The following is a 115,343-nucleotide window of genomic DNA, read 5'->3' as shown; positions in this document are numbered from 1 at the left end:
ACATTTTAACGAAGAACAAAATATATTAAGTACCATTAAAGAAATAAACTTTTATAACATCCCAATGTTAGGCGGTTTTAAGGAATTAGAAAAAATAAACATAAATCATAATGTAAATTCTTATGAAACTTTAGCTGAATTACATGAAGAAGCACTATATGAAATTTTTTCAATAATAGCTAACCACAACGAAGGGGCAACTTTTATTAATTGTAAGGCAGGAAAAGATAGAACGGGAATAATAAGTGCTTTATTATTATTATTATGTGATGTTCCTGAAGAGGATGTTATATCAGATTACGAAATTTCCTACACTTTAAACAAGAAAAAGTTTGAATTTGACGAAAAAAACCCTAGGACATCTTATTATTTATCTCCCCCTAAAAATATGGAAGATTTTATAAAGTATATTGATGAAGAGAAAGGTGGAGCTGCACAATTCTTGCAAAGTTTAGGTTTAGAAAAAAAAGAAATATTAAATATTAAAAGGCGCCTTTTAAATTAGTAGAAATAAAACTTTAGTTTTGATAAAATTTTCAAACTAAAGAAGGGGATAAGAAAACAATAAGGACTAGTTTTTTGAAGAATATTTTTAAGAAAAAGAGATAATATAAAAGATCTACGTTTCTTGTTACAAAAGTAATAAAGGCCGTAGATCTATTTTTAATGTTTATATAAATCATTTTGTTAAACAAGCGACTATAGTGCAAAGTTAGTTCTGAAAGCTAGAGAAAGTAGAGAGATCCATTTATATGTCCATTGCAATGGACAAACTCCAGGGAAACGCTTTCTGATATATACGTTAAGATAAAAATATAAGGGAGGAAGAGGAACGATGACGGCCAAAGAAAACCGGGAACAAAGTCTGTTACTCCTTCTATCAAAACAAAGAGATTATATCACTTCAAATAAATTAGCAAACGATTTAGCGGTTTCCAAAAAAACAGTTTATCGTTTGATTAAAAAAATCAATGAAAATTATCCAGAAGGTGATTTAATTTCTTCTGAAAAAGGATGGGGATATAAACTAGATTATGAAAAGTATATTTCCATGAATTTGACACAAATGGGTAATAGTTCTTCTGCTTATTCACCTGAAGAAAGACGAAATCGAATCATGGAGGAATTATTGTTATCTTCCCCTAAAGCTAAAAATGTATACGATTTATTTAAAGATTATTATGTAGGGGATTCAGTGATTTTTAATGATGAGCAAGTTATTTCGGATCAGTTAGCAGAATATCAATTAAAGTTAACCAGGAAAAATCGTACATTAGCCATCCAAGGAGAAGAAGGGAATATACGACAAGCGATAGCCGATCTCATTCAAGCCTTTAATACAGTGGATATTGATGAATTAGCGAGTGTGAAGGAATCAAGGTTGAATACGTATGACGCGTTGTTTGTGCTTAATCAAATTAAAAAAATGGAGAAAAACTTAAAAATAACGCTTCCTTATCCATATAATATTAACATTTTCTCGCATCTTTATATTTTAATCACGCGTTCAAGAAATGTTGGCTTGTTGAAAATTAATGATAGGAACATTTTGACAAAAGAAGAAAAAAAGCAATTATCACAAGATACTGCTTTGTATGAAGTTGCCAATAATACCATTGCAAATATTGAACAATATTTAAGTGAAAGTTTACCTGAAATTGAAATCTTTTATTTATATCAATACTTAGCCTATTCTCGTATGCAAAGTATTGTAGATGATACAGACAAATTTTCTGAAGAAGTAACTCAAATTACACGTACTTATATGCAAGAGATGAGTGAAAAATTAGGAATTTCCATCTTTGATACACGAATTTTTTCTGATTTAGCAAATCATATCAAACCAATGATCAATCGTTTGGAACATAAAATACGTATTAAAAATGGTTTATTAGATGAAATTAGGCTTTCGTATAAAGATATTTTTGAAAAAGTAGTCAGCGTTTCTAAAATAGTGAGTCATCAGTATCGTCTTCCCTTGATTAATGAAGATGAAAATGGATTTATTACTCTCTACTTTGCCAGAGTACTAGAAACTTACCAATTACCAATTAAAACATTAATTGTGTGTACTACAGGAGTTGGGACTTCAGAGCTATTAAAAGCAAAGGTTGAAAAGAATTTTCCCGAATTAGATGTTATAGATGTTATCGCAACTAAAAACTTGGATCAATTTCTTAAAAACTATCCAACGACTGAGTTGGTCTTAAGTACAATTAAGCTAAAACAATCATTACCTGTTAGTTCTTTATTGGTAAGTGCTATGTTAACTTCCGATGATCAAAGAAGGATTCAATACAAGATTGAGGAGATTAACCATGAAAGATGATCAATTGTTTCATATTTATCCAAAGAAAGGTTTTTCTTCTAAAGAAGAAGTCTTGGCATTTTTAGGAAGAAAAAGTCAACAATTAGTAGGTATTTCGGTAACAGAATTTAAAAATCAATTGTTAAAACGAGAAAAACAGGGAAGTATAGAAATTGCGCCGGGAGTTTTACTTCCTCATTTTGAAAGCGCCTCTTTTACACAAAGTAAGGTCTTTGTTCTTTCTTTAAAGTCAGAAGTAGAAGATTGGAATCAAGAGATACACAAGACAAAACTAGTCATAGTTATTTTATTAAAAGCTGAAGAAGAAAAAGCTATAAAACAGGAAATAGCAGCTTTTACTAGAAAATTAGCTGATGACAATTTTTTAGATGAATTAATGAACTAAAAAAATAATAATTAAGGAGACGATTATAATGAAAATCGTAGGAGTAGCAGCATGTACAGTAGGAATTGCTCATACTTATATTGCACAAGAAAAGTTAGAAGAAGCAGGAAAAAAAGCAGGGCATGAGGTACACATTGAAACAAGCGGCACGATTGGTGTGGAAAATGCACTAAGCGAAGAACAAATTCAAGAAGCAGATGTAGTAATCTTAGCGATTGATGTCAAGATTAGCGGTCGTGAAAGATTTGAGGGCAAGCGTGTGATCCAAGTGCCCACAGAAGTGGCTATAAAATCACCAAATAAATTGATTCAAAAAGCTGAAGAAGTTGTAAAAGAAGATCAAAAAAGTAAGTAGGGGTTGTAAAAATGGAAATTAGCGAAATTTTAGATAAAAATATTATTGATACAAATTTGGACGCTGCGACAAAAGAAGAGGCGATTGAACATATTGTTGCTGCATTAAAGGCAAATGATTACATTTCAGATGAAAAAGCATTTGCTAAAGATATTTATGCTCGCGAAAAAGAAGGAAAGACAGGTATTGGTAATTATATTGCGATCCCTCATGGGAGAAGTTCTGTTGTAGATAAAGTAGGGGTAGCAATCTTTATTAATAAACAAGAGATCCCTTGGGAATCGATCGATGAGCACGGTGTAAAAGTCATTGTATTGTTTGCTGTAGGAGATAGTAATGAAGGAGCTGAACAACACTTAAAATTATTAGCACTTTTTGCTAAAAAATTAGGTAATGAAAGTGTGGTAGAAAACTTACTAGAAGCTGGTACAGCTGATGATGTTATTGCCAGTTTTACACAATAGTTAAAGGAGGGAAATTAATATGGATACGATCAGGAAGTTAAATCTTAAAGGTCATTTATTAACTGCTATTTCTTATTTGATTCCAATTGTTTGTGGTGCAGGCTTTTTAGTGGCTATTGGTTCAGCAATGGGTGGAGAAAACCCAGCAGATTTAACGGGTAACTTTAGTATTTGGGATGCTCTTGCAACTATTGGTGGAACAGCTCTAGGGCTCTTGCCAGTGGTTATTTCTACAGGTATTTCTTATTCAATTGCTGAAAAAGTTGGTATTGCTCCAGGGTTTATTGTTGGATTAACAGCCAACGCTATTGAAGCCGGCTTCATTGGTGGTTTGTTAGGTGGTTTCATTGCAGGGTATATCACAATTTTGATTGTAAGGTTTTTAAAGGTACCAGAGTGGGCCAAAGGGTTAATGCCGACTTTAGTGATCCCCTTTTTAAGTGCATTAGTGAGTGGATTAATTATGGTTTATATTATCGGTACACCGATTTCTGCATTTACTACTTGGCTAACAGGCATATTAAACAGTCTAAATTCTTCTTCTATTCTTGTATTTGGTATAGTCGTAGGTCTTTTAAGTGCAGTTGACTATGGAGGGCCAATTAATAAAACTGTTTTTGCCTTTGTATTGACGCTACAAGCTGAAGGTATTAATGAGCCAATCACGGCCTTACAACTAGTTAATACTGCCACGCCTATAGGTTTTGGTCTAGCTCATCTTTTTGGAAAAGTCATTAACAAACAAATTTACACATCGACTGAGGTTGAAACATTGAAGTCCACTGTTCCTATGGGAGTTGTGAATGTTGTTGAAGGTGTTATTCCACTAGCAATGAACGACATTATTCGTAGTGTAATCGCAAGTGCGGTAGGTGGCGCTGCTGGTGGAGCGGTATCTATGACTTTAGGTGCGGATTCCACTGTACCTTTTGGCGGCGTATTAATGCTACCAACCATGTCAAGGCCTATGGCAGGTGTTCTTGCACTACTTGCAAATATTGTTGTTACAGCTTTAGTATTAGTAGTTATTAAAAAGAAACTTTCTCCAGAAGATCTTGAAGCGCAAAAAGAAATCGAAGAAGAAGACATTGATTTGAATGATATTCAAATTTCCTAAATTTGAGAAAGAAGGTCCATAGATGAATAATGTGCAATTTTCCCCATCGTTAATGACAATGAATTTGGATAAATTTAATGAAGAAATTTATTTTTTAAATAATCATGTAGATTCTTATCATATTGACATAATGGATGGTCATTATGTTCCTAATATTTCCTTATCTCCATGGTTTATTGAAGAGATACGAAAAATAAGCGATGTTCCTATGTCCGCCCATTTGATGGTGACTGAGCCTAGTTTTTGGGTACAACAATTAGTTGATATAAAGTGTGAATGGATTTGTATTCACGCAGAAGTCTTGGACGGACTTGCTTTTCGTTTAATTGGTCAGATTCATGACGCAGGGTTAAAAGTTGGAATCGTGTTGAATCCAGAAACGCCAGTTAGCACAATATATCCTTATATCTCTTTATTAGATAAAGTAACAATAATGACCGTCGATCCAGGTTTTGCGGGTCAAAAATTTATCGATTCAAGTTTAGACAAAATTGTTCAGTTAAGAGAATTACGGAACAAAAATGATTATCAATATTTGATTGAAATGGACGGTTCATCCAATCGAAAATCATTTGCAAAAATTGATAAAGCGGGGCCGGATATATATATTGTGGGAAGAAGCGGACTATTTGGCTTAACAGAAAATATCGAGAAGTCTTGGCAAACGATGATGAAAGATTATAAAGAAACCACTGGTAAGACTTATTATAAGGAATAAATTTTCAAAACAATTATTTGTATGTAAAAAAGCTGTGATGTCTTGTCATAGCTTTTTTATTCAATATATTTTTAATTTCTTTGAATAGTTAGCTAATTATGCTAAAATTTTAGCAATATCTATCGCTATTAAAATTATTCAGAAAGAAGGAACAGCTAATGAGCACAGTTACTGAAAGTATTCATTATTTAAAAGAACAAAACTGGATAGACTTAACGCATACAGTGACAGCAGAAATGCCCTATTTTCAGGCTTTTAAGCCGATTGCGGAAAAAACATTATATACAGTTAGAAATGATGGTTTTTTTGCCAAAGAGTATACTTTAGCTACCCAATATGGTACGCATATTGATGCACCTGTTCATTTTTCTGAAGGAAAAAGGCCATTAGAAGAGCTAGAGTTAAAGGATTTTATTCTTCCGATGTTTGTTATTCATAAAGAAAAAGAAGTAGAGACAAATCATGACTATATGTTGTCCGTAGATGATATTCTAACTTTTGAAAGAGAATATGGTGAGATTCCTGCAAAAAGTTTCGTTGCTTTTTCTAGTGCCTGGTCTAAACGTTGGGGTAATCCAACAGATTATTATAATTTAGATGAAGATGGACAAGCTCATACACCAGGTTGGTCAGTTGAAGCTCTGAAGTTTTTACATGAAAAAAGAGATGTAACAGCAGTCGGTCACGAAACTTTGGATACAGACCCGGCGATTGAAGAAACTCGAAATGGTCATTTGCTTGCTGAGTTATATTGGTTATCTCAAAATAAATATCAAATTGAAGTAATGAATAATCTAGCGAAAGTTCCTGCTAAGGGAGCGGCGATTTTCGTTGGTGCACCTAAAATTAAAGCTGCGCCTGGTTTCAATATCCGTGCTTTTGCGATTGTTCCAAAAGAAGATGAATAAATTTGCAGCCATCTTAAAAAATAAGATGGCTTTTATTTGCCTTTTTAGTTACTAGTATTTAAAAGATTTTCCAAAGTTATTTTACAATTTTTATTGTTTCTAATAGTGACGTTGTAAACAATTTTCTTGTTTATTGTATAACGTCATGTAGCTCATTTTAGTTAAGAAAAATAAACTGGTTATTATTTTAATTAGAGTTATTGGTATGAAAGGTTTGAAAACGATTTGCTAAGTGTAAAATTTATTGAGGTATCCTCTAGACGAATAAAAAAGAAACCGTTACTCTATTCATTGGGCTAACAGGCACTAATGAACAAAGGCGGTTTCTTATGGATTCTATTGTAACAGATTTAGTGGAAGTAATGAAGAAGGAAACGAATTTTTTAGCAAGAGAAAGAGCCATGATGATCTTTTTTACACAACTTATAGCGACCATTACCCAACTAGCTTTTCAAACGCTTGATGAAGAAATTTGTGCGCAATGTAAGAAAGAAGGCTTTCGCGTCGATCGTAAAAGCGAAAGAACCATCACCTTCTTGTTTGGTCCCGTGACCTATGTTCGTCGACGAATGAAAAATCAAGCCAATGTCATTCGTTACCCCTTAGATGAATTTCTAGGGATTCGAAAAGGTCTTCGTTATAGTTCGCTCGTCCTGCGAAACGTGGCTCAATTAGGCAGTAACATGGTCTATCGTCATGTTTCTCAAGCGATCGACTGTTTAACTTCTTGGCAGATGAGTCATCAAAATGTGCAACAATTGGTGGTTAAAACGGGAGAATTCATCCAAGCCAGAAGCACGCATGAAAGTCGTTATGACGGTGTGATCACCAAGAAAAAAGTGCCTTATTTATATCTGGAAGGAGACGGCGTAAAGATCAACGGACAGAAGAAACAATCCCTTGAAGTTCACCGTTTTCAAGTGTGTGAAGGCAGCCAGAAAGTCGGCAATCGCTCGGAAATGATTGCCCCGCACTTTGTGAGTCATCTGAATCGACAAAAAGCATACAAAGAAATGATGGCCTATCTTCAAGCCTATTATGATTTACGTCATACCATTGTCATTTCCAATAGTGACGGCGGTTCGGGTTATGAAAAAGCAGTGTTTGATGAACTGGCTTTAGGTTGTTTGCGTCATGAACACTTCCGTGATCGATACCATGTCCATCGGAAAATCAAGGAACGAATGGCTTTTGTTCCCCAACTCCAACATCGAATGATTCGAGCGATTGAACATTATGATTGGCAAGCAGTCCAGCTGGTTTTAGATACTTCGGAAAGCTTGATTGAAGAAAAGGAGGCCGAAGCGTTAGAACATTTACGTTTACTGCATCACTATCTTCAAAGAAGTTGGCCTTATTTAAAATCATTGAAAGCACGAGGAATCAGGGACCCTAAAGCTTGTATTGGCACGATCGAAAGTACCCATCGGAAAATCACCTATCGCATGAAACGCCAAGGTCGTTTGTGGACAACAACCGGCGCCCAAGCCATGATTCGTGTCATTGATAGTTTAAGAAACCAAGAATTGGAAGGTTGGTTGAACCAATACGAAGCCCTTCCGGACGACGTCGTCGCTCAAGAAAAACGTTGGCACGCTATGAAACGTTGGGTACAGAAAAAGCCTCGTTTCCAAGCTCATGAAGGTGCATTTAAAGGACAGATTGGCGAAGGAAAAGCGAAAAGTGCGCCTTTAGGCCAATTCGCCAAAGGACTGAATCAATTAATAATGACCCCGAATGTTCTCTAATAAAAACTTGTTTTTGTTAGAGAGGATGAGGGCAAACCGAATGAAAGTGAGGTTGAAAAATAACTTTGTGTCTGCCCCAAAAGACGGTTTTTTTATTCAACCTCAATAAACTTGACACATACAACGATTTGACATTGTTTGATTATGAAAGTAAAATTTGTGTTATAATGAAGTAGCGTTAGTGAAAAAACAAACAATAACTAGTAAATAAAAAGCCATAGATTATTATCGAGAGGAGTTACATAGCAATGGCAGTAGAAACAAAAAGCAGAGAATATGAATATGGATTTCATGATGATGTTAAGCCTGTTTATTCTAGTGGTAGTGGTTTGTCTGAAGAAACCGTTCGAGAAATGTCACGAATTAAAGAAGAACCACAATGGATGCTTGATTATCGACTGCGTTCACTGGAATTATTCAATAAGATCCCATTTCCTAAATGGGGGCCTGATTTGTCCGGTATTAATTTTGATGATGTTATTTATTATCAACGGTCGAGCGAAAAAAATACGAATAGCTGGGAAGATGTGCCGGATAAGATTAAAGACACTTTTGAACGCTTAGGTATACCACAAGCAGAACGTAAGTATTTAGCAGGTGCAGCGGCACAATACGAATCTGAAGTCGTTTATCATAATATGAAGGAAGAATTTGCTAAACAAGGGGTTATTTTTACTGATACAGATACTGCCTTGCGTGAATATCCTGAACTAGTTAAAAAATATTTTGCTAGTGTGATTTCTAATTCTGAACATAAATTTGCGGCATTGAATGGGGCTGTTTGGTCCGGGGGGACATTTATTTATGTACCAAAAGGTGTTCAGTGTGAAATTCCAGTGCAAACGTATTTTAGAATTAATGGGGAAAACGCAGGACAGTTTGAACGTTCATTGATTATTGTAGATGAAGGAGCTTCTATTCAATACATTGAAGGATGTACAGCACCTAATTATTCAGCGAATAGTCTTCATGCGGCAAGTGTTGAGATTGTTGTAAAAAAAGATGCCTTCTTTCGTTATACCACTATTCAAAACTGGTCGGATAATGTTTATAATCTAGTTACTGAAAGAGGAACAGTGGAAGAAAACGGTACTTTGGAATGGATTGATGGTAATTTGGGTAGTAAGGTAAATATGAAATACCCTTGTAGTATCTTAAAAGGTCCAAATGCTAAAACTTCTGTACTATCAATGGCTTTTGCTAACTATGGACAACATTTGGATGCTGGTTGCAAAGTTTATCATAACGCACCAAATACATCTAGTACGTTAATCTCAAAATCGGTTGCTAAAGACGGTGGCAAGACCGATTATCGGGGGCAAGTAAAATTTGGTCGTAATAGTAGAGGTTCCAAATCACATATTGAGTGCGATACGATTTTAATGGATGACCAATCAACTTCTGATACAATTCCGTATAATGAAATTTTAAATAATAATGTAGCTTTGGAACATGAGGCTAGTGTGTCAAAAATTTCTGAAGACCAATTATTTTATTTGATGTCTCGCGGTATTAGCGAAGAAGACGCTACGGCAATGATTATCAATGGTTTTATGGATCCAATCACTAAAGAATTACCGATGGAATATGCAGTAGAAATGAACCAATTGATCAATATGAGTATGGAAGGATCAGTTGGCTAATAGTGGTTTATAAGCCCCACAGGTTGTAAAAATGCAACTTGGGGTTTTTTATTTGAATAGTAATAACTAATTTTTTACTAGCTTGGAAAAAATAATTTTAGGTGCTATAATTAGTCTTGTGAAAAACAAAGCATGATAAGATTATTATATTTCGTTAGTAATTATACTTATAAATATTTAATTAAGCGCTTTCTGATCGTTCGTAAAGGAGATAAGAAGTATGGTATTTCAAAAGTTATTGGATAGTATAAATAAAGGGCAAGATACTGTTTTGGTTACAATCATTGAAAGTATTGGATCTACTCCTAGAAAAATTGGAACAAAAATGTTGATGAGTGAAAGAAAACATTTAGCTGGAACTATTGGAGGAGGTATTGTTGAATACGAATGCGAAGAAATGGCTAAACAGCTAATAAAAGAACAAAAAAATGCACGTCGTTCCTTTAATTTACGACCAGACGATAAAGAAGGTCTAGGAGCTGTTTGTGGGGGTAAGATGGAAGTTTTGTTCCAGTACTTACCTGGAGAAGATCCGTCTTTAAAAAGAATCTGTCAAGAAATGATTTCTCATGAAAAAAATCATCAGCCTGCATGGTTATGGTTTCCTCTTAACTTAACTTCAAAGGATTCTTTAATTTTTTATAGTGATACTACAGGCTGGCTGGGTACATACGACCAGCAAGCAATAAGTACTAAAGCAAAAAGGAAGACTGATAGGTATGAAGTTAATTTAGAAACTTATTTAGTAGAAGAATTATTCCAAGAAGGTAAGGTCGTTATCTTTGGCGGGGGGCACGTATCACAAGCATTGGTGCCTATACTGAATTATCTAGACTTTTATTGTGTTGTGGTAGATGACCGCCAAGATTATTTAAATGATAATTATTTTCCTTTAGCAAATGAATGTATTACGGCTGATTTAGAAAGAATCGAAGCGTTCGTTAGGATAAATTCGAATGATTATACGGTTATTATGACAAGGGGCCATCAATTTGATGAGGAAATATTACGTCAACTGATAGCAATCAAACCGTTTTATATTGGTTTAATGGGTAGTAAACATAAAATAGCAATGATCAGGAAAATGAAGGATTTGCCACAGAAACCCTAAATCAAATTTATATGCCGATCGGACTTGAAATAAAAGCGGAAACTCCAGCAGAGCTTGCGATTAGTTTATCTGCAGAGCTTATTGGAAAAAGAGCGGAGACAAGATAGCTTATGCTAAAACCAAAAGGAAAGGAATCTTCTCAAACAACCTATATGAATTACGCTGCGACTTCATTGCATAAGCCGCAACCGGTAATCGATGCCGTAACAAATTATTTACAAAATAATAATGAGATAACACCACAAAGAAGTTATTTAAATTTTTCTGGGCAGGATATTATATTTCAAGGGCGCGAAGCAGTTGCTGATTTTTTTCATGCAAAAGATTCATCAAAAGTCATTTTTACGCAAAATATTACCTTATCCTTAAATATGATTTTGCATGGCTTGTTGCAAACTGGAGATCACGTAATTACAACTTCTGTCGAACATAATGCAGTTATGCGACCGTTGTATCTACTAGAACAAGAAGGAGTAGAAGTAAGTTATCTTGCTTGTGATACAGCTGGAGAATTGACCTCTGAAAAGATTGAGTCAGCTTTACAAAAAAATACAAAATTGCTAGTTATGACGCATGCTTCAAATGTACTAGCTTCTGTTTTACCGGTAGAAAGATGTTTTGAAATTGCACATAAGCATAAACTTTTAACTGTACTGGATACTGCCCAAACAGCAGGTTTTTTACCTATTGATCAGCAAAGCTTACATATTGATGTGTTGGCTTTTACTGGACATAAAAGTCTTCTTGCTCTTACAGGAATTGGTGGCTTTATTTTATCAGAAAAAGCGGCACAGCAAATGCAACCATGGTTAACTGGTGGAACAGGGTTATTTTCTGATTCTGTTGTACAACCTGATATTTTACCTGATAAGTTTGAAGCAGGAACACCTAACAATGTAGGGATCCTGAGTTTAAAAACTAGTTTAGAATGGATTAAGCAAGTAGGAATAAAAAACATCCAGGAAAGTGAACAAGCATTAACTCAACAATTTTTGTCTGGACTTAAAGGAATGCCTTTAAAGATATTAGGAAATACCGACGTTACTAATAGAGTACCTGTGGTTTCTGTTGTACCACAACAGTTAGAAGTTAACGAGTTGGCGCAGTTTTTATATGAAGATTATGGTATTATCACTCGTCATGGACTGCATTGCGCCCCAAGTGCTCATAAAACTGCAGGAAGCTTTGAAACGGGAGCGTTACGCTTTAGCTTTGGTTTTGAAACGACGACGACTGAAATTAACCATTGTTTGATAGCGCTTGAAAAAATTCTGATAAAGGGAGGTAATTAAGTGGAAAACTTTCTTTCTAGCTGTACATCTGGGGGTTGCGGAGCCAAAATTGGCGCCAAAGATTTGGCTGGTTTATTACAAGAAATCCCGCGGAAAAAAGACGATCGTTTACTAGTAGGTTTTGATACTGCAGATGATGCAGCTGTTTATCAGATCAATGAAGATCAATCTCTTATTTCAACCATAGACTTTTTTTCACCTATGGTTGAAGACCCCAAAACCTTTGGAAAGATTGCAGCAGCAAATGCTTTAAGTGATATTTATGCGATGGGAGGTAAACCATTATATGCGCTAAATATTGTTTGCTTTCCAGAAAAAATGGATAAAAAATATTTGAAAGAAATGCTAACTGGTGGTGCTGAAAAAATAAAGGAAGCCAATACTGTATTAGCTGGAGGTCATTCGATTTATGATCATGAACCTAAGTACGGACTAGCTGTAACAGGTACGTTGAGTAACAGAAAGATTATCAACAATAATACACCAAAAGAAAAAGATGTATTACTTTTAACTAAACCTCTAGGGGTAGGGCTTGTACAATCGGCTGTGCGCGTAGGATTAGCAGATAAAGAGACAGAAAAAGCTGCTCTTTTTTCTATGCAGCGCTTAAATAAAGATGCTTCTGAAAAAATGAAACAATATGATATTCACGCTTGTACAGATGTTACTGGTTTTGGCTTTTTGGGACACTTGATCGAAATGGTTGAAAAAGACTATACAGCGGTGGTGGATACTAGTTTATTACCTCTTTTGCCTAAAGTTTATCATTTTGCTGAAGAATACTTGGCAACTGCAGGTGGTCAACGAAATCGAGAGTTTTTAGCAGAGAAGGTTTCATTGGCAGATATTGCACCTGCCATGCAAGAAATTTTATTTGATCCGCAGACCTCAGGTGGCTTATTAATCAGTGTGGCTGCAGACAAAGCGCAAGATTTATTGTCAGAAATACAAAAAGACGATCCGCAAGCACAAATGATCGGTGAAATTGTCAAAAAAGAGGATGCACCGATTGTTCTTTTATAAAGGAAAGGAGGAAATTTAGAATGTTAAAAATTAATGCGTTAGGAAAACCATGTCCTATTCCAGTAGTTGAAACAAAAAAGGCACTTCGAGATCGAGGAGAGCAAAATGAGTCTATCGAAGTCTCCGTTGATAATCAGGTTTCTGTGAATAATATTACTAAAATGACTGATGAGTTGGGGATTGAAACACAAATAAAACAACTCAAAGATGAATATTTTACTATTACTTTAATGCCTAAAAAAGGGCTAGATAACTTCTCAAATGTTAAAGAAGATACAGTGTTAATGATTGGAAGTAAGACATTAGGTAAAGGTGATTCAGCGCTAGGAGACTTGCTAATGAAAAGTTACATTTATTCTTTAACTGAATTAGATGATCTACCGAGCACGCTGATTTTCTTTAATGAAGGAGCCTTTTTAACCAATTACGGTTCACCTATTCTTGCTGATTTAAAAACTTTACAGGAAAAAGAAGTAACTATTTTAACTTGTGGCACTTGTGTAGACTTTTATGAATTAGAAGAAAAGGTTGCTATTGGAGATGTTACGAATATGTTTACTATCAGCGAAATCCAAATGAAAGCTGATAAAGTCGTTACATTGTAGAAATGAGGACTAATTATGGAATGTTTGTTGACTTTTTCAAACACCCACCAAGTCATGAAAGCTGAGGATGTACTTAATAAACAAAATATTTTTACAAAACCAATGCCGCTGCCTAGAGATCTGGGGGACTTTTGCGGAATTAGTTTACGTATTGACAGAGGACAGATTGAACAAGGCTGTGAAATTTTGCGATGTAATGATGTTAATTTGGATGGAATTTACGACATTATACAAAAAAATAATAAAAAGGAGTATGTTCCATGGTAAAACTAATTGATTGTTTTGAACTCAAGGATTATGAGGTTCTATCAATCATTGGTAGCGGTGGAAAAACCAGTTTGCTTATATTTCTTGCAAAAAAATATTGCCATGAAAAAGTCTTACTAAGTACAACGACTAAAATGGGTTATCCAAAAGCTAGTATTTATCATCGCTTAGTTATTGATCCTTTTGAAAACTTAACAGCGGAAATCGGCATTACTATGGCAGGAAAGGTTATTGCTAAACATGAAAAAAAGAAAATCAGTATGCCTGAGTCAGCAGCTTTTAGACAATCTTTTCCTTTGTTTGATAAGGTTTTTTTAGAAGCAGATGGCGCAAAACAACGCCCTCTGAAAGCTTGGGCTGATTTTGAACCTGTCATTGTATCCGAAACGACAACAACGATCGGAATTATCCCGCTTTGTGTATTGGGGCAGCGAACGGATGAAACAATTATCCATCGCTTACCTTATTATTTAAAGTTAGTTTCTGTTAAAAAAAATTCACCCATTACTGTACAACATTTAGCGCAATTGATTGAACATCCAGAAGGATTATTTGCTAAAGCTAGAGGAGAAAAGATTCTGTATATCAATCATGTGGAAGTGACAAGAGATCTGGAACTTGCCAAACAGATTGTTCAAAAAATGAATCCAATGTTTAAAAGGCAATTAAAAAAGATTATTGCTGGTAATACATTTTCAAATAGAGGATGGATTTTATGGGAAAAGTAGAAGAAACTGTAATAGTGATTCGTGGTGGTGGAGATATTGCAACAGGCGTGATTCAAAAATTATATCATGCCGGTTTTAAAGTAGTGATTTTAGAAACAGCTCAACCTTTAGCGATTCGGCGTACTGTAGCAGCCTGTAATGCTGTTTTTTGGGGAAAATATCAAGTCGAAGATTTACATATAGAAAAAATACAAAAAGCAGAAGAAAGTCAGTCTATCTGGCAACAAGATAAGATACCATTGTTGGTTGATCCTGAAGGGAAAAGTTTAATTTTTTTTAAACCAAGGGTGGTTGTTGATGCAATTTTGGCTAAAAAAAATCTAGGGACTAATATTGACATGGCGCCGTTCACTGTCGCATTAGGTCCAGGGTTTACGGCAGCAGAAGACGTGGACGTTGTTGTTGAAACAATGCGTGGACATAACTTAGGTCGCTTATTTTTTTCAGGAAAAGCGCTAGCTAACACTGGCGTGCCAGGGAAACTGGGCGGTAAAAGCGCAGAACGAGTTATTCATTCTCCCGCTGCTGGTAAAGTTAAACATGTTCGAAAGATCGGCAACCATGTAAAAAAAGATGAGTTATTATTTTATGTGGGGAATACGGCAGTTTATTCACCTTTAGAAGGAACTTTACGAGGAGAAATCGCCGAAGGTTTTACTATACCAAAGGGACTGAAATGTGCGGATGTAGATCCCAGACCTTCTCAAGATGTTGATTGTTTTACTATATCGGATAAAGCTCGCGCATTGGGAGGCGCTGTATTAGAAGCAGTTATGATGTATTTAAATAAAAAACAACCACTGTAGTGTCTTCTAGGAGTTAGTGAAAGGCTAGCTCTTAGAAGACACTACTTTTGTTAGTGAAGGCTATTTTCTTATATTAGCCGATATAATTGTATAGTGTATATTTCGATATATTAAAGTATTTCGCTACTTTATCGCCAGATTTAGTGATTAAAAAAGCGCCCTTATTGCTTAAAAACTGTATACTTTTAACTTTATCTTCTTTTGTCATCAGTGCCACAGGTTTACCAACTAATTTAACGGATTCTTTAATCAGTTCGTCTAATAGATCGTTAACGTTCTGCGGGATGAAGCTTGGTTCTACTTCATCTTCAGGTTCATCGGTAACAGTTAATTTATGCAAAGTATTTTCTGCTGCAAATAAAGTAGATGTGTCAAAATTTATGGCAAGAATTGCTTCGAGTTTGCCATCTTCTCCTTTATAAAACATTGTACTTGATTTTAATACTCGACCATCGCGTGTGCGGGTTAGATAATTATAATGATCCTCGATTTCTTCGGGATCTTTTTGCAGCGTTTCCAATACAACTTGAGATGGGCCATCGCCTATATGACGATTAGTTATATGACCATTTTCTATGGCGATGATCGAATGATCCGTTTTATTTTCGTCAATTTTATGTACCACGACTTCACAGTCTTCACCAAATTGTATTGCTATGGCTTTAGCAATTTGTTTTAAAAAGTTAGCGTTTTGTTCAGATAACATAAAAAACCCTCCAACTAGTATTTTATTTTCTTTTTATAATAGTATCATGTAAATTTTCAATTAACAAATATTTATGAGCTTTGAAACATTTTCAACAGAAACAAAAAAATTTTTAGATAAGCTTTTTATTTTTTAGATAACGTGCTATACTAAAGTCAATAAAAGTTCGAGCCACAAAAAATTATAGTATACAAATCGTGTACAGGAAATTTCTTGTTGGTAACAAGAATATTAGGAGGACAAATTATGTTACTGCTTGGAAATGGTCACTTAGTCACACGCAAAAAAGAAAAGGGTTTCATAAAAAATGGTGCAGTATTGATTGATGGGAAAGTAATCAAAGAAGTTGCAGATACAAAGAGTTTGAAGGAGAAGTATCCGGATGTTGAATTTATTGACGCTCAAAATGGCTTGATCATGCCAGGTTTTATTAATATGCATAATCATATTTATAGTACTTTTGCCAGAGGGTTAAGTATCAATGGCTATAATCCGAAGAACTTTTTAGACATTTTGGAGGGTCAGTGGTTTAAGTTAGATAGCGAAATGACAAATGAAACAACTTATCATAGTGGGCGAATCGCCTATTTGGAAAGTCTCAAAAATGGCGTTACTACTATGTTTGATCATCAAGCAAGTTATGGAGAAATCGAAGGAAGTTTAGACCAGTTATCAAACGCTGCTACTGAAATGGGTGTACGTACTTGTCTATGTTATGAAGTATCAGACCGTCATGGAAAACAAGCAGCAAATCAAGCGATTGAAGAGAATCTTCGTTTCATCAATAAAGTTCAAAACCAAACAAGTGATATGCAACAAGCGATGATGGGAATGCACGCTCAATTCACTCTATCGGATGAAACAATGGAAAAAGCAGTGGGGAAAACACCTGAGGGCGTAGGTTTTCATATCCACGTAGCAGAAGGTATCGCAGATGTACATGATGCCTTGCGCAAATATCACAAGCCTATTATAAATCGTTTATTTGACCTAGGTATTTTAGGTAGGCAAAGCTTATTAGGACATTGTATTTATATTAACCCTCAAGAGATGCAATTGATTAAAGATACTGACACGATGGTTGTAACTAATCCTCAATCTAATATGGGAAATGCTGTTGGCTGTCCACCAACTTTACGAATGATGGACGAGTTTGGCATTGTTTGTGGTCTTGGTACAGACGGTTTTACCACTGACATTACGGAATCATATAAGTTTGCGAACTTGATTTATAAACATACTTTAGTAGACCCAGGTGCTGGTGGAACCGAAGTTCCAGAAATGTTATTTGCAAATAACCCTAAGATGGCGAATCGTTATTTTAACACTAAACTTGGAGTAATTGAAAAAGGAGCAGCTGCAGATGTTATTATAGCCGATTATCAAGCCCCTACACCGATAACCGCAGATAATGTTAATGGTCATATTCTAATGGCGGTTAATGGCAACAATATTACAGATACAATCATTAATGGTGAGGTAAGGATGAGAAATAAAGAAGTATTAAATGTCGATGAGGATGAAATTTATGCTAAGGCAGGAGAAGAAGCAAAGAAATTATGGAGTAGAATCAATAATTAGAGGTGAAAAAAATGAGTGATGTAATGCGCCCTATATCCATTGAAGCGTTATTAGATTGGGTTATGAAAGAATACAGAAAAACAGGAACTATTTTTGGTATCCGGCAGTTTTATAAAGCGGATAAAAGTAAAAAAATATCCTTATTTAACGAAAAAATGGAAGTACCGTTTGGTCCAGCTGCTGGTCCTCAAACACAATTAGCTCAAAACATCGTTGCGGCTTATGTTAGTGGTGCTAGGTTTTTTGAATTAAAAACAGTGCAAGTGATCGACGGAGAAGACACAGGAATTGCAAAACCATGTATTTCGGCTAGAGATGAGGCTTATAACTCAGAGTGGTCAACAGAATTGCGTGTACCACAAGCTTTTGAAGAGTACACGAAAGCCTGGTTTGTTTTAAAACTATTAAGTCGAGAGTTTGATTTAGGCGATCCTGATGGTTTTATCTTTAATATGAGTGTTGGCTATGATTTGGAAGGAATCCTAACGCCAAAAATCCAAAAATATATTCATGATATGCAAGATGTTTCAAAGACACCAATTTGGGGAGAATGCTTGCAAGCAGCACGGAAATATATGGAACAATTTACACGTATTGATGAAGAATACTTGAATGAAATTAGTCCCCATGTTTCACGTTCTATAACATTATCAACTTTACATGGATGCCCTCCAGATGAAATTGAAAAAATAGCTACTCACTTTATTAAAGAACAGCAACTCCATACTTTCATTAAATGTAATCCAACTTTGCTAGGTTACGATTACGCTCGTGAAATGATGAATAAACTTGGTTTTGACTATATGGAATTTGATGATCATCATTTTGTAGAAGATTTGCAATTTGAAGAAGCAGTTCCAATGCTTAAGCGATTACAAAATTTAGCTGATAGGTTACAACGAAATTTTGGAGTAAAAATAACGAATACTTTCCCTGTAGATGTTGGTCAAAATGAACTACCTGCAGAAGAAATGTTTATGTCTGGTCGTGCGTTGTTTCCTCTGAGTATCGCTGTGGCTAAAAAACTATCTGACGCTTTTTCAGGGAAACTACAGATTTCTTATTCCGGTGGAGCAGATATTTTCAATATTAAAGACTTATTTGAAGCGGGAATTTGGCCGATTACAGTGGCTACTACATTATTAAAACCCGGTGGTTACCAGCGTATACAACAAATGTCCAATGTAATCTCTTCTTTGGAATATCCTAATTATATTCAATTAGAATTGGATAAATTAACAGAACTAGTAGAAAAATCAAAAGCTCAAGCACTTTATCAAAAACCTATAAAACTACCAATTTCTCCCAAAATTAAAGAGAAGTTGCCATTACTTGACTGTTACACCGCTCCATGTCGTGGAACTGGTGGTTGTCCTATTGATCAAGATATCCCAGCTTATTTACGCTATGTTAGTGAAGGAAAGCATTTGGAAGCTTTAAAAGTAATCGTGGATAAAAATCCGTTACCTTTTATTACAGGAACGATCTGTGCGCATCCGTGCCAGACAAAATGTACACGTCAATTTTATGAAAATTCTATCGATATTCGAGGCGTGAAGTTAGAAGCTGCCGAAAATACTTATGATGAATTAATGGCAACGATGGAAAAACCTGAAAGAAAAGAAAATGCACCAAAAACGGCAGTAGTTGGTGGGGGTCCAGCAGGTATTTCAGCCGGCTATCTTTTAGCCCGTGAAGGTTATCCAGTAACTGTTTTTGAAAAAGGTAATGATGCAGGTGGTGTTTGTAGCCAAATCGTACCAGAATTTCGTATTTCTATGGAAAGTGTACAAAAAGACGTAGATATGGCTAAGTTCATGGGAGCTGAATTTAAAACTGGAGAAGCAGCTCCAGCAATTGATTCTTTGAAAGATGCTGGCTATGAAAATATTATCTACGCCATTGGCGCTCATAAGCACAATAATCTTCGCTTAGATAAAGGTGAAGCAATTAATTCCTTAGAATTTTTAAATGATTTGCGTATTGATTCAAGACATAATGTTTATGGTGAAGATATTGTTGTAATTGGTGGTGGCAATACAGCTATGGATTGCGCTCGGGCTGCTAAACGCTTGCCAGGCGTCAATAATGTTTCCTTGGTTTATCGCCGTGATAAACGAAATATGCCAGCGGATGAAGAGGAACTTTTGACAACTTTAGATGAAGACGTGACCTTCCGTGAGTTATTGTCCCCTGTATCATTAGAAAATGGTTATCTGACTTGTGAGGTAATGAAATTAGGAAAAAGAGATGAATCCGGCCGTCAGCGTCCAGAATCAACCGGTCAATTTGTTGATATCAAAGCCTCGACAGTCGTTTCTGCGATTGGAGAAAAAGTGGATGACAGTTACTTTAATGAACTGGGCATTCAAACAGACCCAAGAGGTCGCGTGCTTGTTGATCCTGATACTTTAGAGACAAACTTGGAGCATGTATATGTAGTAGGGGATGCTCACCGTGGTCCAGCTACCATTGTTGAAGCAATTGCAGATGCTACAAAAGCTTGTAGTAGTATTTGCGAAATCCATAATAAAAATTATGAACGTGCGAATAAAAATATTGATTTACAAGAACCTCGGAGTAAAAGAGGAATATTGCTAACAGATGAAGATCCAGTTTCTCAGGCTGAACGTTGTCTGGAATGTTCGACAATATGTGAATCTTGTGTGGATGTATGTCCCAACCGAGCGAATGTTGTTATTAATGTAAATGATCGTCCACAAATCATGCATATCGACAGAATGTGTAATGAGTGTGGGAATTGTGAAACTTTCTGCCCTTATTCTAGCGCGCCCTATAAAGTTAAATTTACCTTGTTTAATAATGAAGAAGATTTTTATAATAGCACAAACCAAGGATTTTATGTGATTGATCAAGCAACAAAAACTTGCTTGGTTCGTTATAAAGATAAGGAACAGACGGTTGAACTTAATACAACAAGTAACACAGATATTGCAGATGGAATCATAGATTTAATGGAAACAGTAATTGATGATTACGATTTCTGTTTAGCTAATTAAGAGGTGAAAATCATTGGCGATGCTAATCAAAGGCGGAACGGTCGTTTCTACAAGCGGCCGTCGTCAATTGGATGTTCGGATAAAAGATGAAAAGATTATAGAGATGGGATGCGATTTAGAGGTTAATGAAGACAAAATTATAGATGCTTCTGCTTGCTATCTTTTCCCAGGATTTATCGATGGGCATACTCATTTAGAATTAGAAAATGACTTAGCGACAACTTCAGATAACTTTGTAACCGGCAGTCAGGCGGCAGTTGCCAAGGGAACAACGACTATCATTGATATGGCGACACCCGTTCGCGGTAGTTCCCTAAATAACTGTTTGAAAACTTGGAACCAAATGGCTGAAGGTAAGGCCTCTTGTGATTTTAATTATCATATGTCACTCATTGAATGGACCCCTGCAATAAAAGCAGAAGTTTCAGAAATGATTGCTCAGGGGATCACATCTTTTAAAATGTATATGGCTTATGACGCGATGCGTGCTAGCGATGCTGAACTCTTTGAAGCTATGAAAGAAATAAAAAAAGTGGGTGGTATATTAGGCGTTCATTGCGAAAACGGTGATGTAATCAATCAATTACAAAAAGATTATTTGCAAACTGGAAAAGTAGTGCCCAAATACCATCCATTATCACGGCCTAATGTATTAGAAGCCGAAGCGATTAATCGTTATCTTACCATTGCAGGCCAAGTAGGTTTAGCCGTTAACATTGTGCACTTAAGTACGAAAGAATCGTTAGAAGTAGTGAAAAGAGCGAGAGCAAAAGGACAAGTAGTGTATGTTGAAACTTGTCCCCAATATCTACTTTTAGAGGATTCCTTATATGACTTGCCGAATTTTGAAGGCGCTAAATACGTTTGTTCACCTCCTTTAAGAAAACCTACAGATAATAAAGCTTTGTGGCAAGGCGTGATCGATGGACATGTTCAAACAATTTCTACGGATCATTGCGATTTTAATTTCTCTAATCAAAAAATTAACGGTAAAGACGACTTTACTAAAATACCAGGGGGCATGCCAGGTGTTGAAACACGTCCAGAGCTAATTTATACAGCCGGCGTTATGACAGAAAAGATCAGTTTGGAACGTTTTGTTGGTTTGTTATCTGAAGATATCGCTAAACAGTTTAATATGTATCCTAAAAAAGGGGTTATTCAAATTGGCAGTGATGCAGATATTGTCATTTGGGACCCTGAACAAAGGGATGTTATTAGCGCAAAAACACAAGTAACAAATTGCGATTACACTCCTTATGAGGGTTTTGAAACGATAGGAAAAGCACGTGATGTTTTTCTTCGAGGAGATAAAGTTGCTGAAAACGGAAAAGTTTGTAAAGAAAAAATCGGAAAATTTGTTTTCCGGAAAATTAATGAATGAAATTGGAGTGAAAAGTTTGGAAAAAATCAGATGGGTTAAAAATGAAATGCCAAAAACCGAGGATCCATATTTATATTTAATGGATAAGGCGAATATGTAAAAGGCACGTGCGTTTCACAAAAGTTTCCCACAATATAATGAAACACCTTTAGCTAAATTGGATCATATGGCTCATTACTTAGGAGTGAAAAATCTTTTTGTTAAAGATGAGTCTTATCGCTTTGGTTTAAATGCTTTTAAGGTATTAGGCGGTTCTTTTGCTATGGCAAATTATATTGCCGAACGTACAGGAAAAGATATTTCAGAACTTGATTATGACACATTAACATCAGATGAATTAAGAGAAGAATTTGGACAAGCCACCTTTTATACAGCTACAGATGGCAATCATGGCAGGGGCGTAGCTTGGGCAGCTAATAAATTGAGGCAAAAAGCAGTTGTATTAATGCCCAAAGGCTCTACTCAAACACGCTTTAATAATATAAAAAATGAAGGCGCTGACGTTACGATTGAAGACGTTAATTATGATGAATGTGTTAGAAAGGCCAACGCATTGGCTGAATCTACTAAAAATGGTGTGATGGTTCAAGATACAGCATGGGAAGGCTACGAAAAAATTCCAGCCTGGATTATGCAAGGTTATGGAACAATGGCAAGTGAAGCTGATGAAGAAATGAAAGACGTTAGTAAACGCCCTACACATGTTTTTATTCAAGCAGGTGTAGGTAGTTTAGCAGGAGCAGTTATTGGTTATTACGCCAACTTGTATCCTGAGAATCCACCTAAGATAGTTGTTATGGAAGCCCAAGCAGCAGATTGTTTGTATCAGTCAGCTAAGCAAAAAGATGGAAAAATTCGTTTTGTTGATGGTGATCTAGATACAATTATGGCTGGTCTTGCTTGTGGCGAGCCCAATACAATTTCTTTTGATATTTTAAAAAATCATGTAGACGCTTTTGTTTCTTGTCCTGACTCTGTATCAGAAAAAGGGATGCGTATGTTAGGCGCACCGATTAAAGGAGATCCACAGGTTGTATCTGGTGAATCAGGTGCTGTAGGAATGGGCTTAATTGCTAGTTTGATGAAAGACCCTGAATATAAGGATCTAAAAGAATATTTAACTTTAGGTAATGATTCAGAGATTGTGTTGTTTTCAACAGAAGGCGATACGGACCCTGATAATTATAAACATATTTTGTGGAGGTAGAAAGAATGGATTTAGAAGCAATCAAAAAACAAGCACAAAATTACGAAAAGGATATGACAAAATTGCTACGTGATTTGGTCAGAATTCCGGGTGAAAGTGCTGATGAAGGAAAAAAATTACAACGTACTAAAGAAGAAATGGATAAACTCGGTTTTGATAAAGTAGAATTTGACCCGATGGGAAATTTACTGGGATATATGGGAACAGGCGAAACATTAATTGCTTTTGATGGTCATATGGACACAGTTGCGATTGGCGAAAAGAAAAATTGGCGATTTGATCCCTATGAAGGTTATGAAAATGATAGTGAAATTGGCGGATGTGGAACATCTGATCAAGAAGGCGGAGTTGTTTCTGCTATCTATGGCGCTAAAATCATGAAAGATTTAGGCTTATTGAGCGATAAATATACTGTTTTAGTCACAGCAACTGTTCAAGAAGAAGACTGTGATGGATTATGTTGGCAATATATTATTAATGAAGATAAGATTCGTCCAGAATTCGTCGTTTCTACTGAGCCAACTGATGGCGGAATTTATCGGGGACAACGGGGCCGTATGGAAATTCGGGTTGATGTCCGCGGTGTTTCCTCACATGGTTCAGCGCCAGAACGTGGTGACAATGCAATTTATAAAATGGCGGATATTTTAAATGATGTACGTGCATTAAATAATAATGGTTGTACTGAATCAACTTCTATCTATGGTTTAGAAAAAATGTTACATCAACAATTTAATTCAGATTGGCAAGAAGCACAATTTTTAGGTCGAGGAACGATAACGGCATCGCAAGTATTTTTCTCTTCACCAAGCCGTTGTGCGGTAGCGGATGGTTGTTCCGTTTCTTTAGACCGTCGTATGACAGCTGGAGAAACATGGGAAAGCTGTTTAGAAGAAATCCGACAATTGCCAGCAGTGCAAAAATATAGCGCAGACGTTGAAGTTTCAATGTATGACTATGATGTCCCGAGTTATACTGGCCAATCATATCCAATCGAATGTTACTTCCCGACATGGGTTATTCCAGAAGATCATGAGGTTACAAAAGCTTTAGTTGAAACTCATGATCAATTATATGGGGATAAACGGCAAGGACCAGATTCACAAATAAAAATGCGTGAAGTACGTCCTGTTCTTGATAAATGGACTTTTTCAACCAATGGCGTCACTATTATGGGGCGCAATGATATCCCTTGTATTGGTTATGGACCGGGCGCAGAAGATCAAGCGCATGCGCCAAATGAAATCACCTGGAAAGAAGATCTAGTTCGTTGTGCTGCGTTTTACGCAACTTTACCGACAGTTTATACGAAATAAGAAATGAGGAAAAGTGAATGGCAAATTTTGAAAACTTATTAGAAGAAATCAATAGTTACAATACCACAGATATGTTTGGAAATGATTTTATGCAGACTTGGCATAAATCAGAAGATGAATTAAAAGCAACTTTAAAAGTTGCAGATGCGCTAAGAAATTTACGAGAAAGAAATATTTCAACCAAAATTTTCGATTCTGGACTAGGCGTTTCTATATTCCGTGATAATTCAACGCGGACACGTTTTTCTTTTGCGAGCGCTTGTAATATGTTAGGTCTGGCTGTCCAAGATTTAGATGAAAAAAAATCACAAATTTCGCATGGTGAAACAGTTCGTGAAACAGCAACAATGATTTCTTTTATGGCGGATGTGATCGGGATTCGCGACGATATGTATATCGGTAAAGGTGATGCTTATATGCGCGAAGTTATTGAATCCGTAAAAGAAAGCCAAGAAGACGGAATTTTAGAGCGACGTCCTAACTTAGTTGACTTACAAGACGATACTGATCATCCGACACAGGCTTTAGCTGATTTAGATCATATCATTCATGAAGTAGGGGGGATTGAAAACTTAAAAGGCAAAAAAATCGTCATGTCGTGGGCTTATTCGCCATCTTATGGTAAACCTCTATCTGTTGCTCAGGCAATCATCGGCTTGATGACACGTTTTGGCATGGATGTGACTTTGACTCATCCAGAAGGATACGAAGTAATGCCCGAAATCGAAGAACTAGCGCAGGAAAATGCGGAAAAATCAGGTGGTTCTTTTAAAAAGACTTATGATATGAAAGAAGCATTTACCGATGCTGATGTTATTTATTGTAAAAGTTGGGCACCTTTTAAAGCGATGGAAAAAAGAACGGAATTATACAGCGAAGGTGACTTTGAAGCAATTGATGAGTTAGAAGATGAGCTATTAAAGCAAAATAGACAGCATAAAGATTGGGCTTGTACAGAAGAAATGATGGAGTTAACAAAAGATGGTAAAGCATTATACATGCACCCACTTCCTGCAGATATTACAGGCATTTCTGCAGATGAAGGCGAAGTAGATGCTTCTGTATTTGATCGTTACCGCAAGGAATTGTACAAAGAAGCTAGTTACAAACCCTATGTAATTGCTGCGATGATTTTCTTAAGCAAATTCCAACTGCCTGGACAAGCTTTAAAAGATTTGGAAAAACGGGGAAAACAACGACATTACGACGAATAATTAGCAAAAGTAGAGAAGTTTTAAGGAAATGAAAAAGATTTCTTTACTTAAAACTTCTCTTTCTTTTTTGAAATGAAATAATAAAAAATTATTGATTCAGGAGGAAAAAGATGACAAAAGTTGTAGTAGCTTTAGGCGGTAATGCTTTAGGAAATAACTTGAAAGAACAGATGGAAGCTGTGAAAAAAACAGCGGTTAATGTAGTGGATCTTATTGAAGAAGGCTATGAAGTAGTATTAGCTCATGGTAATGGTCCACAAGCAGGAATGATTAAACTAGCGATGGATGAAATGACGGCCAAAGATCCTAAAAAGTATCCTCCGGTATCTTTATCCGTTAGCGTGGCAATGAGCCAAACTTACATTGGTTATGACTTACAGAATGCTTTAAGAGAAGAGATGCTTTCTCGCAAGTTGGAAAAACCGGTTGTTACGATCGCGACTCAAGTTGAAGTAGATCCTAATGATCCTGCTTTTGACAAACCAACAAAACCAATTGGTCGTTTTATGGCTAAAGAAGAAGCAATGCAAGCTGCTATGGAAAAAGACATTGTAGTAGCAGAGGATGCGGCCGAGGTTACCGGCAAGTCGTCGCTTCGCCAAAACCCAAAGAGATCATAGAAATTGAAACAATCAATCATTTGATCAGTGCCAATGAACTAGTGATTACTTGCGGTGGTGGGGGAATTCCCGTTATAAAAGGAGAAAATAACCACTTGCAAGGAGTTCCAGCAGTTATTGATAAAGACTTTTGTAGCGCTTTGTTAGCTGAAACGATCAATGCGGATTTTTTAATCATTTTAACAGCCGTTGAACAAGTTGCTTTAAATTTTGGTAGTCCAGAACAAAAAAATCTAGCAAAAGTTTCACCCTATGAGCTACAAAAATATATTAACCAAGGACATTTTGCACCTGGTTCTATGTTGCCAAAAGTTGAAGCGGCAATGAACTTTGTCAAACAAACAGATAAAAAAGCTTTGATCACCTCTTTGGAAAAAGCAAAAGAAGGATTAGCTGGTAAAACAGGTACGCTAATTACAAGTAATTAAGGAAGAAGGTAAGAAATTGACAAAAAATATGATTAATACAAAGCAAGCACCTACAGCTGTAGGGCCATATTCGCACGCTGTTTTAGTAGGAAATCAAGCCTTTATATCAGGTCAATTAGGCTTAGATCCTGTATCAAAAAAATTACAAGCAAGTGTAACCGATCAAGCAAAACAAGCATTTAATAATCTGGGAGCAATACTGCAAGAGGTGGACTTAACCTTCTCTGATATTGTGAAGACTACTGTTTTTTTAACAGATATGGCAGATTTTGCAGCAGTGAATGAAGTTTATGCAGATTATTTCGGCGAATGGAAGCCAGCTCGTTCTTGCTTTGTTGTAAAGGAATTACCATTGGGCGGTTCTTTTGAAATCGAAGCCATAGCTATGAAGTGATGGGTCTGTCTGCCCGCTCGAAAGGAGAAGACGAATGGAGTCGAAAAAAGAATTAAACGCTCTTTATAAATATGATGCTAAACCTCAGTTTGGTGAAATCCTATCTTTAGGTTTACAACATGTAGTCGCGGCGATTGTAGGTATTGTGACCCCAGGATTGATGATTGCAGAAGTAACTAATTTGAACGAAGCCAATACTACTTTAATTTTACAAACGTCTTTAGTCTTTGCAGGAATTACTACCTTGATTCAGCTCTTTCCAATTTTTGGCCGTTTTGGCGCTCGTTTACCTGTTATGATGGGGGCTAGTTTTGCTTATGTACCTATTCTACTGGCAATTGGTGCTGAGTTTGGTATAGGCGCGATTTTTGGCGCGCAGTTAATTGGTGGTTTGACAGTGATCTTTGTTGGTCTGACCATTAAGAAAATTCGTTTTATCTTTCCACCGATCGTAACTGGTACAGTCATTTTAAGTATTGGTTTTTCCTTATTTCCAGTAGCTGTCAAATATATGGCAGGAGGAGCCGGAAATGAAGGCTACGGATCTTGGCAAAGTTGGTTAGTAGCCATTATCACTTTTGTCATTGTTTTTTACTTAAATAATTTTGGCAGAGGATTTTTGAAATTATCTTCGATGTTAGTAGGAATGATTATTGGTTATATTGTTTCATTATTTTTGGGAATGGTTGATTTTGTTCCTATAGCAAATGCCGGAATTGTACAAAGTATTTTGCCGCTTCATTTTGGTTTAGAATTTAAAGCTGTTCCAATTGCGACTTTGGTCGTGATGTATTTAGTTGATTCTGTGCAAACAATTGGGCAATTTACTGCTACAACATTTGGTGCTATGGATCGTCAGCCTACGGATAAAGAAATTTCTGGCGCAATTATAGGTAGTGGACTGGCTAACTTTTTAGGAAGCCTGTTTGGTTCAGTCCCTTGTGCAACATTTGGACAAAATGTAGGCCTAGCTGTTTCAACCAAAGCAATCAACAAATATATTTTTACTTTTGCCTCGGGTGTTTTGTTAATTGCAGGCTTTTTACCTAAAATTGCTGCTATTTTAACAACCATACCGCAATCAGTTATCGGTGGTGCAACGATTTCTGTTTTTGCTACGATTGCAATGACAGGGTTGCGCACGGTAGCCAACGAAGGACTGACACCGAAAAATACTACAGTTGTCGGAACTTCTTTAGCATTTGGGATCGGGATTGCTCTTTCAGAAGGATCACTTGCTGGTTTTCCTGCGTGGGTGACGACAATTTTTGGGAACTCTGAAGTAATTTTAACCGCAATTATTGCAGTAATCTTAAATCTCATTTTAAATAAACCAAAACCAGAAAAAATCCTACAAGAGTAAATTTGTAAAAATAATCAAAAAGGATCGTTTTTTTCTGGAAAGCTGTTATCTATTGTATATTAGTGGAGGTTTTTTATGACAAAGCAAAATGAACTATCTTATAAAATGACCTTACGGTTGAAAAAGGGTGAAATTTTTTTTGGTCCTGGCGTTTTAGATGTTTTAAATTTAGTAAATGAGAATGGTTCATTGAGTCAAGCGGCTAAAGAAATGGGAATGTCATATAATAAAGCTTGGCGTATTGTTCAAAAGGCAGAAAAATTATGGGGGAAAAAATTGATTGTTTCAAAAATTGGTGGTTTCCAAGGAGGAGGTTCCCAGCTAACACAAGAAGGAAAGAAACTTGTCAGAAAGTATGAAAGTTTTGAAAAAGAAGCTAACAAGAAAGTTAAACAACTTTTCCACGATATTTTTTTAACAGAGAAGAAGTGGTAAAAGTAGTAAAAAATATTAAAATTAATAATTAATAGATAAGAAAAGTAATAAAAAAAGGATGCTTATTTTGACTTATATCATCACAATTATATTTGCCAATAAAGCAAAGAAAATATTTTTATTTTACAAAAATATTTTTCTATATGATATAATGTGAAAAAGATCATTTAAATTAAGGGTGTGTTAAAGGTGTATTCGTTTATAGTGAATGGGGAAACGGTCAGCTGTGAAAAAGATAAAAGTCTGATGCATTTCCTACGTGACGAAATGCGACTTACTGGGACAAAAAACGGTTGTGATAGTGGTTCTTGTGGAGCTTGTACTGTACTCATTAATGGAAAGGCTTGCAAGAGTTGTCTGTTTAATTTATCAAAAGTAGAAAATAAAGAAATTACTACGATCGAAGGGATATCATCACGACAAAAGGATGTATTTAGTTATGCATTTGCTAAAACAGGAGCAGTTCAGTGTGGATATTGTATTCCGGGGATGGTTATTTCTGCGGTCGGATTACTAACTAAAACTTGAAACCTACTTTTCGATACGTATCCCTTGGTATACCAAGGATCTCATGCACAAAATTAACTTCAACCTGCTTGCTTGAGCTGTTTTTGTATAGAGGAAGGTAGTTTTTCAAGGAACTGTTCGATAATGTTATTTAATACGGCTTCATCCAAAACATATTCATCCGCAAAAGCTTCTTGGAATAAAACGAGTAATTGCAGAATGGCTTCCGATACAGAAAGCTCGGAAAGCTCATCAATGAGAAGATAAAATAACTCGCCAAGCGTTCGGTCGTCTTTACTTTCACGTTCTTGCACCGCTAGGATCATATAACCGATAGCTACCAGTGTCGTATGCGCAAAGATCCCGTCATAAGAAATCCCTTGGTACTTGGCTAATTTTAAGTATTGTTTGCACATCTTGAAGTAGACTTCCACCGACCAGCGTCTAGCATAGAGCTGAATGATCTCGTCTTCGGTCAGATCGATATCGGTCGAAGCTAAGACCAAATAGTCGTTTCGTTTATTGCGATTGCGAATATATACCAACTTAATGGGAAGGACTTCCCCTTCTACGACAGCTTCTACTTGGACACTCAAAAGATAGCGAGAACGACCGCGGCGTTTCTTGTTTCGTTTGAAGATTTCTTTGACATCCATCTTTTGGCCTTGATAACGGTAGTAGATCTTTTGACTACGTTTAACCATCGCTACGCAGTGGCATTTCAGGTCACGGATCTGTTGGAACATTTTGGGACTGGAAAACCAAGTATCGAATAAGACATAATCCGCATGGATCCCTTGGTTCAAAGCCGATCGAAGCAGTTCCAGTGTCACTTCCGTGCCTTTACGAAGCGCTTGAGCTTTACGTTTCCCCCTATTCGTGCGTTGATCCCCGATATCAAGGTCAGATTGGAGCTTTCTTTTCCCGGAGAGCAAGGAAAAAGCGACGGGGACAAAGCTGTTGCCATCACTCCAGCCTAATTGTAAATAACGAAATCCTTTGAAATATTTTTTCTTGGCATGGTCGTATTGTAAAGCGGCACACTCCACTTTTTTCGCATTCAAGCGAGAATACATGGAGTCATCCACGATAAACGTGGTCTTTCGGGCATCATCCGTCAATGGACGTAGGAAAGTAATGACGGATTTAGCCACTAAGATCAGTAATTTTTGCCAATGAATGTGCGGATCATTCAAAACGTTGCGAAATGTTTTATCTGAAAATGATAGCTTTTCCTTTTGCTTTTGGTAAAACCGATAGGTAGAACCGTTGGTAAAGATCGAAGCTAATAGGAACGAAAAAATAACAGAAACGGAGAAACCCTTCCTGTGCACGGCATTCGATTTTTTAAGAGCAGAAGCTACATGGAACTGATGAAAAAAATCAGACACAGAGGTAGAAATTTTTTCTGAATTTGACGTTTTTTGTGTTATAATTGACATGGCATGAACACTCCTTGGTTATTGGTTTTTCGTTGATTCTATTATACCAGGATTTGAGTGGTTCATGCTATTTTTGTATCAAAAAACGTTTATTTATCAAGGGATGAACTGTATTTTTGAACTTTCAAGTTTTAGTTACTAAATAAAAAACCTGAACCTTCTGAAAAAGATATTCGTAAAGGAATACGGGGGAATATCTGTCGTTGTACCGGTTATATTAAAATTATCGAAGCGATTCAGCTGGCAGCGCAAATGTTGCAAAAAGATACGCCAATTCCTGACGATAATTCCAATGGACATTTAGGTACGGACTTCCATCGTTTAGATGCAGCTGAAAAAACACTAGGTACGGGAGCTTATGTTGATGATATCAACTTACCTAATTTGTTACATGCTTCAGCAATACGAAGCGCTTATCCCCGTGCAAAAGTATTAAAAATTGATGCAACAAAAGCAAAAGAGCATCCAGATTGTGTCGCAGTTTTCACTGCAAATGACGTGCCAGGAAATAATAAAATTGGACATTTAGAATTTATTTCAGATTGGGACGTTATGATACCTGAAGGAGAAATCACCAGATATGTAGGGGATGCGATAGCTTTAGTTGTTGCAAAAAATAAAGATAGTTTAGACCAGATCAAAGAAGAAATTGATATTACTTATGAAAAATTTCAGCCAGTATTGAGTGCAGAAGAAGGCTTAGCCGAAGATGCGCCTAATATTCACCCTAAAGGAAATACATTATCTTATGAACACTTAATTAGGGGAGAGGCAGATGAGGGATTAGCAAATTCTAAATATGTTGTTTCACAACATTACTCTGTTCCTATTAATGAACATGCATTTATGGAACCCGAATGTGCGATTGGGCAGCCTGAAAAGGATGGTGTCCTTTTATGGACTGCAGGACAAGGAATCTATGATGAACAAAGAGAATGCGCACGTATGCTTGGTTTAGCTCCAGAAAAAGTACATGTCCAAGCCAAACTTATAGGCGGTGGCTTTGGTGGTAAAGAAGATATGAGTGTTCAGCATCATGCTGCACTAGCGGCGTACTTGTTACAACAACCAGTTAAAGTGTTATTGACACGTGATGAAAGTTTAATGATTCATCCTAAACGACATGGGATGGAAATGGACTTTACAACTGGTTGTGATGAAGAAGGGAATTTGACTGCTATGAAAGCAGTTATAAAAGCGGATACAGGCGCTTATGCATCACTGGGCGGTCCTGTGTTACAGCGTGCTTGTACACACGCTGCTGGACCTTATAAATACAAAAATATTGATATTGAAGGTTTTGCCGTTTACACAAATAATCCGCCAGCTGGGGCTTTCCGTGGTTTTGGTGTATCTCAAAGTGCTTTTGCGATTGAAAGTAATATTAATCTGTTGGCAGATAAAGTTGGCATTTCCCCTTGGGAGATTCGTTATAAGAATGCGGTCGCAGCTGGGGATGTTTTACCAAACGGTCAATTAGTTTCTTCAAATTGTGCTTTGAAAGAAAGCCTATTAGAAGTAAAAGAAACATATGAACAAGCTGAACATGCTGGCATTTCCTGTTTTTTCAAAAATAGTGGTATTGGTGTAGGTTTACCTGACACAGGTCGTTGTATTGTTTCCGTTGAAGATGGAAAAGTTCATATACGGACAAGTGCGGCTGATATAGGACAGGGAATCGCAACTGTAGCGGCACAAGTAGCACTGGAAGCTTTAAACTTATCACCAGATCTTATTGTTGTGGAAGGTCCAGATACACGTAGAACACCGGATTCAGAAACCACAACTGCTTCTCGTCAGTCTTTATTCACGGGTGAGGCAGTACGTCGCGCCGCTCAAAAACTACGTATTAATCTAGATATGGGGTACTCACTTAGTGATCTAGAAGGACAAGAGTATTATGATGAGTTTTCGGCTAAAACAGATGCGTTGCATTCAGATAAGAAAAATCCAGTAAGCCATGCAGGATACGGTTATTGTTCAGAAGTTGTTGAGCTAGATGAAAAAGGGAAAATAGCAAATATTGTTGCTGCTTATGATATAGGGCAAGTTGTTAATCCTCGAGCAGCTGAAGGGCAGATTGAAGGCGGCGTCGTGATGGGAATGGGTTATGCTTTAACAGAACAATTTTTAATGGAAGATGGCTATGTTAAAGCTCGTTATACTAATTTGGGATTGTTGGATGCATCGAAGGTTCCACCAATTAAAACAACCTTTGTCAAAGCGCCAGGTCTACATGAAGGCTTAGCTTATGGTATCAAAGGTGTAGGGGAGCTTGCTACGATCCCAACGGCACCCGCGATTTCAGGAGCGTACTATGCCTTTGATGGCAATCTTCGCCCGACTCTGCCTATTGAAGATACACCTTATCAAAAGAAAAAACGAAAAAAATAGTTAAGAAATGTGCAAAGAGGTGTTTGCTTGATTTCACATACTAGTGCAGTGATTATGGCCAGTGGCTTCTCAAGAAGGATGCAACAAAATAAATTATTTTTAATTTATAAAAAACAGACTTTCATTGAAAAAACAGTGGAAACGGCGCAAAAAGCAGGTTTTTTTGAAGTAATTGTTGTCATTCGTCCAGAAGATTATAAAAAGTGTAACTTTCCTGACAACGTAAGAATTGTTTTTAATAGGCAAAGTAATTTAGGCCAAAGTATGAGTGTACGTCTGGGAATAATGAATGTAAGAGGAGATCATGTCATGTTTTTGCCAATTGATCAACCACTTTTAACGGCAAAAGGGCTCCAGAAAATTGCCAATTTTGGCGATAAAAAAGCAATTGTTGTTCCTTTTTATGATAAAAAACCAAGAGGTCCCGTCTTTTTTGGAAAATACTATTTTAAAGAACTTATGCAAGTGACTGGAGATACAGGGGGACGTAGTGTTCGTGATCGACATAAAGAAAATTGGGTCTGTCTTGAATTTTATGATGAACAATTAAAAGACATTGATACTCAAAGAGAATATGCTCAACTTTTCTCAAAAAAGATTGAAATAAAGTAAAAAGTTGTTTACAATAATTCTAAAGAACAAAATAAAAAAATGCCGCACTGTCGTAACTGTCTAGAGGCAGAATCAAAAATGATTCTGTCTTTTTTTTAATAAAAAAACTTTTCACAAAAAAATTTTTATACAAGCTAATTAAATGTTGAAATTCTTCTTTTTTGTGATATAGTTAACTTAGTTAATAATGATTTTAGTTTGAAGGATAAACTTATAAGTGAAAGGACGTTGGAAGATGACATTAGCAAAGATTGTATACGCTAGCATGACTGGGAATACAGAAGGAATTTCAGAAATTTTAGAGGATCAATTTTCTAATTTAGATATAGAAGTTGAACGTGTGGAAGCAGATGATGCGGATGAGGATTTTTTTGATGATGCAGATATTTGTGTGATAGCAACTTATACTTATGATGAAGGAGAGCTACCCTTTGACTTAGAAGATTTTTATGATGAGCTACCTGAACAAGATCTTTCTGGTAAAGTTTATGGTGTTGTAGGCAGTGGTGATAGTGAATTATACCCAGATTTTTTCTGCGATGCAGCAGTGGATTTTGATAAAGCATTTGCTGAAACTGGAGCTACAAAAGGACACGAAGTCGTAAAAATAGAAAATGACGCAGATGATGAAGATGAAGTTCTTTTGAAGGAATTTGTTAAAGCATTAATTGATGCCTAGTGGTTAGTTTAGATGAGGAGGACTACAGTGTTTACAATTTCCAATTGTAGAAAGCTTGCGGTAAATGAATACGAATTTTGGGTTAAAGCACCACAAATTGCATCTAAGGCAAAAGCAGGCCAATTTGTTATTTTACGAATTGACGAATTTGGTGAAAGACTTCCGTTGACAATTGTTGATAGCGATAAACAGGCAGGTAAGATTCACCTGATTTTTCAAGTAGTTGGGAAGTCTACTGCGGCACTGGCAGAATTATGCGACGGGGATTTTCTAAAAGACCTGGTGGGTCCTTTAGGGAAAGCTACTGAAATTAAAAATTATGGAAACGTTTTACTGGTTGGCGGTGGCGTAGGAATTGCTGCATTATACCCGATTGTAAAAGAACTCAAAAAAGCTGGTAACTATGTCATAACGGTTCTTGGAGCAAAGACAGAAGATTTAATTATCTTGGAAAAAGAGTGCGAAGAGGTATCCGATGAATTATATGTTATGACAGATGATGGTTCAGCAGGCGAAAAAGGCTTGGTCACTGATGCTATGTCGAAAATTTTAACGCATCAAACAATCAATTTTTGTTGGGCAATTGGACCTAGCGTGATGATGAAATTCTGTACGCTTACAGCAGATAAGTATGATCTTCCGATATATGTTTCTTTGAACCCTATTATGATTGATGGAACAGGAATGTGTGGTGGTTGTCGTGTCACCATTTCTGATTCAATTAAATTTGCTTGTGTTGATGGTCCGGAGTTTTTAGGATCAGAGGTCCATTGGGATGAGTTTATCTCTAGGATGGCGCAATATAATGAAGAAGAAGCACTTTCATATGACCAACTTAAAAGGCAGGTGAAAGAAAATGCCTAAAAGAAGCTATACTCAAACGCCTATGGCTGAACAAGAGCCGACAATACGTAAGCATAATTTTGAGGAAGTAGCTTTGGGTTATACAGTGGCGCAAGGAAAACTGGAAGCTAGCCGTTGTTTACAGTGTAAAGACGCGCCTTGTATTAAACATTGTCCTGTTATGATCGATATACCGGGTTTTATTCAGGCGATTAAAGATGATGATATGCCTAAAGCTTACCAAATTATCAATCGATATTCGAATTTACCAGCTATTTGCGGTAGAGTCTGTCCGCAAGAAAAACAATGCGAAATGGTTTGTAAATTAGGTAAATCAAAGAAATTTGAAGCAGTAGCTATCGGTAAGCTAGAACGTTTAGTGGCCGATTGGTCATTTGAGCAATCTTCAAAAGACAAGGCCGTCAAATTAGACAAAGGAAAAGTTGCAGTAGTTGGAGGAGGGCCTTCAGGGCTAACTGTAGCTGGTGATTTAGCAAAAATGGGTTATGAAACTACCATTTTTGAAGCATTACATAAAGCTGGTGGTGTTTTGAGTTATGGCATACCTGAATTTCGTTTGCCTAAAGAGATCGTGGATAAAGAAATACAACAAATTAAAGATTTGGGTGTAAATATTCAGACAAATGTTGTTGTGGGGAAAACAATTGATATGCAAGAAGTTATGGACGAATTTGACGCTTGTTATATTGCAATTGGTGCAGGAACTCCTAAGTTTTTGGGGATATCTGGTTCAGGGCTAAAAGGTATTTATGCTTCAAGTGAATTTTTGACAAGGGTTAATTTGATGCATGGTTATGATTTTCCTAATTATGATACGCCGGTTGAAAAAGGCCGTAATGTTGTTGTTATTGGGGGAGGAAATGTGGCGATGGATTCAGCACGTTCGGCTAAACGTTTAGGAGCTGAGAAAGTAACAGTTGTCTATCGCCGTTCAAAAGATGAATTACCTGCTAGAAAAGAAGAATTTTATCACTCAGTGGAAGAAGGAATCGAGTACAGTTGGCTAACAAATCCAGTTGAATATTTAGGAGATGAGAATGGAAATTTAATTGGTGTTAAATGTATCAAAATGGAACTGGGTACTCCAGATGATAGTGGACGCCGACGACCGGTTCCCATTCCGGGCAGTGAGTTTATTATTAAGGCAGATGAAGCAGTTGAAGCTATCGGTCAAGGTGCCAATCGGGTATTATTAGACGTTTTTCCTGAATTGGACTTGAACCATTGGGGATATATAGATGCGGATGAAGAAACATGTGCTACTAGTATTGCCGGAATATTTGCTGGCGGAGACATCGTCACAGGAGCTGCTACTGTCATCTTAGCGATGGGAGCAGGTAAACTTGCAGCAAAAGAGATAAGCAATTATGTCACGCAGGAAAAGGCGAAGAATAGAGAAGGAAGTTTACAATGAAAATAATGAAAACAATGGATGGAAATACAGCGGCTGCCTATATTTCCTACGCATTTACCGAAGTTGCAGCAATATTTCCAATCACCCCTAGTTCTACAATGGCTGAAGTTGTGGATGAATGGGCTGAACAAGGAAAAGAAAATATTTTTGCCGAACCAGTAGAAGTTGTTGAAATGCAATCAGAAGCAGGTGCTGCTGGCGCTGTCCATGGTTCTTTGAAAACAGGCGCATTAACTTCAACATACACAGCATCCCAAGGTTTATTATTGATGGTTCCGAATATGTTTAAAATTGCTGGGGAACTTTTACCAAGTGTTTTCCATGTGGCTGCTCGTGCAGTTTCAACGAATGCTTTGAGCATTTTTGGTGATCATAGTGATGTGATGGCAACGCGCCAAACAGGTTTTTGTATGCTAGCTGAATCAGGCGTACAACAAGCAATGGATCTATCTGCTATTGCTCATTTAGCAAGTATTGAAGGTAGTTTACCGTTTACCAACTTTTTTGACGGTTTTCGTACTTCCCATGAGTTACAAAAGATAGAAGTGATCGATTATGATGATTTGAAAGAAATGGTGGATTGGGACCAACTAGAAGTTTTTCGTGAACGAGCAATGAATCCCAATAAACCTTCTGTTTCTGGCTCAGCACAAAACCCTGATATCTATTTTCAATCACGTGAAATGGTTAATCAATATTATGATAGAATGCCAGCAATTGTTCAAAAATACATGAAAAAAATTAATCAACTAAGAGACACAGATTACGACTTAACTACTTATTACGGCGCGCTAGATGCCACCGAAGTTGTCGTTTCAATGGGTTCAGTTGAACCAACTGTTCGACAAGCTGTCGCTTATTTAAATGAAAATGGACGCAAAGTTGGTCATCTTAACATTCATCTATATCGACCGTTTCCAACCAAAAACTTATTAGAAAAATTACCTGATACTGTTGAACGAGTGGCTGTGTTAGATCGTACTAAAGAACCAGGGTCTGATGGAGAACCATTATTATTGGATATACAAAGTGCACTTTATCAACATCCTAACCGTCCAATCGTTATCGGAGGACGTTATGGTATTGGTTCAAAAGATGTTACTCCAGATCAAATCGTAAGTGTTTATGATCATATGCAGTTACCTGCTAATGAATTAAAAGCTCGTTTTACAGTAGGTATTGTCGATGAAGTGACCAATTTATCCTTACCTAAAACTGAACCATTAGATCTAACACCAGATTCTACTTTTCAAGCACGTTTCTGGGGGTTTGGTTCTGACGGAACAGTAGGCGCTAATAAACAAGCGATTAAAATTATCGGTGACCATACAGACAAATACGCACAGGCTTATTTTGACTATGATTCTAAAAAGTCTGGTGGTTTGACGGTTTCTCATTTGCGTTTTGGTAAGGAAAAAATAGACTCTACTTATTTAGTGGAAAAACCTGATTTTGTTGGTTGTCATAATGCAGCCTATATTTATAAATTAGATCTGGTAAAAGGTCTTCGCGATGGTGGCACTTTCTTATTAAACACTGTGTGGAATGAAGAACAAGTCCATAAACATTTGCCAATTAATTTAAAACGTTATTTAGCTAAGCATCATAATAAATTCTACATTATTAATGCGATGGATATTGCAAAAGCGACTGGCTTAGGACGTCGTATTAATACGGTAATGTCGGCGGCTTTCTTTGAAGTAACAGATATTATGGATAGAAAAGAATTTTTACCATTGCTAAAAGAAGAAATTGATAAAACATATGGTAAAAAATCACAAGAGATCGTAGAAAAAAATTGGCAAGCAATCGATCAAACTTTTGAAAATCTACATGAAATTACTGTACCAAAAGAATGGGCAGAATTAGAAGAAGTACCTTCTAGATCTTCTAATGAAGAAAAAAGACCTGATTTTGTACGTAACATTGTAGATCCAATCGCAAGAAAAGAAGGCGATAGTTTAACAGTTGGTAATTTGATTGATAATGGTATGTATGATGGTCGCCTTCCTATGGGAACGGCTGCTTATGAAAAACGTGGGATTGCTTTAGAAGTGCCAGAGTGGATTCCAGAAAAATGTACATTGTGTAATGAATGCGCCTTTGTCTGTCCTCATGCGGCCATTCGTCCTTTCTTAGCTGATGAAGAGGAGATGGAAGAAGCGCCAGAAGGTTTCATTATTCGTGATTTCAAAGGTAAAGACGGCTATAAATATCGTATCCAAGTTTCTTTAGAAGATTGTACAGGTTGTGGTTTATGTGTAGAAGCTTGTCCTGCTAGTGCATTAGTTATGAAAGATTATGAAGATCAGCAAGAGCAAGCTGTTAACTGGGCATTTGCGATGACATTACGCCAAAAAGAAAATCCAATGAAGAAAAACTCGGTACGTGGTTCTCAATTTGAACAACCTCTACTTGAATTTTCCGGCGCTTGTGCAGGATGTGGTGAAACGCCATATGTTAAATTGCTGACACAACTATATGGCGACCGAATGATGATTGCAAATACTACTGGATGTTCTTCTATTTGGGGCGCTTCGGCTCCTGTAACTCCTTACACTACTAATGATAAGAGGCAGGGTCCTGCATGGAGTAACTCTTTATTTGAAGATAATGCAGAATATGGATTTGGTATGCATATTGCCAATCAAGTAAAACGTAATCGTGTTGTCCATAAAGCGCAACGTGCGCTAAATGAGAAATTAGGTTCTGAAGAAACACAAAACTTGCTTAAAGACTGGATTGACCATAAGGATGAAGGTGAAGGGTCCCAACAAAGGGCCACTAAACTGATAGCTGCTTTAGAAACCGAAAATGATAAACAACTACAATCTTTATTAAAAAATCAAGAAATGTTTGTTAAACCAAGTCAATGGTTGATTGGTGGAGATGGTTGGGCCTATGATATTGGTTTTGCTGGAATAGATCACGTAATAGCTAGTGGAGAAGATGTTAATATCTTGGTCATGGATAATGAGCTTTATGCTAATACGGGTGGTCAGATGTCTAAAGCAACACCAACTTCTGCTACAGCGAAGTTTGCTGCAGGTGGTAAAAAGACAGCGAAAAAAGATCTTGGTATGATGGCTGCAACTTACGGAAATGTTTATGTAGCACAAGTTGCTATCGAAGCAAATCAAACACAAACAGTTAAAGCAATTACTGAAGCGGAAAGTTACCATGGGCCATCAATAGTTATCGGTTATACGCCATGTATTAATCATGGATTACGTGGAGGTATGAAAAATTCAGTCAAAGAATCCAAGGAAGCTGTTGAATCCGGTTATTGGCAGTTATATCGCTATGATCCTCGACAAAGTGCTAAAGGGAAAGATCCATTACGGATGGACTTTAAAAAAGCGGACTTTAATAAGATTCCTGATTTATTGAATATGCAAACCCGCTTTACTGCATTGAAGAAAATTAAAAATGATCCAGAACTAGTTGGTCAGATGTATGATCAAACGATGAAAGATATGCAACAACGTGCTGGTACTTACGACCGGATGGGACAGATGAATAAAACAAAGAAAAAATAATTTAATTAAACTTCTTATGAAAGTTATAAAAGTCTGATGTTTTACTATTTAATTAGTAAGATATCAGACTTTTTTGATTTTTAAACCTAAGTGAACAAAGAATGTTTTCATTTTTCACTAGTTATTCGATTTATGAACAAACAGTGTTTTTCTTTTTCATTACTTGTTCAATGATTCAATAGATAATAAAAAAAAAGTCCCTTTATTTTTTTAATTCTCCTCTTTTATATTTCACATACTTTTTAAACAATTTCTTTGCATTATTATTTTGTACATATTATTATAGAGAATGGAATTACGATAATTGAAAGGAGATTAACAAGTATTATGACTGATCAAAAAATAGATGGGTGGGTTGCAGGACTCAAAGTACTAGAAGAGTGGGGCGTGCAAGACGTTTTTGGCATCCCAGCTGGCTCATTGAATTCTTTGATGGATGCTTTTGAAAAAGAACAAGAAAATATTAACTTTATTCAAGTTCGCCATGAAGAAACAGGAGCACAAGGGGCAGCTATGTATGCCAAATTCAACAACAAATTAGGTGTTTGTCTTGGTTCTGCCGGACCTGGTGCAACTCATTTATATAATGGTTTGTATGACGCAAAATTTGACAACGTTCCAGTATTAGCTATTTTGGGTCAACGTGCACTTAGAGAAGCTAATATGGACGCTTTCCAAGAAATGAACCAAAATCCATTATTTAATGATGTAGCGGTATATAACCGTCGGGTAGCTTACCCTGAACAATTGCCTAAAGTTCTTGATGAAGGTATTCGTGCAGCAATTACAAATAATGGCGTAGCTGCTGTTGAAGTTCCAGTTGACTTCGGTTGGGAACAATTAGATACAGCAACTCGTTATTCATCTGCTGAAGATTATCGCGATTTCCCTGAACTTGGATTAAATGAAGCAGATATCGATGCAGCAGTCGAAGCTTTGTCCAATGCTAAACGTCCAGTAATTTATGCTGGTAAAGGAACTCGTGGTCATTCAGAAGATGTTATTGCATTAAGCCGTAAAATTAAAGCACCTGTTGCTATTACAGGGATTAACTTTGATGACTACGATTATGAATTTGACGCGCTATTAGGTTCTGCTCACCGTGTAGGTTGGAAACCAGCGAACGAAGCATTTGAAGAAGCAGATGCAGTTTTATTTGCTGGTAGTAACTTCCCATTCGCTGAAGTAACAGGTAAATTTGATCATGTTGATAAATTTATCCAAATTGATATTGATCAACAAAAATTAGGTAAACGTCATTTTGCTGATGTTGCAATCCTTGGTGATGCTGCCACTGCTATTCGAGCAATTACAGATAAGATTGACGAAAAAGAAGATAATGGTTGGTATCAAGCAAATATTGATAATGCTGCAAACTGGAAAGCTTATATGCAAAAATTAGAAAATAAGACATCCGGTCCTCTACAACTTTATCAAGTATTTAAAGCAATTAATGATATATCAAAAGAGAATGCTGCTTATTCCATTGATGTAGGCAATACTACACAAACTTCTATCCGTCACTTACACATGACACCGAAAAACTTATGGCGTACTTCTGAAGTATTTGCCACAATGGGTAATGGTCTACCAGGAGCTTTAGCCGCTAAATTAGGTCAACCTGAACGCCAAGTTTGGAACCTATCAGGTGATGGTGGCTTTGCTATGGCTATGCAAGATGTTGTGACAGCTGTAAGATACAATTTGCCTTCTATTCATGTAATATTTACTAACGAACGTTTTGGTTTTATTCGTGATGAACAAGAAGATACAAACGATAATTATTATGGCGTTGATATTAACGACGTAGACTTTGCTGCAATTGCTAAAGCACAAGGAGCAGTAGGTTATACAGTGACTGAAATTTCACAATTAGCTGATGTTTTCGCAAAAGCAAAAGCTGATGAAGAAGCAGGACGTGTGGTATTAATCGATGCTAAAATTACTGAAGAACGTCCTCTTCCAGTAGAATCATTGAAATTAGATCCTTACTTCTTCTCAAAAAATGAAGTAGATGAATTCAAATCACGCTATGAAGCTGAAGAACTACAACCATTCAGTCATTATTTGGAAGAACATGGTTTGGAAGTTGACCAACACAAACGCTAATATAGATTAGTTAGAAAAAAGGATAGTTCTTAATAATAGGAACTGTCTTAAGTAAAGAAGCGATCGCAAATGATGTATTCATTCTGCGGTCGCTTTTTTGGCTTATTATAGAAATCATAATAAAACTAGGGTTACTTTGATAAAGCAGCTCTAGAAATTAGCAAAACTAGAGTTAGATAAGCAAAGCAGGTCGAGAAATCAGCAAAACTAGAGTTAGATAAGGAAAGTAGATCGAGAAATCAAGAAAACTAGAGTTAGATAAAGCAAAGTAGGTCGAGAAATCAAGAAAACTAGAGTTAGATAAGCAAAGTAGGTCAAGAAATAAGAGGAACTAGAGTTGGATAAGGAAAGTCTCTAGAAATAAGTAAATTTAGTATATCAAATCATGTATGTTTAAGCTTTTCTGTTCAATTGTTAAAACTAACTTAAGAAAGCTCTGTTAATATTATAATTCTCTAAGAAATTTAAAGAAAACCAGTATAGGTCAGCAAAACTCGTTAAAATAAAATTGATTAAAGGGGAGAAGTTCCCTAAAAATTAACAAGGAGGAAATGTAGATAAAATGGACGCCAAAACGAAAGTTGCTGCTGGTATTTTAGCTTTGTTGACGTTTTTTTCCGCACCGTTATTTTCACTATTTATGGGCGCGTTAGTTGTTCTTTATTTGCACCTTAAACAAAAAAGAGCAAATGCTTAGAAAAAAAAGGAAAGTCGCTTCTAAACTGAAGGCTTTCCTCTTTTTTTATTTACGTAATTCGTCTAAAAGTTGCGTCTTTGAAGCAGTTTGGTCGTCTTTTGTTTTCAAAATTTTTGCAGGAGTGCCTCCAACAACGCTTCCTGCTTCAACATCTTTGGTTACGACTGAACCTGCAGCTACAATGGCGTCTTTTCCTACACGTACGCCTTCTAAAACCACAGCATTTGCGCCGATAACTACATTGTCTTCAATCACAACAGGATCAGCAGAAGGTGGCTCAAGAACGCCTGCTAAAACAGCACCTGCGCCAACATGTGCGCGTTTACCAACAGTTGCACGTGCTCCTAAAACAGCGCCCATGTCGATCATAGTTTCTTCACCGACGACTGCGCCGATATTAATGACTGCCCCCATCATTACCACTGCATTTTTTTCGATGATTACTTGATCGCGTATCATTGCGCCAGGTTCGATTCGAGCATCGACAGTCGTAAAATCCAGCATGGGTACAGCTGATTTTCTACGATCGTTTTCAAGATAGTAATCGTTGATTACTTCTTTATTATCAGATAAAAATTGTTGAATATTATCAGCATTACCGATTACAAGGTTGCCAAAAGTTTTAACGTTATTGGTAGACATTTGTGAGATGTCGCCATTGATATAAGCTTTAACTGGTGTTTCTTTTTCAGCTTCTTTAATAAAGTTTGCAATTTCATAAGCATCTGTAAAACGTAATTCTGACATTTCATCACCCTTTTATTTTAATAAGTCACTCATAGAATACATTCCTGGACTTTGGTCTTTCAAAAATAGACCAGCTTTTAATGCGCCGTTAGCAAAGATACGGCGGGACAAAGCAGTATGTTTAAATTCGATCACTTCGTCATTTCCAGCATAAATGACAGTATGTTCTCCTGGAATCGTGCCTCCCCGTACTGCATGAATCCCCATTTCATCTATAGGATTAGAATTTTCTTTGCCGCTTCGTCCGAATACATAGTCCTTTTTCGCTTGAGAAGCATCGTTGATACTGTCAGCAAGCAATAAAGCTGTGCCACTGGGCGCATCTTTTTTTTGATTATGATGCTTTTCGACAATTTCAATATTGAAGTCATCTTCTAACGCTGGTGTTATTTTCTGCAAAGCTTCAATTAATACATTAATCCCTAAAGACATATTTGCAGAATAAAAAATTGGAATGGTGTAACTTGCTTCTTCCATTTTTTGTTTGGTATTTTCTGAAAGACCAGTCGTTGCTATAACAACAGGAAGTTTTTTTTGTACACATTGTTCAATCAGTTCAGGAACACTACTTTCATGAGAAAAGTCGATAACAAAATCGGCTGTTTCTTTAACATCTGCAAGTGTTTGATAAACTGGGAAATCCACTTCTTGTTGATTTCTATCAATCCCTGCAACAACACTTAAATCTTCGCGAACTTTTATTTCATTTTGTAATTCTTGTCCCATACGACCAAAGCAACCATTTAAAATAACGTTAAACATTAAGTTTCCCCCTTATAAAAGCCCATATTTTGTCATTTGCGTTTTTAAATTAGTTAAGGTTTCTTCTTCAGGCTCAGCTAAAGGCAAACGATAACTTAATTCGCATTTTTCTAAAAGAGAGACTGCTGCTTTAATTGGCACAGGGTTAACTTCTGAAAAAATAGCTTGAATTAAAGGAAGTTGTTTTAATTGGGTAGCACGAGCTTGTGCAATATTACCCTCTAAGAAATTATGAACCATTGTGGCCGTTTCTTTAGGCAGTATGTTGGAAATAGTGGAGATTACTCCTGATCCTCCTACAGCTAGAAGCGGTAATACTTGGTCATCATTTCCTGAATAAAGCGCAAAATTTTCATCCACTAATTGTGCTATTTCAACAATTTGAGCAATATCCGCACTGGCTTCTTTAATCCCTACGATATTTGGAATTTGTTTTAGTTCTTTTACTGTTTTGTAGTCTAAATTCATTCCAGTACGAGAAGCCACGGAGTATAAAATAACAGGTAGTTCAATAGTGTCACAAATTGCTTTGTAATGAGCGATAATGCTTTTTTTCGTTGCTTTATTGTAATAAGGAGTCACGACTAGTAGCGCATCAGCTCCTACACGTTCTGCTTCTTTTGCCAAGTGAATTCCATGCTGTGTGTTATTGGAACCTGTTCCAGCGACAACAGGAACTCTTTTATTAACTTTGTTAACAACAGCCTTAATGACTGAGATATGTTCTTCATCGTCTAATGTAGAAGCTTCACCTGTTGTTCCACAAGCGACGATGGCATTAATTCCCTCGCTAACTTGCCATTCGACTAGCTCGTCTAATTTTTTATAATCAACTGAGCCGTCTTTTTTCATAGGCGTGACTAATGCAACACCGGAACCTGTAAATACTGACAATGACGTCACTTCCCTTCAAGTAATTCAATAAATGAAAATTCAAAATTGTTTAAACTTTTTCACTATTGATTAATTGAAATTATATAATATAATAAGGACAAAATTCAATGATTTCAGTGAAACGATAACAACTTTTAATAGAAAGTGGTTTTTTATGCAGATAAAAGAAGATATCCAAAATTTATTAGATGATGTAACAAGCTATCGGCGTTATCTTCATCAAATTCCTGAATTAGGTTTAGAAGAAAAGCAAACAGCAGAATTCATTCGAGAAACATTACAGTCATTTGGTGTTAAGGACATTTATACTATGCTGACAACGGCGACGGTTGCAGTTTTTCATGGAGAAAAGCCGGGAAAAACTTTAGCTTTTCGTTCGGACATCGATGCTTTACCAGTAACTGAAGAAACTGGCGTTAGCTTTGCTTCAAAGACAGAAGGAAAGATGCACGCTTGTGGACATGATGGTCATGCTTCAGCTTTACTGGGGTTTGCCAAATATTTAAGTCAACATCCAGAAGCTGTTAAAGGTAGGATTGTTTTAGTTTTTCAACCGGCTGAAGAAGGTCCAGGGGGTGCGCAACTACTTCTTAATGAAGGATTGATTGAAAAATTTGGTATTGATCAAATCATAGGCATTCATCTTTTTCCCGAATTTCCGGAAGGAACGATTGCTTGTCGTCCTCATGCAATGATGGCAAGAAATGGAGAAATAACGATTAAAGTTAACGGTAAAAGCGCGCACGGTGCTCAGCCTCAGCAAGGTCATGACGCGATACTAGCTGCTTCAGCGATTATCCAAGGGCTGCATAGCATTATTTCGCGCAATATCAGTCCGCTAGATACGGGTGTATTAACTTTTGGCGAAATTACTGGCGGGCAAGCAATGAATATTATTGCTGGACAAGTAAAAGTTGAAGGAACAATGCGGGCTTTTAGCGACGAAGCTTATGATATAATGACACAGCGTGTGAAAGAAACCGCTGAATTTATTGCCCAAGGATACGGTTGTCATGCAGAAGTCCATTTTAATCATATGTATCGGGTAGTAGATAATGATCCTAAGATGGTAAAAGCCTTGGAAAAAGTAGCTGGAGACGATTATTTTGAATGTCAGCCTTATATGTTGGCCGAAGATTTCTCTATGTATCAACAAGTTATCCCTGGCCTCTTCTTTTTTGTGGGGACGCGTAATGAGAATAAGGGGTATGTTTATCCTCTACACAGTGAAAAAATGCAATTTGAAGAGAAGAATTTATTGCGTGCTATTCACTATTACGTACAATTGATTGAAAAATTAAATATTAAGGAGGCGGCAGATGATTAAAGAAATTAAAAATAACCACTTGTATTGGGATGGTTGTGACACTGTTGAGCTAGCAAAAAATTATGGGACCCCTTTATATGTTATCTCACAAACAGCGATTGAAAATGAATGTCGTGCTTTACAAAAACAGTTTATAAAAAAATATGATAATGTCCATGTCGCTTATGCATCAAAAGCTTTTAACCATTTAGCGATGCTGAAAATTATCGAAAAAGAAGGCTTAGGTATTGATGTAGTTAGTGGAGGTGAATTATACACAGCAATTTGTGCTGAGTTTCCTGCTGATCGTATAGAGTTCAATGGGAACAATAAATCTGATGAGGAATTAGAGCAGGCAATTGACTATGAAGTGGGTCGTATTATTGTTGATGGTAGTCAAGAATTAGATCATATTATTGCCATTTGTCGTAAGAAAGAAAAGAAAGCGAATGTTTTATTTCGAATTACACCGGAAGTGGATGTAAAGACGCATCAGTTTATTTCTACTGGGCAAAAGGATTCAAAATTTGGTTTGCCTTTAGATAAAGAATTACTGTTGCCGATTTTACAACAAGCTATCAAAAGCCCTGAAATTAATTTTTATGGCATTCATTTTCATATAGGTAGTCAGCTTTTTGATAATTCTACCCATTTAAAAGCTGCAGAAGTTGCTTTACAATTGGTTTTAATGATTAAAGAAACCTTTGATTATGAAATAAAAGAGCTTAACTACGGCGGTGGATTTGGCGTACGTTATACACAAGAGGATAAAAGGCAATCTTATGCTTATTTTCTTGATCCGCTAATGAAGCTGACAGAAGATTTTTGTTACAAAAATGACTTAAAACGTCCGACAATTGCTATAGAACCTGGTCGTAGTATTGTAGCTGAAGCAGGGATCTCACTGCATACGATTGGTAATATTAAAACTTTGCCTCATATCCGAAAATATGCTGCTATTGATGGAGGCATGACAGATAATATCCGTCCTGGTTTATATCAAGCAAGCTATACAGGAATGTTAGCTAATAAGGCATCTCAAAGGCCAGAAGAAACAGTTACGATTTCAGGAAAAGCGTGTGAAAGTACGGATATCTTAATTGAAGACATAGAGGTGCCGACGATTACATCAGGTGACATTTTTGCGACATTTACTACAGGTGCTTATGGGTATGCTATGGCTAATAATTATAATAAGCTTGCAATACCAGCTGTGGTTCTAGTCAATAAAGGTCATGCTGAAACAATTGTAAAACGACAAACGTATGCGCAAATTATCCAGAACGAACGCATACCCGATTCTTTGAAATGAGGTAATTTTATGGAAGTTCCTTTTTATAAAATGCAGGGAGCTGCAAATGATTTTATTGTTATAAATAATATGAAGTTAAGGTTATCAGATGAACAACTGGTATCTTTGACAAAGCAAGTGTGTCGTCAGCGTTTTTCAGTAGGTAGCGATGCTTTAATGGCACTTGATTTTCCGCAAGCTAATGCTGATTTTCGGATGAAGTTTTATAATGCGGATGGTACAGAAGCAGAAATGTGTGGCAATGGTGTACGTTGTATTGCACGCTTTGCTTATGAAACAGGTATTGCAAAACAACAGATGACTATTGAGACAAAAGCTGGTAATGTCGATTGCTGGCGTTTGGATAAGCGACAATATAGAGTGCAAATTAACGAACCTTCTGTCGAAAATTTTGATTTGTCATTTCCTGGAACAGACTTTTTAGTGGACTATGTGGAATTAGGTGATCCGGGCGTGCCGCATCTGGTTATCAATTATCCTCAATTAAAAGAAATTACCTTAGCAGATATTAAACCTTTAGCTAAAAAATTACGTTTGTGGGATGCATTAGACAAGGGTGCTAACGTAAACTTTTATGCATTTGACCAAAATAATGAAGTCATTTTACGTACTTTTGAAAGAGGCGTAGAAGATTTTACTTTAGCCTGTGGCACGGGGGCTGTTTCTACGGCTTATGTATTGAAAAAAAAGCAATTGATAAAGAATGATTTCATTACACTTCATGTTTTAGGCGGTGTCCTTGAAGTAGAAGAAAATAAGCAACATTTTTATCTGATTGGAGATACGAATATTGTCACTAAAGGTTACATTTGCGATGAGGATCTTGTGATTTAATAAAAATAACAGGTATTTCTTCATAAAAAATTCAATCCCTGAGTGTATAATAAAAAGAAATGAAAAAACAAGGAGAGAATAAGTAATGTTTCCGATGGGATTTTTCTTTGACCCAACTTTTATTCTGGTCATCATAGGTATGATTATTTCGATGATCGCTTCATCATATGTCAATCGGACCTTTGAACGTTATGATGCGGTAAATAGTAAGCATCAAGTGACTGGTACCGATGCTGCTCGTTATATTCTACGCAATCAAAATATTGATGATGTAGGTGTACAGCAGATTTCGGGGAATTTGACTGATAACTATAATTCGGGTAATAAAACATTGAGTTTGTCACAAGCAACTGCGCAATCGACTTCTGTAGCAGCAATAGGAGTAGCCGCCCATGAGTGCGGACATGCTGTCCAAGACGCACAAGGATATTTTCCTTTACGATTAAGAACAGCTATTGTTCCAATCGCCAATTTTGGAACCAATCTATCAATTCCTTTATTAATTGTAGGGATTTTGATTAGTGGATCGAGTGGACAAATGATTATTAATATTGGTTTGTTGGCCTTTTCCTTAGCTTTTATTTTCCAACTCGTTACTTTACCGGTGGAATTTAATGCTTCAAGACGAGCTTTGCAAATTTTATCAGAGGGTGGTATATTAACAAACGAAGAAGTTCCACAGGCTCGAAAAGTCTTAACCGCTGCTGCTTTAACCTATGTTGCAGCTGCGGTCAGTGTATTGTTGCAATTACTACGTCTGTTTTTGTTATTCGGCGGTGGCCGCAGACGCTAGAAAAATTCCCCCTTTAGAGTGTTTTTATTTGTTTTATCATGTTATTATAGGATTGTAGGAAAATGAAAAAGGAGATGAACAATATGAAAGTAACAACTAAATTAGCATTAGGTTTAAGTGTAACAGCTGCGGCTGGTATTGCTTCAACAGTATTTGTATCAGATAAAGTGATTACTAAAGTTCGTCATATTGCAAATCGTAAAAAGGCTGAACGTTTTGTAGAAGACAAATTTAAAGGCAATGAAACTTTATTAAAATTTGTTGATAATTTAGAGGACAAAGATATTGAGTCCTTCATGAAGGTAGCACAAAAAGTTAGTAGCAAACGTGATAAGGTTGCAGAGTATGGTGACAACGTAAAAAATGCTACTGAAAATGTAAAAGATAAAATTGCCGATTTAATCGAACATAATTGTTAATTATAAACTTCTGAGTAAATGGATTATTTGCTCAGATTTTTTATTTAACTGGAGGGAAAACTCATTGAAAGAATCTTTTCTAACACAAGAAAAAAAGCATTTTTTTATGAACGAAGCCATTAAAGAAGCGCACAAAGCTTTAGCTCTGGCTGAAGTACCAATCGGTGCGATTGTTGTTTTAAATGATGAGATTATTGGACGTGGATATAATAAACGTGAGACAAGCCAGGATGCATTAAGTCATGCAGAAGTCACTGCTATTAAAGAAGCTTGCAATAGCATCGATAGTTGGCGTTTGGAAAATGCGCAGTTATTTGTGACCTTAGAACCTTGTCCTATGTGTGCAGGTGCTATTTTACAGTCACGAATTGAAGAAGTTTATTTTGGGGCTTTTGATCCTAAAGCAGGTGCTTGTGGCAGCTTAATTAATTTATTAGAGGATACACGTTTTAATCATTGGTGTTATGTAGAATCAGGAGTTTTAATGGATCCCTGTGCATCTTTATTAAAAGATTTTTTCAAAGATATACGCGCCAAAAAACAAAAGAAGAAAGAAATGTTAGAAAAGGACTAGTCACATCAAGAAAAATACGATATAATATTAGTGCCGAAAGGCTAGGACAATGGGAACGTTGTGAAGGGTGTCAGATCTGGAAGGAAGCAGCACTAAGCAGCGATTCTCATGTGTCTGATTAATGTTTAAAAGATACACAGCCGAATATAAAAAAGAAACCTAGGAAATGTCCTAGGTTATTTAGTGCTATCGATTTTGCTTTGCAAATTTTTGTCAGCAGCTTGGTTAATAAAGTTGTGAATCAATATTTTGCGGGAAATAGCTCAGTTTGGTAGAGCACTTGCTTCGGGAGTAAGGGGTCGCAGGTTCAAATCCTGTTTTCCCGATTTTTAATGAAGTTACCAAAACGAAATCAGGAGCATTTTTGCTGCCTGTTTTTTTGTATCATCCAAAAAAACAGATGATTCATTTAAAATGTCACTATTTAGAACACGAGGGAGATCATGGAAAAAATACGAATATTACATACCAATGATTTACATTCTCATCTTGAAAATTGGCCGAAAATTCGTCGCTTTCTTCAGGAACGTCAAAAAGTAGAGGAAGAAGAAACGGCGATTACTGTTGATTTAGGAGACTTCTGTGATCGTTGGCATCCTTTAACAGAAGCCACAAATGGTAAAGCAAATGTTGCTTTGATGAACCAAGCGCATTATGATGCAGCTACAATTGGCAATAACGAAGGAATAGGAAATTCTAAGAGCGAATTAAACGATTTATATAGTGAAGCGGACTTTCCTGTGATTTTAGATAATCTTTTTGACAAAAGTACATTGCAGTTGCCGGATTGGGCGAATGAATTTAAGATTATGACAACGAAAATGGGTACAAAAGTGGGATTAATCGGAGCTACTGCCCCCTTTTCTTTGACTTATACGCAAAATGGCTGGGATGTACGTAACTGGTCGGATATTTTGCCTAATATTGTCCAATTTTTACAGGAAAAAGTTGATGTTTTAGTGTTACTAAGTCATTTAGGTGTTAACGACGATCAATTGATCGCTAAAGAGTTGCCAGCTATTGATGTCATCATAGGATCTCATACGCATCACTTATTTGTTAATGGGAAAAAAGTGGGCGATACTTTACTGGCGGCAGCTGGTAGATTTGGCCAATATGTTGGTGAGGTGAGTCTTTTCTTAGATGAAAGCCATCGGATAGATACATTACGTGCAAATACATTTGCAACCGAGAAAATGATATCTTATCCTGAAGACGAAGAGGAAATTTTTAATTATAACAATAAAGGAAAGAAGTTATTACAAGAAAAGAAAGTGGCCTGGCTCCCAGATAAACTGAGTGTGGAAAACCAAGAGTATTCTTTAATTGATGAGGCTTTACAAGCGGTGAAAAAAAGAGGAAAGACGCAAGTAGCTATTTTAAACACAGGTCTTTTTTTAGATGATTTATCAGCTGGAATCATTAATCAAGATGATTTGCATAAAATTTTACCTCATCCTATGCATATGATTCGCGTTACTTTAAAAGGTTCTGATCTTGTTCGGATGGTTTTGGAAATGGAGAAAAATCGACATTTTTTACGTAATTTTCCTATTCGGGGTATGGGATTTCGGGGTAAAGTGTTTGGTCAGATTGTTTATTCAGGGATACAATATGACAGTATGAATCATTCTGTAAAGTGGATGAATCAAGACATTGATCCAGAAAAATCCTATAGTTTCACCACAGTGGATCATTTCATGTTTATTCCTTTTTTCCCTACGATTGAAATTGCAGGTAAGGTGGAATTTCTTTTTCCCGAGTTTATTCGTACAGTACTAGGCAATTATCTCGCGCAAAAATATCCACTTTCATCAAAAAAATAGGTATAATATAGCTTAGGCGGTGAAAAAATGACCAAAGAAAAAGAGAATATCACAGAAGAAGTCACAGCAGTTTTATCAGAAATTGTAGAAGATGACGAAAAAGAAAAACCACAAAAAGGCAAAGAAGTCCTTCCAATAAGTGAATCAGAATTTATCATTGATAATCGTCGTTATAAGTTAGTGGCCAACTATCGTGAAGGTTTTGATGCGAGTAAATTTGGGGAAAGATATACAGACATCTTAGCAAAATACGATTATATTGTAGGAGACTGGGGCTACGAACAGTTACGCTTAAAAGGGTTTTTTTACACGAAGAATCGCAAATCTTCTCCGGACCAAAAAATTAATATGTTAGAAGATTATTTATATGAATATTGTAATTTTGGTTGTGCTTATTTTGTTGTTGAATGCGTTGATCGCCCCCATACAAAGACAAAACCCAATCGTCGACATAAGAAAACGCATAACAAGAAAAGCAAACAGGCGCATGTAGCTGAAAAAAAGACAAAAGTAGAAAAAAAGCCGACAAGTAAACCTGTTATTAAGAAAAAACAGACAAAAGAAAAACGTTCTGATGCAAAAATGGTTACACAAAAAGAAACAAAAGAATTCGTTATTCGAAAGAAAGAGGACCAATGAAGATGGCATACAAAGGATATTTAATCGATCTGGATGGCACGATCTACTTAGGTTCAGAGCCAATACCAGCAGGCAAACGTTTTGTTGAATCTTTACAAGAAAAAAAGATTCCTTTTCTTTTTGTAACGAATAATACAACAAAAAGTCCCGCTACAGTTCAAAAGCGTTTAGCAAATGAATTTGATATTTATGTAGAAAAAGATCTTGTTTACACAGCTAGTTTAGCTACTATTGATTATATGAAAGATGACGCAAAAGGGCGCAAGGTTTATGTAATTGGTGAAGCTGGCCTTATTGACTTAATTTTAGAAGCTGGTTTTATTTGGGAGGAAGGAACCCCTGATTATGTTGTAGTCGGTCTTGATTCAGAAGTAACATATGAAAAATTTACTATCGCTACCTTAGCTATCCAAAAAGGTGCCAGCTTTATCGGTACAAATTCTGATAAAAATTTGCCCACAGAGCGTGGTTTAGTTCCTGGAGCTGGGGCCTTGATAAGCTTGCTAGAAACAGCAACGCAAACTAAAGCAGTTTATGTGGGAAAACCAGAAGCTGTTATTATGGAAAAAGCCTTAAATCATATTGCTTTAACTAAAGATGAGGTTCTTATGGTAGGAGATAACTATGAAACAGACATACGTTCAGGTATCAATAATGATATCGATACATTATTAGTTCTTTCGGGTTTTACACCCAAAAGTGCTGTGCCTTTATTAGCAGTTGCTCCAACTTACGTAGTAAATAATCTAGATGAGTGGGAATTTGATCAATGAAAAAATCACAAATTTGGCTTGAACGTTTAAGTATTGGCTCTTTATTTTTGACACTTATAAGTTTTGCGGTAGCTTTGACGATCAATGCACGTTTTATTTATGTAGCAGATATTGATTATTTAAATATTTTAGATTTTGTGAATTTAAGCAAGGAAAGACTATTGGAAAATTATGATCAACTGATCGCTTTTTTAAACCGTCCTTGGGTAACAGAGTTAAATTTACCAGATTTTACAATGTCTGAAGGCGGCAAAGCCCACTTTTATGATGTGAAAAAATTGTTTCTCTTTGACTATGGCGTTTTTTTAATAACTTTTATTCCGAGTATCCTCTTTTGTCTCCACTTGCGAAAAAAGAGACGTTTTTGGCGCTTAATTCGTCCTTTTCAATGGGGTATGGCAGCGCCGGTCGCTTTCCTATCTTTGCTGGTCATTGGTTTTGATAGATTTTTCATTATGTTTCACCAGATATTTTTTACAAATGACGATTGGATGTTTGACCCGGCAACAGATCCGATTATCAATGTGCTACCGGAACAATATTTTATGCATTGTTTTTTCTTCTTTTTTATTTTGATCGAAGTTCTCTTTTTAATAATGATTATGATTGGTAAAAAAGAAGTGCAAGGAGACAGAATCCGTTAATCAATGGATTTTGTTTCCTTTTTTTTACTATGGACAAAAAATTGCGGATGTAGTTTAGGTTATTTACTTTTAATGTATTACAGTAATATAATAAAATAAGTACAGCTTTTTAAGCGCTTTACTTGTTAAAATTGAAGTCAAAAGAGAAAATGAAGTACAATTAAAAAAAGTATAAAAGAAAGAGGTGGATGATCATGCGATATCATGTAATGGAAAGTAATGATATTCGACGTAATTTAGCAACAGAAGAATACTTAATGGATACAGCGGATGTAACAGAACCTTTGTTACTGTTATATATACAAAATCCATGTATTATTATTGGACGCAATCAAAATGCTTATGAAGAAATCGATTTAAATTATTTACGTCAGCATCAGATTGTATTGACGCGTCGAGTTTCGGGTGGTGGCGCTGTTTATGATGATCTAGGAAATATTAGTTTTAGTTTTGTGACTAAAAAAGGTGACACAACTTTTGGAGATTATCGAGGCGTAACGACACCAATTCTAGAAGCTTTACGAAGTATGGGAGCCAAAGAAGCAACACCTGGAGGTCGTAACGATCTGTACATGGGAGATAAGAAATTTTCTGGTAATGCAATGTATACTAAAAAAGGAAGAACTTATTCGCATGGGACTTTGATGTATGATGTTGATTTAACGGTTTTAGATAAAGTATTAACGGTTTCTAAAGAGAAAATTGCGTCAAAAGCAACACAGTCTGTTCCTAAAAGCGTAACCAATGTCAAACCTTATTTAGCTCCGCAATTTCAAGTTCCCACGATTGAAGCCTTTCGCGATGAACTGATCTGTCATATTTATCAAGTGAACTCATTAAAGGAGATTTCAGATAAAAAATTAGAGCTGACAGATGAAGATCGTCAAGGAATCCAAAAATTAGTAGATAAACGCTATGCAAATGATGATTGGGTTTATGGACAAGCGCCTAATTTTGAATTTAATCAAAGAACACGTTTGGCTGATGTAGGTATTGTCGATGTTCATTTATCAACTGAAAAAGGGAAAATATCAGCGATTCAATTTTTTGGCGATTTTTTTGGTACAAAAGATATTGAAGGTTTAGAAGAAATACTACAGGGGGTTACCTATAAATATGAAACAATCAAGGATGCTTTAGAAGGTGTAGATGTCTCTGAATATATCTTTAATTTTTCTAATCAGGCGTTATTAGACTTACTTATGAAGTAAGGATAGAGCTAGTAATTTAATAAGAAAAATTTTCACGTCTTAAACTTTATTTACATTTAAGATTCACTGTTCTTTCATACCTTGTATGCTAAATTATGTTATAATATTTAAAATATGAGGTAGATGGATAGGGGATATTATGCGTGCTTTTCATATTTCTTATACTTGTATTTTTAATTTGTCTTCAGACGCCTAAAAAAAGTTTAGGCCGTAGGTTAGCAATTTATTATACAAGTTTTTTATATTTAGGGATAACAATATTTTTATATAATCAACAAAAAATAGATCTTTCTAATTGGCAGTCCTATTTTTTATTGCGTTTTGATGATGAAAAAAGTGCTTGGATCAGCTTATCGACAGCCCTTATTACAGTTAGTCTAACGCTTCTTTTTTGGAAGTTATTTCAGTCAGGTTACTTAAAAAAAGTATATAGTTATTCAAGAAAAAATTGGCTGATTTACGCTCTAGCGGTTCTACTTATTTTTGCGGGTTTTCTTGCTTATTCTAGTAGTCGGTATGCGATGAAAGGTATTGATAATACAAGTCTCGATCAGATTTTATTTACTATGTCACAGCCTATAAGAGGAAGTGACCCCGGACAAATTATCAACTATATTATTGATCCGCTACTTGAAGCATTTTTAATTACAGTTCCACTGGCAACACTACTTTATTTCGCAACTACATGTTCTTTTAAATTTGGCTCTATTTATCTACAAAGACAGCCACATTTTAAAACAAAAAAAGTGGTTGTTCTTGGTTTGATTGGTTTGATTTTTGGGATATTTTTAGGTGGAAAAGAGATAGGTTACGCTGATATCAGAGCATTTTATTTTGAAAATACGAATATTTATGATGAACATTATGTGAATCCGCGAGAAGTGGATTTGAAATTTCCTAAGAAAAAACGAAATTTAGTTTATATTTTCTTGGAATCTATGGAAAGTAGCTATTTTTCTAAAGAACTAGGTGGCATCCAAGAACATAACCTACTACCGAACTTTGCTGATTTAGCACAGAATGAGGGAATCAATTTTTCTAATTCGAATAAACTAGGTGGGATGTTACAAATTCCAGGTGCAAATCAAACGGCCAGTTCTATGGTGGCTCAGACTTCAGGACTGCCGCTACGTCCTTCAACAAGCTTAAATAGCTCGGAAAGTGCAGAAGAAAATAGTGCGGAATATTTCCCAGGAGCATATGCTTTAGGAGAAATTCTGGATGAACAAGGGTACAATCAAGCGCTATTGATGGGGTCTGAAGCTGAATTTGCAGGTAGAGATAAATATTTTACTCAGCATGGCGGCTATGACATCCGTGATTATCATTGGGCTGTTGACACTGGTCGTCTGCCGGAAGATTATTATGAATGGTGGGGCTATGAAGACCGTAAATTGGTTGACTATGCCAAAGAAACATTAAATGAACTTTCTCAAGAAGAGGCTCCTTTTAATTTAACAATGTTGACTGTGGATACGCATTTTGAAGATGGTTATGCAACAGAAGACACACCAGATTTATTTGGAGATCAATATAGTAATGTAATCCATGATTCAGACAGACAAATTGCACAACTACTAGAATGGATGAAAGAGCAACCTTTTTATGAAGATACAACGGTTATTTTAGTAGGGGATCACTTGACCATGGATAGTGATTTCTTTGATTCTGTTGATCCAGATTATCAACGTTCTGTATTCAATTTGTTTTTAAACACCAATAAACAAAAGGTGCGTAATAAAAACCGGGAATTTAGTGCAGTGGATATGTTTCCTACGACATTATCTGCTTTAGGTGTGGAAGTACCTGGTGACAGATTAGGCTTAGGTGTTAATCTTTTTTCCAATCAGTCTACACTTATTGAACAATTTGGTTATGAATCATTCCAAAATGAGTTGATGAAGAAATCAGATTTTTATAATGAGAAATTAATGCAAGATGATGAAGAAGGCAAGGATCGTGAGTAAACTTCGTCTATAACTAGCTTATTGTTTATTATTTGTGTTAGTATAGTAAAGGATAATTCTTACGAGTAAAGGAGAATGAATAATGATTGCAGCAAGTGATTTAAAAGCTGGGATGACTTTTGTTCAAAAAGATGGCTCTTTAATTAAAGTGCTAGAAGCTAGTCATCATAAACCAGGTAAAGGCAATACAGTGATGCGTATGAAATTAAGAGATGTACGTTCTGGCACGACTTATGATACAACTTTTCGTCCAGAGGATAAATTTGATCAGGCGATTATTGAAACAAGAACCGTACAGTTCTTGTATGCTATGGACCAAATGGCTTATTTTATGGATATGGAATCTTATGAACAATACGAAATTCCAACCGAAAATATTGCAGATGAAATGAAGTATTTGATTGAAAATATGGAAGTAAAAATTCAATTTTATGGCAGTGAAGTTATTGGAATTCAACTTCCTACAACGGTTGAGTTGCGAGTAACAGAAACTCAACCTTCGATTAAAGGCGCTACTGTCACAGGTTCAGGTAAACCAGCAACTTTAGAAACAGGTTTAGTCGTAAACGTACCAGATTTTGTCGGAGAAGGCGAAATGTTAGAAATCAATACGCAAGAAGGCGCCTATGTGAAACGCGCTGGTAAATAAAATTAATATTGTCATATACTGCGTTCTTAAATCAAAAATATTTTAAAATGATTAGTTTCTATGTGTCATTTATTACACATGGAAACTTTTTTATTAGGAGAAATAGTATTTTTGCAAAAAGCATTTAAGGATTAATATTTTCTTAGCTTTATTTTCTCATATTTTGTTTGAATTATATTTAAAGATAACGGTAGATATCTTTTTATTTTAGTTTGAATCATGTATACTGTAATTAATCTAAATAAGATATTCAGTTATTCTTTAGTAGTTAAGAGAAGATAGGGCAAAAACAGGGATATAACTGGACGAAATGAAAGGGTTAACATTGTTATTGTTAGTGAAGATTTAATTAGTAAAAAGGGGGCTATTTATGAGGTTTTCGTTTATGCATAAAGAAGGTGGCGCTCACCCAAATGAGCAAAAAGGGTCCACGGATACAAAACCGATTGTAGAAGCTTCAGTACCGAAAATGATGATTTATCCTATGTCTATGCATATCGGCGCGCCAGCTGAACCTATTGTTGAAGTTGGTGACCAGGTAAAAGTAGGGCAGATGATTGCAAAAGAGGGCGGTTTCGTTTCTGCACACGTTTATTCATCGGTTTCGGGTATTGTTACGGCGATTGAAAGTCGCTTACAAGCAGGTGGTAGTGAAGTTGAAAGCATTATTATAAAAAATGATTACATGTATACAAAAGCTCATCCTATCATTACTCCTGGTCACTCAAGTGAAATGTCAAACAAAGAAATCATAGATACTATCAGGAAGGCGGGCATTGTTGGTATGGGAGGTGCTACTTTTCCTGCAGCAATTAAATTAGCACCTCCTGAAGAAAAAAAGCTCGACACAGTTATCTTAAATGGTGCCGAGTGTGAGCCTTATTCTACCTCTGATCATCGAGTAATGTTGGAATATACTAATGAGGTTATTAATGGTATCGATATCGTTTCAAGCTTATATCCTGATTTAAAAAATATTTATCTTGCAATAGAAGATAATAAAAAAGATGTAAAAAAAGCGATGGAAGATGCGACCTCGGGTAATGAAAAAGTGACTGTACAAGAACTAAAAGCAATGTATCCTCAAGGTTCAGAGAAAAATCTAATTAATAGCTTAACAGGACGTGAGATTCAAGCAGGTGAATTACCAGCAGACGTACATGTCGTGTTACTAAATGTTTCCAGCGCCAGGGCAGTTTACCATGCTTGTGAGCTTGGAGAACCTTTGATTGAACGTGTAATTTTTGTTTCCGGCTCGCCTGTAAAAAACCCGCAAAATTTGAAAGTAAGAATCGGAACACCAGTGGAGTCAGTGATCGAAGATTGTGAAGGTTTTTCAGCGATACCAGGTAAGATTTTATCTGGTGGTCCGATGATGGGAAAAGCGATTAACGATTTGAGTGTTCCGGTGAGTAAAGGAATGACAGCAGTCTCTGTATTGACGCGTAAACAAGCGCAAATTGAAGAACCAAAGGATTGTATCATGTGTGCGGAATGCCTGCATGTTTGTCCAGTGAGTTTACAGCCTATTTTGATTTCGGAAGCCTTTGAACGAGGCGATATTGAAAAAGCAGAAAAATTAGGAGCGATGGATTGTATTGAATGTGGAAACTGCTCATTTATTTGTCCGTCGAATATCCCCTTATTAGACAATATCCGTGGCGCTAAAGCGGCGATTCAGGCAAAACAGGAGGGTTGAGTGTATGGAAAACACTATTGACAGGAAAAAAATAGAAAATAATTTGAAGGTTGGCCCCTCCCCACATATTCGCTCAAAACGTACAGTGGAAGGGATAATGACTGAAGTATTGATTGCTCTTGTACCACCGATTATTGCGGCCGTTTATTTCTTTGGCTGGTGGGTATTTGTTCAATTAGCAGTTGCTATTATTGTTGCAGTTTTTTCTGAATTTTTATATCAAAAAATCACCTACCAAAAAGTAACGATTCATGACCGTAGTGCCTTGGTTACCGGCACGCTGATTGGATTAAGTTTTCCGATTACAGCACCACTTTGGGTCGTGGCGGTCACCTCATTGTTTGCTATTGTCGTTGTTAAACAATGGAATCTAGGTCTAGGAAAAGGAGGTATAGGACGAAATTATTTAAATCCTGCGGTGACAGCACGTGTATGCGCCAAAATTTTCTTTACGCCTTTTTTCACAGATTGGGTTTTGCCTACCGGTTTTTTTGGAGGTCCCTACGGTGGAGTGGATGCGGTCTCTTCTTCTACGCCTTTAGAATTTGTTGGTCATGGGGCGCAAAGAGTTTCCTCTAAAGTGCCTGATTTAGGTGAACTATTTTTGGGGCTCGATTTAGGGGGCAATATTGGAGAAACATCGAAATTAGCGATTGTTATCGGAATGTTATTCTTAATTTTTCGACGTATTATCAATCCCAAGATTCCTATTTTATTTATCGGTTCAACAGTTCTGGTCATGTGTTTTTGGGGAAATTTTAATTTAGAATTTATGCTGACGCATGCTTTAACAGGAACACTTTTTTTCGGCGCAACTTACATGGCGACTGATTATAGTTCAGGTGCTTTAACTCCAGCTGGAAAAACGATATTTGCAGTGGGCGGCGGCGTTTTAACTGCTCTGATACGAATGATCTTTGATTTTCCTGGAGGATTTGGTATTGCCATCATTATTATGAATATCTGTGCACCTTTTATCGATCAAAAGCTAATGCAGAGAATTTATGGGCATCATAAACGTCCGCAGGTAAAATTCGATCGCCAAAACCCAAATCAATTGTAAAAAAACTGCGTACAAGCGGTCTTTTTCAAAAGATAAACTAGTAACGCAGCTTTTTATTTTTAATTACTTTAAGCACCTTCAACCATATCGCGCCGTTTATAACCTAAATAACCGAGGAATATGAGTGCTATACTGATTCCTGTGATGGCAAAGAAAGCAACAGGTTCAAAGCTATCCATCGGCATATGAGCAAGCCAGTTTTCGACAGCAGTATTAAAAAACCACTCGGGTAAATCTAAAATGTTGTTAAAATAGCTAAGAACAAAAGAATATCCTAGGTAGATATAAACAAATTTTCCCAATCTTGGTACCCAACCTAACGCTAAACTTGCAAGTCCCGTATAAAAGAGGACGGATGGTAAAAAGTTATAGCCAGATGTCAGAAAATCCATAAGGTCCATTGAATGATTATCCATCGAATAGATGGCTGTACTACCTAAACTACCTGCAGCGAATAAAATGCCAAGTATTTCACAAAAAACAGCTAATATTACAGTCGTCCAATAAAATTGTCCACGAGATACTTTTGTAGTGAAAAGTTGACTTAAATGTTGGCGGCTTTCTTCTACAAAGAGCTTGTTTACAATATTGATAGGCAAAATGGCGACTAAAAAAATCATGACGAGCATAATTGTGCTGGTAAATGACTCTTCGATGGAAATATCAGAAGCAGTAAACATTTGCTGTATCAGTTCATTACTTTCTATAAAGGTAGCCATATCTCCATAAATAGATCCATAAGCAGCTCCCATAATAATAAAAGCTATCAACCATGCAATAATCATACCTTTGTTAATTTTTATAAATAAACTTGGAACAGATAATAAAGATTGTTTAGCGTTTCCTCGTCCTTGTCTTTCGGGTAAATAACCTCTATCCATATCACGTTTTCCTTCAAGTGAAAAAGCTATAATAGCAGCAACTACACTAAAGATAACAGCGAAAATAAGAAGAATCCAATTATTTTCTGTAAAAGGATAAGTTAAATAAGTCCACCCCAAGGGATTGAACAAAGAAATATCGACATTTGAAACGTCAGTCCCTGCACGTATAATATATAAAAAACCAATGATTCCTAGAGAGGCACCTGTTGCTCCAGAAGAATTTGGCATGATTTGTGCCAAAATCAGAGCAATTGTTGCGCCAGTGATCCCTGCCATAGCTATAGTAGCACCAAACAATAAAGAACCTTCAGCAGAAATCGTATTGATATTAAAGCTGATCATGATACCACTGATAAAAATAGCTAATAAAACATTAATAATTATTGTTTCTATCATAGTTGCAAGAGAATTCGCTTGTCGTCCAACTTGAAATGAACGTACAAGTTCAGTTAATCCAAGATCCTCTTCTTTACGAGTATGGCTTGTTACATGCAAAGCAGCAATTATCAAGGAAAATAAACTACAAAATAGTAACATTTCATTAGCATACATCGCTCCTATTGTATAATCTGTTGCGGATTCAATCGGAGTGGGTCCTACCATAGCTACCATGGCAGGATTTTGCATCGTTTCATACATTCCCTGTAATCCTTGTCCTTTTGCTATCTCTTCAAAAGCTGGGCCAAATCCAGCTGAGAACAGGCCAATACCTAGTATCCAAAGAATGATTTTGAGCCAGTCTCTTTTGAAATATTGGAAGAGCAAGGTTAGCGTTTTATTAAATCTTTCTTGCATAGCATTTTTTTCCTTCTTTCAATGTTTATCCTTTGTAATGGCGCATAAAAAAATCTTCAAGCGTAGGGGGGACAGCTTCAAATTTTTTTACGCCTAACTTACTTGCTTCTAACAAAACTTCATCAAGATATTTATTTTCTACAGAAAATACGGCTTGATTATCTGTTTGTTGGAAGTTATGAATCCCACTTACTTCGGACATTTTGGCTACGTCTTTTTCAGTCACTAAAGTTACAGTAGGACGTGTTAAATGACGTAATTCATCAAGCGACCCTGATTCCACAATTTCACCTTGACGAATAATAGCAATTTTATCTGCTAAATGTTCTACTTCATTTAAACTATGGGAAGAAAGAAGAATGGTCTTTCCTGCATCTTTGATTTTTTGAACTTCTTCTTGGAAAATAGCGCCCTTTAATGGATCTAGCCCCGAAGTTGGTTCATCAAAAATATATAAATCTGAATCGACAGATAAAGCTGCAATTAAGCCAACCTTTTGACGGTTCCCTTTAGAGTAATTTTTAGCTTTTTTCTTTGGATCTAATTCAAAACGTTTCACTAATGACTCTCGTTTTTGTTTGTTTCCACTGCCATGAAGTTTCATAAATAAATCAATAATTTCTCCGCCGCTAAGGTTTCCCCAAAGTGATACGTCGCCAGGGACATATGAAATCCGTTTGTGTATGTCGAGACTGTCCTTCCATACATCTTTTCCGAAAATTTTTGCTTGCCCTGCAGAACGTTTGATAATACCTAGTAAAATACGAATAGTTGTTGATTTACCTGCCCCATTTGGTCCAATGAAACCAGTGACTTCACCAGCTTTCACTGAAAAAGTAACATCAGTTAATGCTTGAAACTTGCCGAACTTTTTTTGCAGTTGATTCGTCTTAATGATTTCTTCCATTTTTTATCTCTCCTTTAGTCAATCAAGATACAACTAAGATCTAACAATATATTAAAAACTATATAGTTTAAATTAGTTTTTAAAATAAGATCTAAAGGCTAAAAATAAACTGTATAAGCTTATTTGGTTTTATAATATTATATTTCAATTGAATAGTCAATAATGATGGTTAATAATAGGGTTGCTAGTTTGTGATTTTGCGTATAGAATAGAAGAAAATAACAAAAAGAGAGTGGGGACTCGTTTGAATGGTTTTGAAAAACGCAGAGAAGAAAAAGAAAAGCAAATTCTTGAAGCAACTTTTAACTTATTGAATACAAATGCAAGCCAAGAAAATATAACAATGGAAAAAATAGCTAAGGAAGCACATGTAGGAAAAACGACGATTTTTAAGTATTTTGATAGTAAGGAAAATCTTATTCGCAAGGTGTTTCAGTCTTATATAGAACAACTAATCGAAGATGCAAGAGAAATTGTCTACGACGACCGCCCTTTTGAGGAAACGTTGATTGCACTGAGTCAAAATAAGATAAATTACTTAAATAAAATTACTCAACAGTTTTACTTGGAATTAATGAACTATATAACTGAAAAAAATGATAATGAATTATCTCTTTTAATGCGACAGTTTACTAAAGAAAACCAGAATATGATGCTTGATCTATTTCATCGCGGCCGAAAAGAAGGCAAAGTTGCTTTGAAATACTCTGATGAATTTTTAATTATTTTTTTCCAAACATTGATTGAAGGAATGTCAAAACCATATGTATACGAAAGGATGAAGCCTTATACGACTGAATGGACGGAAATATTAATTAAAGGTGTTGCCCCCTAAGAATAATATTGTAAGGTTTGCAATTAAAACACAAGTAGGTATAATGAACTTATCATAAATGAGCGTCACTTTAATTTGTTAGTAGTTAAAAGTGATGTTATAGAATTATTTATAGAGATGGTGCTCTCTATAACTGCCAGGGCTGGCTGATGGCGCCTGTTATATACTAGTGTTTATTTGGATTGTAGTTAAATAAACGCTAATATATAGCAGTTTTTTTGTTATAAAGAAAGAATATACTCGCAACTATAAAAGAATTTAAATCAATATCTTCCTTGATAGTTTTCCAGTTGACGTGTAAATATTATAGGAGATTAGGGGAAAGTAACATTACAAAAAGCTTATTTATCGAAAATTGCTATAAATAATATTAATTTTGCACTTAAGAGGGGAGTAAGCAGATGAAATATCTACTACGCATTATCCTTAGTGAAAAAGCGGGGACGTACCAATTAGCAGATTACAAATGGCTTGAACAATTTTTATGGAAAAATGGCTTTTCTGGATTGACAGTCCGGCGTAGTGAAATGAATTTGAACTATCAAAATAAGCGTCGTATTAGTATACTTGAGGACCAGCAATTTAACGACTTATCGCTTATTGTTGAAACAATAGATAGTGGACAGCGGATTATGAGCGTTTTGCAAGAAATAAAAGATCACTTGAAACATGGTCAGATAAGTTTAATAAAAGGAATGGAGGAAAAAGATATGAGTACTCATGATCATTTTGCCGTAAAAGTGTATACAAAAGAAGAGAATTCATGGTTTAGAAAAGAAGAATATGAAAAGGTAATTGATTTTTTTCAAGAAAAAAATGCTATCTGGACTTCTATGACTAAGGGGATTGTTGGCTATGGGGAAGACCATGTTATTCACAAGCAAAAATTATTTGCTCGCAGTGAGCAGACACCTATTGTTATTGAATGTGTTGTTTCTTCTGAAAATCTAGATGAGCTATTACAAGGGCTAGACAGTGTTGTAGAAGAAGGCGCCATATTTACTACACCTATACATTTAATTGCAAATAAATAATTTTTGAGGAGATTTTGGCATGTACTATGTTTTACTTGTTATTTTTGGGGCACTTGGTGCAACTTCTAGATATATTTTAAGTTTCATTATTGACGCAGGACAGTTTCCTGGCGCCACATTAATAATTAATTTATTGGGATGTTTTTTACTTGCTTTTGTGACCCGTTTTTTAAGCCAGCTTCCATATTTATCCGCTAGGTTGGTATCAGCGATTGGGACTGGCTTTGTTGGTTCTTTTACCACTTTTTCGACATTTTCTTTGGAATCTGCAGAATTATTTCAAAACGGTGAATATGGCTATGCTGGTGGTTACATTCTAGCCAGTTTGTTTGGTGGTTTAATTGCTTGTATCATTGGATATCAAGTGAGTCACTGGCTGATTATTTGGAGGAAAGGAAGGGGCAAAATTGTTCGTTAACTGTCTTACGGTTTCTGCAGGGGCAGCCTTTGGCGTGCTGGCTCGTGTTCTTTCAACAAATTGGATGAAGCGTCAATGGACATATACTTTTCCATTTGCCACTTTTGTGATCAACATTTTAGGTTCTTTATTACTGGGACTACTGACTGGTTTAAGCGTTGGCTCTGTATTCTCCCTTTTAGCAGGTACTGGATTTATGGGCTCTTTTACTACATTTTCAACTTTTAACGTAGAAAATGTAGAATTACTTCGCGAAAAAAGATATAAATATTTTTTTAGTTATGTAGGAGCCTCTTATATTTTGGGCGTTTTAGCTGCTTTTTTGGGGATTATTTTGGGAAATTTATTAAAACACTAGTAAAAAATTGCCACAATAAGATAAAAAATATCAGGCATGTATGCGGCTCAGTCCATTTGGTGCCAGACATTTTTCTCATGATGCAAATGTAAATAATTTTCTTTTTCCGTACGTGTTAAGCTTTTGAAAAAAGCTTCGGCCTGTGTTGCTTGGCTTCTTGTGTCAAAGATCTCAGCGTGAATAATATTAAGCGGGCGCCGACTTTTGGGATGGGTGTATTTGGCGCCAGTTCCTTGATTGTGTTCTTTTAGACGTCGTGTGAGGTCTGTGGTATAGCCGCCATAAAAACTGTTGTCTTTACAAAGTAGTACATAAAAATATTGTTTTTTATTGTCCATAAAGTAACCTGCTTGTTTCTAAAGAATAGTTGCCGGCAGTATCATATGTAAACATCGGCGGAAGCACTTTAAAACCGTCTAATTTTCCATCTTTTATACCTTCGATCAGTAAAATATTAGCATCTTTTTCAGGTTTGGGATAGACAAATTGGATACGTTTAGGTGCTAAACGATTTTTTTTCATTAAGTCAATGATTTCTAAAAAACGTTCCGGGCGATGAACCATGGCAAAGTGTCCATTCATTTTTAATAATTTGGACGAAGTAAATAAAACCTCATCTAGATCGGTACGTGTTTCATGACGTGCTATGGCATAATAAGGGTTAGGGTTTTTACGATTTGTAGGCAGTCCCTTAAAATAAGGCGGATTGCAAAGGACTAAATCACAAGAATCGCTAGCGATTTTATTTAAGCTATCTTTTAAATCCAGCGGAAAAACCTCAATTTGTTTTTCTAAGTGATTAAGTGCAATGCTTCTTTGTGCCATATCCGCTAGCTTTTCTTGTAGCTCAATTTGATAGATTTTACTTTTTGTTTTCTTAGCGATGAATAAACCTACAGCACCATTTCCAGCACATAGGTCAACAATTTTTCCATTTTTGGGGATTTTGGGGAAGTTGGCTAACAACACCGCGTCTAAGGAAAAAGAAAAGACTTTGGGACTTTGAATAATTTTAATGCCATCCGCATAAAGTTGGTCAATACGCTCATCTTCTTTTAAACACACGTTTTAGTCGCCTCCTTTTATGGTCTACTTTGTATTATATCTTTTTTTCTTAAAAATTAAAACGAGTCCCAAATAAAAAACTTGTCAAAAGAAATTTTTTCTTGCATACTATTTTTAGAAATAAAAAAGAACATATTGAAGGAAAGAGCTCATGTTTTATATATTTATGCGTGGTCTTGTCAAAGGAATTTTATTTTTAGCTAATGGAAATGCTCGTTATGAAAATAAAAATTTGTTACCACAAGATGAAAACTATATTTTGGTTGCCCCACACAGAACCTGGTGGGAGCCGCTTTATTTAGCCGTGGCCGCGGGTCCAAAAAAGTTTGCTTTTATGGCTAAAGAAGAGTTGTTTAAAAATCCGATACTACGATTTATCTTAGTGCATGCAAATGCGTTTGCGGTGAAAAGAGACAACCCAGGGCCTAGCACTATCAAAACACCGGTAAAATTATTACGTAATACGGATCTAAGCTTACTGATGTTTCCCAGCGGAACGAGACATTCGTCTGAATTAAAAGGGGGCACGGTGGTTATCAGTCGTATGGCCAAGGTGAGAATTGTGCCATGTGTTTACCAAGGACCCTTAACATTAAAAGACTTATTCAAAAGAAAACGTGTGACAGTTCGATTTGGCGAACCGGTTGAACTAGGGGATATTAAAAAGACAGATGAAGCAGGTATGCAGATTGTCGAGCAACGTTTACAAACTGCTTTTGACCAGTTAGATAAAGAAATTGATCCTAATTTTCATTATGAAGCAAAATAGATCATAGTACAGCGCTGCAACAAGGGTGCTGTACTTTTTTGGCTTTAGATGAGCTGAAAAAGTGGTATAATAATGGGAAAGACATTTTTAGAGGTGAAAACTTTGCGATTTTTACATACAGCCGATTGGCATATTGGAAAAAAACTTCATGGCTACGATTTATTAGTCGATCAAAAAGAGATCATTCATCAGATTTTAGATATTGCACTTACACAGCAGGTGGACGCCATTGTTATTGCAGGAGATCTGTATGATCGAAGTGTCCCTAGTGTAGAAGCCTGTGAATTGCTTAATCAAACTTTTATTGAGATGAATCTAGAAAAAAAGCTACCTATTTTGGCTATTTCCGGTAATCATGATTCGGCGGTTCGCTTAAGTACGGGCATGCCATGGTACGAGCAAACTGATTTTCATCTCTATACAGATTTGAAGCAGTCTTTTGAACCGGTTGACATAGGAGACGTACAATTCTTCTTATTACCTTATTTTGAACCCATTGCAGCGCGTCTTTATTTTGAAGAAGAAAGTTTGTCTCTACAAGCTGCTATTCAAAAAATCATCGAGAAGATGCGGACAGCTTTTGATAAAAATAAAAAACAAGTACTTGTGACTCATTTTTTCATTGCTGGCAGTAGGCGTAGTGATTCTGAAACAGCAGTGGAAGTGGGCGGGTTAAATAGTATTTCCTATGAACTGGTGCAAGATTTTGATTATGTAGCTCTAGGGCATTTGCATTCAAAAAATGCTTTAAAAACACAAAATGCGCTTTATAGTGGCTCGCCATTAAAATTTTCATTATCCGAAAAAGATGATCCAAAAGGCGTATGGATCGTGGATAGTCAATCAGTAGATCCAGAATTCCATGAGCTGGTAGCTAAACGAGAGGTTTGTAGTTTACAAGCCTCTTTTGAAGAACTAACTGATCCAAGTTTTTATCAGCGAATGGATCGTAATTGTTTTTGGTATTTTCAGTTAACAGATCGTAGTGTAATTACAAATATGATGAACCAATTGCGTGCGATCTATCCTAATATATTAGGCGTTGAACGAGTCAATGGACGTCGTGAAACAAAACAACTAGAAAAAGTACAACATCGCAAAAATACGCCTTACAGTATGCTGACTTCTTTTTTTGAAGATATTACAGGGGATCGTTTAACTAAAAAGCAACGACATTGGTTGGATGAAGGACTACAACAAGCGCTGGATACAGAAAAGAGGAACGATGATGCAACCTAGAAAATTAACGTTAAAAAACTTTGGCCCTTTTTTGCATGAAACCGTTGATTTCAGTGAATTTCAATCTGCCGGTTTATTTTTGATCTCTGGTAAGACAGGCGCAGGAAAAACCACAATTTTTGATGGCATGACTTTTGCTTTATTCGGGGAGACTTCGGGTCGCTTACGTACAGGTAAAGAAATGCGTTCTACTTTTGCTCCAGCACAAGAGCTAACAGAAGTTCGCTTTAGTTTTGAACATCAGGAAATGATCTACGAAATTATACGTTCTCCTGAACAAATGGTAGGTAAGAAAAAGGGAGAAGGATTTACCAAGCAGACTGCTAAAGTTCATTTATCGATTTTTTCTACTTCAGGAGCTTTGCTTACACAATATAGTAAAAAAGGTGAAGTAGACCGCTTTATTACTGAACTACTGAATGTTAAGGCGAAACAATTCTTCCAAATTGTTTTATTGCCGCAAGGAGAATTTCGTAATTTTTTAGTGGCTTCTAGTAATGATAAAGAAAAACTTTTACGAAATTTATTTGGCACACAGCTTTATCAGCGACTAAACGAATGGTTGCACGCGCAACAAAAGAAGGTAGAAAAAGAGCTGACTAAACAAACAGATCAGTTAGAAAACTTACGGCAACAGTTTCAAGGTGAATTTGAATCTCCAGCTTCCTACCAAGAAACTTTGCTGAAATGGCAAGACGTCTTAGAACGATTAGCGCGTGAAATTGTTGAAGAAAAAAGACAACTTGAAAAACAAAAAGAAATGAAAAAAGAAGCGGAAAAAGCTTTTTATAAAGGTAAGGAAATTACCAATGCATTGGATGAGTATGATAAATTAATCCAAAAGCAAGAAACTTTAAAAGCAAAAGAATCTAAAATGGAAGAAACAAAGCAATATTTTGCCCAACTTTCTTGGATAAATGAAAAAAAAGATTTGCTCAGACAAGAAGATGATTATGGTAAAGAAATCGAAGAAATCAATCATTCCTTAAAAGATATAAAACAGCAGTTAAAGAAAAACCAAAGTGAACAAGAGGCTTTAAGAAAACAAAAAGAAGACTATGAGAAATGGCAAACACAACAAGAAGATAAGCAGTACGCTTTAAAACGTATTAATGATGAGTTGCCCACTGTTCAAAAGATCAATCAGCTGGCAAAACAAAGTGAGCAGCTTTACGCAAGTATGACACAAAGACAAAATGAAATAGATACTTTAAAAAAACAGTTAGAAAAAAACCAGTCACTAAAAGAGGATTTAAGTCAAAAAACTCAGCAAAAACCAGCTTTACAAGAAGAAAAGTTACAATTATATCGTTACGATGAACTTGTAAGACATTTTGTAGAAGCACAAGCAGAAAAAGACAGTCAAAAAACTGCTTATAAAAAGACACAAGAAGAAATAGAGCGATTAAAGCAACAGTTAGAAGTTTACCAACAGGCAGAAAAAAATAGTAAAGACCAACTAACAACAGCACGTAGTGAAAATGCCAAGATGCAGATTGCTCGTTTACAGTTATTGTTAAAAGAGGAAGAGCCGTGTCCTGTCTGTGGTTCATTACACCATGATTCTGTTTATGCTAAGCAACATAGCTATACATTGGCAGAAATTACACAAAATGAAGAGAACTTAGCCCAAAGTGAAGAAACGTATGCTCAAACATTGGAAGAAAAACAAAAAACTTCGGCAGCTCTAGAAAGTCGTAGAAAAGAACAAGAACAAATCAGCGTGAAACTGACAAAAGCGCAAGAAAATCTGCAAGAACTGACAGAAGAATGTGAAGCTACTTTAGAGATTTCCATTGAAAAAACTGAGCCAAAAGCTTATTTACAAAAATGGCAAGATAAACTAAATAAAGAGATAAAAGAAATCGAAGAAGCTGAGAAAAAGCAGAATTTATTAATAGAAGAAGCTGAAAAGACAAGTGCTAAATTGTCACAATTGCAAGAACAGTATTCAAACGATAAAGAGGAAGTAACAAAACTTTCAGCAGAGCAGGATACCCTAAAGGGGCAGCTAAGTTATCAAAATACTGAAGATCTGGAAAAACAAAAAAGTCAATTAGAAGAAGAGATAACAACCATCCAGAAAAAGATAGATCAGTATAAGCAAGAAGAAGAAAAAATACAAACGGATCTAACAACCTTAAATGAACGAAACAGTCAATATCAGCAACAAGTTCGTCGGTTACAAGAAAAAAGAAATGGGATCAAACAAAAGCTTGATCAAGCGATTCAAAAGAGTTCTTTTGTTTCATCAGAAGAAGAGATGCGTCAACTATTGCCAGAATTAAAGCAATTAGAATCTCTGCGCGAGATCATTGAACAAGATCAAAATGAACGAGAATATACAAAAAAACGCCTGCATGAACTTAAGGATTTTAAAGAAAAGGTTCGCCCGGACTTAAAAAATTTAGAGAAAAAAAGGCAAGATGCTGAAGAAAAAGAAGCATCGGTCCAAACCTCATTGATCCAAAAACAAGAAGTATTGCGTTCGAATCAAAAAATAATGGCGGATTTTCAACAGTTATATGCAACAAATCAAAATGAAATGGAAAACATGAGCCAAATTAAACAGTTGGCAGAAACGATGAATGGTGATAACCTAGAAAGACTGGGGATCGAACGCTATGTTTTACAGTCTTTTTTTGCAGAAGTCTTGGAAGTAGCCAACGTGCGTTTAAATAAATTAACACAAGGGCGTTATCAGTTCTTGCTTTCTAATGAAAAGGGCAGTTATAAAAAATCCACAGGCTTAGAAATTAGTATCTATGATGATCATGCTGGAACGAGCCGGCGAGCACATACCTTATCTGGTGGTGAAAGTTTTATTGCCGCTTTGGCACTAGCTTTATCGCTAGGCGATGTGATTCAAAGTCATGCTGGTGGTGTTTTGATTGAGACGTTATTTATAGATGAGGGCTTTGGCTCCTTGGATGAAGAGGCGCTGGAAATGGCGATTGAAGCTTTAGAAATGGTAGAAGATGAAGGAAGGATGATTGGCATTATCAGTCATGTACAAGAGCTTAAAAATCGTATCACACAACAAATGATCGTAAAAACAGATGGTAGTGGACAAAGTTATATTACTAACCGTGTAGTTGACTAAGGAAAGGAGGAAAGTAAATAATGAAATGGAGTATACCGGAACGAATTATTGAAAGAGGAAGAGAGTACTTAAATGATGGTCGTGTGCTTTCTGTTACCCCTGATCCAGAAAACCAAGTTTGGCATGCTGAGGTTTTAGGTGGAGAATTGTATCGAGTGGACTTAGATGCTAGCGCTAAAGAAGAAGATTACTGTCAGTGTTCTTACTGGGAAGAACATGGCTTTTGTAAGCATACAGTTTCTGTTGAACTATATCTAAGACAACAAGGCAAATCACGTAAGATAACAGCTGCGTCTGTGCCTAAAAGTGATAGTTTTTCAGCTTCAAAAATGTTTTCAAAAGGGCTGAACCATTTGGCACATCAACAAGATCGCTCACAGGTCCCTCTGCAAATCGAATGTCAGTTGGATAGTATAGCCACCAACCCTTATCGTGGAGAACTTGATGTATTAGGCATCTCATTAAAAATTGGCCAACATCACGGACGTAGTTATATGATAAAAAATATCTATAAATTTCTACAAGTTTATCAAACAGAAAAGGTATATGCAGCGAATAAACGAAATAGTTTCTATTTAAATCATAATGCATTTACCCAAGAAGAAAATGAATTATTACAACACTTGGCCTCTTTAGCACAAACTCAGGAACTTTTCGGTCGAACCGGAGTTTTAGTAGAAGGTAAACTAGATAAAAAGTATTTATTATTGCCTGTAGAATATGCCAAAGAGTTTATCCAAAAAATGGCTGACTTTCCTTTTGTATTTCAATTTGATGACCAAAAATTGCGAGAACTAAGCTTTTCTGAACAAACTCGAGTGTTATCGTTTCAAGTAGCTAAAGCAGAAAATTCCTTTAAATTATCGGTTTCCCATGATTTCGATAAAGTTTTTCAATACTATGGTTGGGCCTTATATGATGGAGAAATTGTGGAATTATCAACTGAACAAATGGACATCTATCTGACAATGGAACAGCTGCTTAAACGCTTAAAAGAGCCGATCATCTCTTATCCGCAAGAAGAGTTATCTGAATTATTTAAACAAGTTTTACCGCTGTTAAAAGAAATTGGAGAAGTAGAAGTTGATGATGAAGTTTACCAATATATCAGTGATGTAGACTTAGTGTTACGCTTTTATTTGAAAAAACGTAAAGGTATGATTGAACTACGAATTGATAACGTTTATGGAGATATTATCTTTTCAAGTGATTCTGCGCATCAACAAGTTCCTGAAAATCACCCTGAAGTGTTGCGCGATTATGAGCGGGAACGTCAAGCAAAAGCTGTGGTCGAACAATTAGGCTTTAAACAAACCGAGACAGGTTGGCATAAAAAAATTCCTAAGGGCGAGGAATTGTACCGTTTCTTCAACCAAGAACTGTATTATATGCGCCAATTAGGCGAAATTTATATGGGGAAAAAATTACGTGAACTCTACTTAGATGGTCAGAAATATAAGCCACATATTAATGTGAGTGAGTCAGGTTCATGGTTAGATGTTTCCTTTGATATCAATGGAATTAACCAAAATGAGGTGGATTCCATCTTACAAAGTTTAATGAAAAACGCTGATTATCATACCTTAGAAAATGGACAAGTTCTTTCACTTGATTCCGAAGAATTTCAAGAAACAAGTCAAATATTATCGCAATTACGTGACTCTATACATTCTGCGAATCAAGGCACTATGAAAGTTCCTTTAAATCAAGGTTTACAGGTGCAAGATCAGTTAGCAGGACAGGCAAACTTTAGTGAAGGCTTTCAACAGATGACTTATGATCTTACCCATCCAGAAGACTTTTCAGCGCTAGTTCCTGAAGGAGTACACGCGCAGTTACGTGATTATCAAGTTGTTGGCTTCCGCTGGTTAAAAATGTTAAGTTATTACCAATTTGGCGGTATTTTGGCAGATGAAATGGGGCTAGGAAAAACCCTGCAGGCGATCAGTTTTCTTCTTTCAGAAAAGCAAGAAAAAGGCGAAATTAAAACAGTGATTGTAGCGCCTGCTAGTTTAACCTTTAATTGGCAACAAGAAATCAAACGTTTTGCGCCTTCGCTTACTTCATTAGTTGTTTCGGGAAATAAGAGCGAACGACAAAATTTATTAGAGCAAAATGTAGATATTTGGATTACCTCTTATGCCAGTTTACGGCAAGATATTGAAGAATACCGACAATTAGCTTTAAGCTATTTAATTTTAGATGAAGCCCAAATGGTTAAAAATAGTGCGACTAAAACTGCTCAAGCACTACGTTCATTATCGATTGCACATCGTTTTGCCTTAAGTGGTACACCGATTGAAAATAATTTGGACGAATTGTGGTCCTTATTTCAAATGATTATGCCAGGATTTTTCCCAAATAGGCAACAATTCCGTAATTTATCGCAAAACAAGATTGCTTCAATGATTCGTCCCTTTATTTTAAGAAGAGATAAACAAACCGTTCTACAAGACTTGCCTGATAAATTAGAAACAAACTATTATAGTGCATTAACAGATGAACAAAAGAAAGTATATCTAGCTTATCTTGAGCAAATGCGCGAAGAAGTTTCCTCGATGGATACAGAAGACTTTAAGAAAAATCGGATGAGTATCTTAGCGGGATTAACACGTTTGCGCCAAATTTGTTGTGATCCAAGATTGTTTATTGAGGATTACCAAGGCGGTTCCGGTAAGTTGGAACAAGTAAAAGATTTAATCCAAGCAGCTAAAGAAAACAATCGTCGAATTTTACTATTTTCTCAATTTACGAGTATGTTATCTATCATTGAAGAAGAACTGGCTGATTTAGGTATAGAAACCTTCTATTTAAGAGGAAGTACACCACCTAAGGATAGGATCGAAATGGTAGATGCCTTTAATGCTGGAGAACGAGATGTGTTTTTGATTTCCTTAAAAGCTGGCGGTACTGGTTTGAATTTAACCGGTGCAGATACGGTGATTTTATATGACCTGTGGTGGAATCCAGCTGTTGAAGAACAAGCTGCCGGTCGTGCGCATCGTATAGGCCAAGAAAAAAATGTTGAAGTTTGGCGGATGATCGCTGAAGGCACGATTGAAGAGCGTATGAATTATCTGCAACAAGAGAAAAAAGAGCTCTTTAAAAATGTCATTCAGGGCAATGAAGCACAATTACAACAAATGACCGAAGACGATATCCGGTCTATTTTAAGTATTGGCGAATAATATAGACCCAATAAACTTTAAGGGCCTGTGACATAAGTAAAGACAAGACAAAAATACCCGAACTATATTTGATAAGATTCTCTAATTGTCGTGAATTTGCGACGAGTAACCGCAGGAGCAATCTTTCTTATAGTTCGGATATTTTTTTATTAAAGGAACTTATGTCACAGGCTCTTTTCTTTTTTCCAAAAAGGTTTTGCTTTTATGCCGCGACTTTTTTATAATAAAGTTTGTTGTTATCAGTTAAAATGGAGGGTGGTGTTTTGTTGAAACGCTTTTTTGGTTATTATCGACCCTATAAGTCCTTATTTATATTGGATTTTAGTTGTGCTATTGTGGCCGGAATTTTGGAACTAGCTTTCCCTATTGCTGTAAATCAGGTTATTGATAAGATCATGCCACAAAATAATTTTCGCATTATTTTACTTGCTTGTATTGGTTTGTTATTATTTTATATTATTAATACTGTCTTACAATATATTGTCGTATTTTTTGGCCATAAATTAGGTGTTTTAATAGAAACGGATATGCGTGATGAATTGTTCAAAAAATTGCAGAGTCAATCGTTTGCGTATTATGACGAACAGAAAACGGGAAAATTACTCAGTCGTTTAACAACCGATCTGTTTGACATTTCTGAAGTAGCACACCACGGTCCAGAAGATGTTTTTATAACGGTTATGACTTTGTTAGGCTCATTTATTTTAATGTTGAACATGCATGTAAAACTAGCGATTGCCACTTTTATATTGGTACCTTTTATTACGGTGGCTTTAATTTTCTTTAATAAAAAAATGACGAATGTTAATACTGAAATTTATGAGAGTATAGCAGAGTTTAATGCAGGTGTTGAAGCTGCTGTTACAGGAATTCGTGTCACGCAGTCTTTTGCAAACGAGGCTTATGAAAATACGCGTTTTACCCGATTAAGCCAGTTATATAAACGAGCAAAGTTAATGTTTTACAAAGTGATGGCAATAAGCTCTGCTTATAATTATTTAATGATTCGCTTAATTAATTTATTTGCCTTAGTTTTTGGGGCTTATTATACTATCCAGGGGCAATTAACCAATGGAGAGTTTGTTGGCTTTATCTTGCTTTCAAATGTATTTATTCGTCCTATTGAAAAAGTGAATAATATGATTGAAGACTATCCTAAAGGCATTGCGGGTTTTAAAAGGTTGACAGAAGAGCTGGATCGTAATAGTACTATCGTTGACTTGCCTGAGGCTATAGATGTTGAAAGTTTGCAAGGAAATATTTCTTATCAAGATATTTCTTTTACTTATGCTGATAATACAAAGGTGTTAGATCATTTTAATCTTGAGATTATCGCTGGTGAAACAGTTGCTTTTGTAGGAGAAAGCGGATCAGGTAAAACGACTTTATGCAATTTGTTACCCCGTTTTTATGAACCGAGCAGTGGAAAAATAACAATCGATGGCATTGATATTCAAAAGATAACTTTAGCTTCATTACGTGAACAAATTGGAACAGTCCAGCAAGATGTTTTTTTATTTCCTGGTACAATTCGTGAAAATATTATTTATGGCAAACTTGATGCTAGTCAAGAAGAGATTGAACAAGCGATTGATTTGGCTCACTTGAGAAGTGTGATTGATCACATGAGTGAAGGCTTAGATACAATTATTGGAGAACGTGGCGTTAAGTTATCGGGAGGGCAAAAACAACGTGTTGCGATTGCTCGTATGTTTTTAAAAAATCCACCCATTTTGATATTAGACGAAGCTACTTCGGCACTTGATACAGAAACTGAACAGCTTATTCAAAGCTCGTTAAATTCATTGGCCAAAGGTCGGACCACACTGATTATTGCTCATCGGTTGGCTACAATCAAGCAAGCAACACGAATCATTGTTATGAGTGAAAAAGGAATTTTGGAAGAAGGGACTCACGAAGCGTTGATGGCAAAACAAGGGCATTATAAAAAGTTATATGACGCACAGTTTCACGTTTAAAAGATCGCATAAATAAGTAGGTTAATTTTTTATTTAATAACAATAAAATTTTCAGGAAATAGACAAATGCACTAGTAATTATTAAAAAGATATGAGATAATAGAACAGCAGTATAATAGAAATAGTTTTGGCTTTATTATCACAAAGGAGTGATGCACATTGTTAACACTATATACTTCCCCAAGTTGTACATCTTGCAGAAAGGCTCGCGCTTGGCTGCAAGAACATGAAATTCCTTTTGTAGAACGTAATATTTTTTCTGAACCATTAACAAGTGATGAATTAACAAATATTTTGCAAATGACAGAAGATGGCACAGAAGAAATTATTTCGACTCGTTCAAAGGTGTTTCAAAAGCTAAATATAGATTTGGATGATCTTCCGCTCAATGAACTATTAAAACTAGTTCAAGAAAATCCAGGTTTATTGCGACGTCCTATTATGATTGATGATAAAAGATTACAAGTTGGTTTTAATGAAGACGAAATCCGGCGCTTTTTACCGCGGGATGTTCGTCAAATGGAACTACGTAATGCACAAATGATGGCAGGTTTGTAAAACGTTGAGGGAGATATTTTCCTCAACGTTTTTTTAAGGGTATAAAGAAAGCCTAAGAAAGGTTCGTTTTGAAGTTTTTTCTCTTTACATTTTAAACACTTCAGTTACAATGAACTTAGAGTATGAAAATAAGTGAGGTGTAGCTAATATGGAAATGGAGCACATCAATGAAAATACGATCCGTGTATTAATCAAAAATGAAGATTTAGCTGCCAGAGGAATCACTTTTTTAGACCTACTTGGAAACCGTAAAGAAATAGAAAAGTTCTTTTACAGTATTTTAGAAGAGGTTGACGTTGAAGAAGAATTCAAGGGAAGCGATGCTGTAACTTTCCAAGTATTACCAAAAGGCGATGGGTTGGAATTATTTATTAGTAAAAATGTTTCTTTTGATAACGTTGATCCTTACGAAGCGTATGGAGACTACTATTCTCCTGAAGAAATAACAGAATGGTTGAAACAAGAAGACCCAGACGCTTATGAAGGTTATTCACAAGATGAAATTATGGATTGGTTTAAAAATCAATTCCCTGAAAAAACGCAACAGGAAACAGTCGAACCTGAAGCTGAAAGTTCTAAACATTCCTTTGTTTTTGAAATTGGAACGTTTGAAGATATGATTCAATTATCATCTGAAATTTATTTGGAACAAGCCCAAAGTCGGCTTTATTTGTTGAATCAGGTCTATTATCTAAAGGTAGATTTTGCAGAAGAAGCAGTGGAAACAGTACAAGCAGAAAATCAATTAGCTTATTTAACTGAATTTGCTAAGAAAGTTACTATGACTCCTGATTATCTGATTGAACATGGAGAATTAATTATGGATCATGACGCTTTAGCAAAAACGCGAAAGTATTTCTTATAAGTTGAAAGTGCATTTGGACGAAAAATAAAACTATTTTTCGTCTTTTTTTATTTTTATGTAAAAGTTTTTGCAAAAAAATACGTATTTTCTTTTAAAGGAGGAAATAATGTATGCTTATTGCAAATTCTAAAACAAAGACACATATCGATGCTCGAAACTATAACCCTAAATTAGAGGGTAGTGATGTACTTTTTTGCCCTAGTTGTCAAGAACCGGTCTTTTATAAACAAGGCAAAGTAAAATTATCTCATTTTGCGCACTATTCTAATACAAACTGTAGTAGTTTTAGCGAAGGTAAGACTTACGAACATTTAGCATGTAAAGATTTTTTAAAAGAGTGGTCAAAAAGTGGTCAGTTGGAAGCCTATTTACCTGAATTGCACCAACGCCCTGATATCTTATATAAAAATATTGCAATAGAGGTGCAGTGTTCAATGCTAGCGATTGAACGTTATCTAGAACGAACCCGAAATTACTTAGCCCACGGTTATTTACCTTGGTGGCTGTTGGGTGAAAAGTTGAGTCCTAAAAATAAATTTGGCAACTTACAAAAGGCAGCTAGCTACTATCACCCAAAGAGTGGATTTCACCTATGGCTAAGTAAAGCCAAGCAAAAAGAAATCTGGTTATTATATCATATTCGTTGGCACTACCAAGTGGGCTTTTTTTATCGTCTGAAAAAATGGAAAACGCATGATTTGCCGTTTTTTAAGTTATTCAAGGTGCTGCCTCCTAAACAACCCTCTTTAGTTTGGAAACCTGAACAGTACCGTTTATTTATCTATAAAAAACTAGGGCAAAAACAGGTGAAGACGGTTCGACTACAAGAAAAATTATATATGATGGGCGCATCTTTTCAAGATTTACCTGATTGGTGTTATCAATCGAGTTGCTATCAGTTTTTCTTTGAAGATGAGTTATTATTTTTACGTTTTTGTTATTTAAAAACGAGAACTTTTTCCCAATGGTTGCAAAAGATAAAGTATTTAGAACATTCTTGGTTATATCCTTTTGCTTCTCAAAAAGCAATATTACAAGCGATTTATATAGAATGTCAGAAGTTAGCAGGAAATGGCTAGAAGCTTTTTGCAGCTGCAAAAACTTATGATAAACTTGTATCATGAAAGGTAAATAATTTTTTACCTGTAAAGTAAAGGAGAAGATGAAATGTCAGAAGCTAAAAAATTACCTAAACGAGACGAAGTGGCAGAAAATTTGACTTGGGATTTAACAAAAATCTTTAAAGATGACCAAGCATTTGAAAAAGCTTTTAGCGCGCTACAAGAAAAACTGCAATATGCCGATTCCTATAGAGGAACCCTAGGGGACGGGCCACAAGCATTTTTAGCTGCATTTGAATATTTATTAGATGTTTCTCGTCAATTAGAGACTGTCTATGTTTATAGCCATTTAAAAAATGACCAGGATACTTCAAATACAACTTACCAAGCGCTTAATTCTAGAGCAGAATCTTTGGTAACACAAGCAGATGAAAAATTATCTTTTTTTGAACCCGAATTATTATCGTTAAGTGATGAAAAGATTTGGCAATATTTTAAAGACGAACCAAAACTTGAAATTTATCGGCATTTTGTCGATCAAATCGTAGCAAATCGTGCCCACGTTTTGCCAAAAGAACAAGAAGCTTTATTAGCAGGCGCTGGAGAGATCTTTGGTGCTTCTAGCAACACTTTTTCTATTATGAACAATGCTGATTTTGTTTTTCCTGTCATTGAAGATGAAAATGGAGAAAAAGTACAGCTCTCTCATGGTGTTTATGGACAATTAATGGAAAGCACTGACCGTTTAGTGCGTGAGAATGCTTTTAAAGGTCTATATAGTGTATACAAGCAGTTTGCCAACACCCTTGCCTCTACACTGAATTCACATATTAAAACACATAATTATCAAGCAAAAGTGCGCCATTACCATTCAGCTAGAGAAGCTGCCTTATCAAGCAACCATATTCCAGAAACAGTTTATGATCATTTAGTAGATGTGGTCAATAAAAACTTAAACCTTCTTCATCGTTATATGGGACTTAGGAAGCGTTTATTACAAGTGGAAAATTTGCATATGTATGATGTTTACACGCCACTTTTAGGTGAAGCGCCTATTAGTTTTACTTATGACCAGGCGGTAGAAAAAGCGTTTGAAGCACTAGCTCCTATGGGAGAAGAGTATTTAAGTGTCGTGAAAAAGGCCTTTGATGAACGTTGGATCGATGTTGTAGAAAACCAAGGAAAACGTAGTGGCGCTTATTCTTCAGGTACTTATGATACCAATCCTTATATTTTATTAAATTGGCATGATACACTGGACCATTTATTTACCTTGGTACATGAAATGGGGCACAGTGTTCATAGCTACTTTACCCAAAATAATCAACCTTATGTATATGGTGATTATTCAATTTTCTTAGCAGAGATTGCTTCAACTACCAATGAAAATATCTTGACTGAACATCTTTTACAAACAGAAAATGACCCACGTGTTCGGGCATATGTATTAAATCACTATTTAGACGGGTTTAAAGGTACAGTCTTTCGTCAAACACAATTTGCGGAGTTTGAGCATTTTATGCACACTGAAGACGCTAAAGGTACACCATTAACAAGTGAGTTTTTAAATGAGCATTATGGAGAGTTGAATAGACGATATTACGGTGATGAAATGGAAGATGACCCAGAAATACATCTTGAATGGTCGCGCATTCCTCATTTTTATTATAATTACTATGTGTTCCAATATGCGACAGGTTTTTCTGCTGCTTCTGCTTTGTCTCAAAAAATCTTATCCGAAGACTCGAGTGCTTTGGATCGTTATTTGACCTATCTAAAATCTGGAGATAGTGATTATCCTATTGAAGTGATGAAAAAAGCTGGAGTGGATATGACAAAATCGGATTATTTAGAAGATGCGATGCATGTTTTTGAAGAACGGTTAAATGAGTTAGAACTACTCGTTGATGAATTAGAAAAATAATCAATAAAAGTGAGCCGATAGCTGAAGTTATGGGCTCACTTTTATTTACATTGTTTGCTTTAGAGATCGATAATCATTGTTGTGCGTAAGCGGCGCGTTCGATTTTATTTTTAGCCGGTCTATAAGTAATATCAAACTTATCTAACAACATTTTAAAATCCTGCTTTCCTTTTTCAGAATTTTCGACTTCTAGCTCTAATTCATAGTCATGTTGGTTGGTATACCAACTTTCATCAAGTGCTAGTAAGCCTTCATCGATCGAAAATTCTGCTCGTTTTGTTGTTAACTCAGCAAATAATATTAAGTCTTTGGCTGTGATAGCATATTCAGCTAATTTATCTGCCACATGGCCATTTGTTAAGATTTTTTGTTGATTTATCAATTGTTCTGTCTGTTCAATATTTAGTTGATCCGTTGTTTCAAGTAAGCCGACTTTTGCCGGTGTTTTTAATGTAAGTTCTCCGTAATTTGCAAATTGGCGTATTCGAAGACCACAACGATTCATTGCTAATTTTTGATCAAATGTATCAAAATAGCAATTTTTTTGTGTATGAAAATCTGTATCTTGTAATTGATAATATTGAACAATCCGGTTATAATCATCTTTTGTTAATAAAGTTTTGAATTCAATTTCGTTTTGTTGACTCATAACATTTCGCCCCTTTACTTCTTTGTACAAAAAAAATTGTTATCCGTCAATGTTTTAAGCTAAAATGAAATTTAGTATAAAAAAGATAGTAAAGCTTTTTTATCAATTATGATAGAATGGTAAATGGATGTTCGCTTGGAAATGAGGGATCGTAAATGGAAAAAAATTGGGAAAGTATACTAGCTCCTTACGAACAAGTTGTTACAGAACTTAAAGTTAAGTTACGTGGTATTCGTAAAGAATTTCGCGACAAAAATGAGCACATCCCTATTGAATTTGTTACCGGTCGTGTAAAACCTTTTGATAGTATTTTAGCTAAATCAAAGTTACGAAATATTCCTTTTGACCGATTAGAAAGTGAAATGTCAGATATTGCAGGTTTAAGAATTATGTGTCAATTTGTAGAAGATATTTATGAGGTAGTAAAAATTTTACGTAGTCGTAAAGATATGAAGGTTATTGTGGAAAGAGATTATGTTACTAACAGTAAGCAGAGTGGCTACCGTTCATATCACTTAGTGATCGAATATCCTATACAATTAGTGGATGGTCCACGTAACCTTTTAGTTGAAATTCAGATACGTACGCTAGCGATGAATTTTTGGGCAACAATTGAACATTCTTTAAATTATAAATATCAAGGTGATTTTCCAGAAGAAATCAGTAATCGTTTGATACGTGCGGCCGAAGCAGCCTATCGGTTAGATGAAGAAATGTCAAGTATTCGTGAAGAAATTCAAGAAGCGCAACATCTTTTTTCTCATGGTAAAAGAGTAGAGCATGCAGTAAATCCTAGGGAAAAAGCCAGAAAGGAGATGTATGATGACTGATGGAAAAGTAGCAATTATTCAAAATAAACAAGAAGCATCTTCTATTGCCAAAAAAAAGTTGGTCTCCCTCTTAAATGAGGCTGATTATACTATTGATCAAAACGATCCAGACATCGTTATTTCTATTGGAGGCGATGGTACATTCCTTTCTGCCTTTCATGAATTTGAACATAAACTTGATCAAATACGCTTTTTAGGGGTGCATACAGGCCATCTAGGGTTTTATACAGATTGGCGAGATTTTGAATTGGAAGAGTTGGTGTCTAATTTATCCAATAAACAAGAACCTTCGATCAGCTATCCTTTACTAGATCTACAGGTGAAATATCGCGATCAGAAAGCCCCAAAACGTTTTTTGGCACTTAATGAAGCGACGATGAAACGGGCGACTAGAACAATGGTGGCTGATGTATATATTAAAGATGAATTATTTGAACGTTTTCGCGGAGATGGACTTTCGGTTTCCACACCTACGGGTTCCACCGCCTATAATAAAAGTGTCGGAGGCGCTGTATTACATCCTAGAATCAATGCTTTTCAGTTAGCAGAAATAGCTTCTTTAAATAATCGGGTATTTCGAACATTAGGTTCACCGATCATTATTTCAGATAGCGAGTGGTTGACCATTAGTTTAGAAGAAAGCTCAGATTATATGGTAACCATCGATCGGACAACTATCCAGCATGATGATATTGAATGGATCTCATTTAAAATTGCAGATGAACGTATTCACTTTGCCTCTTATCGTCATATGCATTTTTGGCGTCGTGTAAAAGATGCGTTTATTGGAGAAGTATAAGAGAGCTAATGGCGCAAAAATAGTGTACTTTTTAAATCACTACACACCCATCTGAGATACTCTTTTAATACCAATACTTAAAAGAAAAGTATTGCTAAAGCAGCTCAAAGGGTATACGAGGAGGTGTAAATCGTATGGAATTTTGTTATGTCTATCAGAAAAAAGAGCCACAACAAGTTAAATTTTTTCTAAAAGAACAAGGAATCTCGAAAGGACTGCTTGCAAAGATCAAATTTCAAGGTGGCAAAATTTTTGTTAATGAACGGGTAGAAAATGTATTATACCCATTAAGGGCAGAAGATAGAATAAGAGTGATTATCCCGGATGAAGGTAGTCATGAAAGCTTATTGCCAGATGATACACCGATTGATATTGTTTACGAAGATGAGCATCTACTTGTAGTGAATAAACCTGCGGGGATTCCTTCAATTCCGGCACAGTATCATCCTAATGGGACCATGGCCAACCGTGTGAAAGCTTATTATCAAAAACAAGGATACAAAGATCAAGTGATCCATGTTGTTACTCGTTTGGACCGAGACACATCAGGTTTGATGTTGTTTGCTAGACACGGCTTTGCCCATGCTTTGTTAGATAAGGAATTATATAAGAAAAAGCTGCATAAAAAATATCAAGCAATTATTTCTGGTGATTTATCCACACTTAAATCACATGACTTAATAAAGCTGCCGATTTTACGAGATCCAAGTTCGATTATTAAAAGGCAGACTGGTTTTAATGGTAAGCTAGCAGAAACCGAGTATTGGCTTAAACAACACAACGAGGAATTTGCTATAGTTGATATTCAACTCCACACTGGAAGAACGCATCAGATTCGTGTTCATTTTTCAGCTATTGGTTTCCCGCTAGTAGGCGATGAGCTGTACGAAGGCGTAATGATTGACAGCATACAAAGACAGGCGCTACATTGCGCAAAATTGGAATTTATCCACCCTTTTACTAAAGAAAAGCTTTATTTTAAACAGGAATTACCACACGATATGAAAGAGCTAGAGCAAATGATTGAAATGAGGTGACAAGATTGGATGAAACACAAGAATTGGAAGAACGTTTTGCTCAATTAAGAGAGGATTTAAAAGGAAATTATTTACAGGATTTCCGTGAAAACTTCCTAGAGATGCATATTTATGAACAAAGCCAGTTCTACCAAACTTTAGAAAAAAAGCAACGTCAGCTTGTATATGCCTATCTGTCACCTAAAGAACTAGCCGATATGTTTGATGCCTTGGAAGAAGATAACGAAAATATAAAAGACTACCTAGGAGAAATGCGCGCAAATTACGCAAGTGAGATGTTAGCGCAAATGTATACAGATAATGCGGTAGATTTGTTGAATACCTTGGATAAAAAACAGATGGGTAAGTATTTAAGTTTGATGGATGAAGAAGATGCTTCAGAGATCAAAGAGCTTCTGCACTACGAAGATGAGACTGCTGGTGCGATTATGACCACAGAATTTGTCTCAATCGTGGCTAATCAAACTGTACGTTCAGCAATGTATGTATTAAAAAAAGTCGCAAAAGCTGCAGAAACAATTTATTATACCTATGTCGTAGACCAAGATAATCAATTGGTAGGGGTTATCTCGTTAAGAGATCTACTGGTAAGTGATGATGACGAAATGGTGGCTGATATTTTAAATGATCGGGTCATTTCGGTTCATGTGGGCGACGATCAGGAAGACGTTGCCCAAACATTTCGTGATTATGATTTTCTTGCTTTGCCCGTTACTGATTATGAAGATCACCTTTTGGGAATTGTTACCGTTGATGACATCATCGATGTTATCGATGATGAAGCAGCTAGTGATTATTCCGGGTTAGCTGGGGTCAATGTGGAAGAAGTTCATGAAAATCCTGTAAAGGCAGCTAGCAAACGCTTGCCTTGGTTGATTACCTTGCTTTTTTTAGGTATGGCAACTGCGAGTTTGATCAATCACTATGAAGCATTGGTTAGTGAAGCTAGTATTTTAGCTGCTTTTATTACACTGATTACAGGGACAGCAGGTAATGCTGGTACACAATCTCTTGCTGTGGCGGTAAGGAGATTAGCGTTTAATGATAACAAAGCAAAAAGCTATTTACAGACGATATTTGGCGAGGTTTTGACAGGGGTTGTAACAGGTTTTATCACTGGATTAACGATTTTAGTTATTGTTTGGATTTGGAAAGGCAATCCGATACTAGGCTTTGTTATAGGCATGGCAATGATGTGTGCGATAACGGTAGCTAATTTGGCGGGAAGCTTGATTCCTATGTTTATGGATAAATTAGGTTTTGACCCGGCGGTTGCAAGCGGCCCTTTTATTACTACTTTGAGTGATTTAACGAGTGTTTTAATCTACTTTAATATCGCAAGTCTATTCATGAGTTATTTCATTGGATAAGGCTAAAAACTCATAATAAAACAGCAAAAAGACTTCAAGACCTTTTTGCTGTTTTATTATGTTTTTAAAAAGAAACAATTTTTGTTCCGTGTGCTTCATTTACACCTATCTGACTAATAATTTCTTCGATATTTTCTGATGTAATCCCTCCGCCGGGCAAGATTGTTATACGATTGTTGGCATAATTATTTAAATCTGCTAGATGATTTATATTTTCAGTGATTGCTGTATCGCTTGGACCACCATGTGTTAGGATACGAGTAATACCACGCTCGCTTAGCCAATCGATGGCTTCATATTGCCGATCTTTTGCTATCTGATCAAATGCCATATGGAAGGTGATTTGTAAACCTGTAGCAGCTTCTATTAACCGATCTAAGGCTTCTTCATCCAGCCAATTATTTGGGGTTAGACATCCTAAAACAATACCGTCTACACCTAATTTTTTAGCTTCGATCAAGTCAGTTTCCATGATTCGTAGTTCAATGTCATTATAGATAAAATCACCAGCACGTGGACGAATCATCGTGACAAGAGAGACATCTTTTTCACTAGCGTAAGCAAAACTTTCTTCAATAACCCCTGTACTTGGCGTAGTACCGCCAACACTAAGATTATCACAAAGTTCGATTCGTTTAGCGCCATTTGCGATAGCTGCTGGAATATTTGTATAATTTTCTGCGCAAAATTCCTTTATTAACATATAATTCTCCCTTTTATTTTATTATCTATCTAGTATTCTATCATGAAATTATGCTAAAGTATGGGGATAAGGAGAAGATCATGAAGAAAAAAATAGAAAAAAGTCAAGAATTTATTCATAAATATAAAAATTTATTTCGCTGCCCCCTTTGTCAGCAAAAATTGCAAGAAAAGGAAAAAAGCCTGCGTTGTAGCAATGGTCATCAGTTTGATCTTTCCAAAAAGGGTACCTTATATTTTTTAAATCATCAGATAAAAACAGAATACCAAAAGAAAATGTTTGAACATCGACGAGTGATGATCAAAAGTGGGATGTATCAACCGTTGTTGGAGTTTTTGGCTAGCTATTGTGAAAATGAACAGCTTTTAGATGTCGGTTGCGGAGAAGGCAGTTTTTTACAAGAAATTGCTCAAACTACTGCTATTCAACCAAGTATTGGCTTTGACATCGCTAAAGAAGCTGTTTATTTAGCAACTGAGGATACTCATGATATCTTTTGGTGCGTAGCTGATTTGACGAATATGCCCTTTAATAACCAATCTTTTTCCACCATTTTAAACATCTTTACACCATCAAATTATAGTGAGTTTGCTCGTGTACTGCAAAAAGGAGGACAAATCATTAAAGTGGTGCCGCAAAGTGGCTATCTACAAGAGTTAAGAAAAGCCTTTTATCCCGATGACGATAGGAAACAATCTTATTCAAATGAACAAGTAATTGAAAAATTTAAGCAATCTTTTTCTTTAGATGCCTATAAAAGATTCACTTACCGCTTTGCTTTATCTGAAGAAAACCAGGATTCCCTATTAGAGATGTCTCCTTTAGAATGGGGCGTTTCGGACAAACAAAAAGAAAAGTTAAGGCAAAACCCATTAAAAAATATCACAGTCGATTTGGACGTGTTAATTGGGAAAAATTAGTGAAAAATATTTGAATTTTTTTACTTGAATTTATTGCATTTGCAAAACTAGTTTGCTATATTAGGAACAAGTTGCTTTTCATTGGTTTTTATCAGCATCCTGTTCTGATAAAAGTTAGTGAAAAGAGCTTCACTAACGTAACGACTCGCAGTGCTTGACACCGAGTTGCTACGTTTTTTTTGTCTTTATTTAAAATGAGTTATTTCAGCTGTCAAACACGAAAAAGTGCGTTATTATAATAGTATTAAATATTTAATGTAAAACAAGAAAAGAGGAACTTTTAGTGAATCATATCGCGTTATTTGAACCATTGATCCCAAATAATACAGGAAATATTGCAAGAACTTGTGCGGCGACGAATTCTCCGCTGCATTTAATTGAACCCTTAGGATTTTCCACAGATGATAAACATTTGAAACGAGCAGGTTTGGACTATTGGGATAGTGTAGATATTACTTATCACAAAAATCTTGATGATTTTTTAGCTACGGTAGGAGATAATCCTTTACACTTGATTTCAAAGTTCTCACATAAAATTTATAGTGACGAGAATTTTAATGATGCCCTCGATCATTATTTTCTTTTTGGCAAAGAAACGACCGGCCTGCCTGAGGAATTTATGCGTGAAAATGAAGACAAATGTTTACGTCTTCCGATGAATGATACCCATGTACGATCGTTAAACTTATCTAATACCGTCGTTGCCGTGGCTTATGAAGCTTTGCGACAACAAGGTTTTCCTAATTTGGAGTTAACTCACCACTATGATAATGATAAATTAGACTAAAGAGGAAAGGGGAAATAAAGTGAGGCTATATTTTACTAGACATGGTAAAACAGAGTGGAACGAACAAGGTCGTTTTCAGGGGATGAACGGGGACTCGCCCTTACTTCCTACAAGTTTTACGCAGATTCGAGCGCTTGGAAACCACTTAAAAGATATCCCTTTTGGCGCTGTTTACTCGAGCCCTTCGCAGCGTGCAAGACAAACAGCTGAAGGAATTGTACAGCAGTGGCAAAATTCAGTGCCTATCTACTATGACTCAAATTTAAGAGAAATGGGCTATGGTAAATTAGAAGGCAAAAGTATTGCTGAAATGCATGCGCGTTATGGAGAGACACTAAACAATATGCGCCACCATTTGGACCTTTATGACCCTACAGTGTTTAATGGAGAAACTGTAACTGCTATGCTAAAACGTATGACAAAGACGATCGCAGAAGCTGCAAATCAGTATAACGATCCTATACTTTTTGTAGGCCATGGTGCCTCGATGACTGCAGCAGTACAATTTTTGGCAGGAAAAGACACCCCTGATTTGCGTAATATGGGCGGGCTCAAAAATAATAGTTTGTCTATTTTAAAAACAAAAGATAAAAAAATCCCTTATAAATTAACTTTATGGAATGATGTTAGCTTTCTTCCATAAAGTGCTCAATCTACATGAAAGGAGCGGCTTGTTCATTGTCAGAAGATAATTATATCATTGGTAAAATTGCGGCGATTTTTTTCAGAAATCCTAATAATTTTTATAAAGTGCTTCTGGTTAAGATTACTGAAACAGACATGGATTATGGTGAAAAAGAGATCGTGGTTACGGGAAGTTTTGGTAATGTTCAAGAAGAAGAATTTTATCGTTTTTTTGGCGAACGTGTGGTTCATCCAAAGTATGGTGAACAATTTAAAGCCAATTCTTACCAAAAGGATCAGCCGACTTCTGAAACAGGTTTGATCAATTATCTTTCTAGCGATAAATTTCCTGGTGTTGGGAAAAAGACTGCTGAAAAAATTGTCGACCTTTTTGGAGAGGATGCTATTGATAAAATTTTAGAAGAACCTTCCTTACTAGAACAAATTACAGGTTTGACTAAAAAAAAGCGGGAGATGCTATTAGATACAATTCGCCTAAATTATGGTATGGATAAGGTGATTGTAGGTTTAAATCGCTATGGTTTTGGTAGCCAGTTAGCATTTACTATTTATCAAACATATAAAAATGAAACATTAGAGGTTATTGAAGAAAACCCTTATCAACTGGTTGAAGATATTGAAGGGATCGGTTTTAAAAAGGCTGACAATATCGCCGAACAGTTGGGTATTGATGCAACATCAGATAAAAGGATTCGTGCAGCGATCTTACACCAAATTTTACAACAATCAATGGAAACAGGAAATACTTATATTGAAGCTAAAAAACTACTAGAGCAAGTTTTACATATATTGGAGAGTAGTCGTCCCGTTGAAATTGATCCAGAAAAAGTTGCCAATGGTGTAATCGAGTTAGTAGAAGAAGGTAAAATCCAACAGGAAGAAACAGCCCTTTATGAAAATAGTTTGTATTTTGCGGAATGGGGCATTGCTTCATCTATCCAACGGCTCATGCAGCGGAAAAAAGAAATTAATTATTCAGAAAATAAAGTGAATAAAAACTTGCGAAAATTAGAAAAACGTTTAGGTATCGTTTATGGAGATTCGCAAGAAGCAGCCATCAAAGAAGCTATTAAATCCCCTTTATTTATCTTAACAGGTGGACCAGGAACAGGAAAAACTACTGTTATCAGTGGTATCGTACAGTTATTTGCTGAATTAAATGAAATTGATTTGGATCCTAGCCAGTATTCAGAAGAGACCTTTCCTATTTTACTAGCAGCACCGACAGGACGTGCCGCTAAACGGATGAATGAAACGACCGGCCTGCCTAGCAGTACGATTCATCGTTTACTCGGTTTAAATGGACGAGAAAATAATGCGAAAAACGCCGATCCTAAAGAGCTTGAAGGAGGACTTTTAATTGTTGACGAAATGTCTATGGTAGATACTTGGTTAGCAAATACCTTGTTTAAATCTATTCCTGATAACATGCAGGTAATTTTTGTGGGAGACAAGGACCAACTGCCCTCTGTAGGACCCGGGCAGGTTTTACATGATTTATTAAATGTTGCCGAAATCCCACAAAAAGAACTGACTGAGATCTATCGTCAGGGAGATGGTTCTAGCATCATCCCATTAGCTCACGAAATAAAAAATGGACAACTCCCTAATGATTTTATAGAAAATCAAAACGATCGGTCTTATTTTTCTTGTCAGGTACAACAAATCGAACCGTTGATTTCTAAGGTGGTTTTAAAGGCGAAGGAGAAAGGATTTACTCCACAGGATATCCAAGTTTTAGCGCCTATGTATAAAGGGCCTGCTGGCATTAATGCATTGAATAAAAAGATGCAAGAAATTTTTAACGCCAATAAAGAGGGGACAAAAAAAGAAGTCACTTTTAACGATACAGTCTATCGTATTGGTGATAAAGTGCTGCAGTTGGTTAATTCACCAGAAGATAATGTATTTAACGGCGATATGGGCGAAATTACAGGTATCATCTATGCAAAAGATTCAGAGGATAAAGTGGATGAATTAGTCATTGCTTTTGATGCAAATGAGGTAGTTTATAAGCGCAATGAGTGGAACAAGATTACGCTTTCTTATTGTTGTTCTATTCATAAAGCACAAGGCAGTGAATTTAAAATGGTTATTTTGCCTATGGTCAATCAGTATTACCGTATGTTACAACGGAATTTACTCTATACAGCTGTCACTAGAAGTAAAGAGATGCTGATTTTACTGGGGGAAACGTCTGCTTATAGTCGTTGTGTTGAACAAGTATCAACGCTACGTTTGACTGCTTTAAAAGAAAGAATCAGTGGCATCGATTCGATTTCACAAGCAATGAGATTAAAAATTTTAAGCTATGAAAATGAGCAAGAAGAAGCACCGTTTGAAATTGGCGTAAGTAAAAGAAAGAACAACATTAAAGAAAAAGATGCAACAACAAAAGTAGTGACTTCCGATTTATTTGAACAATCAGCTGAAGAGACTTCCGAAATGTTATCTGGAGAGTTAACAGAAAAAATGATCAATGAAAAAGCGATTGATCCTATGATTGGTATGGGCGATCTCAAACCATATGATTTTCAAATAAGTGGAAAATAAAAATACAGAGGCACAAGCTTAAGCTTATACCTCTGTATTTTTTATTATATTTGTTTAGAAAAATGTAAACTTTTATCAATAAAATACATGACTGGAGCTGAGATACTCATAATGATCAACTCACTTAAAGCTGTTGTTAGATAGGTAAACCAAAAAGGAAGTTCTGCAGTTAATGTCAACATTAAGGCAATTAAGAACATGCTAAAAGTAAAGAATAAAGTATTCAAAACTAAACGAGCCTTGATATTGGGCACTTTTCTTTCTAATACAGCAGTTAATAGTAACGCCAACAGGGTTTGAGCACCGCCGAAGATAACATCCAGTGGCCCTTCACCAAACAATAAGTTAAAAACGACCACACCGGCAAATACACCCCATAACAATTTCTTGTTAAAAACGACCAGATGGTTCAAGCTTTCTGATAACCGAAACTGGATTGCTCCAGAAGATAAGGGCGAAATGAAACTTAACGCTACGTAGAGTGCAGTAATAATTGCATTGGCGGTAATGACTCTTATTCTGTTATTTGTCATGTAAATCCTTCTTTCTCCAAGTTTTGATTACGCAGGATGGTTGATGAACTGCAAAATTTTTAGATCATTAAAAAAGTTCTGGCTAGGACGTAAAAAACAAAAACCACAATTTTCAACTGGCTTTTGAATAGGAGCGTGCTTCTTTTGGTTGTTTTTTTATTGTCACGATATTTGGTCTTTTTTCCTTATGAACCTTTTTCTTTCTTTTTATTACATATATCAAAAATAATAAACTATAGCCAACTAATAAAGTTGCTTGCATTCCTACAAAAACTTTTTGAATGATTGAAGGTAATTCCAGTCCCAAAAAACTTTGTAAGGTGAACTGGATAGCTGTCAATAGGGCAGAAAAACCAATTAAATGGTAATATTTCATATCAATTCTCCTCTTAAAAAGAAAGTATAACAAAATTTAAAAAAAATAGTAACTATTTTTTTAATAAAATCTTACTTTTTGTGTAGAAAGCGCTTGCATTTATTTTAAAAATATGGTATAAAATAAGTGTAAGGAGACATAAGAATTCCCAGTAAGGCAGCCGAAAAAGGAGCTGCGAGAAAAGAATTGTTGTGAATCTTAAATGAACGAAAAAGGATGTGGGAATTTGAGTTACTCCTTACTAATTGAATAGGAATCCGATGAGTGTATGAGCATATGATTGAAGTGGACATACGAACCTTCAAGATTATGTTAGAACAATTACTTTAAGAACGTTGAAAGACTTTCTCGAAAATCATTCTCATCGGATTCTATTTTTTTGCCTTTTTTTGGCTATGAGCGTGTTATAATAGACAGAAAACACTTTGGAGCAGGCGCATGAAGTTTCATTATTATCTTTTAATCAATCCAACAGCTGGGGGCGGCAAAGGTCAAAAAGTAGGAAAACAGATCATTTCGTTAATGGAAGAAAAACAACTGAAATTTACCGTCATACAAACAAAATATCCCTCACATGAAGCCGAGATCGCTAGCGAATTAACGGCTTCTGTTTTATTGAGCTGGGAGGCTAAAGAAGATAGCGTGTTTTTTCCATTACTGATTGTTATTGGTGGAGATGGTACGCTTCATCAAGTCATCAATTATCTAACAAATCAAATTCCTATTGCTTATATTCCAGCAGGTTCGGGAAATGATTTTGCTAGAAGTTTAGGCTTTTTACAATCGCCTGAAAAAATTTTAGAAGATATACTACAAACCAGCAACCCCCGCAAGCTTTCTGTACTCAGCTGCTATGAAAAAAACAGCGGTATCCATAGTCTTTGCGTGAATAACATTGGTGTCGGTGTGGATGCGGCCGTAGTGCATGCTACAAATCATTCAAATGCAAAAAAACAACTGAATATGTATAAATTAAATGCTTTGTCTTATGTAAAAACAGCCTTAGGTGTACTTTTCAGGCAAAAAGGCTTCCCAATTTCAATTGAATGTAATCATCAAAGCTATCATTTTGAACATGCTTTTTTATGTACTGCAACAAATCATCCTTATTTCGGTGGAGGGGTCAAAATAGCACCAATGGCTAATGTATATGAATCAGGTGTTGAACTAGTAGTCGTTGAGAGACTTCCGATGTTAAAAATTTTTTAGTTAATTATACTATTAGGACTTCAAAGGCATGTAAACTCAAAATATTTCTATCATTTTAAGGCGAACAGAATCCACCTAGAAACTTTTAGCAAGCAATTTTTGCAAAAAGATGGAGAGGATTCGAGTAAAGCTTCTTATGATTTTATTTTGTCCTCGCAAAAACAACTATTTTGGTTCTAACTTTTAATATTTTAGCAAAAATGTCAGCAAAATTTCCCAAATTGGGTCATTGAGCTGACATTTTTTTAAGCATGATTTGCTAAGTTTTCAATTTCGACAACTTTAAAGTCTTTACTTTCTAAATGACTGACGACTTCGTCTAAGGTTTGCTGATTGGTATTAGAAGCTAAAGTGATCATTGTTCGACGAATAAACTCATCTTTATCGATATCAAGAGTTATGCAACTTGCAATATTACTATACTTTGAGATGATTTTTGTCATATTTGCTAGATCGCCTTGTTTACCAGTAGAAGCAATAGTTAATACATAGCTTCCTTTTTCAACGTTCCATGATTGTGAAAGCATATTTAATAAAGAACTGTGGGTTAAAATACCATAAAAATAGTTGTCTTCATCAAGAACCGCGATATAAGGAAGTTCCTTAATGGTAAAGAAAACTTGAAAGAAGGAAGAACTTGTATGAATAAATTTTGTCGCATTTTTTAACAAATGAGTTACAGGTAAGGTCATATCGCCACCGTTTGCTTTGTGACGGTAAATATGCATCTTATAAATATTTCCTCGGAAAATTTTATTACTTTCATCTAATATGGGAACACAACGAAAGCCTGAATCTTCTAGGATTTGTAACGCTTCTTCTAAAGTATTGCTTTCTGTTACTGTGGTTAGATCTTGTTTTTTATATACCATCGTTTTTAATAGCATATAATCGCCTCCTTACTTTTTCTTTATAGGATACTATGATACCATAAATTAGGGAACATTTTTGTATCTTTTTTTGACACTAGTGATAATTCATGGTAATGTGTCTATGCCAAAAAGCAGTTGTAAACCTAGGAGGTAGTGTGAAAAATGAGCAAAAAGAAGACAGCACTTGCTTGTTCAATATGCGGCTCACGTAATTACACAAAATCTACCAGTGAAGGAACAGATGGACAACGTTTAGAAACGAATAAATTTTGTAAGTATTGTCATAAACATACATTACATAAAGAAACGAAATAAGTAATAAATGACCCATTTTAAGGAGGATACAGATGAAATTTTTACGTAGCGTAAAAGACGAAATGAAAAAAGTAACATGGCCAAATGGAAAACAGTTGCGCAAAGACACAGTTGTAGTGATTGAGACCTCTCTAATCTTTACTGTGATGTTCTACATTATGGACACAGGTATTCAAAGTCTATTTACTTGGATATTACAATAGTAGTTGTATTTTTAAATGAAGATACTAGCGAAACTTTTGGAAGAATGCTATAATACACACGAGGAAAACTTCGAGGAGAACTTGGGGTTTTTTTATTTTATAAGAATAAAAGGAGCCGAAAAAATGGAATCTTTTGAAAAAAGATGGTATGTGCTTCACACGTATTCTGGTTATGAAAATAGAGTAAAGATGAACTTAGAATCACGGGCACAAAGTATGCAAATGGATGACTACATATTTCGTGTAGTTGTACCAGAAGAAAAGGATACAGAAGTCAAAAACGGTAAAGAAAAAGAAGTTGTTCATAAAACATTTCCGGGCTATGTGCTTGTTGAAATGGTCATGACTGATGAGTCCTGGTATATTGTCCGTAATACTCCTGGAGTGACTGGATTTGTCGGTTCTCATGGTGCAGGAAGCAAGCCGTCTCCTTTATTGCCAGAAGAGATCAATTCTATTTTACATTCACTTGGTATGAGTACAAGAACAGTAGAGTTGAAAGTACAAAACGGTGAAACTGTAAAAATTATTGAAGGTGCGTTTTCTGGCTTAGAAGGACAAGTTGCTGAAATTGATGAAGAAAAGCAAAAATTAAAGGTAAACATTGATATGTTTGGGCGCGAAACTAGCACTGAACTTGACTTTGATCAAGTAGATAAAATTGATTAAAGATAGAAAAAACAACAGCATCGTCATGATGCTGTTGTTTTATTTCCATAAACGCTGTTCAATTAACTCGTTGACTTTCTTATTTTCATGAAGCATGCTATGGCTCGATCTATCGCCTTGAATGATAGAATAATCTACTTTGAAATCATTGTTTTTTAGCAAGGGATAAATTGATAAAGCACTAGTTAAAGGTACTGTCCCATCGCTATATTCTTCATTATTTAATTGACCTGCAATTAATAGCATCGATACATCATTTGGTATTTGGGGGGTTAATTCTGTAAAATCTTGGTATCTTCCAGATGGTTCTTCTGGCCCCTCTTTTAATAGATCCTCGATTGATTGGTAATTACTAGTATCAACAAAATCGTTAAAGGGAGCGCCGATTGCAATAAAGTTTTCGACTTCTGGCAATGTATCTTCTTGTCCATAGCTTCCCATATATCTGTAGGCACTAACACCACCCATTGAATGTCCTACCAAGTTGACTTTATCTATTTGGTAATCCTCTTTTAAAAAGCTTAATGTGCTTTTAATCCATTCAGTTTGATTCCATTCATCATTAACATTGTCTTCAAAAATAACTTGTATTAAAGGGTTTGTTTTTTCCCCGCTTAGTTCACCTTGAGTGTCGATAGAACCATCTGCATGCACCGTTATAAGCATTTCACGCTGAGCGACATTTTCTTCTTGCATGTCATTGATCATCGACTTAAACGAGTTGGTCGTTCCTTGATAGCCGTGAATAAATAGCGTGGGTGTTGCTGATTTTTTTAAAGCTGGTTGCAAGCGCTGTGATGCCTTGGTTTCGTTGCTTGCTTCAGTGGTATGATTTGTTTCATCTGATTGGGATGTATGCTGCGCTTGAGCGCCACTTGAACTTTGACATCCACCTACAAACAAGGCCAATATTAAACTGATGGAAAACAAAAATTTCTTCATTCTTGTACTCCTTAAAATTCTTTTGGTTTATTATAAGCTTATGCTGAAAAAATGCAAAGTAATTCAATCGAAAGTTTGAAAAAAATAAAGAAAGGTCTTGCAATAAAGCATATTTTTGATATACTATCTTGAGTGTGCGATGTGTATTTGTCGCATATGATAAGCGTGGGAGGAGAAATTTTTATCTCTAATTAACCACATCACGGACTTAAGGAGGTATGTCTCGTGGCAAAAAAAGTTGAAAATATCGTCAAATTGCAAATTCCTGCAGGTAAAGCAACACCAGCTCCACCGGTAGGACCAGCATTAGGTCAAGCAGGAATTAATATTATGGGTTTCACTAAGGAATTTAACGCTCGTACAGCAGATCAAGCTGGTATGATTATTCCAGTTGTAATTACTGTATATGAAGATCGTTCATTTACCTTTGTAACTAAAACGCCACCAGCAGCTGTATTATTAAAAGACGCAGCAAATGTTGATAAAGGTTCAGGCGAACCAAACAAAAACAAGGTGGCTAAAGTCACTAGTGACCAAGTAAGAGAAATCGCTGAAACGAAAATGGAAGACCTAAACGCAGCTGACGTTGATTCTGCTGTACGCATGGTTGAAGGAACTGCTCGAAGCATGGGGATCACTGTAGAATAGTTAGATCTCTGAACGTAGCTTCTCGGTTGAGTCTATGTTGAAAAACGTAGAACACGTGGGAGGTTCTACCGTTATAACCACATCAAGGAGGAATCGCATATAATGGCTAAAAAAAGTAGAAAAATGCAAGAAGCGCTAGAAAAAGTTGATACAACAAAAGCATATGCTGTTGAAGACGCTGTTGCATTAGCAAAAGATACAAGTATTGCAAAATTTGATGCAACTTTGGAAGTTGCGTATCATTTAAATGTTGACCCTAAAAAAGCTGACCAACAAATCCGTGGAGCAATTGTTTTGCCAAACGGTACTGGTAAGGACCAAAAAGTTTTAGTATTTGCTAAAGGTGATAAAGCAAAAGAAGCTGAAGATGCTGGTGCTGATTATGTGGGTGAAAGTGAATTAGCTGATAAAATTCAAGGCGGCTGGTTTGACTTTGACGTTGTAGTAGCAACACCAGATATGATGGCACAAGTTGGAAAATTAGGACGCGTTTTGGGTCCTAAAGGTTTGATGCCTAACCCTAAAACAGGCACTGTTACAATGGATGTATCAAAGGCTGTTGAAGAAGTTAAAGCAGGTCGGGTCACTTACCGTGTGGATCGTAATGGTAATATTCACGCACCAATCGGTAAAGTATCTTTTGATGATGGTAAGTTAGTGGAAAACTTTAAAGCTATCCACGATGTACTAGAAAAAGCTAAGCCATCAGCAGCTAAAGGTATTTACATGCAAAATGTTACTGTAACAACCACATTTGGTCCTGGTATTCATGTAGATCCAGCATCATTATAATAATAAAATAAAAATATTGACGCAAACACCTTTTCTATGTTAAGGTGTTTGACGTTAATAGTTAAGTTTACCGAAGACAGTAGGTGACACATCGTCGTAAATCCTACCGAGGACTTTTATTGGTGTATATCAATAGACCCTCTATGTCTGCGGTGGCATAGAGTTTTTTTATTAAAAAACTCTTCCATCAAAATCAGGAGGTGAAAGAAAAAAATGAGTGAAGCAGCTATTGCAAAAAAAGCAGAAATTGTGACTAGCGTTGCCCAACAATTAAATGCAGCAGAATCTGTTGTTTTTGTTGATTATCGTGGTTTAACAGTAGACGAAGATACACGTTTACGTAAACAGTTGCGTGATGAAAATGTTGAAATGCATGTAATTAAAAACTCTATTCTTAGTCGTGCAGCAAAAGAAGCTGGTTTAGACGGTTTAGAAGATGTTTTTGTAGGTCCGACAGCTGTTGCTTTTAGTAATGAAGACGTGATCGCTCCAGCGAAAATTATTGATGAATTTTCACAAGAAGCAAAATCGTTAGAAATTAAAGGCGGCGTTATTGAAAATAGAGTGGCTACATTAGATGAAGTTCAAGCTCTGGCGAAACTACCAGATCGCGACGGACTACTATCAATGTTGTTATCTGTATTACAAGCTCCCGTACGTAATGTGGCTTACGGACTTAATGCAGTCATTGAAAAGAACGAAGAAGATGCTGCTTAAGGGCAGTTAAAAATACTTATCATAATGGAGGAAAATAAAAAATGGCATTAAATATTGAAAACATTGTCGAAGAAATAAAAGGTGCGACAATTTTAGAATTAAACGATTTAGTTAAAGCTATTGAAGAAGAATTCGGTGTATCTGCTGCAGCACCAGTTGCAGCTGCTTCTGCAGGAGAAAGCGAAGAAGCTGAAGAACAAACTGAATTTACAGTAGAACTTACTGATGTTGGTGACCAAAAAGTGAAAGTTATCAAAGCTATTCGCGAAGCAACTGGCTTGGGCTTGAAAGAAGCAAAAGCTGTCGCTGACGGTGCTCCTTCACCAGTTAAAGAAAACGTAGCTAAAGAAGAAGCTGACAGTTTGAAATCTGCTTTAGAAGACGCAGGTGCTTCAGTAGAATTGAAGTAGTCAGTGAACATGATAAAAAAGCTAAGAAATCAATGATTTCTTAGCTTTTTTATTTTAAGCAATTACTGTAAGTCTATACTTTTTCAATTGTTTGAAATGATATATTTTTGGTTTAAATCAATAACTAAATATAATTTCTTTAATATTAAGAACAAGCAAAAATAAAAAACGTAATTCTTTTCTTTTTATATATGTATGGTGTAGGATAAATTATGAAAGAAGAGAATAAACATTGGAGGAATTGTTGATGAAAATCGCAGTTGTAGCAGCAAATGGTAAAGCAGGAAAATTAATTACAAATGAAGCTGTCAAACGTGATCATGACGTGACCGCGATTGTACGCCATAAAAATCAAACAAAGGCTTCACAAGTTTTACAAAAAGATCTTTATGATTTAACAGCTCAAGATTTAAAAAGTTTTGATATAGTGGTCGATGCTTTTGGTGTTTGGGATCCTGCAGACATGGATTTACATGAAAGCTCGTTGATGCACTTGGCAGATTGCCTGAGTGCTACGAACACCCAATTATTTGTTGTGGGGGGGCGCTGGCGGTTTGTATGTAGATGCTGAACATAAAAAGCAATTGAAAGATACTCCTGATTTTCCCAAAGAAGCACAACCAGTCGCAGCTGGAATGGGTAAAGCTTTAAAACGGTTAAAAGATCGTAGTGATGTGCAATGGATTTATGTTAGTCCAGCGGCAAGTTTTGAAGCTGATGGAGCAAAGACAGACGATTATACGATTGCTAGTAACGAGTATGCGGAAAACGATGAAGGCGAAAGTAAGATTAGCTACAGTGACTACGCTACCGGTTTTGTCGATGCGATGGAGTCAGGAAAATATAACCAAGTGCAAATTTCTATTTATCAAAATTAATTTTAAGTGATTCATAATTTAATCATTGATCATAAAAAATATGATAGAATTCGAGTTATTTTTAACGTCGTTTTCTATCATATTTTTTAATTTTAGTTTGTAATAATAAAAGAATCTCTGCTATTTTTGTTGTTGCGCATACAATTTATTATCATACATTTTAAAGAATGGATAATAAATAAGAATAGAAACGGCCAAATTAATAAAGGCAATTAACACACCACGAAAATCGCCGCCGGTCCCTAAAAATGCGCCCACTCCAACAGGAGAAATCCAAGGTATACCGGAAATGATTTTGTTGACCAAATCTACTGAAGCAGAAAAATATGAAATAGTTACATTAATGATAGGTGTTACTATAAATGGGATCATCAAATAAGGGTTATAAACAATAGGAGCACCGAAAATAACTGGCTCATTGATATTAAACAGACCTGGTAAAATCGCTGCTTTTCCTAGTACTTTCAATTGATCTGATTTGGCATTAAAAACCATCAGCAAAACCAGGCCTAATGTGCTGCCAGCGCCACCTAGAAAAATATACATATTGACAAAATCGCCAGCAAAAATATTGTTAGTGCCATTAATATTTTCGGTTAGAGCTACCAGCAAAATAGGATTAATAAAGCTGTTTTTGATAATAGCAGTACCATGCACTCCTACCACCCATAGTAAGTGAATTAGTAACATAATGACAACAATTCCTAACCAAGAACCGGTCAATCCTTTTACGAACTCAAACGGCTGAGTTAAAATCGCATGTAAATCGGTATGGAAAAAAGCTAAAATACCATTAATGATAACCATAGTAAACGCGATAAAAATTGCTGGTACTAAAGAAGCAAATGCTTTGCTAACACCATCAGGTACGCCTTCAGGCATACGAATGGTAATATTTTTTATTATACACAAGCGATAAATCTGTACCGCCAAAATGGCTGTTAAAATTCCGATAAAAATCCCCACACCGCTAAAACGTGTAACCCAACTATCAAGCGCTACGCCGTTATAGATAATTGACTCTTCAGCATTATTTTGCAGCAACTGGGCTTGTCCGTTTTGAATATCAACTTGAACAATCGTTAATAAAAATGCGAATAGCCCTAAAATTGCGCCGACAAAACTACTCATTTGTTTTGCGGTATCTTGCCGATAACTTTCTGTTAAATAAAAAGCTGTAGCCAAAGCATAAAATATCGCAATCGAGTCAATCGACATGGTTGTAACCACGCTGTAAAGCGGGGACAATTTTAGCACCGTTTGTTCAAAAAAAGGTGCTAAAGGTGGTATGATTTGTGGTAAATTATTTATAATTAAAAAGATCGAACCAACAATGGTAAAAGGAACAGTTACTACACCTGCTTGCATAATGGCTTGTATGACACGTAAATTAGCTAATCTATTAAGCGGTGGCATCAGTTTGTTTTCTAAAAATGTAAACACTACATTCATTAATTTCACCGGCTTTCTGCTGGGATTTTATTTGTTTGGATTAATTTTTGATACCAATAAAAGCTGTCCTTTTTATAACGCGCAAGCTGTTTTAATTCTTTTTCTGTTCTGTCAACATAAATAAAACCATAACGCTTGCTGATCCCTTCATGGACACTAATCAAATCGATCGCTGACCAAGGACTATAACCAAATAAATCAACACCTGCTTCGATAGCTTCTAGTGCTTGTTCAAGATGTTGTTTCAAGTAATCAATGCGGTAAGGATCATGAATTTTTTTATCTTCCGTTAAATCATCTTTGGCTCCCAGACCGTTTTCAGTGATAATGATTGGCAAATGATAGCGATCATAAAGTGTTTGTAGGGTAGTCTTAAAGCCATCTGGGTCAATCGTCCAATTAAATTGGTTTTTCTTAAGATAAGGATTAGTGACGCCCTTGTAAAAACCCCAATCCATTATATCTTCACTTTGTTGATCACTGATTCCTTCACTCATATTATTTTTGTCCATTGGTTTTTCTACAGTCATTGTTGTATAAAAATTCATAGCAATAAAATCTGGAAAATTTTCTTTCATTACAGTTTCGTCTTCGGGTGAAAAAGTAATAGAAATATTTTTTTGTTTTAAATAGTCCTTAAAAACTGTATTGTAACGACCAAAACAAGAAAAATCGAGATAAGCCCAATTTCGTACACTATTGAAATATAAGGCAGCCTGATTATCTAACGGTTTACTTGTCGCTGGATAAACCAATGATATATTAGGCACAGGCCCTATTTGTCCATTGTCTACTAGTTCATGGCAAAACTTAAAAGCGTATTTTTCTGCCATCATCAAATGATGGAATTGCTGATATTTTTCTTTTATAGGAATTTGTTTTCCTAAAATTTTTTGATCAACCAGTAGCATGATATTTGGTTCATTGATTGTTAACCAGTATTTGACCTTGTTACCATAGGCTTTAAAAACGGTTTGTGCATATTCTTTAAAGGCATCAACCGTTTTACGATTGGACCAACCGCCCATATCTTCTAAGGCTTGTGGTAAGTCAAAGTGGTTAAGTGTGACCATAGGTTGGATATTATGTGCTAAACATTCATCAATAACACTTTGATAATGATCGATACCTGCTTGGTTGATCTCTTTGCGACCTTGAGGAAAAATACGGGCCCAAGAAATTGAAAAACGAAAAACTTTGACACCTAGTTCTGCTAATAACTGAATGTCTTCTTTATAATGGTGATAATGGTCACTTGCTACTGTGAAATTGGCAATTTCATGATTATCGCGTATCCTAGTATCTTGGACAGTCAATCCTTTACCATCGTTTTTATAAGCACCTTCTGTCTGGTGTGCGCTGATTGACGCTCCCCATAGAAAATTATTCGGGAATTTATATGACATAAAAAACTCTTCTTTTTCAATTTAAAAATCTATTAATAAGTATACTAATTTCTGTGAAAAATTTCTATGATTGGACTTTAAGAATAAATGCTTGTCCTTTATATAAATTCTGAGTTAAAGATTTAAAAAAGTTCGAATAGGATTTGCTCAAATTGTGGTTTTTTTAAGCAAAATTGCGTATAATAGTAAGTAGTGAATTTTGAAAAGAGGTGGCGAATTTGGTTTATCAAGCACTTTATCGCGTATGGCGTTCGCAACGATTTGATGATGTAATTGGTCAAGAAGCAATCACTCAAACCTTAAAAAACGCGATTACGCAAAGTCAAATTTCCCATGCTTATTTGTTTACAGGACCACGAGGCACGGGAAAAACTAGTGCTGCAAAAATTCTTGCTAAAGCCGTGAACTGTCCTAATAGTGTAGATGGGGAACCTTGTAATGAATGCGAAATTTGTCGTTCAATTACAGACGGTACTCAAGAAGATGTGATTGAAATCGATGCTGCTAGTAATAACGGTGTTGAAGAAATTCGTTTGATTCGTGAGCGGGCAAATTATGCTCCCACTCAGGCTCAGTATAAAGTCTATATTATTGATGAAGTTCATATGTTATCTACGGGAGCTTTCAATGCTTTGTTAAAAACCTTGGAAGAACCCAAAAAAAATGTGATTTTCATCTTAGCCACAACAGAACCTCATAAAATTCCAGCAACCATTATTTCTAGAACTCAGCGTTTTGATTTTAAACGAATTGATACAAAAGATATTGTAGATCATTTAGCATATATTTTAGAAAAAAATGAACTCAGTTTTGAAGATGAAGCATTAAATGTTATTGCACAAGCAGCTGAAGGCGGTATGCGTGATGCTTTAAGTATTTTAGATCAAGCTATTTCCTTTAGTGATGATACCATTACATTACAAGATGCTTTAGAAGTAACAGGTAGTCTGACTTATGATATGATGGACCGTTTTATTTTAACTTGTAAACAAGAAAATACAGCGGAGTGTTTAAGTTTGTTAGATGAAATGTTAGCTTCAGGCAAGGAGGCAAGGCGGTTATTAGAAAACTTACTGGTTTATTGTCGTGACTTATTGATTTATCAAAAAGCACCTAAACTATTAGCTGAAAAAGCCCAGCATTTTACAGCAACATTTAAGCAATCTGCAGAAGAAATTTCTGCCCAACAAATTTATTCTTGGATTCATATTTTAAATCAGACACAAAATGAAATACGTTTTACCACAAGTCCTAGAATATATTTAGAAGTTGCCACTGTAAAGTTGTCTGAAGGAAATTCTACTGAAAATAGTTCTTCGGTTGATGCTACTACACAGCCAGATGATACTCAAGAGCTAGTAGGGTTAAAAGAGCAAGTAACTGCATTGCAACAGGAAGTTAATCAGTTAAAGAATCGTTTGGAACAACCGCAACAACAAGTCCAAACAAAGACACAACAGCAAAAAGAAAAAAAAACGGCGTCTACTGGTTATCGTGTGCCTAAAAAACGAGTATTTAAGGTTTTAAAAGAGGCTAGGAAAAAAGACTTAGTGAATGTCAAAGAAGTTTGGGAGGATCTTTTAGCAAGTTTGAGTGTAACACAAAAGGCGATGCTAAGAGCAAGCCAGCCCAAAGCTGCTAGTCCTAATGGATTGGTCATTGCTTTTGATTATGAAATTATTTGTAAAAAAGCAGCAAACGATCAGGATTTTGTATTAGCTGTACAAAATAATATTAGTCGTATGATTTCGGATTATGTACCGGATTTAGTCTACATTACTGATGAAAGTTGGCCTACTTTACGACAAGAATTTCTTTCTGGTCATAAAGATGAAGCAGATGAAGATGAACTGACTGAACAGGAAGAATCAGAAAGCACTACAACTGATGAACAAAAGGAAGATTTAGCGGTTTCTAAAGCGCAAGATTTGTTTGGTGAATTAGCAACTATTAAAGAAGATTAGAAAGTGAAGTGAGGATATATGAAAGGCATGGGTAACATGCAAGGCATGATGAAACAAGTACAAAAAATGCAAAAAGACATGGAAAAAGAGCAAGAAGCGTTAAATAAAAAAGAATTTAGCGGAAAAGCGACGAATGATTATGTAAAAGTCACAGCAACTGGAGATCGTACAATTAAAGATGTGCAGATTAAAGAAGATGTCATCGATCCAGAAGATCCAGAAATGTTACAAGATTTGATTGTAACAGCTGTAAATGATTGTTTAGAAAATATTGATAAAGAAACAAAACAGACGATGGGCAAATATACACAAAACATTCCAGGAATGTAAAAAATGACTCTTTGTAAGTCGATGCCTATTTTTCTGATTTGTTAATAAAGGAGTCTTAATTGTGCAATATCCAGAACCTATTGCTCGTTTGATTGCAAGTTATATGAACTTACCAGGTATCGGCCAAAAAACAGCGACACGTTTAGCTTTTTATACCATTGATATGAAAGATGAGGCAGTAAATGACTTTGCTAAGTCTTTATTAAGTGTTAAACGTGATTTAACTTATTGCAGTGTCTGTGGGAATATTACTGAAGATGACCCCTGCGAGATATGTGCAGATACAACGCGAGACCGTTCATGTGTGCTCGTAGTAGAAGAGCCTAAAGATGTGATGGCTTTGGAAAAAATGAAAGAATACCAAGGACTTTACCATGTTTTACACGGAGTGCTTTCTCCGGTGGAAGGTACAGGGCCTGAAGATATTAATATTCCTAACTTGATCAAGCGTTTAGAAAATGAAGAAATAAAAGAAGTAATTATTGCTACTAATGCTTCTACAGAAGGTGAAGCTACTGCGATGTATCTTTCACGTCTGATTAAGCCAGCGGGGATTACAGTCACACGGCTTGCTCATGGCTTGTCTGTTGGAAGTGATATTGAGTATGCTGATGAAGTGACTTTATCAAAGGCAGTAGAAGGCAGAACAGAATTATAAAAAATTGTAGGCAAAAAGGAGGAACTAGGGTGGATGGGCTATTCATAACAATTGAAGGACCAGATGGCGCCGGCAAAACTAGCGTACTTAATGAATTATTTCCGCGCTTACAATTTGCATCCGAGAAAGAAATGATCAAAACAAGAGAGCCAGGGGGCGGAAAAATTGCGGAAAAAATCCGTGATCTTATTTTAGATCCAGCTTATGGGGAAATGGACGATCGTAGCGAAGTATTGCTTTATGCTGCGGCACGTAGACAACATATTGTTGATGTCATTTCTCCGGCTTTAAATAATGGGAAAATTGTCTTATGTGATCGTTTCGTGGATAGTTCTATTGCTTATCAAGGTGCGGGTCGTCGTGTTGGGATAGAAGAAGTCGCTCAAATTAACCAGTTTGCGACAGAAGGGCTCACTCCTGATTTTACGCTGTATTTAGATGTTGATTCAGACACCGGATTAAAGAGAATTCAAAGATCTCGAGGATATCAAGTTGACCGATTGGAGTCAGAAGGGTTAGAATTTCATCAAAGGGTCCGTCATGCCTATTTAAAATTAGTTGAACAAAATTCAGCTCGGGTACATAAAATTGACGCCAGAACTGGTTTACAAGATGTAGTTGACCAAAGCTTTTCAGCAATCAGTACAGCTTACCCAGATTATTTTAAGGAGATGGTAGAATGAAATTAGTATTAGCGATCGTTCAAGATAAAGATAGTAATCGTTTGGCTAATGAATTTATTGAAGCAAACATTCGAGCGACAAAATTGTCATCTACTGGCGGTTTTTTGAAAGCAGGAAACAGCACTTTCATTATTGGGGTAGAAGATGAACGAGTGGAAAAAACTTTAGGCTTAATTAAAAAAACTTGTCAGTCAAGAAAGCAATATGTCTCCACACCTCCAATGACGTTAAATGTTTCTTTGGAAGGTCAAGTACCATATCCTGTAGAAGTGGAAGTTGGTGGCGCTACAGTATTTGTTTTACCTATTGAAAAATTTCAACAATATTGAATTGTCAAGCGGTTATCAGTAGAAAAAACAAGGAGAATTTAAATGGGAGAAGAAAATTTTTTAGCCCAAAGTCAGCCTCTTGTTTATTCGCAAATGAAAAAAAATGTAGAGCATGAGCGTTTGGCTCATGCTTATATTTTTGAAGGAGATAGTGGTTCTGGAAAACACGATATGGCGTTATGGTTAGCCAAACGTTTATTGTGTTTAAACGTCAATGAGAATCAACCTTGCGAGCAATGTGTCAATTGCATGCGAATCAACGAAGGAGAACATCCCAACGTTCAATTGATTGAACCAGAAGGGCAAACAATCAAAGTTAATCAAATACGTCAACTCCAAGAAGAGCTTTCAAAGAGCAGTTTTGAAAAGGGCACGCAAATATCTATTGTGCAAGAAGCTGATAAAATGAATCCGAGCACAGCAAATAGTTTGTTAAAGTTATTAGAAGAGCCAGTGGGTGATTCAATAGCTATTTTAGAAACAAACGTTTTAGGCCAAATTTTACCGACAATTCAATCGCGTTGCCAAATTGTTCATTTTACGCCCTTAGCAAAGGAACATTTAATCAAACGATTAGAAGAAAAAGATTTGGGGACAAATACAGCCAATCTGATTGCTAATCTAACCAATAGTTATGATAAAGCAGTTGAAATCTCTGAAGATGAATGGTTTAATGAAACTAGGAAAATCATAGCTAAGTGGTTTGATTACCTTAAAAAAGGAGATCCGCAAGCTTTTATTTTTGTGCAAAAAAAGATCACTGCTCAAGCAAAAGAAAAGCAGCAGCAAAGTATGATTTTTGCCATGCTGTTAGTTTATTTTCAAGATGAACGAAACCACTCGTTAGAAGATAAACAAAAGACACAAAGGAACAATAAAATACTTGAGTTGATTTTACAAGCGCAAAAGAAATTAGCTGCTAATGTAGCCTTTCAAGGCATAGCTGAGCAATTAGCTTTACGAATCATTGACTAGTTCCTTAAGAAAGGATGAGCAACGTGATCAATGTAGCAGGCGTTCGTTATCATAAGGCTGGCCCTATTGACTATTTTTCAGTAGGAGATGAAAATCTCTTATGTGGCGATAAAGTTTTGGTTGAAAAAGAGCATTTAAAAGCGATTGCTAATGTTGTAGTTGGCAATAAAGAAATGACAGAAAAGGATTTGCCAGATGAAATAGGATCAATCTTACATAAAGCGACTAAAGAAGAATTATCACAAGATATGAAAAATAGAATGGACGCTCAAAAAGCACTAAAAATCGGAAAGCAAAAAATAGATGAATATCGAATTGATATGAGATTAGTTGACGCTGAATATACTTTTGAACGTGATAAAATAATCTTTCGTTTTACTGCAGATAAACGAATCGATTTTAGAGGGCTTGTTAAAGAATTGGCAAGTGTTTTTAAAATGAGAATTGAATTACGTCAGATAGGTATAAGAGATCAGGCAAAAATCATCGGTGGAATTGGTCCTTGTGGTCGGCAGTTATGTTGTTCTACCTTTTTAGGGGAATTTGTTCCTGTTTCAATTAAAATGGCTAAAGATCAAGGTCTTTCTTTGAATCCAAGCAAAATATCAGGCCTATGCGGACGTTTAATGTGTTGTTTAAATTATGAAAACGACGAATACGTACAGGCTAAAAAAGAATTGCCTGATTATGGTAGGGTAGTTATGACACCTGAAGATAAGGGACAAGTCGTTGGACTTAATTTATTAAGTCGTGTGGTAAAGGTTCGTCTAAAAAGTCAACAACTTCCTGTAGAATATGATTATAAAGAATTGAAAGAAACGCTTAAAGCAGGTGATGCACATGTCGATGGATAAACGTTCTTTGTATGATGGATTAAATGAATTTGATGAAGATTTGCAAAAACTATCACAAAATTTGATGGAAATGAAGGATTCTTTACAAGAATTGGTTGAAAAAAATGCAACACTAGAGTTAGAAAATCAACGGTTAAGAGAACGTATCCATGAATTAAGTCAGCAAGATGCTAAACTTCCAGAAAAGGAAAAACAAGAACTTTCACGATCACGTTTAAATCTTGAAAAAATTTATGAAGAAGGTTTCCATGTTTGTTATGATTTATATGGTGCAAGACGTGAACATGATGAACCTTGTGCCTTTTGCTTGGAAGTTATTTACCGTGATAGTAGCAATAAATAGGAATTGACTGGATCATTTTTTGATACCCAGTCTTTTTTTATAAAAAAATTTAGTGGAGGCAAGTATTGAAAAAACAAAAAAGTTATAAAGATGAGCTAGGGAAATTATATCTTGTGCCAACGCCCATTGGCAATTTAGAAGATATGACTGTACGTGGTGTGAAAATATTAAAAGAGGCTGATTTAATTGCTAGTGAAGACACACGTAACACACAAAAGTTATTAAACCATTTTGCAATTGAAGTTGCTCAAAAAAGTTTACATGAACATAATTACAAACAGCGCATTCCCGAATTTTTGAAGTTATTAAAAAAAGGACAGACGATCGCACAAGTAAGTGATGCGGGTATGCCTTCTATTAGCGATCCCGGACAAGAATTGGTAGCTGCTTGTATTCAAGAAGGGATTTCTGTGATTTCTTTGCCTGGTTCAACAGCAGGACTAACAGCTTTGATTGCTTCTGGATTAAACGCGCAGCCTAATTATTTTTATGGTTTTTTACCACGTAGAAAAAAAGACCAAAAAGCAGAATTAAAACAATTGGCGACAATAAAGGCGACAATGATTTTTTACGAATCCCCTTATCGTTTAAAAAATACTGTTTTAAATATGAATGAAGTATTTAATCCCCAAAGAAAAGCTGTTATTTGCCGAGAGTTAACTAAAATCCATGAAGAATATCTTCGTGGAACCTTAGCTGAATTAAAGGAATATTTAACTGAAAATACACTGAAAGGGGAGTGTTGTCTCCTGATTGAAGGTCAGTCGGAACAAGAAGTCGATATATCACTGCCACAAGCCCCTTTAAAAGAACAAGTAGAACAGTTCATCGCTACAGGTCTTAGACCTAATGATGCAATTAAAGAGGTAGCTAAACAAAATAATTTAAAAAAACAAAAGGTCTATAATGCCTATCACGAATTAAATAAATAGAACAATTTGCAGGGGAACGTTCGTTTGAGTATAATGGAATTGAGGTGGGGAAGATGAACGGCTTACAATTTCCATTAAAAAATGATACTTCGCGTAAAGTTATCCATATTGATATGGATGCTTTCTTTGCTTCAGTTGAAGAAAGAGATAACCTAAAATTAGCCCAGTATCCACTCGTGATCGCTCGCCATCCTAAAGATACTGGTGGGCGTGGTGTTGTGACAACTGCGAATTATAAGGCGCGTAAATATGGCATCCATTCAGCAATGAGTGCACAAAAAGCTTATGAATTATGTCCCCACGCGACTTTTGTTCCAGGGAATCATCAAAAATACCGAGAAATTTCCCAAAAAATACGTGAAATTTTTCATTGTTATACTGATATCATCGAACCTGTGTCAATCGATGAAGCATATTTAGATGTGACAAATAATAAAATAAATAGTAGCTCAGCGATAAAAATCGCTAAATTGATTCAACATGATATATGGCAAGAAGTTCATTTAACTTGCTCAGCTGGTGTCAGTTATAACAAATTTTTAGCCAAATTAGCTTCAGATTATCAAAAACCAAGAGGATTGACGGTAGTTACGCCGGATGAAGCTGTTGAGTTTTTGCGCGATTTACCTATTGAAAAATTTCACGGTGTTGGCAAAAAAACAGTACCTAAAATGCACGAATTAGGAATTTATACAGGAAATGATCTTTACCAAAAAAGTGAAATGGAATTAATCCAGATTTTTGGGAAAATGGGATATTCTCTTTATCGGAAAGTTAGAGGTATCCATAATTCTCCTGTTCAAGTCACTAGAGAACGTAAGTCTGTTGGACGTGAGCGAACTTACGGTAAAGCTTTAACGAGTGAACAAGAATGCTTATCACAGCTAAGAATTATGGCAGAGCAAGTAACAGAAAGTTTAAAAAAAGAGCAAAAGCATGGAAAGACAGTTGTATTAAAATTACGTTATTCTGATTTTGAAACCATCACTAAACGCGCGACAGTCCAAGAATATATTTACCAAAAAGATGATATTTTTTCGCAGGCAAGTTTAATCTTTGAAGAAGTGGCTCAAGTGGAAAAAGGGGTGCGACTTTTAGGGATTACAATGACGAATTTAGACCCGTTAACGTATGAGAATATTGTCCTTCCTTTATGGGAAACAGGCGATCCTTATAAATAAATAGATAAAATACCATTTTTTCGTTATTTCGTTAAATTAGAATAGTCCAAACAAATTTTTAAAAATTGAGGTAACCGTTCTAATGAAGGAAAAAATAATGCTCTATTTACGATTCATGTGGGTATTAGATCGCTGTTTCCAAGATTTTCGTATTAAAAGGGGTCATTTGAGGAGTTTGACGCAGAAGTGAGGCTAGGCTTTTTGTCCCAGCCTCTTCTTATACGTGTTTATTTTTCATAGGCGATAATTTTTAAATTTTGCAGCTTCTTCTGGTAGTGTAGTTAAAATTAAGTATAACCAAAAATCAATTGGATGCTTTTGAAGTTGTAATTCAGCATTTAAATCAATATCGTCAAATAGTAGTTTAACTGCTTCTAATAATGGCATTACGTTGACTTGGGCTGCGAATAACCTTGGAAAGGTATGAATTATTTTAATAAAGAATTCACTCAGTAGTTGGCGTTGAGGAAATCTTCTCAAAGAATTATCTTGGTCGATCAATCGATTAGCAAAATGTTCGTTCGTTTCTCCTTTTAGCTGGTGTGCAGAATAAAACTCAGGCGTAGGTCGATCATTACAAGATGAGTAAAGTTTAGTCACAAGTTCTAATAGATTTTTGCGGAACCAATGCATTAAATACTTTTCCCATTGTAGTTTGTCCATTTGTTCAATAATGGTTGGGGAAATTAAATCGAAAAGCTCATTAGCAAGTAGAATGTCTAAAATGTAACCATCTTTAGCAGGAACCAGCATAGTAATGAAAAGGGAGGGCAAGTTGCTGAAAAAATTTTCTTGTTCTTTTTCATCAACCACAATAGGATATTTTTTCTGAGTTCTAATGTCTTCGAAATAAACCCGATTTTCTAATTTCGTCGGTCGAAATTGACTGATCAAATAATTGTCCGGCCAGGTAGAAAGGATCTGTTTTCCTTCCGCAAAAGGGTACCATTCCAACAATTGTTGAAATACTTTTTTTCCTAGAGGATTTGTAAGGACATAGTAAGCACGTGTCATTTTGCAATACATTCGATAAGGTTCCCGGAACAACATATAGCGATTTACAGCACTTATTTCGTTATATGGATAATAAAATTCTTGAATGAAATCGGAGGCTTTATCTGGCCAAGGTGTATTTTTTACATGTTCTAGTAATTCAGCTATTGTAGTTAAAAAGAATTGATAATTATTAACAGTTGCATCATCATCAATAATCCCTTTTATCTCATTAAAAATAAGATCAAGTGCATCCTCTGAAGTTTTATTTGGCGTTAGTCGTTTTTTCTCTTTCTTTGTTTTTTGCATAGAAACCACCCTTTCGGCTATTTTTTTCATCATAGCATGAAGGAAAGAGAGATTCTCTCATAAAGCAAAGCAATTTTTGGCAAAGATCAAGCGTATTGTTTTAATGAATGATATTAAAAAGTGAATCATTTAAAAACAAGAGACTGGATCCTAATTAAAAGCAAAATAAAATACCGAACTATAGAAAGATTTCTCCTGCGGTTACTTATCGCAAACTTAGGGTAAGCAGCAGATCTTAACGAATATAGTTCGGATGTTTTATTAGCAAAGGAATTTATGTCCTAGCCCTATTTTAGATTAGATTTTGTTTTTTTATTTGTTCATATTGGGTATCAGCGTCATGACATTTTTCCCAGATAACTGCTTGTCCAATTTCCAATGACTTTGCTACATCAATAATTCGCTGATTGCTGCTGCCACGAAATTGTAAATTTAGATTTTTTTTACTCAATTCAAAGCGTCCATCTACTAAGATATCTATTTTTGCAAGCATCTCCAGCTTATCATCAGTATCTTGCAATAATTCTTCAAAAGTATAACCTGACCAGCTCCAGATATCTTTTTTATTACCGTAAACTTCTTTAGTATGGTTGATAACTTGCAAGCAAACTTCGGTATTTAAAAAAGGTTCCCCTCCTAAAAGCGTCAATCCTTGTACATATTCGGGTGCGAGATCCTTGATAATTTGTTCTTCTAGTTCTTGGGTGAAAGGTTGACCATAACGAAAGCTTTGGACAGCTTTATTAAAACAACCTTCACAGGCAAAAAGACAGCCACTTACATATAGGCTATTTCTTACGCCCTCACCATCAACAAAATTGAAGGGTTTATAATCTGCGATATAATTTTTACTATAGTCTTTTGCTTGCCATTCTTTAGGTTTTGGGTTACGCAATATAGTCCTCCTTTAGCAAATAATTTATTCATTTCCCATCACTAGTGGTGCATGAAACATTTTAAATTAGCTCTTTATGTTTCACACTATTTTCATTCATAAAAAAATCCTTTATACTGAGCTTGGATGACTTATCCAAGACCAATACAAAGGAACTTAATATGGATAAGTATAAAACAATTTCAGCTTTTAATAAATGGTTTTCGAACATAAATTTCAAAAAATTACCTTTTTCTATTCGTGAGAAAATTTCTCAAGCCGACAAGTATCATAAAAAATTTGCTTTTGAACACTTTTTGAAGGTGTTTCTCTATGGCATCGATCATGAGTGTGAAAGTTTACGTGAAATGGATACGGCATTTGTTTCCCCTGATCTACAACAGACCATGGCGTTAGATGCCATCAGCCATTCGCAGCTTTCCCGTGAGCTCGCCCAGATGGATGACGAAATTTTGTGGGCGATTTTCGCACAGTTACTGGAAAAAGCACGGTCAAAAACACCGGTGACTAAACGAAATGCGCTCTATCTCGTGGATTCTTCTACCTTTCCGTTAAATACCACTCGATATCCTTGGGCGGACTTTCGCTCAACCAAAGCGGGGATCAAGCTTCACTTAAAACTTTGTTTTATGGATAAAGAACACTTGTATCCGGATCAGTTTGA

Annotated in this window: 105 protein-coding genes, 1 tRNA gene, 1 other RNA gene, 6 pseudogenes, 1 riboswitch and 1 other annotated feature (2 of these 115 cut by a window edge); of the genes and pseudogenes, 94 read left to right on the top strand and 19 right to left on the bottom strand. The window is 35.9% G+C overall.

The features are described from left to right. The 17 genes and pseudogenes from C7K42_RS11120 to yqeB all read left to right on the top strand — a co-directional run. Window positions 1-505, top strand: the 3' portion of a protein-coding gene (locus C7K42_RS11120; protein WP_103083587.1) for a tyrosine-protein phosphatase. It extends 206 nt beyond the left edge of the window; 505 of the gene's 711 nt are visible here — the last part of the coding sequence; its start codon lies off the left edge, out of view; its stop codon occupies window positions 503-505. A gap of 330 nt (window positions 506-835) precedes the next feature. Next, window positions 836-2,329, top strand: coding sequence for a BglG family transcription antiterminator (locus C7K42_RS11115; protein ID WP_014124003.1), 1,494 nt, complete (start codon window positions 836-838; stop codon window positions 2,327-2,329). Further along, window positions 2,319-2,714, top strand: coding sequence for a PTS sugar transporter subunit IIA (locus tag C7K42_RS11110; protein WP_014124004.1), 396 nt, complete (start codon window positions 2,319-2,321; stop codon window positions 2,712-2,714). The genes C7K42_RS11115 and C7K42_RS11110 overlap by 11 nt, the downstream gene beginning before the upstream one ends. A gap of 28 nt (window positions 2,715-2,742) precedes the next feature. Next, on the top strand, window positions 2,743-3,069 hold the full coding sequence (locus C7K42_RS11105) for a PTS fructose transporter subunit IIB (protein WP_014124005.1): 327 nt from the start codon (window positions 2,743-2,745) through the stop codon (window positions 3,067-3,069). A gap of 11 nt (window positions 3,070-3,080) precedes the next feature. Continuing rightward, a complete protein-coding gene (locus C7K42_RS11100; protein WP_014124006.1) occupies window positions 3,081-3,533 on the top strand; it encodes a PTS sugar transporter subunit IIA in 453 nt (150 codons plus the stop codon). 19 nt (window positions 3,534-3,552) lie between these two features. Beyond that, window positions 3,553-4,650: a PTS fructose transporter subunit IIC gene (locus C7K42_RS11095; protein WP_014124007.1), complete on the top strand. Its 1,098-nt coding sequence runs from the start codon at window positions 3,553-3,555 to the stop codon at window positions 4,648-4,650. Between the two features lie 22 nt (window positions 4,651-4,672). Further along, window positions 4,673-5,368 carry a D-allulose 6-phosphate 3-epimerase gene (gene alsE, locus C7K42_RS11090; RefSeq protein WP_014124008.1) on the top strand — a complete coding sequence of 232 codons (696 nt, stop codon included), beginning with the start codon at window positions 4,673-4,675 and terminating at the stop codon, window positions 5,366-5,368. A gap of 158 nt (window positions 5,369-5,526) precedes the next feature. Continuing rightward, a complete protein-coding gene (locus tag C7K42_RS11085; protein ID WP_014124009.1) occupies window positions 5,527-6,276 on the top strand; it encodes a cyclase family protein in 750 nt (249 codons plus the stop codon). A gap of 329 nt (window positions 6,277-6,605) precedes the next feature. Beyond that, the gene (locus C7K42_RS11080; protein WP_124175415.1) at window positions 6,606-8,024 is read left to right on the top strand and encodes an ISLre2 family transposase; all 1,419 of its coding nucleotides are present in this window, start codon (window positions 6,606-6,608) and stop codon (window positions 8,022-8,024) included. A 248-nt stretch (window positions 8,025-8,272) separates the two neighbouring features. Then, a complete protein-coding gene (gene sufB, locus C7K42_RS11075) occupies window positions 8,273-9,667 on the top strand; it encodes a Fe-S cluster assembly protein SufB (protein ID WP_014124010.1) in 1,395 nt (464 codons plus the stop codon). 220 nt (window positions 9,668-9,887) lie between these two features. Continuing rightward, window positions 9,888-10,885 (top strand): annotated as a pseudogene (locus C7K42_RS11070) (XdhC family protein). A 3-nt stretch (window positions 10,886-10,888) separates the two neighbouring features. Beyond that, the gene (gene sclA / locus C7K42_RS11060; protein WP_103099767.1) at window positions 10,889-12,070 is read left to right on the top strand and encodes a selenocysteine lyase SclA; all 1,182 of its coding nucleotides are present in this window, start codon (window positions 10,889-10,891) and stop codon (window positions 12,068-12,070) included. Next, complete coding sequence (selD, locus tag C7K42_RS11055; protein ID WP_103099768.1) at window positions 12,071-13,093, top strand: selenide, water dikinase SelD; 1,023 nt, start codon at window positions 12,071-12,073, stop codon at window positions 13,091-13,093. It abuts the gene before it with no gap. A 20-nt stretch (window positions 13,094-13,113) separates the two neighbouring features. Beyond that, window positions 13,114-13,698, top strand: coding sequence for a sulfurtransferase-like selenium metabolism protein YedF (gene yedF / locus C7K42_RS11050; protein WP_103099769.1), 585 nt, complete (start codon window positions 13,114-13,116; stop codon window positions 13,696-13,698). Window positions 13,699-13,713: 15 nt separating this feature from the next. After that, window positions 13,714-13,965, top strand: coding sequence for a putative Se/S carrier protein (locus C7K42_RS11045; protein WP_014124016.1), 252 nt, complete (start codon window positions 13,714-13,716; stop codon window positions 13,963-13,965). Further along, window positions 13,959-14,693 carry a selenium cofactor biosynthesis protein YqeC gene (gene yqeC / locus C7K42_RS11040; protein ID WP_014124017.1) on the top strand — a complete coding sequence of 245 codons (735 nt, stop codon included), beginning with the start codon at window positions 13,959-13,961 and terminating at the stop codon, window positions 14,691-14,693. Before C7K42_RS11045 ends, yqeC begins: the two co-directional genes overlap by 7 nt. Continuing rightward, window positions 14,681-15,499, top strand: coding sequence for a selenium-dependent molybdenum cofactor biosynthesis protein YqeB (yqeB, locus tag C7K42_RS11035; RefSeq protein ID WP_014124018.1), 819 nt, complete (start codon window positions 14,681-14,683; stop codon window positions 15,497-15,499). The genes yqeC and yqeB overlap by 13 nt, the downstream gene beginning before the upstream one ends. A gap of 73 nt (window positions 15,500-15,572) precedes the next feature. On the opposite strand, the gene C7K42_RS11030 is transcribed toward yqeB, so the two are convergent. After that, window positions 15,573-16,205, bottom strand: a complete 633-nt coding sequence (locus C7K42_RS11030) for a helix-turn-helix transcriptional regulator (protein WP_014124019.1) — start codon at window positions 16,203-16,205, stop codon at window positions 15,573-15,575. Window positions 16,206-16,451: 246 nt separating this feature from the next. Here C7K42_RS11030 and ssnA point away from each other — a divergent pair, with 246 nt between their 5' ends. From ssnA to C7K42_RS10975, 11 genes and pseudogenes are all read left to right on the top strand, one after another. After that, window positions 16,452-17,786, top strand: a complete 1,335-nt coding sequence (gene ssnA / locus C7K42_RS11025) for a putative aminohydrolase SsnA (RefSeq protein ID WP_014124020.1) — start codon at window positions 16,452-16,454, stop codon at window positions 17,784-17,786. An 11-nt stretch (window positions 17,787-17,797) separates the two neighbouring features. Beyond that, entirely contained in the window at window positions 17,798-20,806 is a 3,009-nt protein-coding gene (ygfK, locus tag C7K42_RS11020) for a putative selenate reductase subunit YgfK (RefSeq protein ID WP_103099770.1), read from the top strand. Between the two features lie 13 nt (window positions 20,807-20,819). Beyond that, on the top strand, window positions 20,820-22,190 hold the full coding sequence (gene hydA, locus C7K42_RS11015; protein WP_103099771.1) for a dihydropyrimidinase: 1,371 nt from the start codon (window positions 20,820-20,822) through the stop codon (window positions 22,188-22,190). A gap of 16 nt (window positions 22,191-22,206) precedes the next feature. Then, window positions 22,207-23,397, top strand: a pseudogene (dpaL, locus tag C7K42_RS11010) (diaminopropionate ammonia-lyase). 5 nt (window positions 23,398-23,402) lie between these two features. Then, window positions 23,403-24,713, top strand: coding sequence for a YgeY family selenium metabolism-linked hydrolase (locus C7K42_RS11005; protein ID WP_170157610.1), 1,311 nt, complete (start codon window positions 23,403-23,405; stop codon window positions 24,711-24,713). Between the two features lie 17 nt (window positions 24,714-24,730). Then, window positions 24,731-25,927: a knotted carbamoyltransferase YgeW gene (gene ygeW / locus C7K42_RS11000; RefSeq protein WP_103092132.1), complete on the top strand. Its 1,197-nt coding sequence runs from the start codon at window positions 24,731-24,733 to the stop codon at window positions 25,925-25,927. Between the two features lie 110 nt (window positions 25,928-26,037). After that, window positions 26,038-26,975: pseudogene (gene arcC / locus C7K42_RS10995) on the top strand (carbamate kinase). Between the two features lie 16 nt (window positions 26,976-26,991). Further along, complete coding sequence (locus tag C7K42_RS10990) at window positions 26,992-27,369, top strand: RidA family protein (RefSeq protein ID WP_014124028.1); 378 nt, start codon at window positions 26,992-26,994, stop codon at window positions 27,367-27,369. Window positions 27,370-27,403: 34 nt separating this feature from the next. Continuing rightward, window positions 27,404-28,732, top strand: coding sequence for a uracil-xanthine permease family protein (locus C7K42_RS10985; protein ID WP_103099772.1), 1,329 nt, complete (start codon window positions 27,404-27,406; stop codon window positions 28,730-28,732). 75 nt (window positions 28,733-28,807) lie between these two features. Further along, window positions 28,808-29,167, top strand: a complete 360-nt coding sequence (locus C7K42_RS10980) for a winged helix-turn-helix domain-containing protein (protein ID WP_234976219.1) — start codon at window positions 28,808-28,810, stop codon at window positions 29,165-29,167. Between the two features lie 189 nt (window positions 29,168-29,356). Then, window positions 29,357-29,689, top strand: a pseudogene (locus C7K42_RS10975) (2Fe-2S iron-sulfur cluster-binding protein); the annotation flags it as partial. 65 nt (window positions 29,690-29,754) lie between these two features. Here the strand turns inward: C7K42_RS10975 and C7K42_RS10970 are convergent. Continuing rightward, window positions 29,755-31,116: an IS4 family transposase gene (locus C7K42_RS10970; RefSeq protein ID WP_069029188.1), complete on the bottom strand. Its 1,362-nt coding sequence runs from the start codon at window positions 31,114-31,116 to the stop codon at window positions 29,755-29,757. 135 nt (window positions 31,117-31,251) lie between these two features. On the opposite strand from C7K42_RS10970, the pseudogene xdh reads away from it, so the two are divergent. The 8 genes and pseudogenes from xdh to C7K42_RS13325 form a co-directional block, all read left to right on the top strand. Further along, a pseudogene (gene xdh / locus C7K42_RS10965) lies at window positions 31,252-33,510 on the top strand (selenium-dependent xanthine dehydrogenase); the annotation flags it as partial. Window positions 33,511-33,537: 27 nt separating this feature from the next. Further along, the gene (locus tag C7K42_RS10960) at window positions 33,538-34,122 is read left to right on the top strand and encodes a nucleotidyltransferase family protein (protein ID WP_081497489.1); all 585 of its coding nucleotides are present in this window, start codon (window positions 33,538-33,540) and stop codon (window positions 34,120-34,122) included. A gap of 235 nt (window positions 34,123-34,357) precedes the next feature. Continuing rightward, the gene (locus tag C7K42_RS10955) at window positions 34,358-34,801 is read left to right on the top strand and encodes a flavodoxin (RefSeq protein WP_014124033.1); all 444 of its coding nucleotides are present in this window, start codon (window positions 34,358-34,360) and stop codon (window positions 34,799-34,801) included. Between the two features lie 12 nt (window positions 34,802-34,813). Beyond that, entirely contained in the window at window positions 34,814-35,665 is an 852-nt protein-coding gene (locus C7K42_RS10950; protein WP_069029169.1) for a sulfide/dihydroorotate dehydrogenase-like FAD/NAD-binding protein, read from the top strand. Then, complete coding sequence (gltA, locus tag C7K42_RS10945; RefSeq protein ID WP_069029168.1) at window positions 35,658-37,079, top strand: NADPH-dependent glutamate synthase; 1,422 nt, start codon at window positions 35,658-35,660, stop codon at window positions 37,077-37,079. The genes C7K42_RS10950 and gltA overlap by 8 nt, the downstream gene beginning before the upstream one ends. After that, complete coding sequence (gene nifJ / locus C7K42_RS10940; RefSeq protein WP_103099871.1) at window positions 37,076-40,618, top strand: pyruvate:ferredoxin (flavodoxin) oxidoreductase; 3,543 nt, start codon at window positions 37,076-37,078, stop codon at window positions 40,616-40,618. Before gltA ends, nifJ begins: the two co-directional genes overlap by 4 nt. A 327-nt stretch (window positions 40,619-40,945) precedes the next feature. Next, window positions 40,946-42,727, top strand: coding sequence for a pyruvate oxidase (gene spxB / locus C7K42_RS10935; RefSeq protein WP_103096935.1), 1,782 nt, complete (start codon window positions 40,946-40,948; stop codon window positions 42,725-42,727). A 562-nt stretch (window positions 42,728-43,289) separates the two neighbouring features. Then, window positions 43,290-43,424 (top strand): hypothetical protein, encoded by a 135-nt coding sequence (locus tag C7K42_RS13325; protein WP_256729053.1) that lies wholly within the window; start codon window positions 43,290-43,292, stop codon window positions 43,422-43,424. Between the two features lie 45 nt (window positions 43,425-43,469). On the opposite strand, the gene dapD is transcribed toward C7K42_RS13325, so the two are convergent. The 3 genes from dapD to dapA are packed head-to-tail and all read right to left on the bottom strand — an operon-like array spanning window position 43,470 to window position 45,827. Next, window positions 43,470-44,171 (bottom strand): 2,3,4,5-tetrahydropyridine-2,6-dicarboxylate N-acetyltransferase, encoded by a 702-nt coding sequence (dapD, locus tag C7K42_RS10930; protein WP_014124038.1) that lies wholly within the window; start codon window positions 44,169-44,171, stop codon window positions 43,470-43,472. 12 nt (window positions 44,172-44,183) lie between these two features. After that, on the bottom strand, window positions 44,184-44,933 hold the full coding sequence (gene dapB / locus C7K42_RS10925) for a 4-hydroxy-tetrahydrodipicolinate reductase (RefSeq protein ID WP_014124039.1): 750 nt from the start codon (window positions 44,931-44,933) through the stop codon (window positions 44,184-44,186). A 12-nt stretch (window positions 44,934-44,945) separates the two neighbouring features. Continuing rightward, window positions 44,946-45,827, bottom strand: a complete 882-nt coding sequence (dapA, locus tag C7K42_RS10920; protein ID WP_014124040.1) for a 4-hydroxy-tetrahydrodipicolinate synthase — start codon at window positions 45,825-45,827, stop codon at window positions 44,946-44,948. A 154-nt stretch (window positions 45,828-45,981) separates the two neighbouring features. Between dapA and C7K42_RS10915 the strand changes: the two genes are divergently transcribed. The 17 genes from C7K42_RS10915 to C7K42_RS10835 all read left to right on the top strand — a co-directional run bounded on the left by C7K42_RS10915 (window position 45,982) and on the right by C7K42_RS10835 (window position 61,536). Continuing rightward, entirely contained in the window at window positions 45,982-47,154 is a 1,173-nt protein-coding gene (locus C7K42_RS10915) for a M20 metallopeptidase family protein (RefSeq protein WP_103091823.1), read from the top strand. Then, on the top strand, window positions 47,147-48,445 hold the full coding sequence (gene lysA / locus C7K42_RS10910; protein WP_014124042.1) for a diaminopimelate decarboxylase: 1,299 nt from the start codon (window positions 47,147-47,149) through the stop codon (window positions 48,443-48,445). The genes C7K42_RS10915 and lysA overlap by 8 nt, the downstream gene beginning before the upstream one ends. 9 nt (window positions 48,446-48,454) lie before the next feature. Further along, window positions 48,455-49,279 carry a diaminopimelate epimerase gene (gene dapF, locus C7K42_RS10905; RefSeq protein ID WP_014124043.1) on the top strand — a complete coding sequence of 275 codons (825 nt, stop codon included), beginning with the start codon at window positions 48,455-48,457 and terminating at the stop codon, window positions 49,277-49,279. 85 nt (window positions 49,280-49,364) lie between these two features. Further along, entirely contained in the window at window positions 49,365-50,072 is a 708-nt protein-coding gene (locus tag C7K42_RS10900) for a zinc metallopeptidase (RefSeq protein ID WP_014124044.1), read from the top strand. 83 nt (window positions 50,073-50,155) lie between these two features. After that, window positions 50,156-50,491 (top strand): hypothetical protein, encoded by a 336-nt coding sequence (locus C7K42_RS10895; RefSeq protein ID WP_014124045.1) that lies wholly within the window; start codon window positions 50,156-50,158, stop codon window positions 50,489-50,491. A 64-nt stretch (window positions 50,492-50,555) separates the two neighbouring features. Beyond that, window positions 50,556-51,065 carry a tRNA adenosine(34) deaminase TadA gene (gene tadA / locus C7K42_RS10890; RefSeq protein ID WP_014124046.1) on the top strand — a complete coding sequence of 170 codons (510 nt, stop codon included), beginning with the start codon at window positions 50,556-50,558 and terminating at the stop codon, window positions 51,063-51,065. A 33-nt stretch (window positions 51,066-51,098) separates the two neighbouring features. After that, window positions 51,099-51,198: signal recognition particle sRNA small type (ffs, locus tag C7K42_RS10885), an RNA gene on the top strand. A 119-nt stretch (window positions 51,199-51,317) separates the two neighbouring features. After that, window positions 51,318-51,391, top strand: a tRNA-Pro gene (locus tag C7K42_RS10880). A gap of 117 nt (window positions 51,392-51,508) precedes the next feature. Then, window positions 51,509-52,891 carry a bifunctional metallophosphatase/5'-nucleotidase gene (locus C7K42_RS10875; RefSeq protein ID WP_014124047.1) on the top strand — a complete coding sequence of 461 codons (1,383 nt, stop codon included), beginning with the start codon at window positions 51,509-51,511 and terminating at the stop codon, window positions 52,889-52,891. A 27-nt stretch (window positions 52,892-52,918) separates the two neighbouring features. Further along, complete coding sequence (locus C7K42_RS10870) at window positions 52,919-53,530, top strand: YutD family protein (protein ID WP_061840298.1); 612 nt, start codon at window positions 52,919-52,921, stop codon at window positions 53,528-53,530. Between the two features lie 2 nt (window positions 53,531-53,532). After that, the gene (locus C7K42_RS10865) at window positions 53,533-54,303 is read left to right on the top strand and encodes a TIGR01457 family HAD-type hydrolase (RefSeq protein ID WP_103099872.1); all 771 of its coding nucleotides are present in this window, start codon (window positions 53,533-53,535) and stop codon (window positions 54,301-54,303) included. Then, on the top strand, window positions 54,300-54,947 hold the full coding sequence (locus C7K42_RS10860; protein ID WP_103096939.1) for a TIGR01906 family membrane protein: 648 nt from the start codon (window positions 54,300-54,302) through the stop codon (window positions 54,945-54,947). The genes C7K42_RS10865 and C7K42_RS10860 overlap by 4 nt, the downstream gene beginning before the upstream one ends. 194 nt (window positions 54,948-55,141) lie before the next feature. Further along, the gene (gene lplA / locus C7K42_RS10855) at window positions 55,142-56,158 is read left to right on the top strand and encodes a lipoate--protein ligase (protein WP_103096941.1); all 1,017 of its coding nucleotides are present in this window, start codon (window positions 55,142-55,144) and stop codon (window positions 56,156-56,158) included. 143 nt (window positions 56,159-56,301) lie between these two features. Continuing rightward, the gene (locus tag C7K42_RS10850) at window positions 56,302-58,125 is read left to right on the top strand and encodes an LTA synthase family protein (RefSeq protein WP_103099873.1); all 1,824 of its coding nucleotides are present in this window, start codon (window positions 56,302-56,304) and stop codon (window positions 58,123-58,125) included. A gap of 82 nt (window positions 58,126-58,207) precedes the next feature. After that, window positions 58,208-58,774, top strand: coding sequence for an elongation factor P (gene efp, locus C7K42_RS10845; protein ID WP_094243267.1), 567 nt, complete (start codon window positions 58,208-58,210; stop codon window positions 58,772-58,774). Window positions 58,775-59,144: 370 nt separating this feature from the next. Next, window positions 59,145-60,473 (top strand): electron transport complex subunit RsxC, encoded by a 1,329-nt coding sequence (rsxC, locus tag C7K42_RS10840; RefSeq protein WP_170157609.1) that lies wholly within the window; start codon window positions 59,145-59,147, stop codon window positions 60,471-60,473. 4 nt (window positions 60,474-60,477) lie between these two features. After that, window positions 60,478-61,536, top strand: coding sequence for an RnfABCDGE type electron transport complex subunit D (locus C7K42_RS10835; protein ID WP_094243268.1), 1,059 nt, complete (start codon window positions 60,478-60,480; stop codon window positions 61,534-61,536). A gap of 68 nt (window positions 61,537-61,604) precedes the next feature. Here C7K42_RS10835 and C7K42_RS10830 read toward each other — a convergent pair whose 3' ends face one another. Together C7K42_RS10830 and C7K42_RS10825 are read right to left on the bottom strand one after the other, a co-directional pair. Next, complete coding sequence (locus tag C7K42_RS10830; protein ID WP_094243269.1) at window positions 61,605-63,215, bottom strand: ABC transporter permease; 1,611 nt, start codon at window positions 63,213-63,215, stop codon at window positions 61,605-61,607. A 25-nt stretch (window positions 63,216-63,240) separates the two neighbouring features. After that, on the bottom strand, window positions 63,241-64,122 hold the full coding sequence (locus C7K42_RS10825) for an ABC transporter ATP-binding protein (protein WP_014124057.1): 882 nt from the start codon (window positions 64,120-64,122) through the stop codon (window positions 63,241-63,243). A gap of 244 nt (window positions 64,123-64,366) precedes the next feature. Between C7K42_RS10825 and C7K42_RS10820 the strand changes: the two genes are divergently transcribed. From C7K42_RS10820 to C7K42_RS10805, 4 genes are all read left to right on the top strand, one after another. Continuing rightward, complete coding sequence (locus C7K42_RS10820) at window positions 64,367-64,957, top strand: TetR/AcrR family transcriptional regulator (protein ID WP_014124058.1); 591 nt, start codon at window positions 64,367-64,369, stop codon at window positions 64,955-64,957. A 104-nt stretch (window positions 64,958-65,061) separates the two neighbouring features. Then, window positions 65,062-65,123: riboswitch (Fluoride riboswitch) on the top strand. 235 nt (window positions 65,124-65,358) lie between these two features. After that, the gene (locus C7K42_RS10815) at window positions 65,359-65,991 is read left to right on the top strand and encodes a DUF190 domain-containing protein (RefSeq protein ID WP_014124059.1); all 633 of its coding nucleotides are present in this window, start codon (window positions 65,359-65,361) and stop codon (window positions 65,989-65,991) included. Window positions 65,992-66,010: 19 nt separating this feature from the next. Beyond that, window positions 66,011-66,409 (top strand): fluoride efflux transporter FluC, encoded by a 399-nt coding sequence (locus C7K42_RS10810; protein ID WP_014124060.1) that lies wholly within the window; start codon window positions 66,011-66,013, stop codon window positions 66,407-66,409. Next, the gene (locus C7K42_RS10805; RefSeq protein WP_094243270.1) at window positions 66,399-66,767 is read left to right on the top strand and encodes a fluoride efflux transporter FluC; all 369 of its coding nucleotides are present in this window, start codon (window positions 66,399-66,401) and stop codon (window positions 66,765-66,767) included. Before C7K42_RS10810 ends, C7K42_RS10805 begins: the two co-directional genes overlap by 11 nt. Window positions 66,768-66,814: 47 nt before the next feature. Here the strand turns inward: C7K42_RS10805 and C7K42_RS10800 are convergent, their stop codons facing one another. Together C7K42_RS10800 and C7K42_RS10795 are read right to left on the bottom strand one after the other, a co-directional pair. Continuing rightward, the gene (locus C7K42_RS10800; protein ID WP_014124062.1) at window positions 66,815-67,105 is read right to left on the bottom strand and encodes a GIY-YIG nuclease family protein; all 291 of its coding nucleotides are present in this window, start codon (window positions 67,103-67,105) and stop codon (window positions 66,815-66,817) included. Beyond that, a complete protein-coding gene (locus C7K42_RS10795; protein WP_014124063.1) occupies window positions 67,095-67,832 on the bottom strand; it encodes a tRNA1(Val) (adenine(37)-N6)-methyltransferase in 738 nt (245 codons plus the stop codon). The genes C7K42_RS10800 and C7K42_RS10795 overlap by 11 nt, the downstream gene beginning before the upstream one ends. A 151-nt stretch (window positions 67,833-67,983) precedes the next feature. Here C7K42_RS10795 and C7K42_RS10790 point away from each other — a divergent pair, with 151 nt between their 5' ends. The 9 genes from C7K42_RS10790 to pepF all read left to right on the top strand — a co-directional run bounded on the left by C7K42_RS10790 (window position 67,984) and on the right by pepF (window position 82,518). Continuing rightward, a complete protein-coding gene (locus tag C7K42_RS10790; RefSeq protein ID WP_014124064.1) occupies window positions 67,984-68,601 on the top strand; it encodes a lysophospholipid acyltransferase family protein in 618 nt (205 codons plus the stop codon). 102 nt (window positions 68,602-68,703) lie between these two features. Further along, on the top strand, window positions 68,704-69,840 hold the full coding sequence (locus tag C7K42_RS10785) for an exonuclease SbcCD subunit D (RefSeq protein ID WP_103099877.1): 1,137 nt from the start codon (window positions 68,704-68,706) through the stop codon (window positions 69,838-69,840). Then, window positions 69,830-72,943, top strand: a complete 3,114-nt coding sequence (locus C7K42_RS10780) for an SbcC/MukB-like Walker B domain-containing protein (protein ID WP_159459084.1) — start codon at window positions 69,830-69,832, stop codon at window positions 72,941-72,943. The genes C7K42_RS10785 and C7K42_RS10780 overlap by 11 nt, the downstream gene beginning before the upstream one ends. A gap of 20 nt (window positions 72,944-72,963) precedes the next feature. After that, window positions 72,964-76,131, top strand: a complete 3,168-nt coding sequence (locus C7K42_RS10775) for a DEAD/DEAH box helicase (RefSeq protein ID WP_014124067.1) — start codon at window positions 72,964-72,966, stop codon at window positions 76,129-76,131. A gap of 263 nt (window positions 76,132-76,394) precedes the next feature. Then, window positions 76,395-78,110 (top strand): ABC transporter ATP-binding protein, encoded by a 1,716-nt coding sequence (locus C7K42_RS10770; protein WP_014124068.1) that lies wholly within the window; start codon window positions 76,395-76,397, stop codon window positions 78,108-78,110. 159 nt (window positions 78,111-78,269) lie between these two features. After that, window positions 78,270-78,668 (top strand): transcriptional regulator SpxA, encoded by a 399-nt coding sequence (spxA, locus tag C7K42_RS10765; RefSeq protein WP_014124069.1) that lies wholly within the window; start codon window positions 78,270-78,272, stop codon window positions 78,666-78,668. Between the two features lie 148 nt (window positions 78,669-78,816). Next, entirely contained in the window at window positions 78,817-79,533 is a 717-nt protein-coding gene (locus C7K42_RS10760; RefSeq protein ID WP_014124070.1) for an adaptor protein MecA, read from the top strand. A 110-nt stretch (window positions 79,534-79,643) separates the two neighbouring features. Next, on the top strand, window positions 79,644-80,612 hold the full coding sequence (locus C7K42_RS10755) for a competence protein CoiA (RefSeq protein WP_103099875.1): 969 nt from the start codon (window positions 79,644-79,646) through the stop codon (window positions 80,610-80,612). A gap of 88 nt (window positions 80,613-80,700) precedes the next feature. Next, on the top strand, window positions 80,701-82,518 hold the full coding sequence (gene pepF, locus C7K42_RS10750) for an oligoendopeptidase F (RefSeq protein WP_014124072.1): 1,818 nt from the start codon (window positions 80,701-80,703) through the stop codon (window positions 82,516-82,518). Between the two features lie 73 nt (window positions 82,519-82,591). On the opposite strand, the gene C7K42_RS10745 is transcribed toward pepF, so the two are convergent. Further along, a complete protein-coding gene (locus C7K42_RS10745) occupies window positions 82,592-83,167 on the bottom strand; it encodes a CYTH domain-containing protein (protein WP_014124073.1) in 576 nt (191 codons plus the stop codon). Between the two features lie 155 nt (window positions 83,168-83,322). On the opposite strand from C7K42_RS10745, the gene yjbM reads away from it, so the two are divergent. The 4 genes from yjbM (at window position 83,323) to mgtE (ending at window position 87,203) form a co-directional block, all read left to right on the top strand. Continuing rightward, the gene (gene yjbM / locus C7K42_RS10740; protein ID WP_103091825.1) at window positions 83,323-83,997 is read left to right on the top strand and encodes a GTP diphosphokinase; all 675 of its coding nucleotides are present in this window, start codon (window positions 83,323-83,325) and stop codon (window positions 83,995-83,997) included. After that, window positions 83,990-84,796, top strand: coding sequence for an NAD kinase (locus tag C7K42_RS10735; RefSeq protein WP_170157608.1), 807 nt, complete (start codon window positions 83,990-83,992; stop codon window positions 84,794-84,796). Before yjbM ends, C7K42_RS10735 begins: the two co-directional genes overlap by 8 nt. 134 nt (window positions 84,797-84,930) lie before the next feature. Further along, a complete protein-coding gene (locus tag C7K42_RS10730; protein ID WP_103091827.1) occupies window positions 84,931-85,833 on the top strand; it encodes an RluA family pseudouridine synthase in 903 nt (300 codons plus the stop codon). A gap of 5 nt (window positions 85,834-85,838) precedes the next feature. Then, window positions 85,839-87,203, top strand: coding sequence for a magnesium transporter (mgtE, locus tag C7K42_RS10725; RefSeq protein ID WP_041591768.1), 1,365 nt, complete (start codon window positions 85,839-85,841; stop codon window positions 87,201-87,203). Window positions 87,204-87,267: 64 nt separating this feature from the next. On the opposite strand, the gene C7K42_RS10720 is transcribed toward mgtE, so the two are convergent. Next, window positions 87,268-87,906: a copper homeostasis protein CutC gene (locus C7K42_RS10720; protein ID WP_014124078.1), complete on the bottom strand. Its 639-nt coding sequence runs from the start codon at window positions 87,904-87,906 to the stop codon at window positions 87,268-87,270. Between the two features lie 80 nt (window positions 87,907-87,986). Here C7K42_RS10720 and C7K42_RS10715 point away from each other — a divergent pair, with 80 nt between their 5' ends. The 4 genes from C7K42_RS10715 (at window position 87,987) to recD2 (ending at window position 92,811) form a co-directional block, all read left to right on the top strand. Further along, on the top strand, window positions 87,987-88,826 hold the full coding sequence (locus C7K42_RS10715; protein ID WP_014124079.1) for a putative RNA methyltransferase: 840 nt from the start codon (window positions 87,987-87,989) through the stop codon (window positions 88,824-88,826). 283 nt (window positions 88,827-89,109) lie between these two features. After that, window positions 89,110-89,613, top strand: coding sequence for a tRNA (cytidine(34)-2'-O)-methyltransferase (locus C7K42_RS10710; protein ID WP_103083631.1), 504 nt, complete (start codon window positions 89,110-89,112; stop codon window positions 89,611-89,613). A 19-nt stretch (window positions 89,614-89,632) separates the two neighbouring features. Beyond that, window positions 89,633-90,256 carry a histidine phosphatase family protein gene (locus C7K42_RS10705; protein WP_014124081.1) on the top strand — a complete coding sequence of 208 codons (624 nt, stop codon included), beginning with the start codon at window positions 89,633-89,635 and terminating at the stop codon, window positions 90,254-90,256. A gap of 14 nt (window positions 90,257-90,270) precedes the next feature. Further along, a complete protein-coding gene (gene recD2 / locus C7K42_RS10700) occupies window positions 90,271-92,811 on the top strand; it encodes an SF1B family DNA helicase RecD2 (RefSeq protein ID WP_014124082.1) in 2,541 nt (846 codons plus the stop codon). 44 nt (window positions 92,812-92,855) lie between these two features. Here recD2 and C7K42_RS10695 read toward each other — a convergent pair whose 3' ends face one another. Together C7K42_RS10695 and C7K42_RS10690 are read right to left on the bottom strand one after the other, a co-directional pair. Further along, a complete protein-coding gene (locus C7K42_RS10695) occupies window positions 92,856-93,344 on the bottom strand; it encodes a QueT transporter family protein (protein ID WP_014124083.1) in 489 nt (162 codons plus the stop codon). 112 nt (window positions 93,345-93,456) lie between these two features. After that, a complete protein-coding gene (locus C7K42_RS10690; protein ID WP_014124084.1) occupies window positions 93,457-93,720 on the bottom strand; it encodes a hypothetical protein in 264 nt (87 codons plus the stop codon). Window positions 93,721-94,158: 438 nt separating this feature from the next. Between C7K42_RS10690 and C7K42_RS10685 the strand changes: the two genes are divergently transcribed. Further along, on the top strand, window positions 94,159-94,929 hold the full coding sequence (locus C7K42_RS10685) for a diacylglycerol/lipid kinase family protein (protein ID WP_234976235.1): 771 nt from the start codon (window positions 94,159-94,161) through the stop codon (window positions 94,927-94,929). 245 nt (window positions 94,930-95,174) lie between these two features. Here C7K42_RS10685 and cbpA read toward each other — a convergent pair whose 3' ends face one another. Continuing rightward, entirely contained in the window at window positions 95,175-95,816 is a 642-nt protein-coding gene (gene cbpA, locus C7K42_RS10680; protein ID WP_103091922.1) for a cyclic di-AMP binding protein CbpA, read from the bottom strand. Window positions 95,817-95,963: 147 nt separating this feature from the next. Between cbpA and rpmG the strand changes: the two genes are divergently transcribed. The 3 genes from rpmG (at window position 95,964) to nusG (ending at window position 96,988) form a co-directional block, all read left to right on the top strand. Next, window positions 95,964-96,116: a 50S ribosomal protein L33 gene (rpmG, locus tag C7K42_RS10675; protein ID WP_014124087.1), complete on the top strand. Its 153-nt coding sequence runs from the start codon at window positions 95,964-95,966 to the stop codon at window positions 96,114-96,116. A 32-nt stretch (window positions 96,117-96,148) separates the two neighbouring features. Beyond that, complete coding sequence (secE, locus tag C7K42_RS10670) at window positions 96,149-96,319, top strand: preprotein translocase subunit SecE (protein WP_014124088.1); 171 nt, start codon at window positions 96,149-96,151, stop codon at window positions 96,317-96,319. Window positions 96,320-96,442: 123 nt separating this feature from the next. Then, on the top strand, window positions 96,443-96,988 hold the full coding sequence (gene nusG / locus C7K42_RS10665) for a transcription termination/antitermination protein NusG (RefSeq protein WP_014124089.1): 546 nt from the start codon (window positions 96,443-96,445) through the stop codon (window positions 96,986-96,988). A 39-nt stretch (window positions 96,989-97,027) separates the two neighbouring features. On the opposite strand, the gene C7K42_RS10660 is transcribed toward nusG, so the two are convergent. After that, complete coding sequence (locus tag C7K42_RS10660) at window positions 97,028-97,930, bottom strand: alpha/beta hydrolase (RefSeq protein WP_103091921.1); 903 nt, start codon at window positions 97,928-97,930, stop codon at window positions 97,028-97,030. 225 nt (window positions 97,931-98,155) lie between these two features. Here C7K42_RS10660 and rplK point away from each other — a divergent pair, with 225 nt between their 5' ends. The 5 genes and pseudogenes from rplK to C7K42_RS13510 all read left to right on the top strand — a co-directional run bounded on the left by rplK (window position 98,156) and on the right by C7K42_RS13510 (window position 101,375). Beyond that, window positions 98,156-98,578 carry a 50S ribosomal protein L11 gene (rplK, locus tag C7K42_RS10655; RefSeq protein WP_014124091.1) on the top strand — a complete coding sequence of 141 codons (423 nt, stop codon included), beginning with the start codon at window positions 98,156-98,158 and terminating at the stop codon, window positions 98,576-98,578. Between the two features lie 102 nt (window positions 98,579-98,680). Beyond that, window positions 98,681-99,370, top strand: a complete 690-nt coding sequence (gene rplA, locus C7K42_RS10650; protein ID WP_014124092.1) for a 50S ribosomal protein L1 — start codon at window positions 98,681-98,683, stop codon at window positions 99,368-99,370. 52 nt (window positions 99,371-99,422) lie between these two features. Next, window positions 99,423-99,549, top strand: a sequence feature (ribosomal protein L10 leader region). 34 nt (window positions 99,550-99,583) lie between these two features. Continuing rightward, the gene (gene rplJ / locus C7K42_RS10645) at window positions 99,584-100,087 is read left to right on the top strand and encodes a 50S ribosomal protein L10 (RefSeq protein ID WP_014124093.1); all 504 of its coding nucleotides are present in this window, start codon (window positions 99,584-99,586) and stop codon (window positions 100,085-100,087) included. Between the two features lie 41 nt (window positions 100,088-100,128). Then, window positions 100,129-100,497 (top strand): 50S ribosomal protein L7/L12, encoded by a 369-nt coding sequence (gene rplL, locus C7K42_RS10640; RefSeq protein WP_014124094.1) that lies wholly within the window; start codon window positions 100,129-100,131, stop codon window positions 100,495-100,497. Between the two features lie 247 nt (window positions 100,498-100,744). After that, window positions 100,745-101,375: pseudogene (locus tag C7K42_RS13510) on the top strand (NAD(P)-dependent oxidoreductase). Between the two features lie 120 nt (window positions 101,376-101,495). On the opposite strand, the gene C7K42_RS10630 reads toward C7K42_RS13510, so the two are convergent. Then, window positions 101,496-102,827 carry a PTS transporter subunit EIIC gene (locus C7K42_RS10630; RefSeq protein ID WP_014124096.1) on the bottom strand — a complete coding sequence of 444 codons (1,332 nt, stop codon included), beginning with the start codon at window positions 102,825-102,827 and terminating at the stop codon, window positions 101,496-101,498. A 5-nt stretch (window positions 102,828-102,832) separates the two neighbouring features. Further along, the gene (locus tag C7K42_RS10625; protein WP_014124097.1) at window positions 102,833-104,233 is read right to left on the bottom strand and encodes a glycoside hydrolase family 1 protein; all 1,401 of its coding nucleotides are present in this window, start codon (window positions 104,231-104,233) and stop codon (window positions 102,833-102,835) included. A gap of 218 nt (window positions 104,234-104,451) precedes the next feature. Between C7K42_RS10625 and dnaX the strand changes: the two genes are divergently transcribed. The 10 genes from dnaX to dinB all read left to right on the top strand — a co-directional run bounded on the left by dnaX (window position 104,452) and on the right by dinB (window position 112,482). Next, on the top strand, window positions 104,452-106,197 hold the full coding sequence (dnaX, locus tag C7K42_RS10620; protein ID WP_041591769.1) for a DNA polymerase III subunit gamma/tau: 1,746 nt from the start codon (window positions 104,452-104,454) through the stop codon (window positions 106,195-106,197). Window positions 106,198-106,215: 18 nt separating this feature from the next. Beyond that, window positions 106,216-106,527: a YbaB/EbfC family nucleoid-associated protein gene (locus C7K42_RS10615; RefSeq protein ID WP_014124099.1), complete on the top strand. Its 312-nt coding sequence runs from the start codon at window positions 106,216-106,218 to the stop codon at window positions 106,525-106,527. A 61-nt stretch (window positions 106,528-106,588) separates the two neighbouring features. Further along, entirely contained in the window at window positions 106,589-107,185 is a 597-nt protein-coding gene (gene recR / locus C7K42_RS10610; protein ID WP_014124100.1) for a recombination mediator RecR, read from the top strand. Window positions 107,186-107,214: 29 nt separating this feature from the next. After that, window positions 107,215-107,868: a dTMP kinase gene (gene tmk / locus C7K42_RS10605; RefSeq protein WP_014124101.1), complete on the top strand. Its 654-nt coding sequence runs from the start codon at window positions 107,215-107,217 to the stop codon at window positions 107,866-107,868. Beyond that, window positions 107,865-108,197, top strand: coding sequence for a cyclic-di-AMP receptor (locus C7K42_RS10600; RefSeq protein ID WP_014124102.1), 333 nt, complete (start codon window positions 107,865-107,867; stop codon window positions 108,195-108,197). The genes tmk and C7K42_RS10600 overlap by 4 nt, the downstream gene beginning before the upstream one ends. Window positions 108,198-108,239: 42 nt before the next feature. After that, the gene (gene holB / locus C7K42_RS10595) at window positions 108,240-109,172 is read left to right on the top strand and encodes a DNA polymerase III subunit delta' (protein ID WP_103099878.1); all 933 of its coding nucleotides are present in this window, start codon (window positions 108,240-108,242) and stop codon (window positions 109,170-109,172) included. Window positions 109,173-109,195: 23 nt separating this feature from the next. Further along, a complete protein-coding gene (locus C7K42_RS10590; RefSeq protein WP_014124104.1) occupies window positions 109,196-110,026 on the top strand; it encodes a PSP1 domain-containing protein in 831 nt (276 codons plus the stop codon). Beyond that, a complete protein-coding gene (locus C7K42_RS10585; RefSeq protein WP_014124105.1) occupies window positions 110,019-110,369 on the top strand; it encodes a DNA replication initiation control protein YabA in 351 nt (116 codons plus the stop codon). The genes C7K42_RS10590 and C7K42_RS10585 overlap by 8 nt, the downstream gene beginning before the upstream one ends. Before the next feature lie 65 nt (window positions 110,370-110,434). Continuing rightward, window positions 110,435-111,301 carry a 16S rRNA (cytidine(1402)-2'-O)-methyltransferase gene (gene rsmI / locus C7K42_RS10580; RefSeq protein ID WP_014124106.1) on the top strand — a complete coding sequence of 289 codons (867 nt, stop codon included), beginning with the start codon at window positions 110,435-110,437 and terminating at the stop codon, window positions 111,299-111,301. 53 nt (window positions 111,302-111,354) lie between these two features. Further along, window positions 111,355-112,482: a DNA polymerase IV gene (gene dinB, locus C7K42_RS10575; RefSeq protein WP_103083636.1), complete on the top strand. Its 1,128-nt coding sequence runs from the start codon at window positions 111,355-111,357 to the stop codon at window positions 112,480-112,482. 234 nt (window positions 112,483-112,716) lie between these two features. Here the strand turns inward: dinB and C7K42_RS10570 are convergent, their stop codons facing one another. Further along, complete coding sequence (locus C7K42_RS10570; protein WP_041591772.1) at window positions 112,717-113,784, bottom strand: hypothetical protein; 1,068 nt, start codon at window positions 113,782-113,784, stop codon at window positions 112,717-112,719. A 292-nt stretch (window positions 113,785-114,076) separates the two neighbouring features. Further along, a complete protein-coding gene (gene nrdG, locus C7K42_RS10565) occupies window positions 114,077-114,679 on the bottom strand; it encodes an anaerobic ribonucleoside-triphosphate reductase activating protein (RefSeq protein ID WP_014124109.1) in 603 nt (200 codons plus the stop codon). 161 nt (window positions 114,680-114,840) lie between these two features. On the opposite strand from nrdG, the gene C7K42_RS10560 reads away from it, so the two are divergent. Continuing rightward, window positions 114,841-115,343, top strand: partial view of an IS4-like element ISTeha5 family transposase gene (locus C7K42_RS10560; protein ID WP_014123848.1) — the 5' portion only. Its footprint extends 604 nt past the window's final position; 503 of the gene's 1,107 nt are visible here — the first part of the coding sequence; its start codon is at window positions 114,841-114,843; its stop codon lies off the right edge, out of view.

It is taken from the genome of Tetragenococcus halophilus subsp. halophilus DSM 20339 (assembly GCF_003841405.1).
Taxonomy (GTDB): domain Bacteria; phylum Bacillota; class Bacilli; order Lactobacillales; family Enterococcaceae; genus Tetragenococcus; species Tetragenococcus halophilus.
The sequence above is the reverse complement of the archived record's forward strand: the minus strand, read 5'-3'. Positions and strand labels throughout refer to the sequence as shown.

Bases quoted from the DNA above. Each gene is read 5' to 3' on its own strand.
- C7K42_RS11115 (WP_014124003.1), top strand. From the start codon at position 836: ATGACGGCCAAAGAAAACCGGGAACAAAGTCTGTTACTCCTTCTATCA.
- C7K42_RS11110 (WP_014124004.1), top strand. From the start codon at position 2,319: ATGAAAGATGATCAATTGTTTCATATTTATCCAAAGAAAGGTTTTTCT.
- C7K42_RS11105 (WP_014124005.1), top strand. From the start codon at position 2,743: ATGAAAATCGTAGGAGTAGCAGCATGTACAGTAGGAATTGCTCATACT.
- C7K42_RS11100 (WP_014124006.1), top strand. From the start codon at position 3,081: ATGGAAATTAGCGAAATTTTAGATAAAAATATTATTGATACAAATTTG.
- C7K42_RS11095 (WP_014124007.1), top strand. From the start codon at position 3,553: ATGGATACGATCAGGAAGTTAAATCTTAAAGGTCATTTATTAACTGCT.
- alsE (WP_014124008.1), top strand. From the start codon at position 4,673: ATGAATAATGTGCAATTTTCCCCATCGTTAATGACAATGAATTTGGAT.
- C7K42_RS11085 (WP_014124009.1), top strand. From the start codon at position 5,527: ATGAGCACAGTTACTGAAAGTATTCATTATTTAAAAGAACAAAACTGG.
- C7K42_RS11080 (WP_124175415.1), top strand. From the start codon at position 6,606: ATGGATTCTATTGTAACAGATTTAGTGGAAGTAATGAAGAAGGAAACG.
- sufB (WP_014124010.1), top strand. From the start codon at position 8,273: ATGGCAGTAGAAACAAAAAGCAGAGAATATGAATATGGATTTCATGAT.
- sclA (WP_103099767.1), top strand. From the start codon at position 10,889: ATGCTAAAACCAAAAGGAAAGGAATCTTCTCAAACAACCTATATGAAT.
- yedF (WP_103099769.1), top strand. From the start codon at position 13,114: ATGTTAAAAATTAATGCGTTAGGAAAACCATGTCCTATTCCAGTAGTT.
- C7K42_RS11045 (WP_014124016.1), top strand. From the start codon at position 13,714: ATGGAATGTTTGTTGACTTTTTCAAACACCCACCAAGTCATGAAAGCT.
- yqeC (WP_014124017.1), top strand. From the start codon at position 13,959: ATGGTAAAACTAATTGATTGTTTTGAACTCAAGGATTATGAGGTTCTA.
- yqeB (WP_014124018.1), top strand. From the start codon at position 14,681: ATGGGAAAAGTAGAAGAAACTGTAATAGTGATTCGTGGTGGTGGAGAT.
- C7K42_RS11030 (WP_014124019.1), bottom strand. From the start codon at position 16,205: ATGTTATCTGAACAAAACGCTAACTTTTTAAAACAAATTGCTAAAGCC.
- ssnA (WP_014124020.1), top strand. From the start codon at position 16,452: ATGTTACTGCTTGGAAATGGTCACTTAGTCACACGCAAAAAAGAAAAG.
- ygfK (WP_103099770.1), top strand. From the start codon at position 17,798: ATGAGTGATGTAATGCGCCCTATATCCATTGAAGCGTTATTAGATTGG.
- C7K42_RS11005 (WP_170157610.1), top strand. From the start codon at position 23,403: ATGGATTTAGAAGCAATCAAAAAACAAGCACAAAATTACGAAAAGGAT.
- ygeW (WP_103092132.1), top strand. From the start codon at position 24,731: ATGGCAAATTTTGAAAACTTATTAGAAGAAATCAATAGTTACAATACC.
- C7K42_RS10985 (WP_103099772.1), top strand. From the start codon at position 27,404: ATGGAGTCGAAAAAAGAATTAAACGCTCTTTATAAATATGATGCTAAA.
- C7K42_RS10980 (WP_234976219.1), top strand. From the start codon at position 28,808: ATGACAAAGCAAAATGAACTATCTTATAAAATGACCTTACGGTTGAAA.
- C7K42_RS10970 (WP_069029188.1), bottom strand. From the start codon at position 31,116: ATGTCAATTATAACACAAAAAACGTCAAATTCAGAAAAAATTTCTACC.
- C7K42_RS10955 (WP_014124033.1), top strand. From the start codon at position 34,358: ATGACATTAGCAAAGATTGTATACGCTAGCATGACTGGGAATACAGAA.
- C7K42_RS10950 (WP_069029169.1), top strand. From the start codon at position 34,814: ATGAGGAGGACTACAGTGTTTACAATTTCCAATTGTAGAAAGCTTGCG.
- gltA (WP_069029168.1), top strand. From the start codon at position 35,658: ATGCCTAAAAGAAGCTATACTCAAACGCCTATGGCTGAACAAGAGCCG.
- nifJ (WP_103099871.1), top strand. From the start codon at position 37,076: ATGAAAATAATGAAAACAATGGATGGAAATACAGCGGCTGCCTATATT.
- spxB (WP_103096935.1), top strand. From the start codon at position 40,946: ATGACTGATCAAAAAATAGATGGGTGGGTTGCAGGACTCAAAGTACTA.
- C7K42_RS13325 (WP_256729053.1), top strand. From the start codon at position 43,290: ATGGACGCCAAAACGAAAGTTGCTGCTGGTATTTTAGCTTTGTTGACG.
- dapD (WP_014124038.1), bottom strand. From the start codon at position 44,171: ATGTCAGAATTACGTTTTACAGATGCTTATGAAATTGCAAACTTTATT.
- dapB (WP_014124039.1), bottom strand. From the start codon at position 44,933: ATGTTTAACGTTATTTTAAATGGTTGCTTTGGTCGTATGGGACAAGAA.
- C7K42_RS10915 (WP_103091823.1), top strand. From the start codon at position 45,982: ATGCAGATAAAAGAAGATATCCAAAATTTATTAGATGATGTAACAAGC.
- lysA (WP_014124042.1), top strand. From the start codon at position 47,147: ATGATTAAAGAAATTAAAAATAACCACTTGTATTGGGATGGTTGTGAC.
- dapF (WP_014124043.1), top strand. From the start codon at position 48,455: ATGGAAGTTCCTTTTTATAAAATGCAGGGAGCTGCAAATGATTTTATT.
- C7K42_RS10900 (WP_014124044.1), top strand. From the start codon at position 49,365: ATGTTTCCGATGGGATTTTTCTTTGACCCAACTTTTATTCTGGTCATC.
- C7K42_RS10895 (WP_014124045.1), top strand. From the start codon at position 50,156: ATGAAAGTAACAACTAAATTAGCATTAGGTTTAAGTGTAACAGCTGCG.
- C7K42_RS10875 (WP_014124047.1), top strand. From the start codon at position 51,509: ATGGAAAAAATACGAATATTACATACCAATGATTTACATTCTCATCTT.
- C7K42_RS10870 (WP_061840298.1), top strand. From the start codon at position 52,919: ATGACCAAAGAAAAAGAGAATATCACAGAAGAAGTCACAGCAGTTTTA.
- C7K42_RS10865 (WP_103099872.1), top strand. From the start codon at position 53,533: ATGGCATACAAAGGATATTTAATCGATCTGGATGGCACGATCTACTTA.
- C7K42_RS10860 (WP_103096939.1), top strand. From the start codon at position 54,300: ATGAAAAAATCACAAATTTGGCTTGAACGTTTAAGTATTGGCTCTTTA.
- lplA (WP_103096941.1), top strand. From the start codon at position 55,142: ATGCGATATCATGTAATGGAAAGTAATGATATTCGACGTAATTTAGCA.
- efp (WP_094243267.1), top strand. From the start codon at position 58,208: ATGATTGCAGCAAGTGATTTAAAAGCTGGGATGACTTTTGTTCAAAAA.
- rsxC (WP_170157609.1), top strand. From the start codon at position 59,145: ATGAGGTTTTCGTTTATGCATAAAGAAGGTGGCGCTCACCCAAATGAG.
- C7K42_RS10835 (WP_094243268.1), top strand. From the start codon at position 60,478: ATGGAAAACACTATTGACAGGAAAAAAATAGAAAATAATTTGAAGGTT.
- C7K42_RS10830 (WP_094243269.1), bottom strand. From the start codon at position 63,215: ATGCAAGAAAGATTTAATAAAACGCTAACCTTGCTCTTCCAATATTTC.
- C7K42_RS10825 (WP_014124057.1), bottom strand. From the start codon at position 64,122: ATGGAAGAAATCATTAAGACGAATCAACTGCAAAAAAAGTTCGGCAAG.
- C7K42_RS10815 (WP_014124059.1), top strand. From the start codon at position 65,359: ATGAAATATCTACTACGCATTATCCTTAGTGAAAAAGCGGGGACGTAC.
- C7K42_RS10810 (WP_014124060.1), top strand. From the start codon at position 66,011: ATGTACTATGTTTTACTTGTTATTTTTGGGGCACTTGGTGCAACTTCT.
- C7K42_RS10800 (WP_014124062.1), bottom strand. From the start codon at position 67,105: ATGGACAATAAAAAACAATATTTTTATGTACTACTTTGTAAAGACAAC.
- C7K42_RS10790 (WP_014124064.1), top strand. From the start codon at position 67,984: ATGTTTTATATATTTATGCGTGGTCTTGTCAAAGGAATTTTATTTTTA.
- C7K42_RS10780 (WP_159459084.1), top strand. From the start codon at position 69,830: ATGCAACCTAGAAAATTAACGTTAAAAAACTTTGGCCCTTTTTTGCAT.
- C7K42_RS10775 (WP_014124067.1), top strand. From the start codon at position 72,964: ATGAAATGGAGTATACCGGAACGAATTATTGAAAGAGGAAGAGAGTAC.
- C7K42_RS10760 (WP_014124070.1), top strand. From the start codon at position 78,817: ATGGAAATGGAGCACATCAATGAAAATACGATCCGTGTATTAATCAAA.
- C7K42_RS10755 (WP_103099875.1), top strand. From the start codon at position 79,644: ATGCTTATTGCAAATTCTAAAACAAAGACACATATCGATGCTCGAAAC.
- pepF (WP_014124072.1), top strand. From the start codon at position 80,701: ATGTCAGAAGCTAAAAAATTACCTAAACGAGACGAAGTGGCAGAAAAT.
- C7K42_RS10745 (WP_014124073.1), bottom strand. From the start codon at position 83,167: ATGAGTCAACAAAACGAAATTGAATTCAAAACTTTATTAACAAAAGAT.
- yjbM (WP_103091825.1), top strand. From the start codon at position 83,323: ATGGAAAAAAATTGGGAAAGTATACTAGCTCCTTACGAACAAGTTGTT.
- C7K42_RS10735 (WP_170157608.1), top strand. From the start codon at position 83,990: ATGACTGATGGAAAAGTAGCAATTATTCAAAATAAACAAGAAGCATCT.
- C7K42_RS10730 (WP_103091827.1), top strand. From the start codon at position 84,931: ATGGAATTTTGTTATGTCTATCAGAAAAAAGAGCCACAACAAGTTAAA.
- C7K42_RS10720 (WP_014124078.1), bottom strand. From the start codon at position 87,906: ATGTTAATAAAGGAATTTTGCGCAGAAAATTATACAAATATTCCAGCA.
- C7K42_RS10715 (WP_014124079.1), top strand. From the start codon at position 87,987: ATGAAGAAAAAAATAGAAAAAAGTCAAGAATTTATTCATAAATATAAA.
- recD2 (WP_014124082.1), top strand. From the start codon at position 90,271: ATGAAAGGAGCGGCTTGTTCATTGTCAGAAGATAATTATATCATTGGT.
- C7K42_RS10695 (WP_014124083.1), bottom strand. From the start codon at position 93,344: ATGACAAATAACAGAATAAGAGTCATTACCGCCAATGCAATTATTACT.
- C7K42_RS10690 (WP_014124084.1), bottom strand. From the start codon at position 93,720: ATGAAATATTACCATTTAATTGGTTTTTCTGCCCTATTGACAGCTATC.
- C7K42_RS10685 (WP_234976235.1), top strand. From the start codon at position 94,159: ATGAAGTTTCATTATTATCTTTTAATCAATCCAACAGCTGGGGGCGGC.
- cbpA (WP_103091922.1), bottom strand. From the start codon at position 95,816: ATGCTATTAAAAACGATGGTATATAAAAAACAAGATCTAACCACAGTA.
- rpmG (WP_014124087.1), top strand. From the start codon at position 95,964: ATGAGCAAAAAGAAGACAGCACTTGCTTGTTCAATATGCGGCTCACGT.
- secE (WP_014124088.1), top strand. From the start codon at position 96,149: ATGAAATTTTTACGTAGCGTAAAAGACGAAATGAAAAAAGTAACATGG.
- nusG (WP_014124089.1), top strand. From the start codon at position 96,443: ATGGAATCTTTTGAAAAAAGATGGTATGTGCTTCACACGTATTCTGGT.
- C7K42_RS10660 (WP_103091921.1), bottom strand. From the start codon at position 97,930: ATGAAGAAATTTTTGTTTTCCATCAGTTTAATATTGGCCTTGTTTGTA.
- rplA (WP_014124092.1), top strand. From the start codon at position 98,681: ATGGCTAAAAAAAGTAGAAAAATGCAAGAAGCGCTAGAAAAAGTTGAT.
- rplJ (WP_014124093.1), top strand. From the start codon at position 99,584: ATGAGTGAAGCAGCTATTGCAAAAAAAGCAGAAATTGTGACTAGCGTT.
- rplL (WP_014124094.1), top strand. From the start codon at position 100,129: ATGGCATTAAATATTGAAAACATTGTCGAAGAAATAAAAGGTGCGACA.
- C7K42_RS10630 (WP_014124096.1), bottom strand. From the start codon at position 102,827: ATGAATGTAGTGTTTACATTTTTAGAAAACAAACTGATGCCACCGCTT.
- C7K42_RS10625 (WP_014124097.1), bottom strand. From the start codon at position 104,233: ATGTCATATAAATTCCCGAATAATTTTCTATGGGGAGCGTCAATCAGC.
- C7K42_RS10615 (WP_014124099.1), top strand. From the start codon at position 106,216: ATGAAAGGCATGGGTAACATGCAAGGCATGATGAAACAAGTACAAAAA.
- C7K42_RS10600 (WP_014124102.1), top strand. From the start codon at position 107,865: ATGAAATTAGTATTAGCGATCGTTCAAGATAAAGATAGTAATCGTTTG.
- holB (WP_103099878.1), top strand. From the start codon at position 108,240: ATGGGAGAAGAAAATTTTTTAGCCCAAAGTCAGCCTCTTGTTTATTCG.
- C7K42_RS10585 (WP_014124105.1), top strand. From the start codon at position 110,019: ATGGATAAACGTTCTTTGTATGATGGATTAAATGAATTTGATGAAGAT.
- dinB (WP_103083636.1), top strand. From the start codon at position 111,355: ATGAACGGCTTACAATTTCCATTAAAAAATGATACTTCGCGTAAAGTT.
- C7K42_RS10570 (WP_041591772.1), bottom strand. From the start codon at position 113,784: ATGCAAAAAACAAAGAAAGAGAAAAAACGACTAACGCCAAATAAAACT.